Origin of the sequence: Flagellimonas yonaguniensis (assembly GCF_029193885.1) — a bacterium.
Taxonomy (GTDB): Bacteria; Bacteroidota; Bacteroidia; order Flavobacteriales; family Flavobacteriaceae; genus Flagellimonas; species Flagellimonas yonaguniensis.
This window is the reverse complement of the sequence record NZ_JARFVB010000002.1, coordinates 1-115343: the sequence shown is the minus strand read 5'-3', so window position 1 is coordinate 115343 and position 115343 is coordinate 1. Positions and strand designations below refer to the sequence as shown.

Genomic DNA, 115343 nt, shown 5'->3' with positions numbered 1-115343 from the left:
CACAAAAGTCGGGAATAGTACAGAATTACCACGTTTTACTGTGGTATGCATGAGTCAGGCAGCAAACCTTGTGGATGATATGATTGTGGTCAATGAGGATGCATCCATTACCGTGCCCATATTTGATAATGATACCGATCTACCAACCACAGGTGTCATAACAACGACCAATCCATCCAACGGAACCATAACTATTGATGATAATGGAACCGCCAATGACCCAACCGATGATATCTTGACCTATACACCGAACCCCGATTATAACGGAAGTGATAGTTTTGACTATACTATCTGTAATGCTTTCGGGGATTGTAGTACCGCTACGGTCACTGTGGATGTACTTCCCATTGTGGATGCAAATGATGATTCAGTATCAACGGATATTGGTGTGGAAGCTGTTATCTCGTGGAGAGCAAATGATAACGACATACCTTCTACGGGTTCAATTACTGCTACGGACCCATCAAACGGAGCCATTGTGTTAAACGATAATGGAACCGCCAACGACCCTTCCGATGACAATATTACCTACACACCAAATCCAGGATTCACAGGCACGGATTCTTTTGATTATACCGTGTGTGATTCGAATGGAAATTGCAGTACGGCAACAATCACGATTATTGTAAGTCCTTCAGGAATTGACTTGGACAGTGACAATGATGGAATTGTGGACAGTTTTGAGGACTTGAACGCCGATAACGATAATGACCCATCAACCAATCCAACAGATACCGATGGCGATGGAATCCCTGATTATTTGGATATCGACAGTGATAATGACGGTATACCGGATAATGTAGAGGCACAACTCGCTTTAGGTTACATTCCACCTAGTTTGATGGATGCCAACAACAATGGATTGGATGATGCCTATGAAACAGGAGGGAATGTGGGATTGATTCCTATTGATTCCGATAATGATGGACTCCCTGATTATGTGGATGACGATAGCGATGATGATAATGTCCCAGATGCTATTGAAGGGCACGATCATGACCATGATGGTGTTCCAGAGGTAACAATTATAGGCTCAGATAAAGACAACGACGGTTTGGATGATGAATACGAAGGGGAAACCGTGATTGATATGGATGTCAATGATGAAATGGATGACCCAAATACCGCCTTGCCAGACAATGATGGCGACGGAATACCTGATTTCAGGGATTCGGATGATGATGATGACGGTATCGAGACCATGGATGAGGATACGAATGGAGATGGAAACTATGCCAATGATGATTCCAACGAAGATGGTACACCAAACTATCTCGATCCAGACTTAGGGGAGTTAACGGTAGATGAAGAAGAAGTTGATGTGGTCAATGTGATAACACCTAATGGAGACGGTAGACACGATACCTTGGAAATCCGAGGGATTGAAAACTTCCCCAACAACACTGTACGGATTTATAATAGATGGGGAGTGATGGTATATCAAACCAAGGCATACAACACTACCGGCAATGAATTTGATGGCACATCCCAAGGTAGGGTCACGGTGGATCAGAACAATAAACTTCCTGTGGGAACATATTTCTATGTTATAGATTATGAAAATCAGGCAGGGACTATGAAACAGCTTACAGGCTACATATACATTAATAGATAGACGAATGGTTACTGTGTTGAACGAACTTTTTAAAGGAAAAACTCAATGGTTGCTTGCCCTTTTGCTTATAGCAATGGTAAACTTGCATGCACAGCAAGACGCACAGTACACCCAATATATGTACAATACCGTAAGTGTCAACCCAGCCTATGCTGGTTCACGTGGGCACTTGAGTATAGCTGCATTATATCGTAACCAATGGTTGGGACTCGATGGAGCACCCGAGACACAGACCTTGAACGTTCATACGCCTGTCGGTTATCGCGGTGTGGGATTGGGTCTGTCCATTGTAAATGATAAGATTGGACCCACATCCGAAACTTATTTTGATGTGGATTTTTCCTATACTGTTCAAACAGGTTGGGAAGGGAGATTGAGTTTTGGTCTGAAAGCAAGTGCGCACATGTTGGATGTTAGATACTCGGAATTGGATGAATACGCAATTGATGATCAGTTGAACCAAGGGGATTTAAAAAAGTTCTCACCCAATATTGGAGCAGGTGTATACTATCATACCGATAAATTCTATGCGGGTATTTCCGCTCCAAGAATATTGGAAACCACCCATTTTGATTCCTCTTCCGTATCAACAGCTAAGGAGCAGATGAATTTTTACCTTATTACTGGGTATGTCTGGGACCTAAATCCTGTTTTAAAGTTTAAGCCTACACTTTTGACCAAAGCAGTTCAAGGAGCGCCGTTGCAGGTGGATCTTTCCGCCAACTTTATGTACAATGAAAAATTTATTGGGGGAGTAGCCTATCGTTGGGATGCCGCATTCAGTGGTCTTTTCGGCTTCATGATATCAGACCAATTAATGATTGGAATGGCCTACGACCGTGAGATTACCGAGCTTGGAGCGGCCACTTTCAATGATGGTTCCTTCGAAATAATTCTACGATATGATTTCATCAGAAACATTGGAAACATGAAATCCCCACGTTTCTTTTAGGAAGAATTTAAACACCTATTCCCGTTATTTAGCCACAAAGGTCATATTTTTACCTTATGAGAGAGGAAAAAGTGATACTTGTAAATGAAAAGGACGAGCCCATTGGGTTGATGCCCAAAATGGAAGCTCATGAAAAGGCCTTGTTGCACCGCGCATTCTCGGTTTTTGTGATGAATGCAAAGGGCGAGACCATGCTTCAGCAAAGGGCAAAGGATAAATACCACTCCCCACTGTTATGGACCAATACCTGTTGCAGTCATCAGCGGGATGGGGAAAGCAATATCGATGCAGGTAAACGAAGACTCATGGAAGAAATGGGTTTTGCCACAGAACTCAAGGAACTTTTTACCTTTATATACAAAGCCCCTTTTGACAATGGCCTTACCGAACACGAGTTCGATCATGTGATGGTGGGTTATTTTGAAGATGAACCCAATATCAACCCAGATGAAGTTGCCGATTGGAAATGGATGCATCCCGAAGATATCAAAAGGGACATGGCAAACAACCCCGATGCATATACAGCTTGGTTCAAAATTATTTTTGAACGTTTCTACAACCATCTTATGGAAAACATATCGGTACAATGAAGGTAAAAGCAAGTAGAAAGGCCAGTTTCAATGCAGCCCATAGATTGCACCGACCAGACTGGAGCGATGAAAAGAACAAAACCGTTTTTGGAAAATGCAACAATCCAAAATATCACGGGCACAACTATGACCTTATCGTGAGCGTTACCGGGGAAATAGACCCTGAAACAGGATTTGTAATAGACCTTAAAGTGCTCAAGGAATTGATCAAGGAACACGTTGAGGATGAATTGGACCATAAGAACCTGAACCTTGATGTACCGGAATTTGAAAACTTGAATCCCACAGCGGAAAACATTTCGGTAGTGATATGGAACAAGCTGCGTCCCCACATAGACTCCAATAAAGAGTTGGAGGTGGTACTCTATGAAACCCCTCGAAATTTTGTAACCTATACAGGATAAAAACGATGAACCTATACCCATTAAAATTCAAACCAATCCTTAAAGAGCGACTTTGGGGAGGAACCAAATTGAAAGATATTTTAAATAAAACCATCACAAGCGATATTACCGGTGAAAGCTGGGAGCTCTCAGGAGTGGACGGTGACATATCCGAAGTGTCCAATGGCAATTTGGCAGGCACTTCACTCCAGAGTTTAATGGATGAGCAAGGTAAAGCATTGCTTGGAAAGAGTGTTGTTGAAAGATTTGGGAACGATTTTCCGATTCTCATCAAATTCATTGATGCAAAAAAGGACCTATCCATACAATTGCACCCTAATGACGAGTTGGCCAAAAAACGCCACAATTCCTTTGGAAAAACCGAGATGTGGTACATTATGGATGCCGACCCTGGAGCCAAATTGATTGTGGGGTTCAATAAGGATGTGGAAAAAGAGGAGTATGTAAAAAGCCTTGAGGAAGGTACTTTGACCGATTTGATGAATTATGAAGAAGTAGGTGAAGGGGATACCTTCTTCATCAATACAGGGAAAATCCATGCCATTGGGGCAGGGGTGCTTTTGGCAGAGATTCAGCAAACCTCCGATATCACGTATAGAGTGTTCGATTTTAACCGAAGGGACAAAGACGGAAACCTAAGGGAATTGCACACCAGTTTGGCCGTGGATGCCATTGATTATGAAAAAAAGGACGATTTTAAGGTGGATTACCCTAAAATACAGGATGATGTCAATGCCATGGTGGACTGCCCCTACTTTAAAACCAACTTTTTGGAGTTGGGCGGCCCATTGAAGCAAGATTTGTCCGATAGGGATTCATTCACCATCTATATGTGTGTGGGCGGTACGGCTACGATCAATAACGATTGGGGCAGCGCATCCATAAAAAAAGGAGAGACGGTTCTTGTTCCTGCCTCAAGTACTTATGTAGATATTGATACCCGAGGCACCAAACTTTTAGAAGTTACTATTTAATAGTATCTTTAATGAAAACCACCGCGTTATGCCAAGTATTCGTGATTTAAAAAAGGATGTCAATTTTGTCTTGGGAGACATTATAGAAGCCGTCTATATTTGGGAAGCCGGTTCCGGAACCAAAGAATCTGAGGAAGGAACCGTAATCATAGACGAAGCCATCGATGTTTATGACACATTGATGGATAAAATCAATCAAAAAAAGGTAGAGGACACCAAGGCACATTTTAAATCCATTCGGATAGAATTGGAGGAAAAGGCCACCAAGTTGATTGAACGGCTCAATAGCCTTGAGGCCTAGTTGTTTTTGTCCAGGAATTCCTTGAATTCCTTTCCGTATTTGGAGGCCGCCACATCAGAGGTCAATCCTTTGTAGATGGAGTCCAAGTACTTCGGATTAGCTTCTCTGGCCTCAGTCATCAAAATGTACGGTGTGGCATAGGAGTCTCCATTGTTCAGCCCAAAATTTAAGGCATAGCGATATCTGCTGATCGTATTCTTGTTGATCAAACCTTGTATGGAATCCAAAGCAACGGAATCTTCTTGTAATTCGGGAGTTGTGGCTTGTTGTACCAATGAGAGTTCCTTGATGTTGAACTTGGAGTTCATTTCGTAAAATTCCAAAAGTTTTTCATGGGATTTGGAACCAGAGATTTGCACATCGGTATCAAAAGTATTCCAAGCCGTATTGATTACAATATTTCCTGCTTCCCCAAAAAAGGTGATTCTATCGTTGATGTCGTTATTGTCTTTTTTCTTGAGGTAGAGATAAAATATTTCGGGTTCGGTCACTTCTTCGGAAAAACTGAATGTTCCATCCCCTTGAATTTCCAAAGAATCCAAAACCACAAGTGAGGAATCCTTGAATTGTTGCAAATAAAGAGTTCCTTTTTTAAGGCCTTTGATGTTGCCGCTAACGGTCATGGTGTTCTCCGTGTTTTTTTCACAGGACAGCACGGTAATTCCAATAATCAATACAAATAATATCCGCTTCATCATATATTTTTAGCTGGGCAAAGATGCATAATCTTCTGAGAATATCTAAACATTCGAAGCGACTTCCATCAACAAAGCACATAAATAAGCACCTGCGGTACCCACGACATAGCCAAAAACGGCCAAAAGTATCCCTACAGAGGTCAATGATGGATGGAATTCTGCCGCTACAATGGGTGCGGAGGCTGCACCTCCCACATTGGCCTGACTGCCCACGGCCAAGAAAAAGAACGGTGCTTTTATGATTTTTGCCATTAAAATAAGCAGACCGGCGTGAATGGTTATCCAAATCAAGCCGATGGCGATGAGCCCTGGATTGTCCAGCACCTTGCCCAAATCCATTTTCATACCAATGGTGGCCACCAAAATATAGATGAATATGCTCCCAATTTTACTGGCTCCGGCACCTTCATAATTTTTGGCCTTGGTAAAAGAAAGACCAATTCCGATTGCTGTTGCAAAAACAACCATCCAAAGAAATTCCGAACCAAGTGAGGATAATATTTTCTGTGGATTTCGAACGACTTCAAAATTGTTTTGCAGAAAACCAGCAAAATGGTGCCCTACTAAATGGGCGATGCCCACACCGACAAAAGCAAAGAACAGCAACATAATGAAATCCTTAAGGGAGGTAACCCGTGCGATTTTTTCGGTATAGGTGGAAACTTTTAACTTGAGTTCTTCAATGGATGAGGTGTCAGCCTTGAGCCACCGGTCTATTTTTTCGGTCTTGCCCACACCCAGAAGGATTACTGCCAACCAAAGGTTGGCGACCACAATATCAATAAGTACCATGCCCCCGTAATTTTCTTGGTTGTATTCAAAGACCTCGAGCATGGCCGCTTGATTGGCACCACCGCCAATCCAGCTGCCCGCGATGGTGGCAAGCCCCCTCCATACGGCATCTGTTCCGACACCACCCACTGTTTCTGGAGAAAATATGGAGACTATCAAAATGGCAATAGGGCCTCCTATAACAATACCAACAGTTCCCGTCAAGAACATGACCAAAGCCTTTGAACCTAAATTCATGATGGCTTTAAGGTCAATACTGAGTGTCATTAAAATTAAAGCGGCAGGCAATAAATACCTACTGGCAACATAATAGGTATTGGAAGATGATTCATCAATAATGCCCAAACTGGCCAAAATAGCTGGCAATAGGTAGCACATGAGCACAGTGGGGACAATGCGATAAAACTTCCCCCAAAAACCGGTTTTTATGGATGAGGTATAAAAAACAAAACCTAAACAAAGGCAAAGGAGTCCAAAGATAACGGTATCTTGGGTAAATGGTAGTTGGTCCATATATTTTTAAGCTAAAAGCCCAAATATAGGAAAATCATCAACTGTGGTAACTGAGTGGGGTAATTTTGACGGGGTATTCGTGAATTTTTGTATTCAAGACTTGTGGTCTACCTTATTTGTGGAGAATTGATTCAAATCCTGAAGAATCATGATTATTTTGATGGACAGCAACCAAAAGGAAAACATTTGCAGTAATCAAGGAGTCGTCAATCTTTACATTAGTTTTATTTGGATGGGATTGATTGGGCATATCAAAAAAAATCCCAAATTTGTATAATTGCATGTTCGTGGATATGCCATTCCTTTTTTTTGGATTACATGCACCCTTAAGACACTTATATAGAATGAAAAAATCCTTTTTACTGCTGCTTTTGTTTCCTGTTATTGCTCTGGGCAACGATGCCATTTGGGGAAAGACGGGCCACAGGGTCACAGGAGAGATTGCACAAGAGTATCTGACTGGAAAGGCCAAAAGGGCATTGAGCGATTTGTTGGATGGGCATAGCCTTGCTTTTGTTTCCACTTTTGCGGATGATATCAAAGCGGACCGTTCATATTCCAAATACTCAGCTTGGCATTATGTGAATTATCCCCTTGGGATGAGCTATAAGGATTCGGAAAAAAGCGAGTATGGGGATATCGTTACCGCCATTGAGGAATGTATTGCCAAGGTAAAGGATAAAAACAACACTCGTCAAGATCGTGTGTTCCATCTTAAATTACTGATTCATTTTATTGGGGATTTACATCAACCCATGCATGCCAGTAGAGCAGAGGATAAAGGAGGCAATGATATTCAAGTACAATGGTTCGGCGAGGGGAGCAATTTACACCGGGTATGGGACAAAAACTTGATTGAGTCCTACGGAATGACCTATACCGAATTGGCCTCTGAACTGAGCGAGGTGGGCCGTAAAAAACGAAAGGAAATACAAGAGGGTACCATATACGATTGGGTGGATGAATCCCACAAGATATGTGCGGAACTCTATGATTCTGTTGAGGTTGGGGAAAAACTTGGGTACCGCTATTCCTACGATTACAACAATCTACTGTTCCAACAACTGCAAAGAGGTGGATTACGATTGGCCAAGGTATTGAATGAAGTGTTTAAATAAAAGTTTAGGATTGAAGAACCGTTTTTAATTGGTTTCTGTACTCCGAAGGATTTTGTCCGGTAAAGGCTTTGAACGACTTGTTAAAGTGTGAAAAGTTGTTGAAACCACTGTCGTAACACACCTGCGTAATGCTCATGGGCTGTTCTGCCAAAAGTTTGGAGGCATGTACCAATCTGTACTCGTTGACAAACTGGGTAAACGTTTTGTTTGTGATTTTTTTGAAATACCTACAAAAAGAAGGTACCGTCATGCTTACCATATCTGCAATTTGCTCCAAGCTGATGTCTTCTTTGAAGTTTGTTTTCACATAATTAAAGACAATATTGATACGGTCGTTGTCCTTTACTTCGGTCTCTATGGAGAAGCCTTCAGCGTTCAGCACGTTCATTTCGGTTGAGGTGGCCAAGATGTTCAATATATTAAGGATGGATAGTAACCGTTGGAAATCGGTCTGGTATTCCAAGATTTCCATTTTTTCCCCAACCTTCATTTTGGTCTTCCCAGAAAAAGCGATACCGCCCTTGGCAACCTCGAACAATTTCTGGATGTTTTTCATTTCCGGGATATTGAAGAAATCACTTCCCAGAAAATCCGCTTTCATCTGCACCAAGGTTTCACTCTTGTTCCCAGTAAGCTTATCAGTAAAGCCACAATGTGGTAAATTGGAACCTATTAATATAAGGTCACCGTTCCTGTAATAGGATACATGGCTGCCTATTTGTCTTTTTCCCGATCCCCCGTTCACATATACCAGCTCCAGTTCGGGGTGGTAATGCCAACCATTGTTCTTGTTCTCATTGTTCGCATTGAACTTTTGGAACGTGAATGAGTGACCAAAACTCGGGGCTATTGCTTCAAATGCTGGTTTTTGAATCATTTAGTGCAATTTTTCTTCTTTATAACAAAGTTACAAATGTGTTTAAAGCACAAATATCCACAATGTTACCATAAAGTTATGCTATTTTGTCATTAATACTATGTTAAAACATCTACTATGTTAATATAGCATATAAAGTGGAAAAGATGGTGGTATTTCTGTGCATTGTTGCGCCATACATTTGTACTGTAATCTTAAAAAAACGAAGTGTTATGAAAGTAGTAAAGAACCTAACAGTAGCTGCGGCCCTTTTGATCAGTGCGATTGGGATGGCCAACACAGAAGCAACCGACTTTGGTAAAAAGACAGTAGCCAAATATGAGGTTGAAAAGAACTTGGTCAAAGTAAACCTTGATCCAGTATTCGTCAAGAAAGGTCAAAAAATCATGATGAACCTTTTGAACATTTCCAAAGGAAAGGTGCTTTTGAAAGTATACGATAGCGAAGACAGACTTGTTTTTGACGAAGCTATCGACGGCGATATCGTAGTTGAAAAATCCTTCAACTTTGAAAAAGCCTTCAAAGATAAATATACCATAGTTGTAGTTGACAAATTTGGCACCTACAAGAAAACTATGGAAGTAAGATAGTTTGTTTAGTTAATTTTTATGTGCATTGGGGGTCGAGAGGCCCCCTTTTTTTATGCCCATTTTTTAAGTTTTTCCCGTTTCTTTAAAGGGAGTGCTTCATTTTGTATGGCCATTCGCAACACATCCTGATCTTTGATCCTGGAAAAAAGCAAATTATAGAATTGTTGTACGGTCAAAGGGGCTTTTGATTCTTCCACCAGTTCCATGGTATCGCCGACTATAACTTTACCAGATTCCAAAACACGGATGTAGGTGCCGGGAAATCCATGGTCAATGAACTGCTTTAGGATATCTTGGTTGCCAAACCGAATGCCCAATTTATAACAGGGTTCCCTTGGTTGGGTAATCTGTACCAAGGCTGTCCCTAGTTTGTAGGTACTGCCGATTCTTAACTTTGATTCGTCCAAACCTTCAATGGTTAAGTTTTCTCCGAACATGCCCCAATTCCAATCCAAAAGAGGGTATTTTTCTTTCCAATACGGGTAGTTGTCCGCTGAAAATAAATAACATGCTTTGTATGTGCCACCGTGGTATTTTCTATCTACAACGGTATCGCCTTGCACATCTTCCGTATCCAAATAAATTGGTTTGTCAACGGGGTATTTGTAGATGCCTGTCATGGTTTCTTTGCCATTCCACACGATTTTCGTGGGCCCGCCGAGGTTTGTGGAGATAATTTTCATGATGGTAAGTTATAAAAAAACCACCGCTGGTGGCGGTGGTCCTTCATTTTTAATCGGTGTGGAAAAAAATCAATCCTCTTGATCCAACTTCTTGGTCATTGTGAAACCAACAAAAAGGCCTACACCCGCCATCAAGAAAATACTGCCTGGATAGGCAACTTCCTCATCTACCCCTAAGCTATAGTGCAATACGGAGGCCACAAAAATGGCTGCCCCAATGCCCATGAGCAATAGCGCTAGGTTTAGGATAATGATTTTCCAGACCGGAGCCGCCTTGTCTCTTTTGCCCCTCACAAAAATACTCGCGTCCGCCCCTTTTTCTATCAAGGCCAAGCGTTCCTTGTTACGAGTTGAAAAATAAAGGTAGGCAATGGCAAAAATGACCCCGAAAATAATTGGTATGATGATTACTTCTGATCCCATAACTGTTCGTTTTTAATGATTATTCGTAATTTATTTGTTCATAACCTATGACGACCGTTTTTTGAATCAGGTTACATAATTTTATAAATATTATTTTAAATGTAACCTAAAAGGAACTTTTGGCGTCCAATGAACAATGCTGACCAACAAGGAACAACAACTCATTTCGGAAATACGCAGGGGCAATACCCGCGCGTTCTCCAATTTGGTGGATAGTTATAAGGATTTGGTCTTTACGCTATCCATTAGGATGTTGGGCAATAGGGAGGAGGCCGAAGAAGTGTCTCAAGACGTATTTATTAAGGTATATAAATCTTTGTCAAGTTTTAAAGGCGATTCCAAACTGTCCACTTGGATGTATAGAATTACCTATAACACGTGTTTGGATAGGATTAAAAGGATGAAAAAGAAAAGAATCCATACCGATTTGGAACATATTGATCAAATTGCCTATGCGGATTTGGATACGGCCCTTCAAAAAATGATGGAGACCGAACGGAGTGAAGTAATTGGTCAATGTTTGTCACAATTGTCGGCAGAAGATGCAGGAGTCCTCACGTTGTTTTATCTTGAGGAAAAGAACCTGCAAGAAATGGAGAAAGCGACCAACCTTCCCGTAAATACGCTGAAGGTAAGGTTGTTCAGGGCCAGAAAACGATTGGCTAGTGTTGTGGAAAAGAATGTGAACAAAGAAATATTGCAAAGCAATGGATGAACTAGAAGATAAAAAACTGGAAGCTTTTATCGATAAACTCATGGAAGAAGCCCCATTGGAGTCCCCTTCTGTTGATTTTACCCAGCATGTGCTGCACAAATTGGAAGCTGATACCCCCAATGAAGTGTTTCAATATAAACCCATCGTATCTGGTAAGGTATTGTCGGTTGCCTTTATTATTTTTGTTGCTTTACTTATTTTAATTGGATCTCAAGTGGGGCTCGATAGTGGCCAGGGTTGGTTTAAAAACCTGAACATAGAGGCTTTATTCCATACTGATTGGAGCTGGATGGAAGGATACACTTCTTCTAAAGTAACGGTATATGCTTTCCTATCCTTTGGGCTACTGTTTTTTGCCCAAGTCCCTTGGTTGAAAAAGCAAATGGACAAAACAGCTTTTTAGATATGGGCATAGTAATACGCCCAATACATCAAAAAGAATTGCAGGGGAATCCGAAGAATCAATATCCATTTGGGAATACCGGCAGATGCTTTCTCGCCCGAAAGCATGTAGAAATGTACCGATAGAAACACCCCCAATATTAAAATGATACCGAATGTGCTCAGTTTTCGGGTAGCATCGAAACAAACGCCTATCCCCAATATAATTTCTGCAATACCACTTATATAGACCAAAAGCCTGTGATTCGGAAGATACAAGGGCATGATGCGCATGTACATTTTAGGTTTTACAAAGTGCATGATTCCTGCAACGATGTACATTCCCGCCATTATGTAAAGGTGCCAAGGAGTTTCCATTAGCCTTAAAAATAAGAAAGGCAGACCATAAGGCCTGCCTTTACCAATAATTTATTTTGAATGATCTTATTTGATCATATCATAGCTTCGGGCAATAAAGTTCGTAAGCTCTTCACCTTTCAGCAGTCCTTTGGACAGGCGTGCCAAATCCAAAGATTGATTGATCAGCCTTTCACGTTTCTTCGCGGTCTTGGTATTCAAGATTTCGCTTACCAATTCGTGATTGGTGTTAACGATAAGGTTGTACATATCCGGCATATTGCCCATGCCGAACATGCCACCGCCACCGGTTTGCTGCATTTCCTTCATGCGGCGCATAAACTCAGGCTCTGTAATGATGAACGGTGAAGCACTGCTCTCCATGGCCTCCATCTGAATAGTATATCCCTTATTGGAAATTACTTTTTCCAAATCAGCCTTTAGGCTGTCTTTTTCCTCTTCGGACAATTTGGAAATGGCCGTATCCTCTTTTTTGATAAGGTTATCCACGTGGTCGGCATCCACTCGCACAAAGGACAGGTTCTCTTTGGAAGTTTCCAATTTTTGCATCAGGTGCGGCACAATTGGGGAATCCAACAAGAGGATTTCATAACCCTTTTTCTGGGTAGCTCCAATGTAGCTGTGCTGCGCTTCTTTGTCCGAAGCATACAACACGACCAATTTATCATCCTTGTCGGTCTGATTGTCCTTTATCTTGGCTTCCAACTCTTCAAATGTATAGTAGTCGCCATCAACGGTTGGGTAGAGTGCAAATTTGTCCGCTTTGTCAAAGAATTTATCTTCGGACAGCATTCCGTATTCAATTACCACTTTGATGTCGTTCCACTTCTGTTCAAAATCCTCACGGTTGTTTTTGAAGATTGAAGTCAATTTGTCCGCTACCTTTCTAGTGATGTAGGAAGAAATTTTCTTTACGGCACCATCAGCCTGAAGATAAGATCTTGACACGTTCAATGGGATGTCCGGAGAATCTATCACACCTTTCAACATCGTCAAGAATTCGGGAACAATTCCCTCTACATTGTCCGTAACGAACACTTGGTTTTGGTACAATTGGATTTTATCCTTTTGGATACTGAGGTCGTTCGTCAACTTTGGAAAATACAAAATACCCGTTAAGTTGAACGGATAATCCACGTTCAAATGGATATGGAACAAGGGTTCTTCGAACTGCATGGGGTATAGTTCACGATAAAAGTTCTTGTAATCCTCATCACTTAGGTCAGTGGGCTGTTTGGTCCATGCAGGATTCGGATTGTTGATGATATCGTCCACCTCCTGGGTCGGTGCTGGATCACCTTCTTTCGCACCTTCTGGTTTTGGAAGGGTTTCCGTTTTTGTTCCGAATTTGATCGGAATGGGCATGAACTTATTGTATTTGACCAAAAGTTCACGGATTCTGGCATCTTCCAAAAATTCTGTGGAATCCTCCGCAATGTGAAGGATAATTTCCGTTCCCCTTTCCGTTTTGTCGCTAGGTTCAAGGGAAAATTCAGGAGAACCGTCGCAGCTCCAATGTACTGCTGGCTCTTCTTTGTGACTTTTCGTAATGATTTCCACTTTCTCTGCCACCATAAAGGCAGAGTAGAAACCAAGACCAAAATGCCCGATGATGCCCGCATCTTTGCCGGCATCCTTGTATTTGTCCAAGAATTCCTCGGCACCCGAAAAAGCCACTTCGTTAATGTACTTTTTCACTTCCTCCTCGGTCATACCTATTCCTTGGTCAATAATATGGATGCGCTTGTTGTCCTTGTCCACCTTGACCTCAATCATCGGGTTGGTATATTCGACTTTCGACTCTCCAATGGAGGCAAGGTGCTTTAGTTTTAAAGTTGCATCCGTAGCATTGGAAATAAGTTCCCTTAAGAAGATTTCGTGATCACTGTATAGAAATTTTTTGATCAAGGGAAAAATGTTCTCTACTGAAACATTGATTTTACCTGTAGCCATCGTTTTGTTTTTTATTCTTTTTACTGCTGATTAGTCAAAAAAAATACCATAGTGTCAAATCTGACAAACTGACATTTGAAAGGTGGTTTGAGGGATGGACATCAATTTTAACATAATTTTGTTTATTTAATTTATAAAAAGATTAAACAATATGGTTATATTTACATATGTTATAGGTTAAAAATTGCTATGAAATAGTACTACTATAACAAGTTTGTTTATTTATTGGTTAGGTTGTGAAAATGCACTTTCGCTAGAAAGTGCATTTTCTTTAAAAGCTTGATTGCGCAATTCTGACCTGTTTAACTCTTCAAAAAAATACCAAATGGCAAATACTACTAAATCCAAAATCACCGAGGATAAAATTGTAAGCCTTTATATGGAATCTGTATTGGAAAATGAAAAGGTGCCAAGCTCAGTATTCAAATTCTGTAAGGAAAACAAAATAAAGGAAGATGAATTCTATGGGTTCTTTGGTTCGTTCGAATCATTGCAACAATCCATTTGGAACAAATTCTTCGACAACAGTTATGGGGTAATGCAAAAGAATAAGCAATATCCCTCTATGACCAACGAGGAAAAGATGCTCACCTTCTTCTTTACCTTTTTTGAGAACCTCACCCTGAATAGGAGCTATGTGCTGTTCATCATGCAGGAGCACAAGTATTCTCTGGAAGGATTGGCCCAGTTGAAAGGACTGCATAAAAGGTTCAAGGATTTCGCCTCTACCTTGATAGAGGAGCGAAATGAGGAGAAAAACATGAAAATCTTCAAATACAACGCACCCTTGTTTTCGGAAGGTGCTTGGTTACAGTTTTTGTTCATCCTAAAATTTTGGATGGAAGACAGCTCTCCAGGTTTTGAAAAAACCGATATCGCCATTGAAAAATCCGTGACGACAGTTTTTCAAATTTTTGAAAGTACACCATTGGAAAAAATTGTGGACTTCGGAAAATTCCTTTACAAAGAGAAATTCGCATAAGGCCAATGAAAAGTTTGGATACCATACCCACCGGAAAAATAGAGCGAGCTGGAAAGCTGGTTAAAACTGGGGTCAGAATAGGAGGGAACTATGTAAAGTATTACGGTAAAAAACTCGTAGATCCTCAAACTTCCAAAGATACCCTGGACCAAGATAATGCTGAGGATATTTACGATGGACTTAAAAGTTTGAAAGGAAGTGCCCTAAAAGTGGCACAGATGCTCAGTATGGAGAAGAACCTTTTGCCACGGGCCTACGTGGAAAAGTTCTCCCTTTCCCAATTTTCGGTACCTCCTTTGTCCGCACCTTTGGTGCGCAAGACTTTTAAAAAATATTTAGGGAAGTATCCAGAGGATATTTTTGATGAATTTGAAAAGGATTCCGTGAACGCTGCCAGTATTGGTCAGGTGCACCGTGCCGAGAAAGATGGAAAAAAGTTGGCCGTCAAAATCCAGTATCCTGGCGTTGCCGAAAGTATCAGTAGTGATTTGGCATTGGTAAAGCCCGTGGCAATTAAAATGTTCAATCTAAAAGGGAAGGATTCCGAAAAATATTTCAAGGAAGTAGAGCACAAACTGGTTGAAGAGACCAATTATATTTTGGAGCTGGAGCAGAGTGATGGGATAACGAAAGCTTGTTCCGTAGTTCCGAACATGCGATTTCCAAAGTACTATCGAGAACTTTCCAGTGAACGTATTTTAACCATGGACTGGATGGAAGGTGTCCACCTGGGGGAATTTGTCCAAACCGATTTTGATGTAGAATCTGGAAATACTTTGGGTCAGGCACTTTGGGATTTTTATATGTTCCAAATCCATAAGTTGAGGCGTGTACATGCTGACCCACATCCAGGGAACTTTTTGGTGAGCGAGGAGGGCGAATTGATTGCAATCGATTTTGGTTGCATCAAGCAAATCCCTGATGATTTCTACGTGCCCTATTTTGAATTGGCCAAAGAGGAAAACATAAACAACGATAAAATTTTCATGGAGAGATTGTACGAACTGGAGATTTTAACACCAACAGATTCCGAAGAAGAATTACAGTTTTTCAAAGCCTTGTTCAAAGAAATGCTGACCATTTTCACATCTCCTTTCCATAAAGAGACTTTCGATTTTGGGGATGAAGGCTTCTGGTCGAAAATTGCCAATCTCAGTGAACGCTATTCAAAGGATGAGCAAATCCGCAAAATGAACGGCAACCGGGGTTCCAAACACTTTTTATACATCAACCGTACGTTTTTTGGGCTTTATAACTTACTGCACGACCTCAAGGCTAATGTGGTCGTGAATACTTATCAGCAATATTTGGATTGACCTTTGGTTGAAACTACTACAATAAAACCCCGTTCAATGGCATCAATGAACGGGGTTTTTGATAGATATATATTTAAGGGGCTACTTTTTCTGCTTCACATATTTATCCAACCATTGGTCTTGTTCCCAAAGCATGTGGAGAATACTCTCTTTGCCTCTATAACCATGGCTTTCTTTTGGCAGCATAACCAAACGGACGGTTGCCCCCAACCCTTTTAGGGCATTAAAATAGCGCTCGCTTTGCATAGGGTATGTCCCGGAATTGTTGTCGGCCTTACCGTGGATCAATAATAATGGTGTTTTCATTTTATCGGCATGCATAAAGGGGGACATGGTATAGTATACTTCGGGGGCTTCCCAATAATTTCTTTCCTCACTTTGGAAACCAAAAGGAGTAAGGGTTCTATTATAGGCACCACTTCTTGCAATTCCTGCTGCAAACAGATCAGAGTGGGAAAGCAGATTTGCTACCATGAATGCGCCATAACTATGACCTCCAACTGCAACACGATTACGATCAATATACCCTAAATCGTCCACGGCATCAATTGCAGCTTTTGCATTGGCCACAAGTTGGCTTCTAAAAGTGTCGTTGGGTTGTTCGTCGCCTTCTCCAATTATGGGAAAGGCAGCCCCGTCCAACACTACATATCCTTTGGTGACCCAATATATGGGTGAGCCCCAATAGGGATAGGTAAACTCATTGGGGTTGGAGGTATTTTGCGATGCACTGTTTTTGTCCTTGTATTCCCTTGGGTAGGCCCATAGGACCATGGGCATTTTTTCTTTCTTCTCCATGTCGTATCCAACAGGAAGATATAAAGTTCCAGAAAGTTCCAATCCGTCATCCCTTTTGTAGGTAATGACTTCTTTATGTACATTTTGAATGCTCTTATATGGATTGTCAAAATCCGTCAATTGAACAGGCCCTCTTCTTTTTACCAGACTTTTGTAATAGTAGTTTGGGTACTCGTTGGCAGATTCAATACGTACTAATAATTGGTCCTTTTTTGGATCGTATTCAATTAGGTTTTCCAATTTCCCTTCCAATTTGGAAGTATATAACCTTGTTTTTTTAAGGCTCTTCAAATCGATTTTTTCCACAAAGGGGAACTGTCCTTCCTCTGTATATCCATTCCCGATCAAATAAGCATTGTTGTTCTTGTCCAAGGATAGAACCCAACTGCCATTTTCATTTCTCTTGGTAATAAAGCGACCGGGATCACTATACACATCTTGATAGTTTCTATCTTCAATGATTTTGGCCCCGGCTTCTGGGTTGGAGGGGTCAAAAAGATAGGTTTTGGTATTCCTATTGTTCCACCAACGGTCATGGGCTATGGCCAAATCATCATTTCCCCATTGTATATAACTGAATCTATTTTTGGTTTTTAAGATGGACCTTCCTTCCCCATCAAAAGGAGCATTTATTTCAAAGATCTCATCACGGTAGGGTACCTCATTTTCCGGATCTCCCCCATCCAATGCTTCAACGTATGTTAAAGTCGCTGGTTTGTCGTTCCTCCAACCAATATTCCGCATACCGGTCCTTGTGGCCATAAACCCTTGGGGCAGATCTTCGATAAGCGGTACTTCCAATATTGTTTTTACCTTACTTCCATCTTTTTTATAAACAGTTGTGGTATTGGGGAATCGATAGTAGGGGACCAAATAAGAGAAAGGCTTGTCCAATGTTACCGTCATTACATACTCCCCATCAGGTGAAAAACTGATATTGGTGTACAAATCGGCATTTTTCCATTTGGTCTTGCTTCCGTCCATCTGTACCTTATAAAGTTCAGAGCGTGCCAATTGTTCAAAATTAAATTCATCATTGGGGTTTTTCAACAAATCTTGATATGTCCTGTTCTGTGCTTTTTTACCATCGTTTGTGGAAATTGTAGGGCCTTCAGGAACAGCTTCATCAATATTGATCAAAGGTTTTCTGTCGCCGGGCAACATTTTGACCAAAATGGACTTTCCATCCTTGAACCAATTGATGATGTCCCTCATATTGGCATTTACATTGGTTTCGGTCAGGGTGGTTGCCTTGGCATTCTCCAGATTTAAAACCATTACCTCCACTCCTTCGGAGGTGGTGTTGGTAAACGCTATTTTGGATTGGTCCGGAGACCAACTGAAGTTAGCTAATCTAGGAGTTTCGGACAGCCCTTCTACTTGGGAGCCCTCTTTAGCGCCAATTTTCTTTACAATAATATTGTTGTAGTAGTTTGTACGGCTTCCAATGTTGGTTTTTGGATTGATCCGAAGACCGGCCAATCTGAGTTCTATTTCCGACAATTCAGCTATTGTCTTGTAGTAGTCACGATAGAGGAGTATCATGTATTTGCCGTCATCAGATAATAAGACACTGGGGGCTAGGGGTGCATTTACGAGTTCAAGTATTTCTTCGGAAGGTTTTTGGTAGGTCAGTTTTTCTTGTGCTTGTCCAAAGCTAAGTGAGAATACTGCCCAGAATGCCAAAAAATATTTTTTCATGATTTTGTTTTAAAAGGTTAGTGGGTGAAGTTTTTTCATTTTTTTAAAAGTACAACTTTTAAAAAGTATTATTTTGGCGGAATCTTGAATATTGAGCGTGAATATTTGCTAATTTTCAAATTCTAACTATCTTTTTATTTAAAAATATTATAAATGTACAATTCCAAGATTGCTGGATTAGGTTTTTACGTCCCTGAAAATGTGGTCACTAACGACGATTTGTCAAAAGTGATGGACACCAATGACGAATGGATACAAGAGCGTACCGGAATAAAGGAGAGGCGCCATGTTGTAAAGGGTACCGATACGACCACATCAATGGGTGTGAAGGCGGCCCAAAAGGCAATCGAGCGTGCTGGCATCGATAAAGATGAGATTGATTTTATTGTTTTTGCCACGCTGAGTCCCGATTATTATTTTCCCGGCCCTGGTGTTTTGGTGCAACGTGATCTAGGTTTAAGAACCGTGGGAGCTTTGGATGTCAGAAATCAATGTTCTGGTTTTGTATATGGAATCTCCGTTGCCGATCAGTACATCAAAAGTGGTATGTACAAGAACGTGCTGGTTATCGGTTCCGAGCTGCATTCGCATGGTTTGGATATGACCACAAGAGGTAGGGGGGTGTCCGTTATTTTTGGTGATGGTGCCGGAGCTGCCGTTTTGACCCGTGAGGAAAATACTTCCAAAGGAATCTTATCCACTCATTTGCATTCCGAGGGACAACATGCCGAAGAGCTTTCGTTGATAGCCCCTGGAATGGGAAAACGTTGGGTAAACGACATTATTGAGGATAATGACCCTGAGGATACATCCTATTTCCCTTATATGAATGGCCAGTTTGTGTTTAAAAATGCAGTGGTGCGATTCAGCGAGGTCATCATGGAAGGTCTACAGAAAAATGATTTGGGCCCTCAGGATATTGATATGTTGATTCCGCATCAGGCCAACTTGCGAATTTCCCAATTCATCCAAAAGAAGTTTGGTTTGAACGATGATCAGGTCTTCAACAATATCATGAAATATGGAAACACTACCGCGGCATCCATTCCCATCGCATTGACAGAAGCATGGGAGGCTGGTAAAATCAAAGAAGGTGACTTGGTGGTACTTGCCGCCTTTGGTAGTGGCTTTACATGGGGCAGCGTAATCATTCGCTGGTAATCACATCGAAGAAAAAATAAAAATAAAACCCCGATCCTTTAGGATCGGGGTTTTTCATTGATGCTCTCACAAGATAACCAACCAACACTCGAGTATGGAGCATCAATTATATTTATAGGATTCCACCACCGCCTTGCTTGGTGTTGCTGTCCCTTCTTTTACGTTGCTTCGCACGGTTTTTTCCGCTTCCAAAACGGTAGGATAGTCCCACGTACACATTGTTGCTCTCCCAATTAAAGGAACCTTCCTGTGCGTAGGGATAACTCCCTTCAAAAGCGAATCGCATGGTATTGAAAATATCATTGTAGTTAAAACTCAATGTACCCTTGCCTTCGGCAAAACTGTAGCGGGCTCCCATGTTGACAAAGTACATGGGCTTGGCATTGAATTGTATACTTTTGTTCCGTCCACGGTAGAAACCAAAAGCTTGAAGCGTCAGTTTTTTGGTTACCGTGAAGCTGTTGTTCATCCTAAGGTTCCAAGCGGTGTTGTCCACCTTTACCTTTTGTTCCACAATGTCTTCTTCACTGGGGTTGGGGTCTGTGGTGTTCAATGTTTCCGTTAGACCTCTTTGTGTTTGTGAGAACATATCAAAACTACCATTGATGTTCCACCATTTGGCAGGGCGGTAATTGGTGGATAGTTCAACTCCGTAGGCCGATGTTTTATCAAAGTTGTCATGGGTAAGAATGGTCTTGTTCAAATCCAATCGGTCCACATATATAGCCCTGTTGATTTCATCGGAAATCCTTCGGTAGAAAATTCCACCCGTGATACTTCCGTTTTTGATTCTTTTCGTGTAGTTCGCTTCATAGGAACTGGTAAATTGTGGAACCAAGTTCGGGTTTCCAAAGGATGAGATCAATGGAGTGGCAAACTCTCGAATGGGATTTACTTGCTGTAGTCCAGGTCTGTCCACACGTCTGCTATAGCTCAATTGCAGTTGATCCTTTTCGTTGGGTTTGTAGGTAACAAATGCAGATGGGTATATTTCGGTATATTTATCGGTAAATGCACGTACGGCATTGGTGTCTGCTTTTACCTGCACATCCTCGATGCGAACGCCCATTTGGTAGGACCATTTTTCGTAGCTCTGACCAAAAGTCGCGTAGGCCGAATAAATGTCCATATCGTACACAAATTTGGTGGATGGTGTCGGTACTAAGTCGCCATTGGAATTAAAGGATTGCCCTGTAGAGGAATAATCCACATTGGTCTCAAAATTTCTTGACTGAAGCCCAAGTTCTAACTTGGAGATACTATCCAGTGGGTTTACATAATCCAAGTTGGCCGTGGTCTGGGTACGTTCTGTATCCACAAAATCCAAATAATCGGGATAGGTGGAGGCACCAATGGACCTAAAATCGGCATCTTGCTCGCTTTCAAACTGGTTGTGGTCCACTTCCAATTCAATGTTGTGCCCTTCTTTGTTGAAATCCAATTTATAATCAAAATTGTATTGTTCACTACGGTTATTGGAATCATCCAAGAACAATTGCGTCACATTACGGGACGGATCATTGAAATATAACACTTCCGTGTTTCCAGTGCCTTCCCCTTCAAAGATGTTCTGATTGGTAAAGAAGGAGATCGTGTTTTTATCGTTCAGGTAAAAATCAACCCCTAATTTATAGAGATGTGATTTGTTGTTGTTGAAAAAATCAAACTTTTGACGTGAGTTTTCCTCTAGGCGAAGAATGCTTCCATCGTTTACCCATTTGCCGATATTGTTGCCGTAGTTTCCGTAAAAATTGAATTTCCCGTTGCGGTAGTTCAAATCAATGGAACTATTGAATTTGGCCTCGATACCTTTGGTAAGGCCTATGTTCACGTTTCCATTGAAGCCAATGTTCGCATTTTTGTGCAGTACAATATTGATGATGCCGCTCATCCCTTCCGGATTGTACTTGGCAGATGGATTGGTGATCAACTCAATGGATTTGATCGCTGTGGAAGGAATCTGCTTGAGCAATTGCGCCACGGGAACATTGGAGAGTTTCCCATCCACCATTACCCGGACATTGGAGTTTCCACGTAGGGTTATATCGCCCGTTTGGGAATCCACGTTTACAGAAGGAATATTGTTCATGATATCCGATGCCGAAGCACCAGCGGTGGTCAAGTCTTTCCCTACATTGATCACCTTGCGGTCCACACGCTGTTCTATCGTTGTGCGTTCGGCTACCACTTCCACACCTTCAAGTTCTTTGGTTTCTTCTTCCAAGGTTACCGTCCCTAAGTCTAGGTTACGTTTGCCCTTGGTTATGACCAGTTTTTGTGAATAGGTTTTGAACCCGATGAATTGTACCTCAAAAATAAAGGTGCCGTCGGGCAGTTTTTTGATTTCAAAGCTTCCATCCTCTGTAGTGATGCCACCGGTTATGGTTTTGGAACCATCTTCAGATTTAATGACGATTGCTGCATAGGCAACAGGTTGATTGGTGGTATTGTCCACAACTTTTCCATTGACCACACCCAGTGCGGTATCGGATTCATTAGCTGATGAAATAAATGGGGATGTCAGGCACAGCAATAGTGCAAATAGAAAGCTCACATGTCTCATGAGTAGTTCGTTTTTTGATTGATGATTGATTGATGTTATTCTTATGACGCCCTGGGCCGTGGAATGTTACAGTAGAAAATTATTTTAACATTCTTTAACAGGAAGGTGCTATGGATTCCCCACCTTTGTAAGGTTAATAGATAAGGTAAGACCATTAATAAGGGTCTTTTAAAAGAAGAAACCCCGGTAAAGAATACCAGGGTTATACATTGATAAGCTATACTAAACACTAACCATTAACTATAAAAATACAGTCTTACCAATGACAATAAGTTATGAATAATAGACGACATTTTCAATTGAAAATTACAGTCTATATAAAAGTTTAACACAAAAATTAACAAATGTCAGAAACACTTGTAGTAGGGGCTTCTACAAACCCAGGAAGATACAGTAACACAGCAATTCGTAGGTTGGTTGATAACAATATTGAAACAACCGCATTTGGGATACGTGGGGGAACTGTATCTGGGGTACAAATTAAAGATAACTTAGTTGATTTTCAAAATATTGATACCGTAACTTTATATTTAAGTCCAAAAAACCAACAGGAATATTATCAATCGATTGTGGACTTAAAGCCCAGACGTGTGATTTTTAATCCCGGTACTGAGAACCCTGAATTCTACGAAATCCTTGAAAACGCTGGGATTGATGTGGAAGTTGCCTGTACTTTGGTGTTGTTGGCTACTGGGCAGTATTGACTTTTGGATTGGATTCTTTTGTTCTGATGAGCCATAATCCAATAAATGTCAGCAATCCATTGAGTGGTAACAATTCATAGCCAACTTGATAGCCACCCAAGTATTCTTCAGGTACATTGGCTATTAAAACAATGGTTGCCACTGAAATAAGTGATACGACCCAAACATAGGCATCTTTAATTTTATGCTTAGTGAAAATGCCAAAGGCAAAAAGCCCCAATAATGGCCCATAGGTGTATCCTGCCACGGTCAGCAAACTATCAATGACGTTGCTGCTCAGGATATATTTAAACGCTATAATAACGATTACAAGAGTTATGCTCATTATGATATGGGTGCGTTTTCTGATGCGTTTTTGCTCTTCATCGTCTTTTTTCTGAACGTTTAAAAAGTCCACACAAAAAGATGTCGTCAGCGATGTAAGGGCGCTGTCCGCACTGCTGTATGCGGCAGCGATCAATCCCAGCATAAAAGTTATGGAAATGGCCAAACCTAAATTGCCGTTAAGCGCAATTTCAGGAAAGAGCAAGTCGGTTTTAGGTGTTCCGTCCATCAGAGGAATACCAATACCCTCCCGTTGGGCAAAGATGTAAAGCAGAGCCCCCAATAACATGAACAGAAAAGTGGTCACGACCAGAACAAAACTGAAGGAAACCATATTCTTTTGGGCATCCTTCAAGGATTTGCAGGTCAGGTTTTTTTGCATCATATCTTGGTCCAGTCCCGTCATGCAAATGGTAATGAACATGCCACCAACAAAGGATTTGATGAAATAGCTTCGGTCCAAAAAACTATCGGTCACGAGAATATCGTTGTAATTCTTCAGTTCTTCCGAGGCCAAAAACTCCCCAAAACTCCATCCGAGTTCCTGATTGATCATCACAATGGAAAGAATTACGGCCAAAATCATAAAAAGGGTCTGCAAAGTGTCGGTCCAAACAATGGTTTTAATACCGCCTTTGTTGGTGTATAGCCAAATCAATAAAATGGAAATGACCACTGTGAACTCAAAACGAATCCCCAGGTCATCAAAAACAAATTGCTGCAAAACAATGGCAACTAAGTACAATCTAAAAGCAGCACCCAAAACCCTGGAGATAAAAAAGAAAAATGCCCCTGTTCTATGGCTCACTTTTCCAAAACGGTCGTGCAAATATTCATAAATGGAAGTGAGGTTGAGTTTGTAGTATAAGGGCAAAAGCACAAAGGCCACTACAAAATAACCGAAGAGGTACCCCATGATGACTTGCATATAGCTAAATTGACTGTCCTGTACCCACCCTGGAACCGATATAAAAGTTACCCCAGAGAGCGAAGCACCTACCATTCCAAAAGCCACCACATACCAAGGGGATTGTTTGCCCGCCTTAAAAAAATCGGCATTGGAATCGTTTTTTCCCGTGAAGTAAGAAATAAGGATAAGGACCAAGAAATAGGCACCTATCAACAACAGAATTTGAGTGGCTGTCATACATTCATTTTGATTTGCAAATTACGGAAGTAAATTGATAACAGTAAAATCGTAATTTTGTAGGAGAATTGATGCTATGGAATTTTCATCGAAGCTATTGGAAAATGCAGTTTACGAAATGTCGCAGCTGCCCGGAATCGGTAAGCGAACGGCATTGCGCTTGGTCCTTCATCTTTTGAAACAGCCCGAAGAAAGGACCGAACTATTGGCCCATGCGTTGCTGAAACTGAAGAGCGAGGTCAATTTTTGTAAAAACTGTCATAATATTTCCGATACCGAAGTGTGTGAAATATGTGCCAATCCCAAACGGGATGAGACCATTGTTTGTGTGGTAGAGGACGTCAGGGATGTTATGGCCATTGAAAATACTTCACAGTACAATGGATTGTACCATGTCTTGGGAGGGAAAATATCGCCGATGGAAGGAGTGGGGCCACAAGACCTGAACATTGCCACCTTGATTAAAAAAGTAAAGGATGGAACCGTCAAGGAATTGATTTTGGCTCTGAGTTCCACAATGGAGGGAGATACCACGAATTTTTATATTTATAAACAATTGGAAGGTATGGAAGTGGTCACTTCCACGATTGCCAGAGGAATTTCGGTCGGAGATGAATTGGAATATACAGATGAAGTAACTTTGGGGAGGAGCATCATCAATAGGGTGCCTTTTGAAAGCTCTATAAAAGCTAATTAATGAACATAAATCAAAAATAAGTCGATTTCTTTATTATTTTTGTAAAATAATAATCAAAATCACTTTGATAAATACGAATATGTCAAAATTTGAATTGAAATTACCGCAAATGGGAGAAAGTGTTGCAGAAGCTACCTTGACCAACTGGTTGAAGGAAGTGGGCGACACTATTGAAATGGACGAAGCTATCTTTGAAATTGCTACCGATAAAGTGGATTCGGAAGTTCCCAGTGAAGTGGATGGGGTATTGTTGGAAAAGCGGTTCGATGTGGATGATGTAATCAAGGTGGGAGAAGTAGTAGCTGTAATTCAAGTTGAGGGTGAGGTTGACAATGTAGCGGATGGCAGTTCGGGAAAGGAAGTTATGGAAGAAGAGCCTGCCACGGTACCCGCAAGGGAATTGGAAGCTCAAATGGCCGGGGTCAAGGAAACCGTTACTGCAACTGCCCCTGACTTTTCCAGTTCAGAACGGTTTTATTCTCCTTTGGTGAAAAATATTGCCAAAGAAGAAAATGTTTCCATGGATGAATTGGAGGCCATCGTTGGTACAGGAAAAGAAGGTAGGGTGACCAAAAATGATATCATGGCTTATTTGGAAAGCCGTTCCAATGTAAGCCAGGGTCAAGTAGAGTCCAAGCCACAACCCGAAGCCAAGACAGAGCAAGTTGCCATACCCGAACCTTCAAAACAAGCACCAGAGAAGCCAAAAGAATCCAAAGTGCAAATTGGAGCAGGGGATGAGATAATTCCGTTGACCAGAATGGGCAAATTGATTGCCCACCACATGATTGAGAGTATATCGACCTCCGCACATGTACAAAGCTTTGTGGAAGTGGATGTGACCAATGTGGTCAACTGGAGAAATAAAGTAAAAAATGCTTTCCAGGAACGTGAAGGGGAAAAACTGACCTTCACACCCATATTTATGGAAGCTGTGGCCATGGCCCTTAAAAAATATCCATTGATGAACATTTCATTGGATGGGGACAAGGTCATCAAAAAGAAGAATATCAACTTGGGAATGGCAGCGGCACTGCCCGATGGCAACTTGATCGTGCCCGTTATTAAAAATGCAGACCAATTGAACTTGGTGGGCATGGCCAAAACCGTGAACGATTTGGCTGGTAGGGCCAGGAACAATCAATTGAAGCCCGACGAAATTAGTGACGGAACTTATACAGTGACCAATGTTGGTTCCTTCGGAAGTGTTTTTGGTACGCCCATCATCAATCAGCCACAAGTGGGCATCCTTGCCTTGGGAGCCATCAGAAAGATACCTTCGGTCATCGAAACCGACCAAGGAGAGTATATCGGTATCCGTAGTAAAATGTACCTTTCCCATAGTTACGACCACCGTGTGGTGAACGGAGCATTGGGCGGGATGTTCGTAAAAGCAGTGGCCGATTATTTGGAAGCTTGGGACATAAATAGGGAAATATAGCAGAAAACAGCTCTTATTCCTTCCACTATGCTTAATTTAGAAGCCAAGTGAACTTTTTTAAAAATCCCCACATGCAATTACAATTGACCAAACCTATTTGCTTTTTCGATTTGGAGACCACTGGTACCAATGTCGCAAAGGATAGGATTGTTGAAATATCCATACTGAAGGTTTTTCCCAATGGCAACAAAGAAAGCAGAACCTGGTTGGTAAACCCAGAAATGCCAATTCCACCTGAATCCGAGGCCATTCATGGAATTTCCAATGAAAAAGTGGCCAACGAGCCTACTTTTAAGCAATTGTCCAAGGATATTTATGCGATGATTCGCGATAGTGATCTGGCGGGTTTCAATTCCGATAGGTTCGATATTCCTTTGTTGGCAGAGGAAATGCTTCGAGCTGATGTGGACTTTGATATGAAGAGCATGGTTTCCGTGGATGTGCAGACCATTTTCCATAAAATGGAAAAGCGGACATTGGAGGCAGCCTATAAATTCTACTGCGATAAAAGTTTGGAAGATGCCCATAGTGCAGAGGCCGATACCTTGGCCACTTACGAAGTATTGTTGGCGCAATTGGAACGATACCCTGACCTGGAAAATGATATCAAAAAGCTATCCGAGTTTACTACCCGAAGACAAAACCTTGATTTTGCAGGTTTTATCGGGGTGGATGAAGAGGATAACCCGATTTTTTCCTTCGGAAAACACAAGGGAAAAACAGTGGATGAGGTCATGGAAAAGGAACCCGGCTATTTTGGTTGGATCCTGAATGCCGATTTTCCATTGTACACCAAAAAAGTACTTACCCAGATTAAGTTGAGCAAGCTCAACAATAAGTTTTAAGCTCAACAAGGAGCACTAACCCCATAAGCAAATTATGAAACTGATTTGTATAGGACGTAATTATGTAGACCACATCAATGAGCTCAGCAATGAGCGTCCGGATGAACCAGTGGTTTTTATAAAGCCCGATTCAGCCATCTTGCCCAAAGAACAGGATTTTTATATTCCCGAATTTTCCGAAGATGTACATTATGAAGTGGAGGTCTTGGTAAAAATCAAAAAGGTAGGAAAACATATTTCCACGGAATTTGCCCACAAGTATTACGATGAAGTGGGCTTGGGAATAGATTTTACCGCAAGGGACCTACAATCCAAATTAAAGTCCAAAGGACTGCCCTGGGAAAAGGCCAAAGGGTTTGATGGGGCTGCAGTGGTGGGAAAGTGGCTGCCCAAGGACAAATTTGAAGATTTGGACAACTTGAATTTCTCATTGTCCAAAAATGGCGAAACGGTCCAAGATGGAAATACCTCATTGATGTTATGGAAGATAGATGAGATTATAGCTCACATATCCACATATTTCATGTTGAAAAAAGGCGATATCATTTTTACAGGTACGCCTGCAGGTGTTGGTAAAGTAAGCCCAAATGACTACCTTGTCGGTACCTTGGAAGAAGAGCAAATGTTTGATATTAATGTAAGATAATGATTTACAACCTCGATAAAATAAATGAAATGGCGGAAGGTGATGAGGATTTCATTACCTCTGTGATCTCCGTCTTTTTGGAAGAAGTGCCAGAGGACTTGGAAGGTCTGGAAAAGGCCATCGAAGTCAAGGACTACGAAAGCATATACAAGCTCGCACACAAAATCAAACCCAATGTGGATATTTTGGGTATGGAGCAGACAAGGGCGAAGGCACTTGAAATAGAAACCCTGGGCAAAACAACAGGGAGTATGGATGAGATTGAAGAAAAATTCCCTATCCTTAAAAAAGATGTGCTCCAAGTGGTTTCCGAACTTAAAAACGACTTCGATCTATAAATGCAAGCTGAAATCATCACCATTGGGGATGAGATTCTCATAGGTCAGATTGTGGACACCAATTCAGCGTTTATTTCCAAAGAGCTGAACAAAATAGGTGTTTCCGTCTATCAGATCACATCTATTCAGGATGATAAGGAACATATTTTAAAGTCCTTGAAGGAAGCTGGGGAACGTTCTTCCGTAGTTATCATCACAGGAGGTTTGGGGCCAACAAAGGATGATGTTACCAAACACACCCTTTGTGAGTTCTTTGAGGATGAACTGGTTCAGGATGATGCCGTTTTGAGTCACATCGAAGAACTTTTCAGAAAATACATCACTACGCCCATTTCAGATTTGAACAGGGAACAGGCCATGGTGCCCTCAAGGGCCACGGTACTGCACAATGAGTTTGGTACGGCACCGGGTATCTGGATTAAAAAAGGGAAAACCGCTTTTGTTTCCCTTCCGGGTGTGCCCTACGAGATGAGGAACCTCATTACCAAATCCGTCCTGCCCAAGATCATTGAAGAATACGACCGCCCCCATATTGTCCACAAGACCATCATGACGTATGGAATGGGGGAGAGTGCCGTTGCCGAAAAGTTGGAGGAGTGGGAGAACAACTTGCCATCCTTTATCAAATTCGCCTATCTGCCCAATATAGGCAGTGTAAGGTTGCGTCTTTCTGCCAAAGGGGATGACAAAGATGCCCTCATGGCTGGTATTGAGGAAGAGGTAAAAAAGCTTTATCCTCTGATTGGAGACATTATATATGGCGAGGAGGAGGAAAATGGACGGGTGGAAAAACAGATTGGAACGTTGTTGACCGAACGAAAAATGTCCCTTGCCACTGCTGAGAGTTTTACGGGAGGAGGCATTGCCGAGCGGATAACCGCAGTTCCAGGGGCTTCCAATTATTTTAAGGGCAGTATGGTGTGCTATGCCACCGAGGCCAAGGTAAATTTGTTGGGAGTGCCACAAGAATTGATCGATGCACATTCCGTAGTGAGTGAGGAAGTGGCCATTGCCATGGCAAACAATGTGAAATGCAAGCTGGGAACTGATTTTGCCATTGCCACAACAGGTAACGCTGGCCCCGCCAAAGGTGACTCCGATGCCGAAGTGGGAACCGTATATATAGGAATAAGTACACCAAAGGAAACTTTTGCCCAAAAATTCGTGATGGGCAAGCACCGGGAAAGGGTCGTGAAAAAGTCTGTAAACAAGGCTTTTGAGCTGTTGTACAAAGAAATTTTAAATTTCTGAAAAAGAATTTTGTACGTCCCATTAAAATGGTATAAATTTGCAGCCTCAATAAAATCACTCAAATAGTTAGGGAGATGTCTAAAGTTTGTGAAGTAACAGGAAAAAAGGTGATGTTTGGAAACAACGTTTCCTTTTCTATCAATAAGACAAAAAGGAGGTTCGATGCGAATATCTCCAAGAAGAGATTTTATATTCCTGAGGAAGATCGTTGGGTAACCTTGAACGTTTCTGCCCGTGGGTTGAAAATCATCAACAAAAAAGGAATCTCTGCTGTCTTGAAGGAAATCAATTCCAAAAAGTAAGTTGTAAAAGCATTTTAAGTACAATACAATGGCAAAGAAAGGAAATAGGGTTCAGGTAATTTTAGAGTGTACAGAACACAAAGAATCTGGTATGCCAGGTACTTCTAGGTATATTACCACCAAGAACAAAAAGAACACGCCAGATAGGATGGAAATCAAAAAATACAATCCTATCCTTAAGCGTATGACAGTTCATAAAGAAATTAAGTAATAGCTTTTTACAAAATAAAGGGCAGAAAAATATAAGCCATGGCAAAGAAAACAGTAGCAACACTTCAGTCATCATCCAAAAGATTGACAAAGGCCATCAAAATGGTTAAATCTCCTAAAACTGGAGCTTATACTTTCGTGGAGTCTGTAATGGCACCCGAGATGGTCAATGACTGGTTGAACAGCAAATAAGGGTTTTTTCCTTAAAACAATATTGAGAGCCGCTTTTTAGCGGCTTTTTTATTTTTAAGGTTTTTTATTTTGTCGTATTTGTATGAAATGATGCATTCTTAATGCCCTTCATTGAAATTTTGTGTTAACAAAACTCCCCTTACTTTGCTATCTTTGACCATTCTCAAAGAACACAGGATGAGCTTATTCAAAAATATATTTTCGAAGGATAAAAAAGAGACCTTGGACAAGGGACTCGAAAAATCCAAAAGCAGTTTTTTTGGTAAACTGGGCAAGGCAGTTGCAGGGAAATCCAAAGTGGATGATGAAGTATTGGATAATCTGGAAGAAGTTTTGGTCACTTCCGATGTGGGTGTAAACACTACCCTAAAAATAATCGAGCGCATCGAAGAACGCGTGTCCCGCGACAAATATATGGGGACGGACGAACTCAATACCATTCTTCGTGAAGAGATCGCTGGTTTGCTTTCGGAGACCAATTCAGGCGAGGATACCGAAATCACGGTTCCCCAAGATAAAAAGCCCTATGTCATTATGGTGGTGGGTGTTAATGGTGTAGGTAAGACTACGACTATTGGAAAATTGGCCCATCAATTTAAAAATAAAGGCTTTAAAGTGGTTCTTGGTGCGGCCGATACCTTTCGTGCAGCTGCCATTGACCAATTGGAAGTTTGGGCGAAGCGTGTGGATGTTCCCATCATAAAACAAAAAATGGGGAGCGATCCGGCTTCCGTTGCTTTCGACACTCTAAACTCCGCTGTGGCGGAAAAGGCTGATGTGGTTTTGGTGGATACGGCCGGGCGTCTACATAACAAGGTAAATTTAATGAATGAGCTCTCCAAGGTAAAGCGCGTCATGCAAAAAGTAGTTCCAGATGCACCTCACGAAGTACTTTTGGTACTTGATGGCTCTACGGGGCAAAATGCATTTGAGCAGGCGAAGCAATTTACCAAAGCCACTGAAGTAAGCAGTTTGGCCGTGACCAAATTGGATGGCACTGCAAAAGGTGGGGTTGTCATCGGTATTTCCGACCAATTCCAAATTCCAGTAAAGTATATTGGCGTAGGCGAGGGGATAGAAGACCTTCAAGTGTTCAACAAATATGAGTTTGTTGATTCATTCTTCAAAATATAAATGACGATGTACAAATATCTTATCTGTTCTTTTTTATTGATTGGTTTCATTTCCTGTAAGCAGAAGGAAGCGCAACCCAAGAAAGATGTTGTTCTGTGGACGCCTTACAACGATTCTGCCGAGGTGGCTGCCAGTGCCGAAAATGAGAACAGACGGATGCGTTATAAATTCATCCAAAGCAAGGTATTGGACAAAAATGAAGTGTTTTTGCCGTTGTATGATGAAGTATCACAATTTACCGAAGCACAATATGAAAAAATGAAGCCTTTGGTTTTGGAGCAAGATATCCCGACCCTTCAAACCCATATTGATCAAGGTACTTTTACGTATGAGGATTTGGTGCTTTTTTATTTGCACAGAATCTATAAATACGAATTGCCCAACAATACCACCCTCAATACCATTATTGCATTGAATCCCAATGTGCTCGAAGAAGCACGTCAGTTGGATGAAAGCAAGGAAATCCATCACCTTATTTACGGTATGCCCATTTTGTTGAAAGACAATATTGGAACTGCTGAAATGAAAACAACAGCAGGGGCCATTGCACTTAAGGATAATCAGACGGATGATGCTTTTATCGTGGAGCGCTTAAAACAAAAGGGAGCACTTATTCTTGGAAAGGCAAACTTGAGTGAGTGGGCCAATTTTATCTGTGGGGTTTGTCCTAACGGACAGAGTGCAGTGGGTGGCCAAACATTGAACCCCTACGGAAGAAGGGTTTTTGATACCGGGGGGTCCAGTGCAGGTAGTGGTACTTCCACCGCGACCAACTACGCCGTAGGTGCTGTGGGCACGGAAACTTCAGGTTCCATACTTTCGCCATCCAGTCAAAATTCCGTGGTTGGATTGAAACCGACTATAGGCTTGTTGAGTAGAACAGGTATTGTGCCTATTTCCAGTACCTTGGATACTCCAGGCCCTATGACCAAAAATGTGACGGACAATGCCATTTTGCTGGATGCCATGTTAGGGAAGGATGATGCCGATTATAAATCGGTAAGTGCAGAACCGGGCATTTTATCCGCTTGGATGAACCCAGAACCTCTGAAGGAAATCCGTTTAGGTGCAATGAAGAACTTAATGGAACGCGATTCCATTTATGTTGCCAATGTCGAGGCTTTGAGAGAGGCTGGCGCACAAGTCGTGGAATTTGAAGCAGAGAACATTCCCTTGGAAGGTTTTACCACCCTGTTGAATCTGGATATGAGGGAAGATTTGCCTGCTTATATAAATGCTGAGGTCAAGGATAAAGATGCTGTACGGGTGGAATCCGTAGAAGATGTGGTTGCCTTTAACCAGCAAGATTCCCTGGTACGTATACCTTATGGACAAGCCCGTTTTGATGGTATTTTGGCGGATTCAACTACTGCAGAGCAATTTGAAAAAATAAAAGAAGACTTAATGGAATCGGGAAGAGCCTTCTTCAATATTATGGAAGAAAAGGACCTCGATGCCGTGTTGAGCATCAACAATTACCATGCAGGTTACGCAGCGGTGGCGGAATATCCTGCCTTGACTGTTCCCATGGGATATAAAGCTACTGGGGAGCCAGAAAGTCTGACCTTCATCGGAAAGCCTTTTTCTGAAGCACATTTATTGCGTATCGGTAAAGCCTTTGAGGAATTGACCAAAGCAAGGGAAATCCCCAAAGGTTATCAGGACTAGTCGATATAGGCATTGAGTTTTTCCCAAAGTTGGTTGTCAAAACTAGAGGGCCCCAATTGACTTTCTCCAGCATCGTCGCCCAAACGAACAATGACCAATCTCTCGCTTGGAATCAGATATAATTTTTGGTCAAAGGCACCGAGTCCCGCGATAAGCTCATCAGGAGCTTCCGGGATTAATTCACCACTAATTGAAGTCTCAAAACTGGGGGCTTTGTAACTGTTCTTACCGTTCAACCACCATAGATATCCGTACGAGGGGTTCAAATCTTGTGAGGTATTGGTCATTTCCGTGAAATAGGTTTTGTCCGTCAGGATTTCTTCCCCATCCCAAGTGCCTTCATTCAGGCAAAGTAGCCCAAAACGTGCCATACTTCGGGTATTACTAAAGAAAAGGTTATTGTACCCCAATTTGACCCAATTTCCCTGCATTCCTATTCTATCCCTTATTTTTTGGTACGAATACTGTTTGAAATCCACTTGGGTGGCGTTTGTGATCACTTGGTCCAAAATGGTATAGGCTGCATTGTGATAGTACCAGAAAGTTCCCGGTTCATTTTTATATAAAAGGCATTCCTTATCATAACAAAAAGGGTCGTCCACGGTATAATCCAACCCTGTGGTCATGGTCAAATGATGACGTATTTTGATGTTGGCTTCCTGTTCTGGCGTAAGCATGGACCAACCTTCGCCCAAATATTCTTGTGAGGAGTCTTCTATTGACAAAAAGCCTTCCGCTTGGGCAATACCCACCGTCATTGCTGTCAAGGTCTTACCGGCTGAATTCCAAGAATGATTGTCGTTGGCGGTAAAATCATCAAAATACCATTCGACCACAATCTTACCATCTTTCAGAATAATGAAGCCATCCGTGCCTTTTTCGTTCAAAAAATCATGTAAACCTTGTTCAGCATCAATGCTCCAAGATAGGTCGGATGGAGATAGGGTTTCCCATTCAGACGTTCCCAAAGGAGGAAAGTACAATTGACTTTCTTCAGGCTCGGGACCTGGTATTTGGTCAGTTACCTCATTGTCGGAAGAGCAGCCCAAAACAAGGAACAGACTTGAAAGAAATGGTAAAAAGAAGTTTTTCATTGTGCTGACATTTAGAGTTTTGACTACAATGAGGTTCAATAGTTTAACGTAGAAGAGCTAAAAATATGCAGTCAATTCAATGTAATGCCTTGTGTTATTGTATTTTTGCACTCCATTTAAAGGAACTATGCGGACAAAATCCTTAAAGAAGAACAAAATCAATGTGGTGACCTTAGGTTGCAGCAAGAATGTCTACGACTCGGAAGTGTTGATGGGACAGCTGCGTGCAAACAATAAAGAGGTGACCCATGAAGAGGAAGGCAATGTGGTGGTAATCAATACCTGCGGATTTATTGCCAATGCAAAGGAGGAAAGCGTGAACACTATTTTGGAGTACGTGCAAAAAAAGGAGTCCGGTGATGTGGACAAGGTTTTTGTGACCGGCTGTTTAAGTGAGCGCTATAAGCCAGATCTGGAGAAGGAGATTCCGAATGTTGACGAATATTTTGGAACGAGCGACCTTCCCAATTTACTGAAGGCCTTAGGTGCCGATTATAAGCACGAGTTGATAGGAGAGCGCTTGACCACCACACCCAAAAACTACGCCTATCTCAAGATTGCCGAAGGTTGTGATCGTCCTTGTTCTTTCTGTGCCATACCTTTAATGCGTGGAAAACACCGAAGCACCCCAATTGAAGAATTGGTGGCGGAAGCTGAAAAATTGGCTGCCAAAGGTGTACAAGAATTAATTTTGATTGCGCAAGACCTTACCTATTATGGCCTTGATCTTTATAAAAAACGAAACTTGGCCGAATTGCTTCAGGCGTTGGTGGAAGTGGAGGGCATTGAATGGATTCGTTTGCACTATGCATTCCCAACAGGATTCCCGATGGATGTTTTGGATGTGATGCGCAACGAGCCTAAAATCTGTAACTATATAGATATTCCGTTACAGCATATTTCGGATGCCATACTTAAAAGTATGCGACGTGGAACCACGCAGGCCAAGACCACAAAATTGTTGAGAGACTTTAGGGAAGCGGTGCCCGGAATGGCCATCCGAACCACCTTGATCGTGGGCTACCCTGGAGAAACCGAAGAAGATTTTGAGACTTTGAAACAATGGGTCCAAGATATGCGATTTGAGCGCTTAGGCTGCTTTACATACAGCCACGAAGAGAATACCCATGCCTATAATTTACAGGATGATGTTCCCGAAGAAGTAAAACAAGAGCGGGCCAACATCATTATGGAAATCCAATCGCAGATATCTTGGGAGCTGAACCAAGAAAAAATCGGAAAAACCTTCCGTTGTATCATCGACAGGAAAGAAGGGAATCACTTTGTGGGGCGTACCGAATTCGATTCACCCGATGTGGACAATGAAGTATTGATTGATGCTACCAAGCATTATGTGAAAATCGGGGACTTTGTGAACATCAAGATTACCGATGCCTCCGATTACGATTTATTTGGAGACCCCGCTTAAGCGTCGGTGGCCAAATCAATGGATTCTTTTTCCAAAGGGTTTTCGGCAGAGAGCAAAGCTGTTTTGATGACCTCGCTCCAAATGGCGTATCCTTTTTTGTTTAGGTGTAAGCCATCGGACATATAGAGTTCAGGTTTCGGACGGTTGTCCGCTGTGATCATTTGCCCAAAAACATTGATGAATTGTGCATTGAGTTCTCCAATTACATATTTGGACAATAATAGGTTGGTCTCAATGATTTGGGGAATCATTTCCTCGCGTTCCAAACTGGGCTTCAAGCTTACAAAGGCCAGTTCCACTTCGGGATATTTTTTGAGAATCATCTGAACCAGTTTGTTACAGTCGTTCAAAACTTCTTGCGGAGACTTGCCTTGTGCAAGGTCATTCTCCCCAGCGTAGAGTACAATCTTATTGGGTTCAGCTCCATTGAAAATTTCATCAAAATAATGAATGCACCATGCATAAGTAGATCCTCCAAACCCTAAGTTGAGCACATTGAAAGGGGCCAAATCCTTTTTCATTCCAACCCAAAGTCGCACGGAGGAACTTCCGTAAAAAATAATCAAGTCGTTTTGGTCTTCCAGACTGTGGACACGTCTTTTTAATCGCTTTATCTCGTTGCGCCATATTTCTGGTGGTTCTTCCATTACGGTCGGAGCAGGTGCTGTATAAAGTTCCTCTGCCCTTTTTCTTGCAGCTTCCACATACTTCGCATAAGTGTGTTGATAGCCTTTTACAAATTCATATACATCAGAAGCATCCGTCTCGGTTAATTTTTCGCTCAGTTTAAATGGTTCGTGAATCTTACAGTAAAAAAAACCATCTGAAATACGCTTGTCAAAATTTGCTAGGACAATGGGCACAATGTAAGGTTCATTTTCCATGGATTGAGCCAGTTTAAAAACTCCCATTTTAAAAGGCCCAGGTGATTCCTCGGTGGAGTAGGATGTGCCTTCAGGACTGATTACCAAATTATGGCCGTCTTGCAAATATTCAGATGCAGTGCGATAAAATATGCTACGGGTTTCTTTTTTGCTCCTTTTGTCCACTGTGTCCGATTCCTTGGTGTAGACATTGATGTATCCCAATTTGTTGTAATAGTTCTGATGGCCATATTCTTGACCACGACCGATCCTTACCGTTCGAATACCTGGATCACTGTATTTTTCATCTAAGATCTTGGCACTGATAAAATGCGAATCCAACGTAATTTGAAATTTGTTGTTGAGCGTGTAGAACGGGTGGTTGAACAGATGGTTGTATATAAAGATACATCCACTTTTCTGAGGGAGATTGTCCATCCCCTCTATGTGGTATTGTACGTGTTCGAATGCTTTTTTTGTGGTCAAGGCACACGATTTTCTGACATCGATTCCCGGTTCGTTTTTCATTTCCGCTACCGTTTCATATATCTGTTGAAGCCCTTTGAGAAACTTTAGTTCCTGCATATCCTCTTGCAAAAGTTCTAAACTTAGTGAAGCGATATGGCGCTCCAAATGCGAACCATTGTTGATGAGTTTCGACAAGGCATCATACCCCAATTGTTTGGTGTTGGTATTGGAGAGCAAGTGCCCAACCTGATGCAAAGGGGATGATAGGGCCAATCGTGATTTGTTGTTCTCGATCAATTGATATACTGCTTGCAGATTGTGTTTGCCCAAAAGTCCCAAGTAGCGGACGAAGGCTGCATTGATTTGATTGCCCATCAGCCATAACAACCGCATAAAAAAGTTGTGTGCGAAAACGGAGCATTTGTCCAGCAGTTGTAGCAAATCCTTTTGATGGATAAAATAAATAGAGGTTTTCTGGGTAGTGACAGCGGAGCAAATATCCTTTTCTCCCATAGCGCAGGACCAGCCAAAAATAAAACCTGGATTGTTGATAGACCGCTGGCGTATCTCAATGTTCCCTTCCAATCGTTTGATGGTCACTTCCCCGTGAATCAGAATAAAAAGTCCGTTTGTAAGCCTGTCTTGGACGTAAAGCACTTCATCGGGTTCATACTCCCGTCGCTCGGCAATGGAGGCGATTTGCGACAGTTGTTGGTCATCAAAATAATCCAAAAATGGAGAGCGCCGCATCAACGAGACCACTTCGGCCTGCTCGGTATTGGGCCCCATAAAAAATTCACGGTCTTTTTGTAGGGGACGATAGCGTGCCGCTTGCAGCAAATCGGTCTGTTTTAAAAGTGCTTGCCGCAGTTGATGGTACAGCGAACGACTTACCTTGGCAATGGTTTGGTTGGTTTCATTATTTTCCAAATGATGGACCATTTCGTCAATGGGCACTTCAAAAAAAGTTGCCTGCTCGGAAGCTACCACGATTTTGTAGGTATATCTTTTACGATCGTTGAGTCCATTGAGGCCCAAGGTGCTCATAGACTGTGAAATTTGGCAGACCAGTACTTCCTCTTCGGGATCTTTGGTGGTGGAATAATAATCGAAAGTGCCTTGGAGCAACCATCGGAACGTATTCACTTTGGAATGTATGTTGCAAATAACGTGACCCTTTTCGTATACAGAAAGGGTTCCATTGGGAAACTGTTTTTTCAGATAATTGATATCCGCTTCAATCTGACTCACAAGCCTTCTTCAAGTATGGGTTGGTACGGTTAACTTCATCAAAAAAAAGCAGTTGAAGAAAGTATTTTGGAATAAAAATGAATTTGAAAAAATGAGGCTGTGATCATAGCGGTATTTCTAAAATTCAGATATGATATTGGTCAATCCCATATTGTGGAAAACCTTGAAAATGTCAGTTTTTGGTTGTAGCACAAACAGGGGGTAACCTCATATTCAGACTTCTAAAAACTGACATTGGTCATGGTATTTGGAATTACTGTTAGGTACTTTTAGTACTTCAAAAAGAAACTGAGCACCAATTTTTCTTTTGGCACTTATAGGAAACAAGGAACATTTACAATTAACTATAACAACTATGAACCAAAATCAAAATAAACTGAAAGCGAGTGTTACCCTACTTCGTATATTCATTGGGTGGCACTTTTTATTTGAAGGTGTGGTAAAGATGTATAATCCCGAGTGGACATCCTTTGGCTATTTGGCGACCGCACAAGGACCTTTTGAGTGGTTTTTTACCATGTTGATAGGGGATGCGACCATAGGTTGGGTGGATACATTGAACATTATCGCACTCATGGTGGTCGGGGTAACCTTTACCCTTGGAATTTTTGAGCGTCTCGGAGCCATAGTGGGAATTGGCCTTTTGGCACTGTATTTTTTTGCCCATCCACCGTTTCCGGGTCTTACCCAAATGAACGTCGAGGGAAACTACTGGATCATCAATAAAAACTTGATTGAGCTGGTGGCCTGTATCGTTATCTATCAATTGCCTACGGGGGCTTACTTTGGCTTGGATTATCTAAGAAAGAACAAACTTAAAACTCAGGAACAATGAAATGGACTAGAAGAGACCTTTTAATAGGATTGGGAGGCTTGCCCGTACTTGGAGCTGTATGGTGGGCTGGAGCGGCGACCTCTGTTGGGTCACAAAAAAAACGTTCTGAAATATTGGAACAGCTCAACATAAAACCATCATTGCCACCTGCAGTTCCAGGAATAGGGGGAGACCCTGTTAGAATTGGGGTAATCGGTTTTGGTATTCGTGGCGAACAGTTGACCAGGGCGCTGGGCTTTGCAACCGATGAATGGAAAGAGGAGATGCGTTTGGCCGCCGAAGAAGACCCCAATAACAAAAGATTGGAGGATTTTGAGGCCCAAGAACGTCTCAACGTGAAATTGGTGGGTATTTGTGATGTATTTGATGTGCGTGCAGAGAAATTCATTAATTCGTTCTCTACGGATGACAATCAAATCAAAAGATATGTGACCTATAAGGATATGATTCAAAGTGGGGATGTGGATGCGGTCGTGATCGCAACACCGGATCATTGGCATGCCCCCATGTCCATTGAAGCTTTGAACAACAATGTGCATGTGTATGTGGAAAAACCGATGACGCACACCGTTGCGGAAACCTATACTTTGCGCAATGCTGCCGAAAATTCCGAAGCGGTATTCGCTGTGGGGCACCAACACAGGCAAACCTTGAGTTTTAGTACCGCCCGCGATATTGTGGACAAAGGAACCCTGGGTCATGTTTCATTGATCCAGACAAATACCAACAGGAACGATGACAATGGTGCCTGGAATTATGATATCCATGAGAAGGCCAGTCCTGAGACCATTGACTGGGAGCAGTTTTTGGGTTCTGCCCCAACGGTGCCGTTCAATAAGAACCATTTTTTCAGGTGGCGTAAATGGTGGTCCTATGGTTCCGGCCTTTCCGGGGATTTATTGTCTCACGATTATGATCGTTTGAACTGCGTGCTAAATATGGGGATTCCAGCATCTGTAATTTCTTCAGGTGGAATTTACACGCATAACGATGGACGAAATGTGCCCGATGTGATTCAAGTGAACATGGAGTTTCCTGATTTTAGTACCGGAAGCAGTCAAGCCAAGGGCAAAGAAAATGGTATGACCTTTTGCTACAGTGCTACTTTGGGGAACGGGTTCAGTAGACCTACGATTTTAATGGGACATGATGCCACTATGGAACTCGGCAATAGATTGACCGTTTGGCCCGATGGTGCATCCACCCGATATGCCGATATGTTGGAAGCTGAAAAAATGAGACCCAATGTGCCCATATACCAATACGATCCAGCGGCTAAGGCAACGGATGCTGTATCATCGGCCACATCGCAATACTTTGCGGACAAAGGCTTGATGTGGACCTATATTGATGGGGTTCGGGTAGATTCCACCTTCTTGCATATGCGAGAGTGGTTGAGTGTCATAAAAAATGGTGGAAAGGTAAGCTGTGGTATCAAGGAAGGGTTTGAAGAGGCTATCTCCGCTCACATGGCAGGCTTGTCATGGAAATTGGGCAGGAAAATAGAATGGGATGCCGCAAGCCAGACCTTGAAACCGATTGAAGGGATTGACTTTGACCAAGTACTCTTGGCCAATGAAAATTGGAACATACAACCAGAAATGGTTGGATGAGGTTTCTTGATTTTTACGGATTCTAGTCCGGAGAATGGGATGTTGCCCAAAGGGATTTATTCTTGAGGCAATGTCCCATTCGTATTTTAGTGGTGTAAACTTAGATTTCCATATTGTAGACCTCGCCCCTGTGGGGTTTGAGAATATCCTTTACTTCCTTCAATTCAAATTCGGCCACCACCAAATAGGCGATGCTATGGGTAGGGCTGAAATGCTCCACACCTCCCAAATCATATTTCAACTCCTCCACTTCCACAAACTCCTTCAGGTGTTTTAAGTAGTGTTCGGCAATCTGGGCAGCAGTTGGCCCTCTAAAGTCCCAAATGATCTTGATTTTTCTATCCAAAAGTTTTTCCATTGTTTTTATGAGTTGAGCACGGAGATGCCATTTTCGGCGAATGCCTTAAAGTCTTCCATGTATTTTAAGGATTGTTTTTTAAAAGCACCCGGCATCAGAAAGCCCATGAGTTTCATACCGAATCCCGAAAGTTGAAATTCCGATTCGGATATCCATCGGGTTTTGCCATCTTCTTCTTTAAAAAAGTTTTTTTGAATGTTGTGGACCCCTTTGGTATCGTAGGTCATGTGAATTTCTTTGGGAAGGTTTCTTTTGATGATGGTTTCCACCATATCCATTTTCCGTTTTCCCATTTCGTAGCTCAAGCTCATCCGAGCCCCTTCTTGTCCAGGATTGTTGGATAGTTGCTCATAGGCAATAAGTCCTCTTTGCCAATGCTTCATGTTATCTGGGTCATCCATTTTTTTGATGAATTCTTCCCTTGGGACATCAACAACAATCTCGGTAGTATACTTCATGTTCAGTTTGGTTTTGTACTAAAGTAGCAATTTCTTGGCATCTATTTCCAACTAAAAAATCTGTTAAGGAAATTAGAACCTTCTTGTAAGGGATTTTGTAATTGTTATTTTTGCGGGATGCTTAAGCACCAAAAAAATACGCTTTTCATCCTTTGCGCTTTGGCTTCGGTCTTATTTGTTTCTTGCGAGGGGATGTTCAATAAAGCGGAAGAAAAGGAACCACTGGCGAGGGTTGATGATACTTTTCTATATAAAGAGGATATTGCCCCTTTGATCGGGGATGATATGACAGCGGAGGATAGCACTGTTTTTGTGACCAATTATATCAACAATTGGGCATCCAAACAGTTATTGTTGTCCAAATCGAAAATCAATCTGCCCGAAGAAAAATTGGCTGAATTTGATCGCTTGGTGTCCGATTACCGAGCAGACCTATATACGCGGGCCTATATTGAAGCTTTGGTAAATCAATCCCGAGATACCGCGATTACCAAAAACCAGCTTGAAGAGTTTTACGAGCGAGAGAAGGAGAACTTCAAACTGAACGAGAAATTGGTGCAGCTCAGGTTTGTGGGAATGTCCAAGCAGTTTTTGGATAGCGATGGGGTAGAGGCCAAAATCAAAAATTGGGATGATTCCGATAAAAGATACTTGGACTCCATAGCGGTACAGTTCAAAAAAATCCATTTTAACGATTCCATTTGGGTAAGTGCTTCGCGGGTAATCGAAGAAATACCCCCTTTGACACAGGCAAATGAGGAAACCCACTTAAAAAAAACACAATTTTTTGAGTTACAAGATTCGTTAGAGGTATATTTGGGCTGGGTAACCAATGTGTTGGAAGTCAACGAAACAGCACCTTTTGATTATGTGGAGCCGGATATCAGGCAACTGATTTTGAACAGGAGACGGTTGAACTATGTTAAAAGACTGGAAACTGAAATTATAGATGAAGCTATTAAGAAGAAAGAATTTGAGGTTTATGATAAAGAAAATTAAAGGACTTTCCATAGCATTTTTTGCAATGCTCGGAATGGTACAGGCACAAGAAGCAGACCAAGCAATGGGTGTGAATGATACCATAAGCAATACCAAAAAAGTGAAATTGGATGGTATTGCCGCAGTGGTCGGGGACTATGTGATTTTGGAATCGGATATCGACAAGACATTGATCGACCTTCAAAACCAAGGAGCCTCCACTGAGGATGTGACCCGTTGCAGTCTTTTGGGAAAACTGATGGAAGATAGACTGTATGCCCATCAAGCCGTCCAGGATAGCTTGTTGGTATCCGATGATATGGTAAACGCCCAAAGTGATAGACAGATTCAGCAGTTGACACAGCAGATAGGTAGTGTCGAGAGAATGCTCAACTACTACAAAAAGTCCGATATGGAAAGCTTCCGTGAAGAGCTTTTTGAAATCAATAAGCTACGTATGCTCTCCGAAAAAATGCAAGGTAAAATTGTAGAGCCCATCGAAGTGACCCCAGAGGAGGTTCGCCAGTTTTTCTACAAAATTCCAGAGGATGAGCGACCTGTTTTCGGGGCGGAGTTGGAAATCGCCCAGATTGTAAAGCAGCCAGAAGCTCCTGAAGAGGAAAAGCAAAAGGTAATCAATCAATTGAAGGAAATCCGTCAGGATGTTTTGGAGAACGATGCCAGTTTCAACGTAAAGGCGATTTTGTATTCAGAGGATCCAGGCTCCAAATCTCAGGGAGGTTTCTATAGTATGACAAAGGAAACCCCGTTTGTAAAAGAATTCAAGGATGTTGCCTTTAGCCTTCAAGAAGGGGAAATCTCGGAGCCCTTTGAAACCACCTTTGGATATCATATTATTTATCTAGAGAAGGTAAGAGGACAGGAAAGGGATTTACGCCACATCCTCATGATTCCGGATGTTCCCCAAAGTGCCATCGACAAAGCTGTAAGTGAATTGGATACCATTCGCCAGCAGATTTTGGATGGAAAATATACCTTTGCCGAGGCCGCACTGAATTTTTCAGATGAAAAAGAGACCAAGTTCGATGGAGGATTGCTCCGTAATCCCATAAATTTTGATTCCCGTTTTGAGCTGACCAAGATGGACCCGACACTTTACAACCAAGTTAGGGATTTAAAGGATGGGGAAATCTCACGTCCACTTCGTGAGAATGACCAAAGAGGAGGTGCTCCAAAGTTCAAGATCATGAAGATTTCCAATAGATATGACGAGCACGAGGCGGATTTTGCCAAGGACTACATAAAGATTCAGGAGTTGGCGCTAAGGGAAAAGCAATTCAAGGCCATCAAGGAATGGATGGACGAGCATATCGAAGACACTTATATCCATGTGGATTCGGAAAGTAGGGGTTGTGATTTTGCAAACAACTGGGTAAAGGAATAATTGTATGTCGGATGTAGTTGCGGTAGAAAATCTGGTAAAAAAACATCAGGAACTAAAAAAAGAGATTGCCAAGGTCATTGTGGGCCAAGAAGAGGTGATCGAACAAATACTACTATCCATATACACGGGAGGGCACTCCCTGCTGATCGGTGTGCCCGGTTTGGCAAAAACCTTGATGGTCAATACCATTGCGCAGACCTTGGGATTGGACTTCAAAAGAATTCAGTTCACTCCCGATTTAATGCCCAGTGATATTTTGGGCAGTGAGGTATTGGATCAAAACCGCAACTTCAAATTTATTATGGGACCAGTTTTTGGAAACATTATCCTGGCGGATGAAATCAACAGGACACCACCCAAAACACAGGCAGCTTTGCTGGAGGCCATGCAGGAGCGGGCTGTGACCATTGCGGGAAAGCAATACAAGCTCAATCGACCCTATTTTGTGCTGGCAACCCAAAACCCCATAGAGCAAGAAGGGACTTATCCGTTGCCCGAAGCACAACTGGACCGTTTTATGTTTGCCATCGAATTGAAGTATCCTTCGGTGGAAGAAGAGATTCAAGTGGTAAAATCAACAACCACGGATGATGAGGTTCAGATAAATACACTGTTCAATGCGGACGAAATCATCGAAGTGCAACATTTGATCAGACGGATACCCGTGCCCGATAATGTTGTGGATTATGCTGTAAGGTTGGTCAATAGGACTAGACCGGGGCAGGAAGGTGCATCCGATTATGTGAAAAATTATATCGATTGGGGGGCTGGACCCAGAGCATCGCAGAACTTGGTTTTGGGTGCCAAGGCCCATGCAGTCATCAATGGAAAGTTCTCTCCGGACATCGAGGATGTCAAAGCAGTTTCCTTGGGAATACTTCGTCATAGGATACTAAAAAACTACAAAGCTGAGGCTGAAGGTATCACTGAAGAAAAAATTATCACGGAATTGTTGTAAAAAATAAGAAAGTCAACGCTTATTTAGTGCGATTCTAATTCCAAAATACTTCACGATTTAGTAAATTTACCGAATTACGAAAATCTTAAAAAACTCAATTGTAGAATGGCATTTGATATAGACATGATTAAGGGTGTCTACGCCACCATGGGTGAGCGCGTAGAAAAAGCCCGTGAGTTGGTGGGCAAGCCCCTGACACTTTCCGAAAAAATACTATACTCTCACCTTTGGGACGGTAAACCCGAAAAAGCCTTTGTAAGAGGCAAGGATTATGTTGATTTCGCCCCCGACAGAATCGCTTGTCAAGATGCAACAGCACAAATGGCCTTGTTGCAGTTCATGCAAGCAGGGAAAGATAAGGTGGCCGTGCCAACAACCGTTCACTGTGATCACCTGATTCAAGCCAAAGAAGGTGCAGCCACGGATTTAAAGCACGCCAACGAGACAAGCAAAGAGGTTTTTGACTTTTTGGGGTCTGTATCAAACAAATATGGAATCGGTTTTTGGAAACCAGGTGCTGGAATTATTCACCAAGTGGTTTTGGAAAACTATGCCTTCCCTGGAGGTATGATGATCGGGACAGATTCCCATACCGTTAATGCAGGTGGATTGGGAATGGTGGCCATAGGTGTTGGTGGAGCAGATGCTGTGGATGTAATGGCAGGAATGGCTTGGGAGCTTAAATTCCCTAAGTTGATCGGTGTAAAGTTGACCGGAAAGCTATCCGGTTGGACCGCACCTAAAGATGTTATTTTGAAAGTGGCCGAGATTCTTACCGTAAAAGGAGGTACAGGGGCCATTGTAGAATATTTTGGGCCTGGAGCAACTTCCATGTCCTGTACAGGTAAAGGAACTATCTGTAATATGGGTGCGGAAATTGGAGCGACCACATCAACTTTTGGTTACGATGAATCCATGGAGCGCTACCTTAGAGCTACCGATAGGGAAGATGTTGCCGATGAAGCCAACAAGGTAAAAGAACATTTGACCGCCGACCCAGAGGTTTATGCCAACCCAGAGCAGTATTTCGATCAAGTAATAGAAATCAATCTTTCGGAATTAAAGCCTCTTCTAAATGGTCCATTTACTCCAGATTTAGCAACAGAAGTGGGGACAATGAAGGAAAAGGCAGAGGAAAATGAATGGCCACTGGCTGTTGAATGGGGATTGATAGGTTCTTGTACCAACTCTTCTTATGAAGATTTGTCGAGAGCATCATCCATTGCACAGCAAGCTTTGGACAAAAAATTGAAGACAAAAGCTGAATTTGGTATCAATCCAGGTTCAGAACAGGTAAGATATACCACGGAGCGTGACGGAATCTTGGAGATATTCGAAAAATTGGATGCCAAGATCTTTACAAATGCTTGCGGACCATGTATAGGTCAATGGGCCCGTTATAAGGATCCAAAGAATGCACCGAAGAACAGCATTGTGCATTCCTTCAACCGAAACTTCGCAAAGCGTGCCGATGGTAACCCTAATACCCACGCATTTGTTGCCTCACCGGAAATGACCGCTGCCATAGCCATTGCTGGTCGTTTGGACTTTAACCCATTGACGGATAAGTTGATCAACGAAGATGGAGAAGAAGTGATGTTGGACGAACCAACAGGATGGGAATTGCCACCAAAAGGTTTTGAAGTTAAGGAAAATGGATACGAAGAACCCCGTGAAGACGGAAGTGGAGTAGAGGTAATCGTGGCCGAAGGTTCGGAGCGTTTGCAATTACTGACACCTTTTGAGCCGATCAAAGCAAGTGACCTTCAAGGAATGAAACTTTTGATCAAGGCATTCGGAAAATGTACAACGGACCACATTTCCATGGCGGGACCTTGGTTACGTTTTAGAGGGCATTTGGACAATATTGCCAATAATACCTTGATTGGAGCTGTAAACGCCTTCAACCAAAAAACCAATTTGGTAAAAAGCCAATTGACAGGTGAGTACGGAGGAGTTCCAGATACGCAACGTGAATACAAAAAAGAAGGTATTAAGACGGTTGTTGTGGGAGACCATAACTATGGAGAGGGTTCTTCACGTGAGCATGCGGCGATGCAACCAAGACACTTGGGCGTTGCCGTTGTATTGGTAAAGTCTTTTGCAAGGATTCACGAGACTAACTTGAAGAAACAAGGAATGTTGGCCTTGACCTTTGCCAATGAGAACGATTACGATTTGATTCAAGAAGACGATACGTTCAACATTGTTGATGCAGCTGAGTTTGCACCGGACAAACCTTTGACCATAGAAGTGGTGCACGCTGATGGAAGCAAGGACACCATTATGGCAAACCACTCGTACAATGATGCGCAGATCAAGTGGTTTAACGAAGGTTCGGCCTTGAACTTGATCAAGAAACAGAATGCTTAATCGTATCTAAAATAATCTGTGAAAACTCCTGATGTTGTTAAAGATATCAGGAGTTTTTAATTTTTGAGAAATAACAATTCATGAAAATCAATAAAAAGACCGTTCTCAATATAGTATTGATTCTTTTTGTCCTATCATTTTTTTTAACGCCCATCGGGTACTATGGAAAAATTTGGCTGAACAGATTATTTGCTTTTTCGCCATCTGTGATTGAAAAAGCGGAACAGCAAAAAATTACCGATTATGATTGGAGACTAAAGGATGGGGAATGGAATTTTTTCAATTTTGAAGGGTCTAAAGGGAATGTGATCCTGATCAATCTTTGGGCGTCATGGCGATTACCTTCCGAGGCCGAACTTGCAAGTATTCAAGAATTGTACGACAAATACAAAGGCAAGATGGATTTTTATATCATTACGAATGAGGAGCGGGAACCTGTAGAAGCCTTTATGGAAGAGCACGGGTTTACTTTCCCCGTAACCTATTTGATCATTGGGGATAAAACGGCCGTGGATACCAGTAAAGTACCATCTTCCTACTTGATTGATAAATCAGGGAATATTGTGATACACGAAGAGGGAATCTCGGATTGGAACACAAAAAAAGTATATAAACTGTTGGATAAATTGATTACAGAATGAAATTGACTAAAGAACAGATCAGCAATGGGATATGGATATTGGCCATATTGCTCATCCTTTTTACCCCAATAGGTTTTCATGCAAGGGTTTTGTTCAACAAGGTTCTTGCGAGAGTAATCACACCAAATATCGAGGATGAAAATGAACAGGCTATTTTAGAAAATTATCATTGGGAGTTGGTTGATTTGGAAGATAGGTCATTCAACCTTCAATCCAAAGAAGGGGAGGTTGTTGTAATAAACATTTGGGCTACATGGTGCCCCCCTTGTGTAGCCGAATTGCCAGGTTTCGCAGAATTGTATTCGGATTATAAGGACAAGGTCACTTTTGCCTTTGTGGCCAATGATGAAAAGGATAAGGTGGTGGCCTTTCTAGAAAAAAAAGGGTATGAATTGCCTGTATACTTTCAAGCATCCTATACGCCACGGAAATTAGCTAGCGGTACTATACCTGTTACCTATGTTATTGATAGACAGGGAAAAATTGTGGTTGACAAAACAGGGGCGGCCAATTGGAATTCGGATAAGACGCGAAGTTTGTTGGACGACTTAGTGGCAGAATAAACAACTATTTCTTCTTGAAATATTTGAAGGGAACGACCAACATGCCAAAGCATTCCCCATCTTCTTTCCCTAGATGCTTGTGATGCATTTTATGGGCCCTGCGAACTCCACGGGCATACCAATTATTGGCATTCCGGAATATTTTGAACCGTTGGTGGATAAAAATATCATGCACGGTAAAATAAGCAATGCCATAGGCCAAGATACCAAAGCCCAAAGGCCAACCATACCAAAAAGAAGTGTAGCTGCCCAAATAGAATAAGGTCATGCTTACAAAGGCGTAAAAAATAAAGAAGGCATCGTTTCGCTCAAACCACGAGTCATGGTCTTTTTTGTGGTGGTCCTTATGCAGACTCCATAGAAAACCGTGCATTACGTATTTATGGGTAAACCACGCCATAAACTCCATAAGGCAGAAGGTTGCCAAAAAAATCAATATCCAGAGTGCTACTTTCATTGTACCAATTGTAGTTTATAATTTACATAAGATTGCGCCAAAAGACCAAATTTCTGGTAGTTGGGCACCCTAATCCTGGAGTTCTTGATTTCCAAAGGAGGAGTGCTCTGCAGCTTTTGAAGTAGTTTTTTGTAATACCTGTATGCTGTATATACCCCAAATTTGGCTTGCTCTGGCAATTTTACGATACCTGAATAGCCAAGGGCGAAATCCGCTTTGATTTCATTGACGATACGTTTCTTGGATGCTTCGTCCAGTTCCAATAGGTTGGTATTGGGGAAATAAGTTCGGTTCAAGCCCTCAAAATCGGCTTTTAAATCGCGTAAAAAGTTCACTTTCTGAAAAGCGGAACCCAATGCCATGGCGGACTCCTTCAGTTCTTCGTACCTCTCTTTATCCCCTTTTACAAATACACAAAGGCACATCAACCCTACCACATCGGCGGAACCATAGATGTATTGACGGTATTCATCAAAAGTCTCGTAATTTTTCTTTGTGAGGTCCATTCGCATACTCTTCATAAAAGACGCTATCAAATGATACGGAATATCATATTTATGAAAGGTATGCTGAAAGGAATTCAATATGGGATTCAAGCTGATTTTGTCCTCTAGGGCCTGCTCCATATCCTTTTCAAAGGCATCGAACAATTTTGCTTTATCGTATTCGTGGAAAGTATCCACGATTTCATCCGCAAAGCGTACAAAGCCATAAATGTTGTAGATGTCGGCGCGTATGGATGGAGCCAACATTTTGGTGGCCAAAGAGAAAGAGGTGCTGTAAGATCGGGTTACAATCTTGCTGCAGCGGTAGGATACATCGTCAAAAATAGTTTTCATCTTTTTACTTTTTAATGATTAAATCAGCCACCAATTTGCCGGATATCAAGGATGGTGGAACCCCTGGGCCGGGAACGGTCAACTGACCGGTAAAGAACAAGTTTTTTACCTTGCTACTTTTGAGGTTAGGTCGTAAAAAAGCGGTTTGGCGCAAGGTGTTGGCCAAACCATAGGCATTACCTTTATAGGAGTTGTACTGCTCCACAAAATCATTGACACAGAAACTTTCCTTAAAAATCACTGATTTTTTTACAGTTTGCTTGGTTAATTTTTCAAATCGGTCCATTACAATATCATAATATTGATCTCGGAGTTGTGGAGTATCTTCCAATCCCGGAGCTATCGGAATCAGAAAAAAGCCCGTTTCTTGGTCTTTTGGCGCCATTGATGCATCTGTCACGGATGGAAAATTGGCATAGAACAACGGATTGGTTGGCCATTGTGGCTCGTCATAGATTTCTTGTGCGTGTTTTTCAAAATCGGTGTCAAAGAACAAGTTGTGATGTTCGATGTTCTCCAATTTTTTGTCGAAACCGATGTAAAACAGCAGTGAGGATGGAGCATAGGTTTTCTTATCCCAGTATTCCTCGGAATATTGCCGGTATTTTTTGTCCAATAAAGTCTCGGTGTGATGGTAATCAGCACCGCTTACCACATAATCCGCCAAGTGGTTGGTTCCTTTACTGCGAATGCCCAAAACTTCTCCGTCCGAGACGAGAATATGACTTGCAGGGCTTTGGGTATGTATGATGACCCCCAATTCTTCGGCTAAACTTTTCATGGCCTTGATGATTTCGTACATACCGCCCTTTGGATGCCAAGTGCCCAGCCCAAAGTCGGCAAAATTCATGAAACTGTAGAAGGATGGGGTCTTGTTCGGCTTTGCTCCCAAGAATAGAACGGGAAATTCCAAAGTGGACACCAGTTTTGGGTTTTTGAACCGTTTGCGGACCTGTTGACTGATGGTTTTGAAAAATTGGTCCACCTTTAAAACCGTTTCTTTGGTTACCAGTTCCAGAGGAGAAAGTCCAGGGCGAAGTACCACTTTATTGATGGCGATATCGTAATTTTCTTGGGCTTCGTCTATAAATTGTTTTAAATGTTCGCTACTTCCCGATTCAATGCGCTCGAACTCGGAACATATATTTTCCATGCAATCCCCTATGGTAATGATATCATCCTCAAAGAAGATTTTATACGCGGGGTTCAACTTGTCCAGCTGATAATAATCTGAGGTCTTTTTATGGAAATCTGCAAAAAACTTGTCAAAAATATCAGGCATCCAATACCAGCTCGGACCTATATCAAAAGTAAACCCGTCCTTTACCAATTGCCGGGCCCGGCCACCAACAGTAGCATTTTTTTCGAACATTTCGACCTCGTATCCCGCTTTGGCCAAATAACATGAGGCGGAAAGGGATGAAAAACCAGAACCAATGACAATTACTTTTTCCATTGTAGTTTAAAGGTTTTCCACTAGTTCGTCTATGGATTTGAATATTTCAATGGAGCTGGGCAGTTTGTCCGCATCGACTTCCTGAATTTGATGTCCCAAAACATACAGTTTGGAGCCGGGAGATTTTTTGAGTAGTTCTGTAAATTGTTCGAAATAATCATCAAGACTGTCCGCAGGAGGTGAAACGGTAAAGTAGGAAATGAATTTTATATTGCTGTAATATTTCAAAAGGTCTTTAAGGTTTTCAATGGGCATTGATTGACCCAAATAAATGGTTTGGTGCCCTTGAAGTGCTAGTTGGTAATTGATGAAGAGGAGACCTAATTCATGTATCTCATTCTCCGGTAGGAAAAGTACATACACATCATCTCCCTTTCTAGGTTGCTCCAGTAGTAGTTTTTCGGTGTGTATGTATATTTTTTGCTTGATTAAATTAGATATGAAATGTTCGTGGGCCGGACTTATGGTATTTGTTTGCCATAATAAACCAAGTTCGTTCAATAAAGGGATAAAGACCTCATTGAAAATTTCCATAAACGACTTTTCCTTCATGAGTTCGTTGTAGGTCTTTAAGAAGATTGACTGGTCGAAATTGAGCATCGCCATCTTTAAGGAGTTGAGGGTGTGGTTATTCCCACTTTTTTGCGAAACGATTTTATTGACAAGTGCAGGTATTTTCTTCTCGGACAACTGGGCTATTTTGGAAATTTTGTACCCATTATTATAGAGTAAAGTAACGTTCAATAATTTCTGAAGACTTTCAAGGTTGTAAGTTCTAATGTTGGTATCCGTTCTTTCGGGGCTGAATAAATTGTATCTTTTTTCCCAAATGCGAATGGTATGCGCCTTTATGCCTGAAAGGTTTTCCATGTCACGAATACTAAAAGAACTTTTTACTTTGTTCATAATTTTCAATTAAACGTTAAACAAATTTACAATTTAAAAGAAGCTATCCTAGTTTTTTATCATAAAATTTAGATTCTTTTTTATGGATATCAGCAACTTGGGGAGGGTATAAGGATTCTTTTGGTAAGGTATGAAACCAAAAAAACCGCAAGAAATTGCGGCTTTTTCTGTGCCCACGACTGGAGTCGAACCAGCACGTCCTTTCGAACACTACCCCCTCAAGGTAGCGTGTCTACCAATTCCACCACGTGGGCCTTTGGAATTTTCGGTGTGCAAATATAATTTTTTTGGACAAAAGGGCGGATTTAAATATAATTTTATCTTGTAAGTTGATGGAAATGGTAGAAGAAAGTTATTGCCCAAAGTTTACAAAATCATAATATCCCCACTCTAGGAAATTATCGATTTTTGTTCGTATTTGCCATGAATCCATCAAACATATTCATTTCAACCCCTTAAAAACCTCATCAAACCACAAATGAAGTCTGCCTTACTGTTTTTCTTTTTTTTATTGTTGATCGGTCCTATTACAAATGTTCATGGCCAAACCAGTTACAAAGTCCATTCTCATAACGATTATGCGCAAGAACTGCCATTTTGGTTTGCGTACAGCAATGGAGCATCCTCCATTGAAGCCGATGTATTCTTAAAGAATGGCATACTCTACGTGACCCATGCCGAAGATGAGATAATGGAGGGCCATACCTTGGGCAAATTATATCTGGATAGACTGAACAATTTGGAGGCATCAGGAGAACTCCGCGAGCTTCAATTACTTATCGATTTCAAGTCAGAGGCATATACAACTCTTGAAAAATTGGAAGAGGAACTGCGGACCTATCCCAGTCTGATCAATGGAGATAAAATCAAATTTGTGATTTCAGGAAATCGTCCCCAACCGGAAGAGTACCAAAATTACCCTGATTTCATTTGGTTCGACCATCAGAATTTGGAGGAACTGGACCACATGGATTTAAGCAAAGTCGCCCTGATCAGTTCCAGCTATGAAAATTATTCCGTTTGGAACGGCTATGGAAGAATGACGGCTCCCGATTTAGATAAAGTGAAAAAAGCCATAGCCAAGGCCAAAGCATCTGGAAAACCATTCCGTTTTTGGGCCACCCCGGATACTAAGACAGCCTGGGCACGTTTGGCCAAATTAGGGGTGGATTACATCAATACGGATAAACCGGCACGGGCCAAACAGTATCTGGATAAACTTGATGAGAACACTTTCAAGTTGGAGGACACTGTTGATGTGTATCGACCTAAATATGAATATGATGCAGATACCAGACCGACCAATATCATTTTAATGATAGGGGATGGCAATGGATTGGCACAAATTTCGTCGGCCATGATTGCCAATAAAGGAAATCTTACCGTTACCGGGTTGAAAAACATTGGTTTGGTCAAAACTGCTTCAGCGGATGATTTGATTACTGATTCTGCGGCAGGTGCTTCTGCCATGGCAACTGGAACAAAAACAAATAATAGAGCCATCGGAGTAGATCCGGAGGATAATGCAATGACTAATTTGGTGGATGTACTTGGAAGCAAAGGATTCAATACGGCTATTGTGACAACCGATGCCATTTATGGGGCCACACCGTCATCGTTTTATGCCCATAGAGCGGAGCGGGATGACACCCCGGGATTGATAGAGGACCTTAAAGGCAGTCAATTGGATTTTTTTATCGCTGGTGGAGAAAAGTACAAAAAATCCATTCAAGAGGTATATACTTCAAAAAAGATGGAAGCCTTTAACGACTTTATAGGTCCCACGGGTATTTACCTTGGGGACAACAAAGTGCCCTCCATTTCTAATGGGAGAGGGGATGCCTTGCCCAAAAGCGTGGCAAAAGCATTGTCTGTTCTAGAATCTGAGGACCAACCATTTTTTTTAATGGTCGAGGGTGCACAAATTGACAACGGAGGCCATTCCAATAGTACAAGTGATATTGTGCGGGAAATGCTGGACTTTGACCGGGCCATTGCGGAGGCATTGAAGTTTGCGGATACCGGCAAAAATACATTGGTCATCATCACAGCGGATCATGAAACCTCTGGTTTTGGAATTGTCGGGGGCAGTCTGGAAGATGGCACTGTTCAAGGTGATTTTTTAACCGTTGACCATACGGGTATCATGGTGCCCTTGTTTTCCTATGGGCCACAAGCTAAAAATTTTAATGGGGTTTATGAGAATACCGATATTTTCAGAAAAATTTTAGCTGCTTTAGATAAAAATTAAAAAAAGGGGCGCATATATGCCACCCCTTTTTTTGACCAAACTATCTAATGAGATCAAAACTTGAGCAAAAAATTTAAATAAGATTTCTTTCGGCCAAAAACGATTTTTTCATGGTTTTTCGGTCAATTTTACCTGTGTCCCCTTTGGGTACGGACTCGATAAAATGGATTTCTGAGGGTACTTTGAACTTTGCAAGGTTGTCCAAGCAATAATTGCGTATCTCTTCTGAACTTACTTCTTTTCCTTTTACGACTAAAGCAGCACCACATTCCCCCCATTTTTCGTGAGGGATCCCAAAAACAACGGCTTCATTTATAGCCTCATGTTGTAATAGTACACGTTCTACCTCCACAGGGTAAACATTCTCCCCACCACTGATGTACATGTGTTTTTTTCGGTCCACAATAAAAATGAAGCCTTCTTCGTCCATTATGGCCACATCCCCTGTTTTAAACCATCTATCGGAAATACTGTCTTTGGAGGCTTTCGGGTTCTTCCAATACCCTGGTGTGACCATAGGTCCGGAAATCCATAGTTCTCCGGGTGTATTTGGAGGAAGCTTGTGACCGTTATCATCCACTACGCGGACCTGAACATAAAAATTGGGTTTGCCAATGGAGCCTTGTTTTTTTTCCGCCATACTTTGGTGCAAGGAGGTAAGGTTGGGTCCAACTTCGGTCAAACCATATCCTTGCCGTATCGGGACATTTTTTTTATGATACTTTCGAATCAGTCCAACGGGCATACTTTCGCCCCCAACAATAATGTAATTGAGAAAGCTAATGTCCGTAGATTCAAACTCCGGGAGCTCGGCTATCATTTTCAACATGGTGGGCACGCCCATAAAAAGATCCAACTTTTCGGCTACAATTGATTGTAATATTTTCTCGGCATCAAACTTTTTGAACATAATTATGGTCCCTCCATGATGCAATACAGGTGCCAGTAATACATTCCAACCTCCCGTATGGAAAAGGGGCATGCAGTTAAGGGTTTTGGTCGCACTGCTGATTACCAGGCTCAATGCGGTATTGATGCTGTTCCAAAAGAGCATTTTGTGGGTATACAAGGTCCCTTTTGGAAAACCTGTAGTACCGCTGGTGTATAAAATGAAAATAGGTTCATCTTCATGTAACTGTGCTGTATAATCAGGACCTTCATCATCTACAAAATGGATAAAAGGAGCAATAGGCTCATAAGTGGCTTTATGTTTTAATGCATGGACATCATAACAGTTTTCATCATAAAGTACCAAAGCAGATTCAGAATTGTCCAATAAAAATTCTACCTCAGCGTGTGCCAATCTGTAATTGATGGGCACCAAAATAATTCCCATTTTTTGTGCTGCTCCAAAAAGTAAGACTTGGGTTAGATCATTTTCAGCGATAATGGCAATTCTATCTCCTTTTTTTAACTGGTGTTTGTCCTTGAGGTAGTGCGCAATGCTATTGGATGCATTGTTAATTTGTTTGTAGGTAAGGGAGCTGCCCGACTCCGCATCTTTCAGGGCTATTTTGTCAGGGGTATATTCCGACCATTTTTGGAACCAATCAAAGGTGTTGATCATAATTTGTTAAAGTTACAGTATAAAAGCATTTGCGGCAAAGGCCAATCCTCCACCAGAGCCAATAAAAAATAAGGTGTCTCCCTCCTTTATTTTCTGATGTTCCCATGCCTGGTGGAATGCCATGGGGATGCATGCAGAACCCGTATATCCATAATGGTGCATTACGGTGTATGCTTTGTCTTGAGGCACACCCAATATTTTTAATGTTTCCCTAATAGCATTTATGTTGATTTGTGTGATTAAGAACTGGTCCACTTCCGAAACCCCTATTCCCATGTTTTCCGCTAGTTGGTTGGCCAGCATGCTCCACATTTGAGGATTGAGTTCGGGGGGGAATTTTTTCACGAACTTAAGTTGATGGTCTTTATGGTCGATAACATTATGGTCGATGGGGGTTTTGGTCCCTCCTGCATAAATGCCCATCCAATCGGCATACTCACCTTTCGAGATTAATTTTCCTGTTTGATGCCCTTTATTTTTTTCCTCAGTGGACGTCAGGATAACAGCACCTGCACCATCTGCAAATAGCGTCACGGTTTTTTTGTCCTCTTTGTTGAGGTATTTGCTCATGCCATAGGCGCCAATGACCATGATTTTGTCCAATCCACCACTTTTGATGTAGTGTGCTGCGGTTTCCGTTGCCGTAACAAATCCTGCACAGGCGGCATTTAAATCAAATGTTCCTGCGTTTTTGGCACCGATTCGGTTTTGTACCACTGCAGCTGTGGATGGTGAAATGTATTCAGGAGTATCCGTGGAGATGATGAGCAAATCTAAATCTGAAGCTTTTAGATTTGCATTTTGCAATGCAGCATTGGCTGCTTTTTCGCAAAGATCAGCAGTGGATTCATTCTCTTTGCACCATCTTCGTTCAAAGATTTCCACATTTTCTCTCAACCAAGTATCTACATCCTCACCCAACAACTCATTGAAATAAGCATTAGGGTATATGTCCTCGGGAACATACATTCCCGAGGATATAATTTTTGCATTTTTCATCTATGCTATTTGATTGTTTTGTTAATCCAAATTCAATTTTGCCTCAAGTACATATAGGCCACCGGTTGGAGGAGCTGCTGTGAACTCCCTCATTTCTGTATTGAACAGATTGGTGGCTGCAAATGATAGCGTAAAGTTTTTGTTAAAGTGGTAACCAAAGTTGAGGTCGAAGGTTACAAAACCTCCCAGAGGACCATAGTTGTATGAATCCGTACTTTTTGAATCTTCAACAATGGGGGTTCCTCTATAGGTGTACCCGGGCAAAGTTTCTGAAGCTATCTGGTAGCTAGAGAAATAGTTGTACTCCTCTACCCATCTACTAAATAGTCCTCCGAAGAACTTTTCCCCACTATGATTAATTCCAAATCCAATTTTATTGGTGGGAGCATTGATCAAGAAGTCCAGGAAGTCAACGTTTCCATCCCCGTTAAAATCATTCTCTGTGTCATCCTCATCAAAGGAATAATCGAAGTAGGAATAGTTGGCTGTTGCACTCCATTTTGGAGAGATGCTATACGTTAGTGCAAAGTCCGCACCATAGGTGTTCACGCGTCCAAAATTGATATAGGTGGCGACCAATCCGTTGTAAAATGCATACCCGGATTGGACTTCCTCAATGGGAGTGTCGCCTCTATGGGTAGCCACACCTACCACGGTAACTGGGCTTAAGAAATCCTTGTTGATGTTATAATAGGCATTGAAATCACCGTAGAGTTTAGGGGACAGAGTACCGCGATACCCAATTTCATAGGTGTCCACCTTTTCAACTCCTTGTACAGGTACCATTGATCCATCTGTAAGTGTAAAACCATCGGAGTTACCCAATATCAAACCAGAGAATAGGTTTCCGTACATGTTTAGGATGGTTGGTGCGGCAATACCTTGTCCGTATGTAAAACGCAGTGTTCCTTTGTCGAACTCTTTCAACACCCCGAATTTTGGAACCACATTAGTGCCATAGATTTCGTGGTTGTCGATACGGGTTGCTGCAATACCTCGGAATCCATTTCCGAAATCATAATCCAAATGAAGGTATCCACCTATTTGGGATACATCAATGTAATCGTCTTCATTCTCATCAAGTAGATAGGTGCCATGACTGTTCGCTTTGTCCAATTGCCATTGTAGTCCGGTCACAAATTCCAGTTTGTCATCAAAGAGTGTGTTGGAATATTGGATTTCTGCATTCCAACGTTTGGAATCATCAACAAATAAGGCTCCACTGGCATAGGAATACTCTCCTGATGCTTCTTCTTCCGAAAGTCCTGAATCTATCCCTCGGTAATATTGTTTGGTCCGTTCGTCAATGGCATAGGTGTCATCGGTTTTACTTGTGGTATAATATACCTGTGCAAAGAAATTTTGTGTTTTAAAACGTAATTGACCAAAACTGATTCTCCAATCCACGATCTGGTTTCGTCCCACATTGGTGGGAGATAAATATGTGCTGTTGCTATGTCCGTAAGTTGCAATAAGGTCCGTGCCTTCTGTTGGTGAGAAATATGCACTGGCTTCGGTCTTGAAAAACTTGACATCGTTATCCAGGTCATATTCTGGGTAACCTTCGGTAATTCCATCCAAATTCCTATCAATATAAACGGAATCGGCATAAATGAATTCTGTTGCTTTTGTGTATTCCCCAGTGGCTTTAATGGCCCATTTATCGCTCAATTTTTTGGCGAATCGAAGCCTGCCCGAGTAATAACCATTACCATCACTGTTCACACCCAAATTGGTGGCAATGGTGGTGCCTTCATATCTTCTTGGGTCTTTGGTAATGGTATTCAATAAACCATTGTGGGCATTGGGTCCATAAAGGGTGGCGTTGGGTCCCAATACAACCTCTATTTGCTCAATGTCTTCCTTGACGGTTGTGGTTAAAGGTCCCATGGGAAGCCCAGTGGCGATCAAGCTTGATATGCGACCATCTGCTACCTGAAGGTTTTTGGAGTTGAAGTTGGAATTGAAACCACGTACGTTGAATGCTGGAGTGGCAATACCGGCCCTGAAATAGTCAATCCCTTTTTTGCGGGCCAGCAGTTCAGCTGGATTTCCTGCATATTCGTTGATCTGTCTTGGAGAAATGGTCACCACGGTTGCGGGGGAGCTTGTGATTTTTTCAGCTTTTTTAGATCCAGATATGATGACAACTTCATCCAGGCTCATGCTGGCCTGTAAACTTACATCGATGGTGGTGCCAGATGCCCCCAGCGTTATGGGTCTAGCCACTGGTGCAAATCCGATATAAGAAAATTGGATAATGTGTTTTCCTTGATTTAATAGCAGTTCGTAGTGCCCACTGGCGTCCGTTGTGGTTCCAACACTGCTCTCCGCTACATACACGCTGGCACCTTCAAGGGGATTTCCCTCGTCATCGGTAACGGTACCGGTTACAGCAACATCTTGGGCAAACAGTCCTGTGAGACCCATGAACAATACTAATAGTGTCTGTAAAAGTTTCATTGTTTGTTTAAGTTTAGTTATTAATTATTTGTGTGCATTCGTGAAATTTTGAATCTCTTCCACAACCTTTTCTGACTGGTCCCAGATGATAAAATGTCCCGCTTCATCTATGAGTTTGTTTGTAGTTTGTGGGTAATCGTGTTGAAGCGTTTCCATTAACAGGTCAATAGTTAAATCAGGATGTAAAATTGTATTGGGAATCAAAAGATCATTCTTTCCAAAGAGTACCATGGTCGGCACTTTAAATTGACCAATTTGGCCATATACGGGGCCTGCGAGCATAGCTTTGATGCTCCGAACAATGGTGGAACAATAGGTTTTGTAGGCTTCAGTATCCTCTTTTATTTTTATTCGGTCCTGGTACATGAACTCTGCATCTTCAGGTAGTTTTCCTTGATAAAAATTTATATTGAAGTTTTGACGGATTTGTTCATCGGTTAAGTTCAGGTAAAGCGATTCGGTAATTACAGCATCAAACCACGCACGGTCTTTGTCCGTAAATTGTTCGATGCCTGCTGGTGAAAGCAAAATCAATTCCTTCAACCATTTTGGGTTTTCCAAGGCTAGGGTCATGGCAATTTGACCTCCCATGGAATGTCCCATTAAAACCACCTTTTTTAATCCGAGTTCATGGATAAAACCATCCACGACTTCAGCATAATCTTCCATGGAAATGGATGTTCCATTCAAATCTGTTTTGCCAAAACCGGGAAGGTCCAATGCAAAGGCTTCCACATTTTTGGGTAGATTGGATAATATTTTATTGTAAGCTTTGGAATAACTGCCCAATCCATGTATCAAAACCCATTTCGTTTTCCCATGACCCGCTTTTAGGTAATGGATTTCTAGATTTTGATTTGGAAGTTTTATTTTTTTTGATGTTGTTGTTTGTCCCATACCTGTTTGGGTAAATAACATGGCAATAATGGCTATGAAAACCATGGGCCAATTTTTGATTTTTATTTTCCTAAGCGCCTGCATATTCCATGGCTTTTTGGTTCATAGGTTTAACTGTGTAAATGATGAGTCCGGTAACGGTAGAAAGAATCAAGGCAAAAGCTGAAGCGATTGCTGGGTTTTTAACAGCCATTCCTTCCATGTAAGGGGTCAGTTCCAGATAGTACACACTAAAGTGTGTTGTAATAGCTACTAAGGATGCTACAATCGGAATCCATTTGTTTTGAGTTTTGGTGAAAATGCCAAAGAATACGGGTACAAATGCGGCGGAGAAAAAAGCATACACCCCATTTTGGGCAAAAATTCCCACGCTTAGGCTTGGGTTGACCAATTGGTCATAGGACAATACAATGGCCACAATGCCCACAATGATCGTTAAGATCTTGTTGATTCTCATGGGAGCTGCCTTTATATTGGCCAATTTGGTCAATGGCATAATGAAATCATTGGTAATGGTGGTGGGTATGGATTGAATAAGTCCTTCCAGTGTGGATAGCCCTGCAGCTAATAGGCCTAAGATAACTACAATCCCCACATAGACAGGGAATCTGTGCAATACATAGGCGGAAACAATTCCATCCATGTTCAATTTTGCTCCATTGAACATAAGGTCTGGGAAACTCAACCTTGCATAGATACCTACAAATACCACCGAAAAAAACAATATCAATACCAAAACAGTGTAGAGTAAAAACCGGTTTACTTGGGAGTCTTTCTTGATCAATAATGATTTAGTTAGGATGTGGGGTTGACAAACAATGGCTATACCTACTATAGCATTGCATACGACTACCTCAAAGAAATCCCTAAAAAGTGGACTTTGTTTGTTGAAGGTTTGTGTTAGCGATGGGTCTATGGCATTCAACTGGTTAATGAAACCATCATCTCCTGTTTTGAACAATAGGTACGCTCCTGAACCCAAGAGGAGGATGGCAACGATAATCATTAAAGCAGCCTGTACGGAGTTGGTATAGACCATGGTATTGGCCCCACCGATCATCATATAGGTAAACACTACTGCCACAATAATGATTAAGACGGTAAGTTCGTTGGCATCCAAAGCTTTGGAGACCACCTTTGTTATGCCTACACATATCAATACTATAAAGGTGATCAATAAAATACTCAAGAAGCCAAATAGGATTTTTAGGAATTGGGAGTCATAACGTTTGCCCACCCAATCAGCAATGGATATGGACTTTACGTTCATCCCATATTTGCGAAAGCGTTTTATGAATATGATGAGGGCGGCATAAATGGCAAATGGCATTACTACCCCAAAAGCTATGAATGCACTGAGGCCATAGAGTGCTATAAAACCCGGGTTTATGATAAAGGTAGCGGCACTGGTTATGGATGCGGCCAATGATAATGCCACTGAAATGGAAGAGAATGATTTGTTTCCTACCGCATACACCTCCAAGCTGTCGGATGAAACCCTTGACTTGTAAACCAAATAGAATAGGATGGACATGAATCCAATGAGGACAACCAGTGTGGTTATTTGGTACGTATCGGTCATAATTTAAATATGTCGGATTAAGTTGTTGTTATAATGAATAATCAATAAAATATGTGCGGAATTAATATGAAATTCGCATTTAAAGATTATTTTTTTTCTTGAGAAAGAATCAATAGATGTTAAGAATATTGATGTGGACTTTTTATCTAAAAATTATATATTATCTACTTTTTTTAAGAAAAATAGGTCTTTTTTGAATAAAAATAGAGATGATAATGACAAAAAATATTTATAGTCAGCATAGAATATAATATTATAAAATACTGTAAATCAAATAAATAAATAAATTAAATATAAAAAGTCAATATATATAAAATTATAATTACTATATTATTGCCAGTCTTTTAGCAGTAGCTTTATCCAAAAATCAAACTAAATGAAACGATTAGAAAACAAGGTTGCCATCGTAACAGGGGGCGCCAAAGGAATTGGTAAGGCTACCGTGAAAAAATTTTTGGAAGAGGGAGCAATGGTTGTTTGTTGGGATATTGATTCCAAAGCAGGAAGCGATTTATTAAGTGACTTCGAAGGTAGATCACTCTATTTTCAAGAAGTGAACACCGTGAATAGGGATTCTGTTGACGCTGCGGTTAGCGAGGTAATGGAGAAATACCATCACATTGATGTTCTTATCAACAATGCTGGGATTACCCGGGATGCGACGCTTAAAAAAATGACTGCAGAGCAATGGAAATCGGTAATCGATGTGAATTTAACCGGTGTTTTTAATTGTACCCAAGCTATTTCAGAACATATGGTAGCCCAAGGTAGTGGAAAAATCATAAGTGCGGCGTCCATTGTGGGGCTTTATGGTAATTTCGGTCAGACCAATTATGTGGCGACAAAGTCTGGAGTAATTGGAATGACCAAGGTTTGGGCACGGGAACTCGGTAGAAAGGGAATATGTGTAAATGCCGTAGCACCAGGATTTATTGCAACCGAAATGGTAGGTACTATACCAGAAAAGGTAATACAGAATCTTGAGGAGAAAACCCCCCTTGGAAGAATGGGAACCCCTGAGGATATCGCAAATGCATACCTGTTTTTGAGCTCGGATGAAGCCAACTTTATTAATGGAACAGTGTTGAGTGTGGATGGTGGACTTGTAATGTGATAGCTAGTTGGGTCCAGATGAAATTATTTTAGAAGAATGAATGAAGCTTAAAAAATTTCAAATATATACGGACTCACTTTTGCCGCATGAGGTTATGCTGCTTGGTCGTGTAAAACAATTTCAAGATCAGGACCGTGAGGATATTTTTGATACGATTTACCATAATGTCTGCAGTGGAAAGCCTCCTAAGGATTATGATGCCAAAATAGATAAACGAAAATACTCTCATTTGATGAACTGGATGGAATCCAAACTCGATGGATTCTGTACGGACCAATATTATGAGCGCCTCAACTATTTTGATATCCGTATAAAAACAGATACGATTTCTTCCGATGAGGAGAAAGAACTACTACAATTGATCAAGCAGTACGAACCGCACCATTTTCATTTTATTCGATTTTATGAAGTGGTCAAGAACTATCTCATGTTCCTTTTGGTAAGGGTCAGACTCAACGACTACGAACTCATACATACTTTTGTTCACGATTACCACGACGATTATGTTCGTTCCAAGGAAGTGAACAATAGAATGACCCAGGCCACAGTGGATATTGTTACGGACTACCATAATTTGAAGATTTCCCAAAATTCCATCAAATGGATATCGTGGTTGACCCGTTTGTGGTCCGAGCAGGGGTTGGATGGGTACAATAGATACCAAACCTTGATTTTATTGAGTTATGTGGCATTGCTCAAAAATGATGTTCTGAAAGAAGTTCTTGGGTATTACAAAGAATTGGAGCCGAAGCTGGAGGATGGATCGTACTATTCGAAAAAACTATTACTCAATTATTATGGCAACAAACAGCTTATCTTAATGAAGATGGATCATTACGATTCTGCATTATATTACGGTAAACTTTCGATCAGTGAGCAAGGGAACGATTATATCATGTATCTGAACAATTACTCCTTCAATCTTTCCAAATTGGGAAGGCCCAAAGAGGCATTGGATCTGTTGATAGAAGCCCGACCGTTCGCAAGACAGATGTCCAATAAATACAATAGAACCTTGTTTATATCATCTTTGATGAAAAGTTATAATGATAACGGGCAGTTTCAAAATGCCAAGCGATATGCCGAAAATCGCTTGACCATGTATGAAAAAGATATTTTGGAGCACAATTGGATAAAGTTTTTCAGAACCTATATGGAAACATTGGTTCACCTTGAAGAGTTTGCCCAAGTGAAGAAGACCATTAGACGATACAACCTAATTGATCGTGAATCACACTTTGTAAAAAACTATGTTTCCTTTTCTTATTTTAAATGGTATATGGCACTGGCTAACCATAAAGAAGGGAATATTACTGAAACCAAATTTTTAAGTGGCATCCGCAAAGAGATAGATCGTTTAAAGGCCACATACCAAATAGAACCCTCTGGGCGTGTTACCGATCTGCTGGAATCATCCATTAAAAGAGCAATCCAGTGACTTTATCATTCAAAAGCTAAAATAGATCCTGTAATTTTGCGACAAGTGTTAGAAGATTGCATTACATGGACAAAGACCTAGGGCGTTTACTGTACAACTATTTATTGAAGACCGGAATGGCAGAGGATCTGGCGGCCTATTTAAACCTGTTGATTTTAGTCGTGGTTGTTCTCATTCTTGTTTTCTTATTGGATGTGCTTATTTGGAAGGTTTTACGAGGACTTTCTGTAAGGCTGGCCAGAAAGTCAAAAAACAATTTTGACAATTTCTTGGTGGCCCAGCGGGTTCCCCGTTACCTGGCCCATGTAGTGCCATTGACCATTTTGTTGGAATTTGTGCCGGTGGCCTTTACAGATTTCAATTATGCAGAGATTATTGCGCTGAAAACCATTAAAATACTTTTCGTTTTTTTGGTCTTGGTCATTTTCAGAAAATTTTTTAAAAGTGTCAACGGATATCTGAAAACCCGCCCCAAGTTCAAGGACAAGCCGATAGATAGCTATGTTCAGGTATTCATGATTTTTGCATGGGTAGTGGGTATACTTACCATTTTTGCCATTGTTACGGAAACCACGGTATGGGAATTCGTTACCGCTTTGGGTGCGGCTTCAGCAGTAGTATTGCTTATTTTCAAAGATTCCATTCTGGGATTTGTGGCCAGCATACAGGTTACCATAAACGATATGGTCCGTATCGGGGACTGGATCACTTTTGATAAATACGGGGCCGATGGTGATGTGGTGGAAATAAGTTTGGCCACTGTCAAGGTGCAGAATTTTGATATGACCATTACCACCATACCGACCTATGCACTTATTTCCGATTCATTCAAGAATTGGAGGGGAATGCAGGTTTCGGGGGGGCGGCGTATAAAAAGGTCATTGATCATTAGGCAACAAAGCATTAAATTCTTGACCAATGAAGAAGTTGAATCATTGAAACGGATTCATTTGGTGGAACCCTATTTAATAAGTAGGAAGGATCAGATCAATTCCTACAACGAATCAAACCAAATCAATAAAGAACTATTGCTTAACGGTAGAAACCTTACCAATTTGGGCGTGTTTCGAAAATATGTGACCAATTACTTGGAAGGGCATTCCGCGATCAACAAGAACATGACATTAATGGTTCGCCAATTACAGCCTACCTCTCAAGGTATTCCTTTGGAAATTTATGCGTTCAGTTCTGACAAGCGATGGGAAAACTACGAATATGTAATGGCCGATATCTTTGACCATCTTTTGGCTGCTTTGCCCTATTTTTCATTGGAGATTTTTGAGCTGCCCGCATCGTTGGGCCCAGCACAGAAACCATAGATGGGCCTTTGCCCGAAAATCGACTGATAATCGGGTATTGATAGTTGTTCCAAAGCTTTAAAACGGGACATCGATTAGGTCCAGTACTCCGTTAGAAATTGAAAGAATTCTATTTTAAGGTCGGCATAGATTTGACGTTGGGTCTCCATTCTTTTTCTGAATTTCACATGCTTGTCCACTAAGGAAACATCCAAAGCAACTTCCCCTATTTTACTGTGTTCGGCCATATTGGATTCGTGTTCCTCTATGGTTTCCTCCAGTTCTTCGATGACACTTCCGTGCAAAATGAATTCATTCTGAAAATGTTCCAGTTTGGCAAGGACATCTGGGGCTTCGTATCGGCCAATAAGTTCGTTTAACCTGTTCTTAAAGGTTTTTAGCTCATCTTTCCAAAACTCTAGCTCCAACTCCCATTGTTTGTGTTCAAAATGAAGGTCAGAGTCGTAAATCAATGTATTTTCCATGACGTTTTATTTAATGTCCAAATAAGTCGATTGACTTTGTTGAACGGTTATTTGACTTTGTTTTTTTCAATATTGAAATAGTCTACAAGTAAGTTGGTCTCGCTAGGCTTCTTGTTATCCCCTTCCAATACCTGATGACTTCTCTTGCCTAGAAGTTTTTCAAGATCGTTTTTGTCCACTACCTCTTTTTTTAAGAGCAATTGTGCCAAATTTTCCAGTTCATCCCTATGTTGTACCAGTAAATTTTTTGTCCGTTCGTAGGCGGATATGACCAAATCGTGGACCTCATGGTCAATTTGCTTGGCCATCTCCTCGCTATAGGGTTTTCCCAGTAAACGTTCATTGTCCCCAGTGGAATCATAAAAACTGATAGGGCCGATTTCTTCATCCAATCCATAGTAAGACACCATGGTGTATGCTTGTTTGGTCACTTTTTCAAGGTCGTCCAGAGCACCGGAAGAGATTTCGTTGAAAACGATTTCCTCTGCGGCCCTTCCACCCAACGATGCGCACATCTGGTCAATAAACTGTGATTTGGTCACAATTTGCCGCTCTTCCGGTAAGTACCAAGCGGCGCCCAGTGATTTTCCCCTTGGTATGATGGAGACCTTTACAAGGGAATCCACATGTTTCAGATGCCAACTGGCAACAGCATGCCCAGCCTCATGGTAGGCTACAATTTCCTTTTCCTTCGGTGAGATGATCTTGCTTTTGCGTTCCATTCCCACGATCACACGGTCCCTGGCCGCCATAAAATCCTCTTGTTCCACCTCGTTTTTCTTTTTCCGTGCCGCCATCAGAGCTGCCTCATTGCATATATTGGCAATATCGGCACCAGAGAACCCGGGACTTAGTTTGGCCAGGACATCAATATCAACGTTTTTTGCAAGTTTCAAAGGGCGGATGTGTACCTTGAAAATCTCGGTTCGTTCCGATTGATTGGGAAGTTCCAAGTAAATATGACGATCAAATCTTCCGGGGCGTAAAAGGGCCTTGTCCAAAACATCGGGACGGTTGGTAGCGGCCAAAACGATTACCCCTGTGTTGTCCCCGAATCCATCGAGCTCGGTAAGTAATTGGTTCAAGGTGCTTTCCCGTTCGTCATTGGCCTGAAAAGCATTGATTTTGCCACGGGAACGACCCACCGCATCGATTTCATCAATGAAAATAATGCTTGGTGCTTTGGTTTTGGCTTGTTTAAAAAGGTCGCGTACCCGTGAAGCCCCCACCCCGACGAACATTTCAACAAACTCTGACCCCGACATGGAGAAAAAGGGAACCTGGGCTTCGCCTGCAACTGCTTTGGCCATTAAGGTTTTTCCTGTTCCCGGAGGTCCCACAAGCATTACGCCCTTGGGAATCTTGGCACCCAATCTGGTATAATCTTCCGGGTTTTTCAGGAAATCGACAACTTCCATTACCTCAGCTTTGGCTTCTTTGAGTCCAGCTATATCGTTAAAGGTCACTTTGCTTTTGGTTCCACCTTTTTCCGATAGTTTTGCAGTGGATTTTCCAAAATTGAACAAAGGATTTCCTCCCTTTCCGCCACCCATTCGTTGAATCAGGAACATCCAGATAAAAATAAAAAAGACTAAAGGCAATACCCAAGATAGTATGATGCCCCAATCCGTACGGTTTTCATACCGGACATCGATTTTTTCAAAAAGACCTGCATCGTCTTGGGCGCGTTGTAGTTTGTTTTCAAAACTTTCTACCGAGCCAATGGTAATGTAATAGTGGGGACCAGAGCTGGATGATAGAAGTCCTTCGGTATCTTCTTTGAGCTCAGGGTTGTCCTGTAAATTTTTTTTGAGGTAGATCTGAGCTATCTCTTTATTGACAACGACAATTTTTTCAATGGCATTTTGGGACAAGAGCGATTCCTCGAATTCGGCCCAACCGATTTCTTTGCTTCCGCTAATGTTTTTATTAAAAAACGGAAATAACAATATAAAGAGAAGCACCCCCCAATATATCCAGCTTATCTTATTGCCGCCTTTTGGAGGGATTGGGCTTTTATCAGTGTCTTTCCCAATGTTATTCGTGCCGCTATGTTTTGAATTTGAAGACATGGTTTTCGCTGCTTCACTTGAAACATCATTGTGTCCATTGGTAATTATCCCAAATCTAGCTTACAATGCTATCATTCTAAATGATTTAGGTCATAGGAAACCCTGATATGTGATCGTATTTTTAAAAAAGTGCAAAAGTTATTGATTATGGATGCCCTTCAGGTAAAAAACTATGTTTCCTTGAATACCGAGTTCCCGATTTGGGAGAGGATATTTACGGTTGCCCCTTTGATCGTGGTCGGCACCAAGGAAAAGCAAGGCTACGACCTTGCACCCAAGCATATGGCCACTCCGATCGGGTTTGACAACTATTTTGGGTTTGTGTGCACTCCAAGGCACGGAACCTATCAAAATGTAAAAAGAACAAGGGAATTTACCGTTAGTTTTCCTAGAACCGATCAAGTGACGACCACTTCTTTGAGTGCTTCCCCCAGAACGGAAGAATTGAACAAATCCCAACAAATCGTGGAAGCCCTTCCCCTGATAAAGGCCACTTCCATGGATGCTCCATTGGTCAAGGATGCTTATTTGTACTTGGAATGTGAACTGTTCAAGATTATTGATGGTTTTGGGGAGAACAGTATCATTACAGGAAAAATCAAGAAAGCCTATGTGCACAACGATTATTTGAGGTTATCCGAAAAGGACGAACAGCAACAGATAAAAGACAACCCATTGTTGGCCTATATTGCCAACGGTCGTTTTGCCAAAATCCATGAAACCTACAATTTTCCATTTCCAAAAGACTTTAAAAGATGAGTTCCAAGGTAGCCCATATTGCAGATTGTATCCTGAGCCAACTCAAATCAAGTGAGAAGGAAATGTTGGGTTTTTTGGAGCAGTTGGTATCGTTGGAATCCCCTTCTCGAAACCCGAAGTCACAATATAAAATCATCAAATTCATTGCTGAAGAGCTGAAGAAATTGGGTTTTTATACCCTTCATGTCCCAGGAAAGGAAACAGGGGGGTATTTGTATGCAAGACCCATTGAAAGAGACAAAAGCAAAGCTTTGCAATTAATGATAGGACATTGTGATACGGTTTGGGAACTGGATACCATAAAGCAAATGCCGGTAACGAATGATGGTCGGATAATGCGGGGACCGGGAGTTTACGATATGAAGGCTGGCCTTACCCAAATAATTTTTGCGTTAAAGATCATTGATGCCTTGAATCTGACTTTGCCCATGACACCTGTTCTCTTGATCAATTCAGATGAAGAAATCGGTAGCAGGGAATCCAGAAGGGCCATTGAACGATTGGCCAAGCTAAGCGAACGAGCCTACATTATGGAACCTCCTTTGGGATTAACGGGCAAACTGAAAACGGCCAGAAAGGGTATTGGACGTTTCACGATTACCGTTAAAGGAAAAGCGGCACATGCTGGGTTGGACCCACAAAAAGGGGTGAATGCCATTGTGGAACTCTCACATCAAGTACAGCGGTTATATGCCATGAACGATTTTGATAGGGGCATTACCGTCAATGTTGGGATGATCGAAGGTGGGGTTTCTCCGAATGTAATCGCACCACAAAGTAAAGCCGTGGTCGATGTACGTGTTCTAAATAAAAAGGATGGCAAACGGATAACTGAAGAGATTCTATCACTCAAACCCACCATGCCAGATGTTGAGGTACAGATTGAAGGAGGGATTGGAAGACCGCCCATGGAACAGACAACGGCAAATCGAATGCTTTGGAGATTGGCCAAGGCCCAAGGCGCCCTTTTAGGGTTGGACTTGGAGGAGGCCACAGCTGGAGGAGGGTCCGATGGGAACACCACCAGTTTGTATACGGCTACTTTGGATGGCCTGGGCACTACCGGCGATGGGGCACATGCCCAACATGAATACATTTTATTGGACGAGTTTCCAGTTCGGACGGCATTATTGACCCTATTGATGTTAGCAGGGGCAGGGAACAATTAAACTCATTATCATGGACCACAAATACATATATGCATCATTGACCCGAATATCGGATTTAGCGGAAAAGGAATTTCAGACAAAGGTTTTGCCACGAGATCAATGGCAAACAGGCGATTATGTTATTTGCGAAATCTTGAACGAAGGAGGGGAGAGCCTAAAAATCGAACTGCCCAATGGCAGGATGAGGGGGGTCATCGCTGGAGAGTTTGTCGTAGGGGCCCTAGGGGAACGCTACGCCACCTTGGAAGCAACGGGAAGTTGGAGGAATGTAGCGGACGATTTGAAAATGACCGTACTCACTGGAGCTGGGCTTATGGGAAAACTCACATCCAAATCGATGTTTTTGCCCAAAATGATTCAGACCATTTATAGAGGTCATGCGGTTCGGGATGGCAGAAAGCTAAGGATGGATGATTTTGTTGAGACCATTCCCAAGATTCCCTTTAATACACCGGTCATTCTGTTTGTGGGCACTTCCATGTCGGCAGGTAAGACAACATCGGCTCGCATTGTAACCAACATTTTTAAACAAGCTGGATATAAGGTGGTCGGGGCAAAACTCACAGGGGCTGGTCGCTTTAAGGATATTTTGGCCTTTAAGGACGTGGGCGCGGACGGGATATTGGATTTTGTGGATGTGGGGCTCCCTTCCTCCATCTGCCCTGCCGAGGTCTATCAAGAAAAATTGGAACAGATGCTCAGTAGAATGGCCAGCGAAAATGCAGATGTAGCGATTGTTGAAATCGGGGCATCCCCTTTGGAACCCTATAATGGGGACATTGCCATAAATGTGTTGCGCGAACATATAAAGTGCACCATTTTGAGTGCTTCGGATCCCTATGCGGTCCATGGTTTGATGAAGGCCTTTGAACTGGTTCCCGATATTGTTACCGGAGTAGCCTCCAATACTTTGGCCGGTGCCAGAATGGTAAAGGAATTGTGTGGGGTAAAAGCACTGAACCTGATGGACTCCACCACAACCCATGAGTTGAAGAAAATTTTGACAGCCAAAACAGGGATGTCGCTCCAAGTAAAATGAAACTTTCCAAAAACGCAGAACAATTGCTCAATGCCAGATATTTGCTAAAGAATATCGACGGAAAGGTAGTTGAATCCCCAGAAGCACTTTTTAGGCGGGTGGCCCAGTGCGTCGCAAGTGCGGAAAACAAGGATGCGCAAACCTGGGAAGATAGATTTTATACCCTTTTGACCAGTCTCCAATTTCTTCCGAATTCCCCAACCTTAATGAATGCAGGATTGCCCAATGGGCAGTTGAGTGCTTGTTTTGTGCTACCCGTAGAGGATAGTTTGAGCAGTATATTCACTACCTTGAAAGATATGGCCTTGATTCATCAAAGCGGGGGAGGAACTGGGTATAATTTTTCCCAACTTCGACCACAAGGCGATTTGGTGTCATCTTCTGGGGGAGTGTCATCGGGCCCCTTGGCATTCATCAAAATATACGATACGGCAACGGAACATGTGCGGCAAGGTGGAAAACGCAGAGGAGCCAATATGGGAATTCTAAATGTGGATCATCCAGATATTGAAGCATTTATCATTTCAAAATCCCAAGGAAACATATTGCAAAACTTCAATTTGTCTGTAGGCATTACCGATGATTTTATGCATGCCGTTGGGACGGGATCGGACTGGAAATTAATCAACCCAAGAACAAAAAAAGTTGCAAAAATAGTCAAAGCCACTGTCCTGTGGGACAAAATAGTTGAGCAGGCATGGGCCACGGGAGACCCAGGACTTATTTTTTTGGATGCGATGAACAGGCACAATCCAGTGCCCAAAGAAGGACGAATACAAAGTACCAATCCTTGCGGAGAAGTTCCCTTGTTTGATTATGAAAGCTGCAACCTTGGGTCCATCAATTTATCAAAAATAATCAAGATTGATGGAGAACAGCAGCGAACAGTGGATTGGGACAAGTTGGATGAAGCCATTGCAGTGGCCATGAGGTTTTTGGACAATATTGTATCCATAAACCATTATTTACTGCCACAGATAGCGAAAGCAACAAAGAACAACAGGAAAGTAGGGCTTGGGGTAATGGGCTGGGCCGAAATGTTGGCATTGCTCAACATACCCTATGCCTCGGAGGAGGCCATTTCACTAGGCGAGAAGATCATGCACTTTGTGCGATCCAAAAGTTATAAGGCATCGGCTGAATTAGCAGAGGAACGTGGTACGTTTCCCAACTGGGAAAAAAGCATTTTCCATCCCCATGAACCCATGCGGAATGCTACATGCAATAGTATAGCCCCAACGGGAAGTATTTCGGTAATTGCCGGGACATCATACTCCATTGAACCCTTGTACGCTTTGGCTTATAAACGTGTCGGCATCTTGGGCGACCAAACACAAATGGAGATCAATCCGGTTTTTGTGGATTTCATGCAAAGCTTGGGGTTGTGGACCGATGCAGTGAAAACCGAAGTGCTGGATACCGGTGGCATCCAAGCATTGATGGATATTCCAGCACACATTCGAAAAGTGTTTCAAACCAGCTTGGACATTCATTGGAAATATCATTTGAAGCATCAGCAAGCTTTCCAGAGGTATACGGACAATGCTGTGTCGAAGACCATCAATTTAGCGGAAAATGCCTCCAAGGAAACTGTTTCAGATATTTATATGACCGCTTGGAAATATGAGCTCAAGGGCATAACCATTTATAGGGACGGAAGTAAGGCGAACCAAGTTTTGCAGGCTTGTCATTTGAACAAAAGCTCTAATTGTTGAATGCTGCTTTTGAAAGTTTTGATTCAGGATATCGTGGCGGCCAGGGCAATTTGAACCATGTCCCTAAAAGTGGTTTCACGGGCATGGGCAGAGAGTCTCTCATCCGTTACCAAGGAGTCGGAAATGGTTAAAATGGTCAATGCTTTCACATTGTATTTAGCAGCGATGGTGTACAGGCCAGCAGTTTCCATTTCCACACAGAGCACGCCGTATTCGGCCCAAAGCTTATATTCTTCGGGGTCATCCACATAAAACTCATCTGAAGAGAGCACATTTCCAGCTTTTATGGGGATGTTGTTCTTTTGGGCGTGATTCACTGCTTTTATAAAAAGGTCGAAATCGGCGGTAGGGGAATAATCGGAGTTGATGAATCGGGAGTTGTTCATGCCCGATGTAGTGGAAGCCGCCATGGCCAAGACAACATCATTTAATTTCACATCTTTTTGATAGGATCCAGCAGATCCCACCCGTATAATGCTCTTGACCCCGTAATCGTTGATGAGTTCATGAAAATAGATCATGGCGGAAGGCATGCCCATACCGCTTCCTTGTACAGATACCCTTTTTCCCTTGTAAGTTCCTGTGTATCCCAACATGCCTCGTATTCTATTATAACAGACAGGGTTTTCCAAAAATGTTTCTGCAATCCATTTGGCCCTCAAAGGATCTCCGGGCATAAGAACAGTCTCTGCAATTTCTCCTTGTTTGGCTTCGATATGGGTGCTCATGATGTTCTTATTTTATTAGGGATGGTCCGGAAGATGTCCCGATTCGGGATACGCCCAGCTCAATATAGTGTAAAGCGGTCTTTTTGTCCTTGACCCCACCGGAAGCTTTTATTTTTGCATTTTCACCAACCGTTCTTTTCATGAGCTTCACATCTTCGAATGTAGCGCCTTCTGTTCCGAATCCTGTGGAGGTTTTCACATAATCGGCATGGGCGGCTACGGCAAGATTACATGCTTTTTCCTTTTCTTCATCGGTAAGGTAGCAGGTTTCAATGATCACTTTCAGTATTTTGTTTCCGATGGCTTCCTTTATGGCTTTGATTTCATCCCGAACAGCATTGTACATTCCTGACTTCAACCACCCGAGATTGATGACCATGTCGATTTCATCTGCCCCATTCCCAATACAATCAACGGCTTCAAACACCTTTGCCTTGCTGGACATGGCTCCCAAAGGGAAACCAATAACGGCAGCGATTTTAATATCGGTCTTGTCTAAACTTTCTTTGGCCAATGACACATGGCATCCGTTTACACAAATGGCATAAAAACCATGGATTTTGGCCTCTTCACATAATTTTTTGATATCTGACCCCGTGGCCGTGGGCTTTAAATTGGTGTGGTCTATATATTTTTCCAATAACATGCTAATGGTTGAACAGTTGTTTGAGCTTAAAGATAGCCAACATCTCCGATCTATTTTTTCCTGCAAACGATTTGGCAATGGATTCGGCGGTTTCCACAATCAGTTCTTTAATGGTTTCAGGAAATTTTTCATGATGTTCTTTATAAAACTCCTTGAATTCTTTAAAGTAGTCTTCGCCCTCTTTTTCTTCGCCCTCCAACCAATCAAAAACAATCTCGATTTGATAGGCGGCATCCGTATGGAATTCATCTTCAATATCATCGACATCCAACCAATGTTGTCGCACATATTTTCGCAATCTTTTTACCTCTATGGGTCTAACGTTATGGTCGGCCATGGCCACGGCATAAAACAGTTTCCCCAAATTTTGGTAGAATTCGTTTCCTATTTTTTCAGAATTAAGCATACCGTTACATTTTTGAATCTTATTAAAAGTAGTACTAATGCCCCTCAATTTTTATGACATTCCTCAATTTAGGGGCAAGGATTCAATTACTTCTTCGGCTTGCGCTTTTATTGCTGCGTCCCCTATTGCTATTGTTCTCATTGTGGTAACGCTCAATATTGTCATCGTAATAATTGCGAACTCTCTCATACCTTGATCGGTTAAGATTGTATGAGCGGTAACGTGGGGGCAACACCTGTCTTTTTACCCAAGTACCGCCATCCAAATAAATATAGACCCTAGAGGTAAGGTCGTAGTATATATTGAATTCGGGGAAAAACACATACCGTACCGCTTCCACTCTGTTTGGGTAGAACCAAGGAGGTGGTGGGTCTGCCAGTCTATGTGAGACAATCACGGGGCCACAAGCTTGAAAACCCGATAAAATCAAGAATAATCCTAGAAGTGAAATAACTTTTTTCATGATATTGAATTTTATCAGAAAAGTACGGTAAAGTTCAAATGCAAGTAAATGATCCAGATCATTTCAAAAGATTGGCCTATAGGGTAGTTTTATATTGAAACAAAAACTTAATTCATTTGTCATGTTGAAAGATCATACACGAAAGTATCATGAACTCGTAGGACTCATGGAGAAATTGGGAGGGGAGATTCCAGAAACCATGGAGGCTTTTGATAAACTTCATAAATCGAGCACCAAGGATGGAGCCTTAACTAAAAAGACGAAGGAACTCATAGCTTTGGGAATAGCCATTACCGTGCGTTGCGATGGTTGTATTGCTTTTCATGTGAACGATGCCTTAAAATCAGGAGCTTCCACTGCCGAGGTAGTGGAAACCATTGGGGTTGCGGTGTTGATGGGAGGTGGACCATCGGTGGTCTATGGCTGTGAAGCACTGGAAGCGATGCATCAATTTGCAACGCTCCAAAACGGGGCATAACCTATCAATTGATAAACAAGGGCATGGCATTGAAAGTGATCAATAAGACCAAGGATTTTTTTATGGAGATAGGGGACTTGTCCTATTTCGCTGTGCGTTTTTTTAGACAAGCAGTTACCCCTCCTTTTGAGTTTAAGGAATTGCTTAAACAAAGTTACCAAGTTGGCAATAGGTCTTTGTTATTGGTGGCCACGACCGGATTTATAATCGGTCTTGTATTAACGCTCCAGACCCGCCCCACCTTAATAGAGTTTGGAGCTGTTTCTTGGATGCCCAATATGGTCGGTATTTCGATCGTAAGGGAAGTTGGTCCGGTAATTACGGCCCTAATATGCTCTGGGAAGATTGCCTCTGGTTTTGGAGCAGAATTAGGTTCCATGAGGGTAACCGAGCAAATCGATGCCATGGAGGTTTCCGGCACAAACCCATTCAAATATTTGGTTGTGACCCGTATTTTGGCCGCTACTTTAATGCTGCCTTTATTGGTGATATTCGGAGATTTAATAGCTCTTTTTGGTTCCTCTTTGGTTGAATTTATGAAAGGGAATGTATCTTTTCGGTTGTACTTTAATACCGTTTTTGATGCATTGTCCTACGGTGATTTGATTCCGGCGACCATAAAATCTTTTTTCTTCGGCTTTGTAATTGGGTTGACAGGATGCTACAAAGGGTATAAAACGGGAAGGGGTACGGCAGGAGTGGGTATTGCAGCAAATACTGCTGTGGTCATGGCGTCCCTACTTTTATTCGTAGTGGATTTTGTTGCGGTGTTCGTATCCGATATTTTTTATGAACTGTAATGGATATAAAAGAAAACATAGCGCCCCATAAAAAAGATATATCTTCAGAAGATGTTGTGGTCCGGATTCAGGATATGTACAAAAGTTTTGGCGACAACCATGTATTGAATGGTTTTAATATGGTGTTGCGAAAAGGTGAAAACTTGGTGGTAATGGGGAAATCGGGTTCCGGAAAATCAGTGATGATCAAATGTCTTGTTGGTTTGATGAGCCCCGACTCAGGAACCATTGAGGTTTTGGGCAAGGATATCACAGGATTGAATCAGGTAGATCTGGATATACTTCGTGCTGATATCGGGTTTCTTTTTCAGGGAAGTGCCCTGTACGACTCCATGACGGTCAGGGAAAACTTGGAGTTTCCGATGAGGCGGCACCGAAAAAAATTTGAAGGAGTGACAGACACCCTGCCATTGGTGCAAGAGGCACTGGAAAATGTCGGGTTGGCCCATACCATGGATCTGATGCCCGAAGAACTGTCTGGAGGAATGAAAAGGAGGGTTGCACTAGCACGAGCCATTATACTGAAACCAAAATTGATATTGTACGATGAGCCTACCAGTGGACTGGATCCTATAACGGCCAAGGAGATCATTGAATTGATGAGGAGTATCCAGAAAAAATATGGGACATCCGCTCTGATTATCACCCATGATGTGGATTGTGCAAGGGTAATCTCCGAACGAATGATTTTGTTGGTCGATGGAATTAATTATGCTGAGGGTACTTATGAAGAACTGGTGGCATCATCGGATCCTAAAATAAATGCTTTTTTTAAAAAATGATATGACGACAAAAACTCCAATGCAGAATCTGAAACTGGGCATATTTGTGGTGCTCGGTACCGTTTTATTGATCATTGCGGCCTATCTTATCGGAAACGGGCAGAGTCTGTTTGTGAAGAAATTCACCATCAATGCAGTATTCAGTAATGTAAACGGATTGCAAGTAGGGAATAATGTACGTTTTTCGGGAATCGATATCGGAACTGTGGACAATATTGAAATGAAAAATGACAGCACCATTGTTGTATACATGGTCATCAACAAGAAAATGAAAGAGCACATTCGAAGCAATGCAGTGGCAACAATAGGTTCCGATGGTCTGGTGGGGAGTATGTTGGTCAATATTGTGCCGGGTAAAGGGCAGGCTGTATTGATAGAGGACGGAACACGATTGGAATCATATCACCGGATACCATCACAGGATATGCTCAATACATTGAACGTGACCAATGAAAATGCCGCCTTGTTGACCTCTGACCTCCTGAAGATTACCGAATCCTTGATCGAAGGCAAAGGAACATTTGGGCGTTTATTGAACGACTCCATTATGGCGAAAGATCTAAAGGAAACCATTGTGAACCTAAAATATAGTAGTGAAATGGTAAGTTCAACTTTGGAAGAACTTCAAAAAACCATTGAAGGGGTTAATTCAGGGAATGGTGTTGCCGGTGTCTTGCTGACCGATACCCTATCTGCGGACAAGGTTAGGAAAATGATTCAAAACCTGGAAGTATCAAGTGTCGAAATCAACAGGATAACATCGGATTTGAACACTCTGGTCGGAGAGGTGAAAAATGGAGAGGGCATCCTTGACAAAGTGGCTACCGATACTGTTTTGGCCAATCAACTTGTGCGAACCATGAAAAACATTGAAGAAGGTACCCAAAAGTTCAATGAGAACATGGAAGCCTTAAAGCACAATTTTTTGACCCGTGGCTATTTTAGGAAATTGGAACGGGAACAACAAAAGCAAGCCAAGCAGAACCACTAGAAACTCTTCAAGGTCAGGTAATGATACCATCCTCCATTTCTATGATGCGGTCCGTTCTTTTGGCAAAATCCTTATCATGTGTTACCACCAAAAGAGACAGACCCTGTTCCTCTTTCAAGTTTTTGAAGATTTTGAACACATTTTCAGAATTGTGACTATCCAAGTTGCCCGTAGGTTCATCGCCCATCAAAATAGTGGGGTCATTGATCAAGGCCCTTGCAATGGCAACCCGTTGTTTTTCCCCGCCCGAAATCCGTGAGGCCCGTTGGTGGGCCAAATGCCCAATGTGCAACATTTCAAGTTTCCTTAGGGCGTCTTTTTCAATGGCTTCATGTGATTTTTCCGCAAGTTTTTTGGCGGGCAGCATCACATTTTCCAAAACACTGAACTCGGACAGTAAATAGTGGAATTGAAATACGAATCCAATGTTCTTGTTTCGAATCCTGGCCAGTTCCTTTTGGGACTTTCCCGTAACCAGTTGGTCGTTGAGGTACAGCTCGCCGGTGTATTTGGTGTCCATGGTGGAAAGTATGTAAAGTAAAGTGGATTTGCCAGAACCGGATTTGCCCATGATCGAGGCAAACTCGCCTTGTTTTACACCAAAGGAAATATTTTTGAGCACATGGAAGTCCTTGGGCTTATAGAAGTGTTTGTTGATGTTCTTGGCTTGTAAGACTGTGTTCATCATAATGTCAGGTTCCTCTAATGATCTTTACCGGGTCTATTTTTTTGGCCTTGTTGGAGGGCAGATATCCCGCTACGAAGGTCGAAATAAGTGCAAATGTGATTCCAATGAGGTAATAGGTTCCATTAAAATTTACTGGGTAGGTGGAAATGGTGGGGAGTGCCTCGGTTTCAAACGGGGCATTGTCAATGAGATGTGAAAGACCAAACCCAATCAATAACCCTAATATTCCACCCATTAATCCTATGATGATGGCCTGCGCCATAAAAATGTACTGTACATCCTCACCGGAAAACCCAGTGGCTTTTAAAATGGCAATGTCCTTCATTTTTTCATAAATGAGCATGTTCAAGATGTTGTAAATACCAAAACCGGCCACAATGAGCAGGGTAATGGAAACAGCGTAGGTAATAAGGTTCCTGATGTTGGAACCAGTCTCGAACTGGGCATTGGCCTCATTGATATCGACGGCTTTTACATTGAACTGTTTTTCCAAGCTACGGGCCATGGGTTCGGACTCATCGATGTTCAATAATTTAATATTGATATCGGTCACATAATTTTCCGCTTCCCCCAAAATCTGTTGTACGGTACTGAGATTGGCAAAACTTTGCACATTGTCGATTTCGGCAATACCACTTTGATAGAAACCCACTATTTTCAGAGGGAAAATATCGCCTGCAACTGTACTGATTTGTACCCTGTCCCCAATGGAAAGCGACATTTTTTCGGCCAAACCGGCCCCTAATAAAATTCCATTGTTGCTATTCTTCAGGGCTTCGGCAGAGCCCTCAACAATGTTGTCCTGGATATTGGAGAGGCGAGCCTCCTCCATAATGTCCACCCCCACAAGATTGCCACCAAGTTCTATGGAACCGGAGAGATAGAAAATCTGGGCCCTGAGCTGTGGTGTGGCCCCTCTCACATTGGGGTGCTTTTTCAAATAGCTTAAAATGGGCAGAGCATTGTGTATTTTTTCTTGATTTTGTTTGGGTTTTATGGAGTGTACAAAGTTCATGGCGGCCTTGAATTCACCATAGTGGGAAATAGGCTGGGTTGTGGAGGGACGTATTTCGTTGTACATATGGATATGCGGGGTCTGGTTCAATACCAAATCATCCAGCATGGCATTGAGTCCTGTCATGAAACTCACGAGGGTAATATAGGCCCCAATCCCAAAAGTAACCCCGAGCGTTGCGGTAACAGTGGATTTCATCTTGGTGATAAGATGCGTTTTGGCGATGCCCAGTATCACACTCCAATTGATCATTTCTTTGGTTTGTAGATTGCCGTTTTTTCATCTATGCCATCCAAAACCTCCACTCTGTCCAAGTTTTGTAATCCTATGGTAATTTCAATTTCCCCATTGTCGGTAAGTACTTTGGAGGTCTCCATAAGATAATCCTTTGGAATGGTCAGTGTTTCCTCTTTTTTGGAGATGACGATATTGCCTTCGCCCGAAAGACCGGGATATAATGTACTGGGAGGATCCTTGAACAAAGCCTCTACCTTGAAGGTTTGGGAACGTTCATCCTTTCTTGGGTAAATTTTGTCCAATGTGGCCTCGAAGACCTTGGAATTGTAGGAGTCAAGTGTCAGAAACACTTCTTGGCCCTTTTTTAGCTTCACGATGTCCACTTCGTCGACCAACAGCTCTATGATGAATTCCTCACTTCTACCAATGGATGCCACGGGTTCTTGGGTGTTCACTATTTCCCCTGGGTTTTTGTAAATAGCGTAGACCGTTCCGTTTATTTTACTTTTTATGGTAAAGTCCTCAGAGGTGGTCAAGGAGGTTTTATATTGGTTTTCGGATTGTAGCAATTGGGTTTCCAGTTCATTTTTGGTTTGTCTGTATTTTCTTTGTAGCAGGTTCAGGTTGTTTCTGGATAGTTCGTAGGCGAGCTTTCGGTTATCGTATTCCACTTTGGAGCCGATATTTTGGTTCCAAAGGTTTTTTTGTCGGAAATAGTTGATGGAATCATTGGCCAACTTAAGGGTCGCGGCATTGATTTCGTCTTCAATACTGGTCAGTAGGGCGGCCCTTCCTTGATAATTCTCTCGGGCAAGTTGGAGCGCGAGCTTGGCATTTTCCACATTGAGTTGGGGCGAAGTGTTTTTAATTTGAAGGATGGGGTCGTTCTTTTTTACAATATCCCCTTCCTCGACCCAGGTTTTGTCCAAAATGCCCATTACGATGGAATATGCTTGGTAAAGACTGTCGGGTTGAACGGTGGCCGAGGCATATACGGACTCCGTTAGCGGCATTTTGGAGGGATAGGTTTTCTCTTTGTTTTTACCACAGGATAAAAGGATAAAAAAAATGAGATATAAATAGTTGGAATATTTCATAGGTAATAGCGTGATATTGTGTTCAAATTACCAATAAAAAACTGATCTGGAATATGAGTTAGGTCAGTATGGGATTGACCTTGAAATAAAGAGATCAACTGTGGGGGATTTTATTGAGGCAATCTGACCAATATCATTGCATGAATGCCTTGGCCATATTTCCTTTGTGGCAAAAACTAATGATACTGACCATAGTGATATTATTAGTTGTGCTCCTTGCCCTAGGGCTGTTGTTTGTGCCCATTCAAATTTATGTTGATACGGCTACGAATAAATATTTTGCCGGATTGAAGGGCTTGGCAAAGGCGAGTTTCGAACCCGATGAGAAGGAATTTTTAAGAGTACGGTTAAAAGTACTTTTTTACGAACACTGTTTTTATCCCTTGACAAAATCTTCAAAACCAAAACCATCCAAAAAAAAGAAGACCAAACCAAGAAGGAAGATCAAGTTGAGGAAGATGGTTCGATTGCTTAAATCGTTTGAGGTAAAGCGATTTGCTCTGGACATGGATACTGGCGATTATGTGGCGAATGCAAAAATGTACCCCATTTTCGTGTTGCTCAATCAATATGTAGCCTCGTTCCACATCAATTTCGAGAACCGGAACAGATTGGTAATGGATATTCGAAACAGGCCTTACAGAATTTTAAAATCATTTATTAATCATTAAAAATCAAGGTCATGGATTTACATTTTGAAGAATTATTGAACAAGGTGACCGACTTCATCAAGTCGGAGGCCAGAACGGAAACCATTGTGGGGGAACCCTTTGAGTTGGGCGAATTTAAGTGTGTGCCGGTAATCAAGGTAGGTATGGGCTTTGGCTCTGGAGGAGGCGAAGGAGTGGAAGGTAAAGCAAAGAAAGGAGAAGGTGCCGGAGCTGGAGCCGGTATTGGTATCCAGCCTATCGGCTTTTTGGTGACCAAAGGGGACGAAATCTCGTTCTTGGAAGCAGGCAAGACACACGGTTTGGCCGCAGCATTTGAGAAAGTGCCCGACCTTATCGAGAAAATTGTTTCGGAACGAAACAAAAAAGATGAAGAGGTTGTTGCCTAAACGAGGACAACAATTAAAAAAAAACTGGATTGTCTATGCTATTTAGTTTAGGCAATCCAGTTCCGAACGTTTAAGAAACTTGTTAGCTTTCTGTTTGACTATAAATCCAATTTCTTGATTTCCCAACGGTTGTCTTTTTCGATAGCTATAAGCTGATGGTTCAGGATTTTGGATTTTATATCCGGCATTTCATATCTTCTTTTTGTCATTTGAATATTGTACCTACGGTTCAAAAATTCAATGATATTGCCATCGGTATCCATTAGCACTTCGTGGAACTTGAACTCATAAATGTCAAGGTTGAATTCGTTTTTCCCACGATGTACCTTTTCATACATAATACCCGTTGTCAACCCATTTTTGAATGGGGCTACATTTAAAAATTTATGTTCAATCACTAATTTTCCCGAGGTATCAATAAAACCGAATACAGGTATCTCGTCCATCATTTTTTGTACCACGCATCTCCCATCCGAAAATTGAGGGTAGGTCAGTGCTCTAATATCATTGTGTGAGGTTTTGGCATCGGTTCTCCAATAAAGGTCGTCCCTAAAATCAATAGCGATGTTTCCGCTCTCATCAACAAAAGCCCATTTGTTTTCTTTCTGTATTGCTGCAAATCCTTCATGGAACGGGCTTACATAATCCAAGTTATCAGGAAGTTGGGCGCTTAGACCCATATAGATAAAAGCAGCAATCAATGTTGTGATTTTTTTCATGGTAATTGCTTTTTATCATTGCACTAAAGTCATAACTGTTCGGGATAAATAAAATGATCTAAGTCATGTGCAACTAGGGTAAATCAGGTGTGCTCAAATCAATGTAGACAACGGACAGACAACTATAATTGACAGTTTGTGAAGTTTCATGGTTGGATTGAAATGTGCACAATCTTTCACAATCGGTTTTTATATTCCATGATGGCTTGGCTTTAGAACTTATATCCAACACCTATTTGAAAAGCATTGTTTTTGGCCCTTTCCCCTGAATTCCCATCGTCCAGGATATGAGTGAATCCCTGAATATACCTCGCAGTCAATTCAAAGTTTCCCAAAACCTTATATGATAGCCCTGTAAAAGCAGAGAAATCGAAGTGTTTGACCACATCCGATTCCTCATTATTGCCATAAGATACGTTCTGATTCAAGAGAAAATTAAATGCTGGACCGGCATGCACGGAAAAACCATCCAAAAAATAGAATTTGAGAACCAATGGAATCTGCAGGTAATCCAGTTTGAAATCTATCTCCCTTGAACCACCAAGCAATATTTCAGAGGCCTCATTTCCTTGGTTGGCATAGAGGATTTCAGGTTGCAAGGAAAATGTATTGTTCAATTGGATTTCACTGTACAGCCCTATGAAAAATCCAGTTCTGTTGTTGGTGTCACTAAAATAATCATACGTAATGTTACTTAAGCTCAATCCTCCCTTGATTCCTAAAACGGTTTTTTCCTGAGCTTGAAGGTTCACTATGAAGATTGAGAACACCAAAGCAATCGTAACGATGTTTTTCATATTGTCGGACAATTTTTATACAAGGACATCCATTTGGAGTGGTATTGTTATTGGAGAATTTCGGCTTCAAGTTTTTCTTCCACGACTTTACCATCTTTCAGGGAAACGTAGTAGCAATTGTACTCTTCGCCCAAGGAGACCACACGGAAGGGCTTTCCGTTCTTGAAGATGATGCCGGCATTGTTGTCCATGGCGTAGCCCGCTTCAAAAATGCCATTTTTGATGTTTTTCTCGTACAAAGGTCTGCGAAACTCCTCTCCATCATAATGGGGCGAGTGGCTATAGGGGAGGAAGCCCAATCCTTCGACGACACTCAGTTCAATGGGTCTTGAATCCGTAGTTCCATTATCGAACCAACAGAGTGACCCCGCACTGCCTCCAGCCAAGACAATACCTTTTTCCAAGGCTTTTTTCAGCACCACATCGATTCCTTGGGCTTTCCAGATGGCCATCATATTTAAGGTGTTTCCGCCACCTACAACAATGGCGTCCACATTTAAAAGTACTTCCTCAAACGTCTTTTTTTGACGGTATGAGCTGATCCAAACCCGTTGTACCGATGGCTCAATCGATAGGTCGTGTGTCAGTTCGTACCACCTGATGATACTCCTTTCACTATCTCCGGATGCGGTGGGCAAAAAACAGATCTTGGGACGTTCCTTTCCCGTGAGTTTGATGATTTCTTTCATGAACAATTTGTTGGGACCACTACCACTGGGGAATATATACTGGTCTTGGGCATTAACCATACTCATCATAAGGATTGAAAGGGAACAAAGGAGAATTAATTTTTTCATTTTTTTGATTTAAGGTTGGTTGAAATGATTCGAACCCCAAAAATGCAATGTTGGAGCTCTGAATTTGGTTTGTTGCCCAACAAGTTACGTAAAAATGAAAAGCGGATGTTTTGTTCGTGCAATAACTTTCTGATTTTTGCGGCAAGTATAATTTAGAGTAGTTGGAACAAGGGACTTTTCAATGTAAGTGGAGTCCACCAAATTCAAAAGTTGATCTCTCTGAACCGGATAGTCCACGTTTTGATGGCATATTTAAGGAGTTGTTTTGTATGTGAATGGGGCTGTATTATAGAATATCGTCCTATTTTCAATTTGAAATCAAATTCAGACTTATTGAACTCCATGGGAACCACCGACTCCAAGTGGTATTAACCTTTAGTTAATTTACTCTTTTCGTTTTGATGACATACTGATCTAGGGGTAATTCTACCTTTCCACCCTCCTATTGGTAAAAGACAAAGTATGGAAATATCCAAAGAGGATATCAAATGCGTTCGAAAGCTTTCGGGGGAATTGGACACGGATCAGGATAGATCCATGTTTGAGGTAAATCTGTTGCTCGATGACAACTTAAAAGAACGCTTTCAAGATTATAAGTTATTATGGGAGTGTTATCCCAAGAATTCCCTTCCGCTAAGAAAAGAACACTTTGCAAAACGGGTTCTGGAAGAAATTTCACAAGAACCAAAACCCAAACTGATTTTCCTTAATACCAGAATTAAAGCACTGGTAGCAGTTGCAGCTATTGTTTTGGTTTGTTTCGGGGTGTATTTGTTTACTCAGGACAATGAATCGAGGTTCACCAATCATATTATTGCCTTAGAAGGTGAGAGAAAGCAAGTCACGCTTCCAGATGGCTCACAAATCACGGTAAATGCAAATTCTGAACTTAAATATCCTGAGGTTTTCAAAGATGACAAGCGGCAGGTATGGATGGATGGTGAGGTCTACTTTGAAGTCGTTAAGGATGTCGAGCGACCTTTTTCGGTAAGTACAAATGGATTGGAGGTACAGGTGTTGGGAACCAAGTTCAATGTGAATACCAAAGGGATGGCAAAAACTGTGTCCTTGGAAAGTGGCAAGGTGCAGGTGACCTTGGAGGATTCTGGCGATAGAATCCAATTGAAGCCGAACGAAGAACTTTCATGGAATGTAGAAACCGGAGAGGTTGTGAAACGCAATTTTGATGTCTCCAAAACCATAGCATGGAAAGATAATATTCTATTGCTGCATGATCTTACCTTGGAGGAGGCATTGTTTCCTATCAATGAATTCTATGGCATCGAGTTCATTGTTTCTGACAGTGTGGTCGCAAACAAAAGAATAAGTGCTGCCTTCGAGGACCAAGACCTGGATCAGTTCATTCAAACATTGGAATTTATAGCCGATGTGAAGATTTCAAAAATAGCATCAAAAAAATTTTCCATAGCCCCAAGTGATGAAAAGTAATTCTTGCACATACAAGGAATTGAATCAAAAATCGGATTTGGAATTGTTCCATTTGATCAAAGAAAGGAACAAAGGGGCACTGGAGACCATTTTCAATCGGTATTATGAAAGTCTATGTCGTTTTGGAATCGCTTACGAAAATGATTTGGATGTAGTTGAGGAAAAGGTATCAGATGTGTTTATCCAATTATGGAATGCCCATGAGCGTATCCATGAGATCAAAAAGCCAAAACCATATCTCTATGTAGTGGTTAAAAATAAACTCATGGAGCCAGTTTCGTACCAAAAGCTGAAACAATCACTGAATCAAGGATTAGAGGACGAATATTCCGCCAGTCCATGTATTGAACAAGAAATTATAGATCAGGAACAAAGGGAAATGTATGTCAGGAAGATACAGGAAATCTTAGACCGGATTCCCAAAAAGTCCCGTCAAATCTTCGAGATGAGTAGACTGGATGAACTCAAATACAAGGAAATCTCAGAGATTCTGGGGGTTTCCATTAAGACAGTGGAAAGCCATATGGCCATAGCCCTAAAAACCATTAGAAACATGGTAGTGAAAAACAGACAAATTTAACCACGTAAACAAAATGTATGACAAAACCGAATTTCTAAACCTTAATCAAAAAACTAAAAAAAATCATTGAGAACCAATTTTAAACTACTCTTTCAAAAATGAAAAAATTAAACCTCATAGCATTGCTATTGTGTTTACCATTGTTAGGTCGAGCGGCTATTGTTCCAATATCGGCGAACGTGGCGGTAAACACCCAAAATTTTGAGATTATAAACCTTAACTTAAAAAGTGTTGCTTTGGAAAAGGTATTCGACCTTATTGAAAAGCAAACAGGTAAAAAATTCATTTATGCAGCAGATGCCCAAAATCTGCAACAACGTATCAGCATTGATGCAAATAAGGTGGACTTGGAATCTGTATTGAACGACCTTAAAAACAAGGCCAATGTGGATTTTAAAGTGACCGAGCAGGGTGTTCTTGTAAAATTTATCCAAGAACAACGAAGTATTTCCGGTAAAGTTATTGATGAGGCTGGAGCCCCAATCCCCGGTGCCAACGTTTTCGTAGATGGTACGGATTATGGTACGGTATCAGATTTTGATGGAAATTTCAGCTTGGAGATTCCATCGAATTTTAAAGTGTTATCCGTTACCTATATCGGCTATCAAAGACAGGATGTTGATATTGATCAAATCAGCAATGTTACCGTAACATTGATGGAAAGTGCATCCCAATTGGACGAAATCGTAGTGGTTGGATATGGTACCGAGGCCAGAAGAAACATTACCGGAGCCATTGCTTCGGTTTCCCCAGAAGAAATTGTGACCCAGCCAAAAGCCAACGTGGTTGAAATGTTGGATGGTCGCTTGCCTGGTGTTCAAATCATGAGCGATAACTCTCCGGGGGGCGGAACTTCAATCAGGGTTCGTGGTTTTAGTACCATCAACAGTAATGATCCTTTGGTTATTATCGATGGTATTCCAGCTTCAAATGGACTTAATGGTATCAACCCTACGGATATCGAGACCATCCAAGTATTGAAAGATGCTGCTTCGGCTTCCATTTATGGGTCTCGTGCCGCAAATGGTGTTGTGATTATCACTACTAAAAAGGGTTCCGATACAAGTGGGGAATATGTGGTTTCTTTTGACGGATATGCAGGTCTTCAGTCATCTTACAACTTGCCAAAAATGCTGAATGCCCAACAATATGGCGATTTGTTGTGGGAGGCAACCATTAATGATGGAGGAACTCCTTCCCATGATATTTATGGTAATGACCCTTCCCAGGCTGTTATTCCACAATGGTTGGACGCTGATCAAACAATTCCAAGTGCCGATGTGGATTGGGTAAACGAAATCATGCAAACCGCTATGATCCAATCGTACAACGTATCCTTGGCAAAAGGAGATTCGAAAAGCCAGAACATGTTCTCTTTAGGGTATTACAATCAGGAAGGTTTGATCAAGTACACAGGGTTTGAGAGATACTCGGCAAGATTCAATTCTTCCTACAATATTGGCGATTTCCTTACTATTGGCGAAAATTTCACGGCCAATTATAAAGAGCAGGTTTCAGTTGGCACCAACTCTGCCTTGGGAAGCATTATCCTAACAGCCATGCAATTTCCATCCATAGTACCCGTAAAGGACATCAACGGAGAATATGCAGGTAACCCGATCAACGATAGTAATAACCCCATGGGGCAGTTGTACAGAAACAAGGACAACAAGCAAAAACGAGTTCAAGCCTTGGGAAATGTGTATGCCAATCTGTATATAAGTGATTTTACCTTTAAAACTTCCTTTGGTCTGGATTACCAGAACTATAATATCAGAAGTTTTTCACCAACCTATGACGAGATATTGTCAACCAACAATACCAACTCACTGTCCACATCCAACAACTTCAATTACCAGTTCTCTTTTACCAACACTTTGAACTATAAAAAGCAATTTGGTAAACATCATGTGGATGCCTTGATTGGTCAAGAGGCCATAGAATACAATTATGAGGGTTTCAGTGCTTCAGTGAGTGAATTTTTATACGAGGATGAAAACTTCAGATACCTAAGTTTTGGTACAGAAAATATGTTGAACTCCGGAAGTGCCAATGGATGGTCCTTGAATTCTTACTTTGGAAGATTGAACTATAACTTCGATGAGAAATACCTTTTCACAGCCACAGTTAGACGTGATGGTAGTTCAAGGTTTAATGAAGATAACAGATGGGGAACATTCCCCGCATTCTCTTTGGGATGGAGATTGGATCGTGAGGATTTTTTCAATCCTGATGGTATTATATCTTCTATGATGCTTAGAGGTAGCTGGGGTCAGACTGGTAACCAGGAAATTGAGAACTACGCCACAGTGGATAGCTATCGGAACAACAACCCTAACTCCAACTATGCCATTGATGGAGCTCAAGAATCTGTTTACATTGGACTTACGCAATCCCGAATCCCAAATGCAGATTTGAAATGGGAAACTACTACCCAAACTTCTGTGGGTGTTGACTTGGGACTTTTGGAAGACCGTTTGAACATTACAGCTGATTACTATGTGAAAAACACAGATGATATCTTGGTTTACAATACCGTTCCATTGACTTATGGAGGTACCAATGATGGTCAGTGGGTAAACGATGGGAAAATGAAAAACAGTGGTTTTGAATTGGATATCAACTATAATGATATGGTTGGCGATTTGGGCTATAGCATTGGATTGAACCTAACAGGTTCCAAGAACGAACTTACCGAATTGACCACTTCGGATTATTTGGGAATTCCAAGTTCATCATTGCACAGTGTAAACTTTGATCAAGAGATTTCCAGAAGTGCAGTGGGCCAACCAATTGCTTCTTTTTACGGATATGTAGCTGAAGGTTTGTTCCAAAGTCAAGCAGAAGTTGATAGCTATGGCATGCAACCTAATGCGCAACCTGGAGACATTAGGTTTAAAGATGTTGATGGAGACGGCGATGTTGATGCTGATGATAGAACTTTCATCGGTTCCCCTCACCCCGATGTAATGTTGGGTCTTAACCTTCAATTCAACTATAAAGCTTTCGATCTTGGTATTTTGTTCAATGGTAGTTTTGGTAATGACACCTATAACTTTACCAAATACAAGAACCATTTCTTTAACCAAGCAGCATATAACAAGGAAAATGTATTGTTGAACGCTTGGTCGGAAAACAATACAAACACCAGCATTCCAAGATTGTCTTTGGATGATCCAAACAACAACATCCGACCTTCAACATATTATGTGGAAAATGGATCTTACGTTCGATTGACCAATCTACAGTTGGGTTATTCCGTTGATCCAGAAATCTTAGGGGGAATGAACCTCAGGATTTATGCCCAAGCAAGTAACCTTTTTACCATTACGGATTACAGTGGAATGAACCCACAAGTAGGGCTTCAGAACTATGGTGGAAGTAACCGTAACCTTGATATCGGTATCGACCGTGGATTGTATCCTCCGAGCAGGACTTTTGTCATTGGATGTAACTTAAAACTTTAAAAAAAGCCATGAAAAACATATTGAAAATAAATTCAAAATATTTAATGGTAGGTGCAACATTGGCACTTACATTCTTGGGCTCTTGTTCCAAGGACTTTCTTGAGGAAGTAACCTATGGAGAAGTTTCCCCTGCGGAAATGACCAAAGCGGAAAATGTGGAAAAAGCCATCATTTCTGCCTATAGTGTATTGAATGGTCAGATAGATGGAGCAAGTAATGCTTACAATTCCCCTGCCTCCAACTGGAGCTTTGGAGATGTTGTCTCTGATGACTGCTACAAAGGTGGTGGTGGAACAGGGGACCAGAACCAAATCCATCAAATGGAATTGTACAATACCACCCCTACAACCTATGATGTTGAGCGTAAGTGGATGGCTCTTTACGAAGGTGTGAAAAGAACCAACGAGGCCATGAAATTGTTGAATGCCTCTGAGGATTTCGATGCTACTTTAAAAATACAGAGAACAGCGGAACTTAGATTTTTGCGAGGTCATTATTATTTTGAGCTTAAAAAGGTCTATGATCAAATTCCATATATTGATGAAACTGCAGAAACGGTAGCGGACTATGCCCGTTCCAACACCGAGTTTACATCTGCCGAGATTTGGAGTAAAATTGAGGCTGATTTTCAGGCGGCCTACGATGTATTGCCCAGCAGTCAGGATGAGGTAGGTAGACCTACAAACCTTGCCGCAATGGCATATTTGGCAAAGACCTATCTTTTCCAAGAAAAATGGCAAGCTGCTTTTGATGCAACAACCGTTGTAATGGGTGGAAACTACAGTTTGATGGATGATTTCCAATCGGTGTTCTTACCTGAAAATGACAATGGTTCAGAAGTTCTTTTTGCGGTGCAGTATTCTGTGAACGACGGTCAAGGAAGTAACTATAATGGTAGTATAGGTGATCGTTTAACAGCCCCTGGAGGACCTTATTATGCACAGTATGGGTTTCATCGTCCATCACAAAACCTGGTAAATGCATTTAAAACGGATGCATCTGGATTGCCGGTCGACGATAATATTGATGTGACCGAAACCGATTTTGTTGATCCCCGACTGGACATTACCATTGGCAGACCAGGTATTCCATATAAGGATTTGGATATTCTGTATGAGGACACTTGGGCACGTGACCTGGCTACCTACGGTCCTTATGGTCCTAAAAAACGTATCCTTTCTGCAAATTCACCTTACCATGTAACTGTTTGGCCTTATGTTGATGCGCTGAACTATTATATTATCCGTTACGCTGAGGTGTTGTTATGGAGAGCGGAGGCAGCCGTTGAATTGGGTAATTTGGAAGAAGCTAGAACCTTGGTGAACCAAATTCGTGAGCGAGCCGCCAATTCAGGGTATGTTCAAACATTGGACGGTTCCGGAGATGCAGCTAACTATAGCATTGGTACTTATGATGCCGTTTGGACCGATGCCACAGATGCAAGGGACAAAGTCCGTATGGAATCCCGTTTGGAACTGGCCATGGAAGGGCACCGTTTCTTCAATTTGGTTCGTTGGGGAATCGCCAAAGATGTGATCGATGACTATTTGGAGGTTGAAAAAACCAGAAGAACCCACTTGACCAATGCTGCATTTACCCAAGGTAAAAATGAGTATTGGCCAATTCCACAAGAGTATATCGACAGTGTTGACGATGGTCTGGTAACCCAGAACAACGGATACTGATCAAAATTTTAATAATTAGGGCAGCTTCCAATATACAGTAGCTGCCCTTTTTTAAATCAATAGCATGAAAAAACTACTTCTTTTTTCATTGGTTATTGGTTGTGCCTTTATTTCTCGTGCACAGACCAAAAATCAGTATCATCCCAACCAGACCAAGGAAAGGTTACTGGAAAAAAATTTCTACTTGTTTTCAGCAATGGAAGAGAATACTGAGCTTTTGAAGCTCTTGAAAGCCGATGGACAATTGAAAACGTATTGGGATAAAATGATGGCACCGTTAGAATCCACACCAAAAAATGGTAAGGAAATCATAGCTCCATTTTTATGGTCGGAAAGTGATATCCAAACTGTAGGGAAACGACTAGTGGACTTGTCCAAGGACAATGACGGTTTAAAAAGTTTGATCCGAAAGCTTCGGGAATCCAATCGATATGCCAATTTTGAAAAAGCGCCTGATGATGAATACTTCTATAAAATCTGGGAGCAATGTGCCAAAGGTCTTGACACCGTTTTGGAAGTCTATGGAGCTGGTAAAATGCCATTTTATAGAAACATTGATTCGGTTTCATTTGATGCAAAATCGAAACGATATCTTTATGCTGTTTCCATTTTAAGGACAGAGGCAGTTGAGGATGCAAGGGAAGAGCAGGTGTTCTTTCAACCGAGTGTGAACCTTGCCCTTAACCTCTTGTACGCCAACCATAAGGACGAGGCTGTTCGTTATGATCCGTTGGACAAAAAAGAGAATGCAAAAGCTGTTCAAGCAATAAAAAACACAGATTTTAAGGCCTATCCCTATGCCTCTATTGTGGTTTTGGGAGGAGGACCGGAGAATTATCGGGATAAGCTTTCCATAGCGGGAAAGATTAACCTACAATTGGCCATGAAAGAGTATCGTGCCAAGAAAGCACCATTTATTATTGTATCCGGGGGGCATGTACACCCATATATGACGCCTTACTGTGAGGCTGTGGAGATGAAACAGGAGCTTATGGAAGAATACAGTGTTCCTGAGGAAAACATCATTATTGAGCCTTATGCGAGGCACACCACGACCAATATGCGAAATGCAACCCGTTTGATGGTGGATTATGGAATTCCATTGGATCAAAAAAGCTTGGTAGTGACCAATCCTTCACATAGCGATTATACAGGAAGTGAAACTTTTACAAAGCGTTGTCAGGAAGAATTGGGTTATCAACCCGTGGATATCCATGCCAGATTATCCCCGACCACGCTTGAATTTACAGGAAACATAGTTTCATTCCACCAAAACCCAAACCAACCTTTAGATCCTTAATGGCATGAAAAAACACGGTGTACTGGTTCCATTGATGCTTCTACTTTTTGGATGCCAACAAAAGGAAACCAATGTTGATCTCCCGATGGTTAAATCCCCAAAAGACCAGGTCAGCGTATTTTTGGGCACTTCCGGGGATCATGGGCAGATGTCGCCAGCTGCTGGCACCCCCTTTAATATGATATCCATTGGACCAGTGACCAATCCGGGCACACATACCGGCTATGATCACTACGCCAAGGAGTTCTTGGGTTTTGTCCATACGCATATCGAAGGTGTTGGCTGTAGGGGTGGGGGAGGCAATATTTTGGTAAAGCCCTTTGAGAAAAAAGAAGATGAAAAATTGTTGAAGAAGCAGGAATTTGCCAAACCGGGCTATTACAAAGTCGCCTTTGAAAATGGAATAATGGCAGAAATGGCGGCCGACCATAACTATGGAGTGCACCGATATCATTTTCCAGATTCGGATAAAAAGTTGGAGGTTGATTTGTCCCATGCCTTTTTAAATCGCTTTGTTGAAGCACGGCACACTGTAGTCGGAAATACCATCAAAGGGTGGGTGGATACCGAAACGGTTTGTAATCGAGGTATGTACCGGCTCTATTTTTATATAGAGTTTGATCATGTTTCTTCCACTACAAAATCTGAAAAGGACCACTATTTGATTTATGGGACAGACGAGCCAACAATTGGGATCAGAATTGGTTTTTCATCAATAAATGAAGAGTTTGCCAAAGCTAGGGTATTGAGTGGCGGAAATCTGTCGGAAACCGTTAAAAAAAGTTCATCAGATTGGGACGCACTTTTGGGACATGTTAAAGTGGAAGGGGAAATTGATAGGGTTGCACTTTTTTATTCGTTGTTGTATCGTGGTCTTCAGTCTCCCTATTTGGTCTCCGAACCTGATGGCAGCTATAAAGCCATAGATGGAACAATTCAAAAATCCAACGACTCCATTTATCATGGATGGACCATTTGGGACAATTACAGGGAACAAATGCCCTTGCTGTCACTTCTATTCCCTCAAAAATATGGTGATGTTGCGAGATCTATAGCCAACCTGTATCCTTATGGAAAAAATGATTGGTCCACCCAACATGAGCCTTCCAACTCGGTTCGGACAGAACATGCCCAAGTAGTGCTCTTGGATGCGCTGGAGAAAGGTCACAAACTTCCTTTGGAAAAAATAAAGGACTCTTTGATCAAAGAAATTGAAAGATTGGATTTTGGCTCTCCGGACAAAGCATTGGAATCTTCCTATGATCTATGGGCAAGTTCCAATTTAATGATGTCCATTGGTGATACGGTATTAGCAAAGAAGTACTTGAAAAAGGCCTTGGAATATAGAACCTATTGGGAAAAGGACTTTGCCGATATGGGTTGGCCGGATGTGGATCGCATGGGTGCCAGAGGTCTTTATCAAGGTACACTTTGGCAGTATCGATGGTTTGTTCCTTTTGACATTGAAGGGCTGCAGGATTTGGCTGGTGGCGAGAGTGTTTTCAGGGAACAATTGGATCAGTTTTTTGAAGAGAACAATTACAATCACGCCAACCAACCTGATCTTCAAGTATCTGGACTGTACAACACTACCAAAGAACCTTGGAAATCCCAGAAATTGTTTCGCAACTTGATGTTGGATACCGTGGTTCAGTTCTATTTCAATAATAACAGCAAAGGAATAGATCCCTACATAGGTCGTATTTATAACAATAGGCCCCGCGCCTATTTAAAAACGATGGATGATGATATGGGAACCATGTCGTCTTGGTTTGTGCTTAGGGCTATGGGACTCTCCGCTGCCAATGTCGGTGAACCTGTATATTATCTTACAGCGCCAATTTTTAAGGAGGTTGAATTGAAATGGTCTTCCAATAAATCATTTAAGATTCAGGTGGTCAATTATCATAAAGATCATTTTTATATCAAATCCGTTCAATTGAATGGAAAGCCTTTGCAAAGAAATTGGTTGACCCATCAAGAGATAATGGCCGGAGGAAATGTTATCATGGAGACGGATAGCTTGCCCAATATAGATTGGGGAACCACAAATCAATACCTGACCAAAGTCAAAATAAAAAAAGATTGACCAAAACTTAACCTTAAGAAGATGGTCGGTTCAACTGAGTTTGTTTATTTGTTTAATTGTGAGAGATGCAGCCACTTTTTAGGCTGCATCTTGTTTGCAAGAATAAAATTAAAAACCAACGATATGAGAATAAGAAGTAACCCAGTGATCTTGCTGTTCGGTCTTATCACAATGATCACGGCCTTTGGACAAGAACTGCCCCGAACGTATAAGGCGCCTGAATTTGACTTGGAATGGCGCAAACCTACAAACCATCCTGATAGGATTGTCCTTTCTTATGGAGAGGACCCGGCAACATCGGCTAGTGCTACATGGCGTACCTCGTCAGAAATAGACACCGCCTATGCAGAAATCGCCATTGCCACCGCTGCACCCAAGTTTTGGCGAAATGCAAAAACCATAAAAGCTAGCACTACGACATTTGATGCAACAAACATCAATGAGGCAGAGGTGTTGGCCAACTATCATTCGGTATGGTTCACAGATTTGCAGAGCGATACCACGTATGCCTATCGCGTAGGGGATGGCAAAAGGTGGAGTGAGTGGATTCAGTTTAAGACCGCACCTAAAGAGGGTAAGGACAAGTTTTCATTTTTATACGTTGGGGACACCCAAAATTTCATATTGGAACTATGGTCTCGTCTGATCAGGGAGAGCTATAAAAAAGCTCCGGATGCAAAATTCATCGTGCATGCAGGAGATTTAGTGAACAATGCCCATAATGAACAACAATGGCAGGAATGGTTTGATGCCGGAGGATGGATCCATGCTTCCATAGGGGCATTCCCGATCCCAGGAAACCACGAGTATCGAAAATTAAGTCCGGAAGCTACGGATAGAAGCCTCTCCTTACAGTGGAAACATCAATTTTCATTGCCGGAAAACGGTCCGGAAGGATTGAAAGAGACCGCCTATTACATGGACTACCAGAATATGCGAATCATAGGATTGGATAGCAATGTAGATCATGAAAAACAAGCCAAGTGGGTTGAAAAGGTATTATCGGAAACAGATAAGGACTGGAAGATAGTTACGTTTCATCATCCTTTGTTTTCAGCTTCGGATGGTCGGGACAATAAAGAGTGGAGGGAGTTGATGAAACCTATTTTTGATAAATACGATGTGGACTTGGTATTGCAGGGCCATGATCATAGCTATGCCCGAGGAAGGGTTTCTCCTAATGAAAATGTGTTGGATGGTGTTAATATGCGTGATAAGACAGGTGCCGTTTATGTGGTATCTGTAAGTGGTGGAAAAATGTATGGCTTGCGTAAAAATGCGTGGGAGGATTATGATGCCGAAAGGGATAGGGCGGCAGAAAACACCCAATTGTTCCAGGTAATCACTGTTGAGGACAATAAATTGTCCTTTGAATCCTATACAGCGGTCGGCGAACTGTATGATGCATTTGATTTGATAAAGAAGGAAGGATCGCCAAATCAATTTGTGGAAAGAAACAAGGAAGCCATTGCGGAACGAAGATTTTCCAATACCATTCCGTATCAAGATCCCCTTCCCGAAGGAGTGGAAGAATCATTGTTGTCCAAATACCCTGGATTTGAAGTAAGTGGGGTAAACTTTGTGAATGACAAGGATTTTACCGGTTACCGAGTGCGATTGGACAAAGGGGAGGAAAGGAAAGAACTCACTTTGGATGTGAATGGCAAAATTTTGGATTGATCCAATTTTTTCGCTCCTACCAAAGAAGCGAAAATAGTACTGATAATTTTTGAAAGTAAAGAGAACAGAGGTTCAGGTGTTTTATCCACTTGGACCTTTCTTGTTCCTAGATTGACAATTACAACAACGGAATCCAAATCATCAAGTAAATAAATCCTCATTCTCTGGAATCATGAAGAGTCTCGTTTGCAGTTGGGGAGAATACTCCAACTTTAGGGATATTTCTTTGTGTGAACTCTTTTAAACCATTTTCTATCAAATTCAATGATAGGTCAAAAAACACAAAATCCTGTAAATCAATTGATTTACAGGATTTTGCTATTTTATGGTTTCTTAAAAGTGACCTGACTGGGGCTCGAACCCAGGACCCTCTCCTTAAAAGGGAGATGCTCTACCAACTGAGCTATCAGGTCTTCAAGTTGTGCCTAGCTGTTTGGCTAAGCGGGTGCAAATATAACATCAATAATCTATTTTGCAAGGTGAATTATGGATAAATTTGTGTTTTTTTGAAATCGCATAAAATTCTAGAAGATGAAAGTTGTATTACTGGGATATATGGCAAGTGGAAAGTCCACAGTTGGACGATTGTTGGCCAGACAATTAGGGATGGAGTTTATCGATTTGGATGAATATATCGAGCATGATCAAAAAAAATCCATCAAAGATATTTTTTCTGAAAAAGGAGAAATATTTTTTAGAAAATTGGAGCATCAAATGCTAAAGGAAGTTTTGGAAAAGGACGAGTCCATTGTACTTTCAACAGGTGGCGGAACCCCATGCTATGGAAACAATATGGATACGATTTTAAAACAATCCGAGCATTCGGTCTATCTTAATTTGAGTATTCCAAAATTGGTGGATAGAATTTCAAAAGAAAAAGAAGACCGTCCCTTGGTCAGGAATATTTCTGATGAGGAACTCCCTGAATTTATAGGCAAGCATCTTTTTGAGCGCAGACCATATTATCTACAGGCCAAACATATATTGGATTGTAATGATGCAAATGCCGAAACCGTAACTGAGAATATAAAAGAGCTACTCTAGGTAGACGGCATTGTTCTTGGGCTCAAAAACCACCTTGATATGCTCGTTAAGGGATGTAGAGAGCGAAATGCCCTTGAAATCAGCCTTAATGGGATACTTTTTGTGATTCCTATTGACCAGTACTGCCGTTTTCAATTGTTTTATGGGGGTTTTTAGAAAGTGGTGGGTACCATAGATCAATGTTGTGCCCGAATTCAATACATCATCCACCAGCACAATGGATTTGTTGGTGTACTCCTCTTGGGACAGGGAAGTTTTCACTCCGCTTTCCAAAGGATTCTTTTTATCCATATCAACCGTGCACAAAATAATTTTGGCATCGGTTATTTTTTTGAGGACAGCGATTATTTTTTTGGCAAAACTTTCTCCGCCACCGTTGATTCCAGCTACCACGATTTCCTTTTCATCTACATTGGTCTCATAGATTTGGTAAGCGATACGCTTTGTGATGTGTTGAATTTGATCGTGGGTAAGAATACGGTTAATCATAGTACTTGATAGTTGATTCAAAGATATAAAAACGGTTTATTCCGATTCGTCCAAAAAATCGTCTAAATCCCGTCGGTCTTTTTTTGTGGGGCGACCCAAGCCTTTTTTCCGGTAATGTTTTTTGGCATACTGGAGTAGTTCATTGTGTTCAAAGGCTTCCTTGGGTGTGGTGTCTTTACGGTAAATATCCACCAATTTGGCTCCAACCCGGCTTTCAGGAACATCCAAAACCGTAAGTTGATAATCAATCTGGTTTTTTCGGACAACGATTTTGTCCATGGGATACACATCGCGGGAAGGCTTTACGGCATCCCCGTTCACTTTCACATGTCCTTTCTTTACGGCATTGGACGCTATGCTTCTTGTTTTAAAGTATCTGGTGCACCAAAGGTACTTGTCTATTCGCATGGTCTTCGCAAATCTTTGTTAATGGACGGAACAAAAATAATGGAAAATTGTATCTTGCGCGCCTAAATAACAGACTTGATGAGGTACGGAATTTTAGTTTTCATATGTTTTGCTTTAGCACTGGTATCCTGTAACAGTGATGATGATAACGGTACCGATGTTACACCACCAAGCTTATTGAGTGATGTAGCGCCGGAAGATGATAAAACCATACAGGAGTTTTTGAATACCCACTTTTACAATTATGAGGATTTTGATACTCCACCAGAAGGATTTGACTATAAAATAGTTATTGATACCATCGCTGGCGAAAACGCAGAAAAAAAGTCCTTGATGGAGGATGCTGAAGCCTTTACCATTAATGTGTCTTCAAGCTTTTTGGGATTGGATGCAGGGGAAGTGGATGTGCCGCATACTTATTATTACATTGAAGTATTGAAAGGTGGAGGAGGAAGCCCAACCTATGCTGATTCAACTTTGGTCAGGTACCAAGGATTGGGATTGGATGGAACTTTGTTTGATGAGAACCAAGAATTTACATGGCAAGTACTGTCTGGCTATTATCGAGGATACGCCAATGGAATTTCCAATATGAGTGCAGGAACATCGGACCAAATCATTGATAACCCAGACGGAACATATCAGATATCAAATAGAGGCGTTGGAATTATTGTAATGCCCTCTGGGTTGGCGGCGTTCAATGGATCTATTAGTTCGATAGGAACCTATGCACCGGTACTTTTTAAAGTGGAATTGGGGCTGTTTGTTGGGGATACGGACAGCGATAACGATGGGATTCCTTCCATTCAAGAGGATGTGAACGGTAATGGATTCTTGGGAGATGACAATACCGATGCGGATGACGAAACAGGGTTATATAGTCAAGTATTGCCAAATTATTTGGACGCTGATGATGATGGCGATGGAGTTTCAACTCGAAATGAGATATCCGATGATAACGGCAACATTATTTCTCCTTATCCAGATGCCGATGGTGATGGAACTCCGGATTATTTAGATCCCGATAACTAGGAAGGAAAACCTTAAAATAAAAAAGCCCCGCTGATTTCAGCGGGGCTTTTTTATATGGTAACCATAAAATTATAATTTAAGTGATAGCGCAAAAATAACTTGGGAAGGTCTTGAATCAATCCTTCCTTCAACATTGGCGACATTGGTATCGATAAATTCGGCTTCGTTTTCAGAGAAACCTCTTTCATATCTTACGTCCAATCCCAATCTGCCAAGGTTGACACCAACACCGGCATTAAGACCTACAGTAAAATCATTTTTCACATCTTCGACCTCAAGATCGCCTAAATCGTTCTTGAGCGTATACTGAAATGCTGGACCCGCAAAAATATGCAAGGGGCCAATCAATTTATATCCTAAAAGAACGGGCATATCCAATTTGGAAACATCGTAATCTTGGGAGTCCCCTGAGATATCGTACGAACTCTTGGTTTTGGAATATACCAATTCAGGTCTTAGATAGATTTTAGGGAAATCCAATTTGCCCCAAAAACCAAAATGATACCCAGCTTTGCCCTCAGGGTCATCAACGGCATCAGTTACGGTGTTGACCAAATCCCCATTCTTGTTGTACGATAAACCAGCTTTGACCCCAAATCCGGAGCCGCTTTGTGCCATGGCAGCAGAACCGATTAAGGCAAATGCTACTACTAGAAAAGTTTTTTTCATAAGAGTGTTCTTTTAAAAGGTTGAGATACCTCCCAAGAAGGTACCTGAAACTATTTACGTTTCAACACTTTTAAAACGGCTGCTTCTATGGCTTTATTGTTCAAACCGTACTTCTCCATAAGTTGATCTGGCGTTCCACTTTCTCCAAAAGTATCCTGTGTTGCCACAAATTCTTGAGGGGTAGGGTAATGGGTCGCCAATACACGGGCAACACTTTCCCCAAGACCACCTAAATAATTGTGCTCTTCAGCTGTTACCACACACCCCGTTTTCTTTACCGAATCCAAAATGGCCTTGTCATCCAAAGGTTTAATGGTGTGAATATTGATTACTTCAGCGGAAATTCCTTGGTTTTCCAAACTTTCGGCAGCTAATAGGGCTTCCCATACCAAATGCCCTGTGGCAATGATGGTCACATCCGTACCTTCGTTGAGCATGAGTGCTTTTCCGATTTCAAATTTTTGGTCAACAGGGGTAAAGTTGGCCACTTTGGGTCGTCCAAAACGTAAATAAACCGGGCCATGGTGTTCGGCAATGGCAATGGTGGCAGCTTTGGTTTGGTTAAAATCACATGGATTGATAACCGTCATTCCAGGCAACATTTTCATCAATCCGATATCTTCTAGAATTTGGTGTGTGGCACCATCTTCACCCAAGGTCAAACCTGCATGTGAGGCACATATCTTTACATTCTTATCGGAATATGCAATGGACTGACGGATTTGATCGTACACACGGCCAGTCGCAAAGTTGGCAAAAGTAGAGGCAAATGGAATTTTCCCTCCAATGGTCAAACCTGCGGCAATGCCCATCATATTGGCTTCTGCAATGCCTGTTTGAAAAAAGCGTTCAGGGCTTTCCTTAATAAAAGTGTCAATCTTAAGTGAACCAACCAAATCGGCACAAAGTGCCACTACATTTGGATTGGTCCTTCCAAGTTCTGTCATTCCCGCGCCATATCCGCTTCGGGTATCTTGTTTTCCTTGATCTGTATATTTAGTCATTGTATCTTTTTCTATGATTAGTAATCGCCTAAAGTTTCTGGGTTTTGTTCCAATGCAGTCGCTAATTGCTCATCACTTGGAGCTTTACCGTGCCATGCGTGGGTGTGCATCATAAAGTCAACGCCATTGCCCATTTCTGTCTTCATGATAATACAAACCGGCTTACCTTTTCCGGTTCTGCTCTTGGCTTCTTTTAAGCCAGCGATTACTTGTTCTAGGTCGTTTCCATTTTCAATTTCCAGAACATCCCATCCAAATACTTTAAATTTTTCACCAACATCGCCTAAAGGAAGAACATCTTTGGTGGCACCATCAATCTGTTGGCCATTGCGGTCAACAGTAGCAATCAGATTATCTACTTTGTTACCTGCAGCGTACATAATGGCCTCCCAGTTTTGACCTTCCTGTAACTCCCCATCACCGTGTAGACTGTATACCAAATGGTCGTCACCGTTCAATTTTTTGGCAAGTGCCGCTCCTATGGCAACCGACATTCCCTGTCCCAAAGATCCTGATGCCACGCGTACTCCTGGCAAACCTTCGTGGGTGGTTGGGTGTCCCTGTAATCTGGAATCTATTAGCCTAAAAGTGTTCAGCTCCTCCACGGGGAAATAACCTCTTCGGGCTAAAACACTGTAAAAAACGGGGGAAATATGTCCGTTGGATAGGAAAAAGAGATCTTCTCCGATTCCATCCATATCAAACCCTTCCTTTAAATCCATTACCTCGTTGTAGAGTGCTACAAAAAACTCGGTACAGCCCAAAGAACCCCCTGGGTGACCCGAATTTACCTTATGGACCATTCGTAAAATGTCCCTTCTTACCTGTACTACCAGGTCCTGTAATTCTTGCGTGTTCGGCATCGTGTCAATAATTTAGATTTCAAATGTAATCGCATTATTCGTAGAAAACAAGTGTTGAATTTACATTTATTAAATGTCTTGCGCTCAGAAACTTTATTTTTTTGTTAAGGATCAACGAAACAGAGTTAGTTATATTTGCGGTTCTAAAACGAACAATTGGATTTTACCTTAATACAAAAGGATAGTAAAAGCAAGGCCAGGGCAGGGGAGTTGAAGACGGATAACGGTACCATCCAGACCCCGATATTCATGCCCGTGGGCACGGTAGCTTCGGTAAAGGGCGTTCACCAGCGTGAATTGAAGGATGAAATAAATCCCGATATTATTTTAGGAAACACCTATCATCTTTTCTTGAGGCCGGGAACTGGTATACTCGAAGAGGCAGGCGGCCTTCATAGATTTATGAATTGGGACCGACCTATTTTGACCGATAGCGGTGGTTATCAGGTATATTCTCTGTCAGATAACAGAAAGATAAAAGAGGAGGGGGTCAAATTCAAATCCCATATTGATGGATCCCGTCATGTTTTCACTCCAGAAAATGTGATGGAGATACAGCGAACCATTGGTGCGGACATCATCATGGCTTTTGATGAGTGCACCCCGTATCCATGTGATTATCAGTATGCCAAGCGTTCCATGCACATGACCCACAGATGGTTGGACCGATGCATCGATCATTTGGAAAAGCTTCCGTTTAAATATGGGTATTCCCAGAGTTTTTTTCCCATAGTGCAAGGGTCCACTTATAAAGATTTAAGAAAACAATCCGCGGAATACATAGCATCCGTAGGGGCTGAGGGCAATGCCATTGGAGGGCTATCGGTAGGAGAGCCTGCCGAGGAAATGTACGAAATGGCCGAACTCGTCTGCGATATTCTTCCAGAGGACAAACCAAGATATCTGATGGGCGTTGGCACACCAATCAATATATTGGAGAACATAGCGTTGGGCGTGGATATGTTCGATTGTGTGATGCCCACCCGAAATGCTAGAAATGGAATGTTGTTTACGGCACACGGGACCATCAACATCAAAAACAAAAAATGGGAGAACGATTTTTCCCCGATTGATGAGATGGGTATCACTTTTGTTGATACCGAATATTCCAAGGCCTATTTGCGACATCTGTTTGCCGCCAATGAGTATTTGGGCAAGCAAATCGCCACCATTCACAACCTAGGTTTTTATTTATGGTTGGTGCGTACAGCTAGAGAACGTATTTTAGCCGGAGATTTTTTGGAGTGGAAGACCAAAATGGTCAGCCAAATGGATAAAAGACTATAATGTTTACCATACTCGATAGATATATTCTAAAACGCTACTTGATCACCTTTATGGGGATGCTATTGTTGTTTGTGCCTATCGGGATCATGGCCAACTTGGCGGAAAAAATCGGGAAGATCATTGATAATGAGGCCCCATTGGCTGAGGTAATCGTGTTTTATGGAAACTTTACCTTGGTAATCGGGAATCTTCTGCTGCCCATTTTCCTTTTTCTGTCCATTATATTTTTTACATCCAAACTGGCCAGTAACACCGAGATAGTGGCCATTTTAAGTTCGGGTGTATCGTTTTGGCGGTTTTTACGGCCCTATTTTGTGGGAGCGACCATGGTGGCCATTCTTATTTTTATGATGGGAATGTTCATTGTGCCGCATGCCAGTATCGGTTTTAATGAGTTTGAGTACAAATACTTTAAAAAGGGTAAACAGACCAGGGTAACGGAGAATATCTTTAACCAATTGAACGAACGGGACTATATCTACGTGAGCAGCTTTGATCCCAATCGGAAGATAGGCTACAACTTTACTTACGAACATTTTGATTCCATTGGCAAACTGGAATATAAAATCTCCGCCAGTAACATACGGTGGGTGGAGGATGACAGTATTTACCGATTGGCCAATTATAAGAAGCGGGAGATTCGGAACGAAACAGAGTATATCAAAGGAAAAAGTAGGCTGGATACCATTTTCCCCTTTCAGATAGATGACCTTACCCCGGTTTCCTATGTGGCAGAGACCAAGAACCTTTTTGAACTGAACGATTTTATCGAGGACCAGCGTAAAAAAGGAGCCTCCAATATCAATGCCTACGTGCTGGTAAAATACAAACGGTGGGCCTTGCCCATAGCAGCCTTCATACTTACGGTAATAGCGGTGGCCGTATCCTCCGTAAAGCGAAGGGGAGGTATGGGACTCAATTTGGCCTTTGGTATCGGAGTGGCCTTCGTCTATATCTTTTTTGACAAAGTTTTCGGGACCTTGGCAGAGCAATCAGGATTCTCACCTTTGCTTGCCGTAGTGATTCCCAACCTTATTTTTGGTGTTTTTGCCGTTTACATGTTGATGAAAGCCAAGCGATAATTCAATGATATTAGCGTATATTGTTGACGTTAAAAGACTTGTATATTTCATGGGAGTATGCCATAATGTTATATATTTGTCCCCATTGTTTTTCGTGAAAATAAAAGACTTCCCATGGAATATCTAGAATTTGAACTCCCCATCAAAGAACTTGAAGAGCAACTTCAAAAATGTATGGTAATTGGGGAAGAAAGTGATGTAGACGTTACAGAAACGTGCTCGCAAATCGAGAAAAAACTGGATCAGACCCGCAAGGATATCTATAAAAACCTTACTGCTTGGCAAAAAGTACAATTGTCGAGACACCCCAGCAGACCTTATACCATGGATTACATCAATGCCATCTGTGGAGACACTTTTTTGGAGCTGCACGGGGACAGAAATGTTAAGGATGACAAGGCCATGGTAGGTGGATTGGGAAAAATCGGCGACCAAAGCTATATGTTCATCGGTCAGCAAAAAGGGTACAATACCAAAACACGCCAGTACCGAAATTTCGGTATGGCGAACCCAGAAGGCTATCGTAAAGCACTTCGTTTGATGAAGTCTGCCGAAAAATTCAAGATTCCCGTAGTGTGCTTTGTGGATACCCCGGGTGCGTACCCAGGTATCGAAGCAGAAGAACGTGGACAGGGAGAGGCCATTGCCCGAAATATTTTGGAAATGACACGCCTTAAAGTACCGATTATCGTGATTATCATTGGTGAGGGAGCTTCAGGAGGTGCATTGGGCATTGGCGTGGGAGATAAGGTGTTGATGTTGGAAAACACATGGTACTCCGTTATTTCCCCGGAATCCTGTTCATCCATCCTTTGGAGGAGTTGGGAATACAAGGAACAAGCTGCCGAATCCTTAAAATTGACCGCTACCGATATGAAAAAGCAAGGTTTGGTCGATGAGATTGTTAAGGAACCCCTTGGTGGGGCACATGCCAATAGGAAAAAAACATTCGAAACCGTCGCTAACAAAATTTCTTCCCATTTTGAGGAACTCAAAAAGTTATCCCCAAAAGAATTGGTGAAAACCCGCATGGAAAAGTATGCGGAGATGGGGGTTTTCAGCGAATAGTTCTTGTTTTTCAGGGGTTCACCTTTTTCATTAGGTTATATCCCTGATTTTTTTTATGTTATTAACAGGTATTTTGAGTTATCAACATTTTAATTGTTGAGTACCTGTGGAAATCGTATCTGTCAAAATTAAAGTTAACTTAAGGTTAATTAGCTACTTTCGCATTCATGGAAAAACCTAGCCCCATTGTAGGACGTCGTGTGGAGAAATCTGCCCTTATCAATCTTGAAAAAGGTAAAATACCGCCTCAAGCTGTTGATTTAGAGGAGGTTGTGTTGGGAGCTATGATGATTGACAAAAAAGGGGTCGATGAAGTGATTGACATTCTTCATCCAGATGTTTTCTACAAGGATTCCCATAAATACATTTACGAGGCCATCTTTAAATTGTTCGAATCTTCCGAACCGGTGGATTTATTAACGGTTTCTTCGCAATTAAAGAAGGATGGCAAGCTGGAAGCGGTCGGAGGCGACTTTTACCTGATAAAACTCACTCAAAAAGTAGCTTCTTCGGCTCATATCGAGTTTCACGCGAGGATTATTCTTCAAAAATATATTCAACGCAGCCTGATTAAAATATCCAGCGACATTATTGATGAAGCTTACAGCGATGCAACTGACGTCTTTGACCTTTTGGACAATGCGGAAGCAAAATTGTACGAGGTTACCCAAGGCAACTTGAAGCGTTCCGCAGAAACTGCCCAGAATTTGGTAATACAGGCCAAAAAGCGAATCGAGGAAATTTCCAATAAAGAAGGCTTGAGTGGGATCCCATCAGGTTTTGATAAATTGGATAAGTTGACTTCAGGTTGGCAGCCCAGTGATTTGATCATTGTGGCGGCACGTCCAGGTATGGGTAAAACGGCCTTGACGCTGTCCATGGCGAGAAATATTGCGGTAAACTCGGAAATTCCCGTTGCTTTTTTCTCCTTGGAAATGTCTTCCGTACAGTTGATTACCCGTTTGATTTCTTCCGAAACGGGACTGTCATCGGAAAAATTGAGAACAGGTAAACTGGAAAAACACGAGTGGGAGCAATTGAACGTTAAGGTAAAGACCTTGGAAAAAGCACCTTTGTTCATCGACGATACCCCATCGCTTTCCATTTTTGATCTTCGTGCCAAAGCAAGAAGATTGGCGTCCCAGCATGGTATTAGACTCATTATTATTGATTACTTGCAATTGATGACAGCCGGGGGAAGTCAAAAAGGAGGTAATCGTGAACAGGAGATTTCCACAATATCCCGAAACTTGAAGGCATTGGCCAAGGAACTTAATGTGCCTGTTATTGCCCTATCGCAGTTATCGAGGGCCGTGGAGACCCGAGGGGGTAGTAAACGACCGATTCTATCGGATTTGAGGGAGTCCGGTGCGATTGAACAGGATGCGGATATTGTATCGTTCATATATAGGCCCGAATATTATAAAATTGACGAGTGGGACGATGAAGAGCGCACCCCCACCCAAGGTCAAGCAGAGTTCATTGTGGCCAAACACCGTAATGGAGGTTTAGAAAATATTAGGTTAAAATTTGTGGGTGCTCTGGGTAAATTTGATAACTTGGATGACTTTGACTCCCCATTCGAATTCCAATCGAAGATGAATGCGGACGAAGAAAATCCCTTTGCGACACCAAATCTTCCAAGTACGGACGATGCTTTTGGTAGCGCAATGAACAGTGATGATGACCCAGATGATAATGACGTACCGTTTTAAAAAATCACTTTCCAAAGTGTCATTTCGAGCGAATGCAAGAAATCTCACCTTTATCTTTATTTTACTTTTTTTCTTTAAAACTTCAGCCTCTGTCATCCTAATTCCCATGGATGCCGAGGGGCAGAAAAATCATTTGAAAGCTTACGGAATTACCTATTGGGTGCTTTCCAAACAGCAGAAAGTGCAATGGTTGCTCAATTATCGGGGAGGCTCTTTTATGTTGCCCGATGGTGAAGCCATACGTCAAGAATGCCAAATCCGAGGCGTTTCCTTTGAAGTGCTCTCCGATGGACAGGCAGCTCAGATTCTGGACAACATCAGTAGTCCATCCCAGAACCAAGATGCCGTTATCCTTGAAAAGGCACCAAAGATTGCGGTGTATTCCCCAAAGGGGAACCAGCCATGGGACGATGCCGTTACCATGGTACTCACGTATGCGGAGATTCCCTATACCACCATTTATGATACGGAAGTACTGGGCGATAAATTGGCATTGTACGATTGGTTGCACCTGCACCACGAGGATTTTACAGGACAGTATGGGCGATTCTATGGGCATTACCGGGCCGCTCCATGGTATATTCAAGATAAGGCCAAAGCAGAAGAATTGGCACAAAGCTTGGGGTATTCCAAAGTATCTGAAGAAAAGCTGGCCGTGGCCTTAAAAATTCGAAATTATGTGATTGGGGGAGGGTTTATGTTTGCCATGTGCTCCGCTACCGATAGTTTTGATATTGCTCTGGCCGCTGAAGACGTGGATATCTGTGAGCCTATGTTCGATGGAGACCCTTCAGATGCGAATTATCAGGCCAAATTGGATTTCAGCAATACCTTTGCCTTTACCAATTTTACCTTGGAACGAAATCCCATCCGTTATGAGTTTTCGTCCATCGATATGACCAATAAGAGGGCCAATGTGCCCAAAGAGTCCGATTACTTCTCCTTAATGGAATTCTCGGCCAAATGGGATCCTGTTCCCACCATGTTGACACAAAACCACACGAGTTTGGTAAAAGGCTTTATGGGGCAGACCACGGCCTATACCCGAGGCCAAGTAAAACCAACGGTTATGGTCTTGGGTGAGAATAAAATCAACGGAGAGGCCAGATACATTCATGGTATTAAAGGAAAAGGATTCTTTACCTTTTATGGCGGCCACGATCCGGAGGATTACCAGCATAGGGTAGGGGACCCCAAAACGGAATTGGAACTGCATCCGACCTCGCCAGGGTATCGGTTGATTTTGAACAACGTTTTGTTCCCTGCTGCCCGCAAAAAGAAGCAAAAGACCTAGCTCAAGTGCTTTTTGAAGAAATCTACGGTTCTTTTCCACGCTAAATCGGCTGAGGCCTCATCAAAACGGGGGGTGGTATTGTTATGGAACCCATGGTTGACATCTGGATAAAAATGGACCTCGTAGTCCTTGTCGAGTTCTTTTAGTTTGGCTTCATAGTCTTCCCAGCCTGCATTTACCCGTTCATCCAATCCAGCATAATGGATCAATAAAGGCGCGTTTATCTGTGCTACTTCATCATCTGAAGGTTGGCTGCCATAAAAAGGAACGGCCGCGGCCAAATCAGGAACTTTTACGGCCATCATATTCGATATCCATCCACCGAAACAGAAACCGACCACACCTACCTTTCCATTGCAATCCTCATGGTTTTTGAGATAGTCGTAGGCGGCGATAAAGTCTTCCAACATCTCGTTACGATCTCGTTGTCGTTGAAGCGTTCTGCCGTCATCATCGTTACCTGGATATCCACCCAGCGGTGTAAGGGCATCAGGTGCCAAGGAAATAAAACCTGCTTTGGCTGCTCTTCGCCCCACATCTTCAATATAAGGATTAAGCCCACGATTTTCGTGCACTACCACAACACCACCTATTTTACCTGTACTATTTTTTGGTTTGGACAACAAGCCTTTGATTTGGCCGCCACCCTTTGGTGAGTTATAGGTAATGAACTTGGAATCCAGTTCCGGGTCGTTGGGTAATACGGTGAGTGTATCCTTATAATTTGGCATGATAAAGCTCATCAATGAAGCCATGGTAATACCGCCAACAGCATACACAGAAAGTTTTTCCATAAATTCCCTGCGATCTATCTGGTTGTGGGCATATTCATCATAGAGGTCGAAGACCTCCTGTTTGATGTCTTCTCTTTTTAAAGGTGCCATAGTGTTGCTTTTAAAGTTTGTCCTTTAAGGTACAAATTTTACATAAGCAAATCATTCAAGGATAGAGGTTTAGAATGGTATTTTGTTGCTAAAGTAATTTCTCCAAAACACGCTCCACACCAAAATCATCATTGCTATGGGTGGTGTATTTGGCAGTTTTCAACACATTCGGGTGGGCGTTGGCCATGGCAAAACTGTAATCGGATAGTTGCAACATTTCCAAATCATTGTTGTAATCCCCAAAGACCATGATTTCGTTGGAAGCAATCTGAAATTCATCCATCACTTTTTTGAGTGCATATCCCTTGTGGGCATTCAAGTCGGAAACATCCACCCAATTGGCACCGGAGACCTTTACTTTTAAGTCCCCTTCCAAATGCTTTACATTGGGGTAAATGTGTTTTTCAGAATTTTCAAAATGGTAGATGGCAATTTTTAATACTTCTTCGTCCACCTGTTTTTGATCTTCCACGATTTCGAACTCGGAATAGTATTCACGGAGCATATCAATGAACGCATTGGAATCGCCCCCTACGAAGGCATTGTTTTGACAGCACAAAACGGGATGTACATTATCCAAAGGACGTACAGTATCCAAGATTCGATGTACCTCGGATGTATTGATGGGCGTTGTAAGCAATGTTTCCTCCTGTTTCTTGATCAAAGCACCGTTCTCTGCAATGACCAAAATCTCATTTTTGATGGACTCTAATTTGTCGACCATGCTATGATATTGTCTTCCACTGGCAGCCACAAAAGCAATGTTTTTCTTTTTGAGTTCTTCGTAGATTTCAAAAAACCGGGGGCTTACCTCGTGTTTGGAATTCAAAAGCGTTCCATCCATATCGGTAACCACCATTTTTATCTGTGATAAGTCCATTCCAATAAATTAAGCTGCAAAGTTATTTGTTATTCATGGAACTGGCTCCTTGTTTTGGTAAACTTTATATTAATTTGGGGTCAAAGAATGTTATTACATGAATTTTTACCAGAAAGAAATACAATTACGATCGTATTCTCGCGGGTTTCATTTGATTACCGATACGATTATTGACGCTTTACCGGAGATTCGGAAAATAAATACTGGATTCCTACAGGTGTTCATTAAACATACTTCGGCCAGCTTGACCATTAATGAAAATGCAGACCCAACGGTACGAACTGATTTTGAGAGCCACATCAATACAATGGTGCCCGAAAATGCACCGTACTATGTACACAATTATGAGGGTCCAGATGATATGCCTGCACATATAAAAGCCTCGTTGATGGGGGCTTCTGTACAAATCCCGATTACACAGGGTAGGTTGAACATGGGTATATGGCAAGGAATTTACTTATGCGAGCATCGTAATCATGCCTCGGGAAGAAAGTTGGTGTTGACGGCTTACGGTCAATAGTGCCAAGGCTGTCAATTAAAGCGAAGTCGACAATGATATTTCCAATAATCAAAAAATAAAAGATCCCGCACAAGGCGGGATCTAAATAAGCGGGGTAAGTTTATATTAGCTTTTTTACTTTACTTTCTCAACGATTGCTTTAAAAGCATCCGGGTGGTTCATGGCCAAATCGGCAAGAACTTTTCTGTTAAGTTCTATTCCATTGGCTTTAACCTTACCCATGAATTGAGAGTAAGACATTCCGTGCATTCTGGCACCAGCGTTGATACGGGTGATCCATAGGGAACGGAAAGTACGCTTTTTGTTTCTTCTGTCGCGGTAAGCATAAAGCATTGCTTTTTCCACCGCATTTTTGGCTACTGTCCAAACGTTTTTACGTCTTCCAAAGTAACCTTTGGCTTGCTTCATCACTTTTTTTCTTCTAGCTCTTGAAGCAACTGAATTTACTGATCTTGGCATAATGTGTCATTTTTTTGTAGCAGGCGTCTCAATTATTGAGAACTTTTATGAGCCTGACTCCATGGTTAATAAATAATGTACCGGTGAACAATTATTTTAAACGCAATTGTTCTTTGATGTTGTTCTCATCCGATTGGTGAACCAATGTGGAGTGAGTCAGCTTTAGCTTACGCTTTTTGGATTTTTTTGTCAAAATGTGACTCTTAAAAGCGTGCTTTCTTTTGATTTTACCAGTTCCTGTAAGCTTAAAACGCTTCTTGGCACTGGATTTTGTTTTCATCTTAGGCATTTTCCTAGTATTTAACTCCGCTTATTATACCGGACCAAGGTCCAGTTTTTATTTTTTACTTGTTTTGGGTGCGATGAACATGGTCATACGCTTGCCTTCCAATTTAGGCATTTGCTCTACTTTACCAAGCTCTTCGAGTTCTTGGGCCAGTCGCAACAACAATATTTCGCCTTGGTCTTTATAAACGATTGAACGTCCTTTAAAGAACACATAAGCTTTAAGTTTGGCGCCATCTTTCAAGAACTTCTCTGCGTGTCTTTTCTTGAACTCATAATCATGGTCATCCGTCTGCGGTCCAAACCTAATTTCCTTAACGACAACTTTACTGGCTTTGGCCTTCATGGCCTTATCGCGTTTCTTTTGTTCGTAAAGGAACTTTTTGTAATCCATAACCTTGCAAACAGGTGGCTCAGCGTTCGGTGATATCTCCACCAAATCCAACTCCTGCTCGTTGGCTATTTCCCTTGCTTTTGAGATGGGATAAACGCCCATTTCAACATTATCGCCGACAAGCCGTACTTCTCGGGCTTTTATTTTCTCATTGATGTTGTGAGGGTTTTTATTTTCCCTCCTAGGTTGGGGTCTAAATCTTCTTCTAATTGCTATGACGTAAACTTTTTAATTAAACTTAATTTTTTAGAACGACTTTAAGGTACTATTTATTTCAGTAGTTACCAAGTCTGAAAATGCATCTACGCTTAAACTGCCCAAATCTTTACCTCCATGTCGTCTAACAGAAATGGTCACAGACTCTTCTTCCTGTTCCCCGACAATGATCATGAAAGGGATTTTCTTGAGTTCTGCCTCACGAATCTTCTTGCCTACCGTCTCGTTCCTTTTATCAATGAGCGCGCGAATTTCGTGATTTTCTAATGAATTCAAAACTTTTTCCGCATATTTTTCGTGTTTCTCACTGACGGGCAATACAATAGCCTGTGTTGGAATGAGCCATAAAGGGAAGTTTCCACCTGTGTGCTCCAACAACAATGCCACGAATCTTTCCATGCTTCCAAATGGAGCACGGTGAATCATCACAGGTCTGTGCAGTTCATTGTCACTTCCTTTATAGGTAAGGTCGAAACGTTTTGGCAGGTTGTAATCCACCTGAATGGTTCCCAATTGCCAGTTTCTGCCAAGGGCATCCTTGATCATAAAGTCCAACTTGGGTCCGTAAAAAGCGGCTTCGCCACTTTCAACCACATAGTTGAGGCCTTTTTCCTCGGCAGCGTTTATGATAGCTTGCTCAGCTTTTTCCCAGTCGTCCGTATTGCCGATATATTTGTCTGGGTTTTCCAAATCCCTTACGGATACTTGAGCTGTGAAATCTTCAAAACCTAGGGAGTTCAATACATATAATGTAAGGTCGATCACATTTTTGAACTCGTCATTTAATTGCTCGGTGGTACAAAAAATGTGGGCATCATCCTGAGTGAACCCTCTTACCCTGGTAAGGCCGTGCAACTCTCCACTTTGCTCATATCTATATACGGTGCCAAATTCAGCATAACGCTTTGGAAGATCTTTATAGCTGAATGGATAGCTGTTGTATATTTCGCAATGATGTGGGCAATTCATCGGTTTCAATAGGAACTCTTCATCCTCTTTGGGCGTGTGGATGGGCTGAAAGCTATCCTCTCCATATTTGGCATAGTGGCCAGATGTAACATATAGCTCCTTTTGACCAATATGGGGAGTGACCACCATTTCATAACCCGCTTTCTTCTGTGCTTTCTTAAGGAATTGTTCCAAGCGCTCACGTAATGCGGCTCCATTGGGCAGCCACAAAGGAAGACCTTGTCCCACCTTCTGTGAGAAAGTGAAAAGTTCCAATTCCTTGCCCAGTTTTCGGTGGTCCCTTTTCTTGGCTTCTTCCAAAAGCTGAAGGTACTCGGTAAGTTCCTTTTGTTTTGGGAAGGATATTCCATATACACGAGTCAACTGCGTATTGTTTTCATCCCCTCTCCAATAAGCACCTGCAACGCTCAATAATTTTATGGCTTTTATGATTCCTGTATTGGGAATATGTCCACCACGGCATAAGTCGGTAAAAGTGCTGTGGTCGCAAAAGGTTATGGTGCCGTCATCAAGATTTTCGATAAGTTCTACCTTATATTCATTTCCCTGCTCCTTATAATAAGAAAGCGCATCAGCTTTAGAAACACTTCTCATATTATAGTCGTGCTTGCCTCGTGCAATTTCTAAAGCCTTTTTTTCAATTTTTGGAAAATCCTTTTCTGAAATACTTTGGTCGCCAAAATCCACATCATAATAAAAACCATTTTCAATAGCAGGTCCAATGGTCAATTTTATACCTGGGTACAATTCTTCCAAAGCTTGGGCTACTACGTGAGAGGTAGAGTGCCAAAATGCTTTTTTTCCTTCATCGTTGTTCCATGTATATAAGGTAAGGGCACCATCACTGGTCAATGGGGTCACTGTTTCCACGACAGTATCGTTGAATTTGGCGGAAATAACATTTCTAGCTAATCCTTCACTAATACTTTTGGCAACTTCCATGGGTGTAGTTCCCTTTTCAACTTCTTTTACAGCACCATCCGGCAGTGTGATCTTTATCATGTTGTTTAAACTTCTAAGTTTTACTATCAAGAGGACAAAGATAACACCTTGTATAGATGCTACAATACCCACCTTATATATAAACACTAATTTTCTATATATAATAAGATTGATTTGATTGTTTTTTTGGATTGAAGTAATGTGAAAACGTGGTATTTTTTAAATTTTAAAAAAAGTTGTATTTTTATCTGCTTTGTTTTCAGTCACTTGATGGCAAACATCTCCTAAAAGAAAAAAAACCTCTTGTTTATTGTGGAAAGGGTGTTACATTTGCAGCCCCAAAAACAACAAAGGGTTTGTTTTTGGGCAAGTTCAGAAGCTCATTGATATACTGTTTTGATAAGTCGGAAAGGCTGAGAAAAATTATTAAAAAAGCATTGTGTAATCGAAAAAAGCATTTTACATTTGCAGCCCGAAAAACACTAAGGTGTTTCTAGGAAAAAATTCATGTAAAAAGTTGTTTTTTGAGGTCAAGATAATGTTTTGAATTTTTTTTCAAAAAAAGCTTGCCGGTTAAAAAAACAGTTGTACATTTGCACCCGCTTAGCTGATAAGGCAGGGCGCTTCCAAGGCATCGAAAAGGTGTTTTTTGAAGTAAAAAAGAAAAGAAGTTCATATACATATTGTAACGACAGCGTAAAGAGAATAAGAACCATTT

The 115343-nt window shown here is 41.7% G+C and carries 109 protein-coding genes, 2 tRNA genes and 1 pseudogene (1 of these 112 running past the window's edge); 63 read left to right on the top strand and 49 right to left on the bottom strand.

Annotated elements, in window-relative coordinates; translation table 11 throughout:
* The 6 genes in view from PY092_RS04875 to PY092_RS04850 are tightly spaced (at most 56 nt apart) and all read left to right on the top strand, a layout consistent with a single transcriptional unit that may run on beyond the window.
* A protein-coding gene (locus PY092_RS04875) for a T9SS type B sorting domain-containing protein (RefSeq protein WP_275615000.1) crosses the window boundary here: on the top strand, positions 1–1615 show its 3' portion. It extends 359 nt beyond the left edge of the window; the window shows 1615 of its 1974 coding nt (coding positions 360–1974); the start codon falls outside the window, past its left edge; its stop codon occupies positions 1613–1615.
* 4 nt (positions 1616–1619) lie between these two features.
* A complete protein-coding gene (locus PY092_RS04870) occupies positions 1620–2567 on the top strand; it encodes a PorP/SprF family type IX secretion system membrane protein (RefSeq protein ID WP_275614738.1) in 948 nt (315 codons plus the stop codon).
* Positions 2568–2623: 56 nt separating this feature from the next.
* The gene (gene idi / locus PY092_RS04865) at positions 2624–3157 is read left to right on the top strand and encodes an isopentenyl-diphosphate Delta-isomerase (protein WP_275614737.1); all 534 of its coding nucleotides are present in this window, start codon (positions 2624–2626) and stop codon (positions 3155–3157) included.
* Positions 3154–3561: a 6-pyruvoyl trahydropterin synthase family protein gene (locus PY092_RS04860; protein ID WP_275614736.1), complete on the top strand. Its 408-nt coding sequence runs from the start codon at positions 3154–3156 to the stop codon at positions 3559–3561. Before idi ends, PY092_RS04860 begins: the two co-directional genes overlap by 4 nt.
* A 5-nt stretch (positions 3562–3566) precedes the next feature.
* Complete coding sequence (locus PY092_RS04855; RefSeq protein ID WP_275614735.1) at positions 3567–4535, top strand: type I phosphomannose isomerase catalytic subunit; 969 nt, start codon at positions 3567–3569, stop codon at positions 4533–4535.
* A 28-nt stretch (positions 4536–4563) separates the two neighbouring features.
* A complete protein-coding gene (locus PY092_RS04850) occupies positions 4564–4836 on the top strand; it encodes a hypothetical protein (protein WP_275614734.1) in 273 nt (90 codons plus the stop codon).
* Here the strand turns inward: PY092_RS04850 and PY092_RS04845 are convergent.
* Both PY092_RS04845 and PY092_RS04840 read right to left on the bottom strand, forming a co-directional pair.
* On the bottom strand, positions 4833–5534 hold the full coding sequence (locus tag PY092_RS04845; protein ID WP_275614733.1) for a DUF4369 domain-containing protein: 702 nt from the start codon (positions 5532–5534) through the stop codon (positions 4833–4835). The genes PY092_RS04850 and PY092_RS04845 overlap by 4 nt on opposite strands.
* Positions 5535–5576: 42 nt before the next feature.
* Complete coding sequence (locus PY092_RS04840; protein WP_275614732.1) at positions 5577–6839, bottom strand: DUF819 family protein; 1263 nt, start codon at positions 6837–6839, stop codon at positions 5577–5579.
* A gap of 344 nt (positions 6840–7183) precedes the next feature.
* Between PY092_RS04840 and PY092_RS04835 the strand changes: the two genes are divergently transcribed.
* Positions 7184–7957: a S1/P1 nuclease gene (locus PY092_RS04835; RefSeq protein WP_275614731.1), complete on the top strand. Its 774-nt coding sequence runs from the start codon at positions 7184–7186 to the stop codon at positions 7955–7957.
* A 4-nt stretch (positions 7958–7961) separates the two neighbouring features.
* Here the strand turns inward: PY092_RS04835 and PY092_RS04830 are convergent, their stop codons facing one another.
* A complete protein-coding gene (locus PY092_RS04830) occupies positions 7962–8834 on the bottom strand; it encodes an AraC family transcriptional regulator (RefSeq protein WP_275614730.1) in 873 nt (290 codons plus the stop codon).
* Between the two features lie 212 nt (positions 8835–9046).
* Between PY092_RS04830 and PY092_RS04825 the strand changes: the two genes are divergently transcribed.
* Positions 9047–9424 (top strand): hypothetical protein, encoded by a 378-nt coding sequence (locus tag PY092_RS04825; RefSeq protein WP_275614729.1) that lies wholly within the window; start codon positions 9047–9049, stop codon positions 9422–9424.
* A 50-nt stretch (positions 9425–9474) separates the two neighbouring features.
* On the opposite strand, the gene PY092_RS04820 is transcribed toward PY092_RS04825, so the two are convergent.
* Both PY092_RS04820 and PY092_RS04815 read right to left on the bottom strand, forming a co-directional pair.
* Positions 9475–10107: an MOSC domain-containing protein gene (locus PY092_RS04820; protein WP_275614728.1), complete on the bottom strand. Its 633-nt coding sequence runs from the start codon at positions 10105–10107 to the stop codon at positions 9475–9477.
* A gap of 69 nt (positions 10108–10176) precedes the next feature.
* On the bottom strand, positions 10177–10530 hold the full coding sequence (locus PY092_RS04815; RefSeq protein ID WP_275614727.1) for a DUF6249 domain-containing protein: 354 nt from the start codon (positions 10528–10530) through the stop codon (positions 10177–10179).
* Between the two features lie 136 nt (positions 10531–10666).
* Here PY092_RS04815 and PY092_RS04810 point away from each other — a divergent pair, with 136 nt between their 5' ends.
* Both PY092_RS04810 and PY092_RS04805 read left to right on the top strand, forming a co-directional pair.
* A complete protein-coding gene (locus tag PY092_RS04810; RefSeq protein WP_275614726.1) occupies positions 10667–11245 on the top strand; it encodes an RNA polymerase sigma factor in 579 nt (192 codons plus the stop codon).
* Complete coding sequence (locus tag PY092_RS04805; RefSeq protein WP_275614725.1) at positions 11238–11648, top strand: hypothetical protein; 411 nt, start codon at positions 11238–11240, stop codon at positions 11646–11648. The genes PY092_RS04810 and PY092_RS04805 overlap by 8 nt, the downstream gene beginning before the upstream one ends.
* Here the strand turns inward: PY092_RS04805 and PY092_RS04800 are convergent.
* Positions 11645–12004 (bottom strand): DoxX family protein, encoded by a 360-nt coding sequence (locus tag PY092_RS04800; protein ID WP_275614724.1) that lies wholly within the window; start codon positions 12002–12004, stop codon positions 11645–11647. The two genes, PY092_RS04805 and PY092_RS04800, sit on opposite strands and share 4 nt — an antisense overlap.
* A gap of 66 nt (positions 12005–12070) precedes the next feature.
* Positions 12071–13957 carry a molecular chaperone HtpG gene (gene htpG / locus PY092_RS04795; RefSeq protein WP_275614723.1) on the bottom strand — a complete coding sequence of 629 codons (1887 nt, stop codon included), beginning with the start codon at positions 13955–13957 and terminating at the stop codon, positions 12071–12073.
* 325 nt (positions 13958–14282) lie between these two features.
* Between htpG and PY092_RS04790 the strand changes: the two genes are divergently transcribed.
* Both PY092_RS04790 and PY092_RS04785 read left to right on the top strand, forming a co-directional pair.
* Positions 14283–14939, top strand: a complete 657-nt coding sequence (locus tag PY092_RS04790) for a TetR family transcriptional regulator C-terminal domain-containing protein (RefSeq protein ID WP_275614722.1) — start codon at positions 14283–14285, stop codon at positions 14937–14939.
* A 5-nt stretch (positions 14940–14944) separates the two neighbouring features.
* On the top strand, positions 14945–16255 hold the full coding sequence (locus PY092_RS04785; protein WP_275614721.1) for an ABC1 kinase family protein: 1311 nt from the start codon (positions 14945–14947) through the stop codon (positions 16253–16255).
* Between the two features lie 81 nt (positions 16256–16336).
* On the opposite strand, the gene PY092_RS04780 is transcribed toward PY092_RS04785, so the two are convergent.
* Complete coding sequence (locus tag PY092_RS04780) at positions 16337–18754, bottom strand: S9 family peptidase (protein ID WP_275614720.1); 2418 nt, start codon at positions 18752–18754, stop codon at positions 16337–16339.
* A gap of 153 nt (positions 18755–18907) precedes the next feature.
* Here PY092_RS04780 and PY092_RS04775 point away from each other — a divergent pair, with 153 nt between their 5' ends.
* Entirely contained in the window at positions 18908–19915 is a 1008-nt protein-coding gene (locus PY092_RS04775) for a 3-oxoacyl-ACP synthase III family protein (protein WP_275614719.1), read from the top strand.
* 112 nt (positions 19916–20027) lie between these two features.
* On the opposite strand, the gene PY092_RS04770 is transcribed toward PY092_RS04775, so the two are convergent.
* Positions 20028–22478: a TonB-dependent receptor gene (locus PY092_RS04770; RefSeq protein ID WP_275614718.1), complete on the bottom strand. Its 2451-nt coding sequence runs from the start codon at positions 22476–22478 to the stop codon at positions 20028–20030.
* A 344-nt stretch (positions 22479–22822) separates the two neighbouring features.
* Between PY092_RS04770 and PY092_RS04765 the strand changes: the two genes are divergently transcribed.
* Positions 22823–23182, top strand: coding sequence for a CoA-binding protein (locus PY092_RS04765; protein ID WP_275614717.1), 360 nt, complete (start codon positions 22823–22825; stop codon positions 23180–23182).
* On the opposite strand, the gene PY092_RS04760 is transcribed toward PY092_RS04765, so the two are convergent.
* Positions 23166–24653: a sodium:solute symporter gene (locus PY092_RS04760; protein WP_275614716.1), complete on the bottom strand. Its 1488-nt coding sequence runs from the start codon at positions 24651–24653 to the stop codon at positions 23166–23168. The two genes, PY092_RS04765 and PY092_RS04760, sit on opposite strands and share 17 nt — an antisense overlap.
* 76 nt (positions 24654–24729) lie before the next feature.
* Between PY092_RS04760 and recR the strand changes: the two genes are divergently transcribed.
* The 11 genes from recR (at position 24730) to PY092_RS04705 (ending at position 33377) form a co-directional block, all read left to right on the top strand.
* Complete coding sequence (gene recR, locus PY092_RS04755; protein WP_275614715.1) at positions 24730–25350, top strand: recombination mediator RecR; 621 nt, start codon at positions 24730–24732, stop codon at positions 25348–25350.
* 79 nt (positions 25351–25429) lie between these two features.
* Positions 25430–26791, top strand: coding sequence for a dihydrolipoamide acetyltransferase family protein (locus tag PY092_RS04750; protein WP_275614714.1), 1362 nt, complete (start codon positions 25430–25432; stop codon positions 26789–26791).
* A gap of 71 nt (positions 26792–26862) precedes the next feature.
* Complete coding sequence (locus PY092_RS04745; RefSeq protein ID WP_275614713.1) at positions 26863–27636, top strand: 3'-5' exonuclease; 774 nt, start codon at positions 26863–26865, stop codon at positions 27634–27636.
* Between the two features lie 34 nt (positions 27637–27670).
* Positions 27671–28282, top strand: coding sequence for a fumarylacetoacetate hydrolase family protein (locus PY092_RS04740; RefSeq protein WP_275614712.1), 612 nt, complete (start codon positions 27671–27673; stop codon positions 28280–28282).
* Positions 28282–28620 (top strand): Hpt domain-containing protein, encoded by a 339-nt coding sequence (locus PY092_RS04735; RefSeq protein ID WP_275614711.1) that lies wholly within the window; start codon positions 28282–28284, stop codon positions 28618–28620. Before PY092_RS04740 ends, PY092_RS04735 begins: the two co-directional genes overlap by 1 nt.
* Positions 28621–29871, top strand: a complete 1251-nt coding sequence (locus PY092_RS04730; protein ID WP_275614710.1) for a competence/damage-inducible protein A — start codon at positions 28621–28623, stop codon at positions 29869–29871. It abuts the gene before it with no gap.
* A gap of 74 nt (positions 29872–29945) precedes the next feature.
* Positions 29946–30173 (top strand): 50S ribosomal protein L28, encoded by a 228-nt coding sequence (rpmB, locus tag PY092_RS04725; protein ID WP_100817573.1) that lies wholly within the window; start codon positions 29946–29948, stop codon positions 30171–30173.
* A 28-nt stretch (positions 30174–30201) separates the two neighbouring features.
* Positions 30202–30384, top strand: coding sequence for a 50S ribosomal protein L33 (gene rpmG, locus PY092_RS04720; protein ID WP_100817574.1), 183 nt, complete (start codon positions 30202–30204; stop codon positions 30382–30384).
* 38 nt (positions 30385–30422) lie between these two features.
* The gene (locus PY092_RS04715) at positions 30423–30575 is read left to right on the top strand and encodes a DUF4295 domain-containing protein (protein ID WP_108245252.1); all 153 of its coding nucleotides are present in this window, start codon (positions 30423–30425) and stop codon (positions 30573–30575) included.
* A gap of 177 nt (positions 30576–30752) precedes the next feature.
* Entirely contained in the window at positions 30753–31709 is a 957-nt protein-coding gene (ftsY, locus tag PY092_RS04710) for a signal recognition particle-docking protein FtsY (RefSeq protein ID WP_275614709.1), read from the top strand.
* 6 nt (positions 31710–31715) lie between these two features.
* Complete coding sequence (locus PY092_RS04705; RefSeq protein ID WP_275614708.1) at positions 31716–33377, top strand: amidase family protein; 1662 nt, start codon at positions 31716–31718, stop codon at positions 33375–33377.
* On the opposite strand, the gene PY092_RS04700 is transcribed toward PY092_RS04705, so the two are convergent.
* The gene (locus PY092_RS04700; protein WP_275614707.1) at positions 33374–34471 is read right to left on the bottom strand and encodes a serine hydrolase domain-containing protein; all 1098 of its coding nucleotides are present in this window, start codon (positions 34469–34471) and stop codon (positions 33374–33376) included. The two genes, PY092_RS04705 and PY092_RS04700, sit on opposite strands and share 4 nt — an antisense overlap.
* Positions 34472–34598: 127 nt before the next feature.
* On the opposite strand from PY092_RS04700, the gene rimO reads away from it, so the two are divergent.
* Positions 34599–35900, top strand: a complete 1302-nt coding sequence (rimO, locus tag PY092_RS04695) for a 30S ribosomal protein S12 methylthiotransferase RimO (protein ID WP_275614706.1) — start codon at positions 34599–34601, stop codon at positions 35898–35900.
* Here rimO and PY092_RS04690 read toward each other — a convergent pair.
* A complete protein-coding gene (locus tag PY092_RS04690) occupies positions 35897–38482 on the bottom strand; it encodes a cyclic nucleotide-binding domain-containing protein (protein ID WP_275614705.1) in 2586 nt (861 codons plus the stop codon). The genes rimO and PY092_RS04690 overlap by 4 nt on opposite strands.
* Positions 38483–38837: 355 nt before the next feature.
* Between PY092_RS04690 and PY092_RS04685 the strand changes: the two genes are divergently transcribed.
* Together PY092_RS04685 and PY092_RS04680 are read left to right on the top strand one after the other, a co-directional pair.
* Positions 38838–39317 (top strand): DoxX family protein, encoded by a 480-nt coding sequence (locus tag PY092_RS04685; RefSeq protein ID WP_275614704.1) that lies wholly within the window; start codon positions 38838–38840, stop codon positions 39315–39317.
* Positions 39314–40930 (top strand): Gfo/Idh/MocA family protein, encoded by a 1617-nt coding sequence (locus PY092_RS04680; protein WP_275614703.1) that lies wholly within the window; start codon positions 39314–39316, stop codon positions 40928–40930. The genes PY092_RS04685 and PY092_RS04680 overlap by 4 nt, the downstream gene beginning before the upstream one ends.
* 100 nt (positions 40931–41030) lie before the next feature.
* On the opposite strand, the gene PY092_RS04675 is transcribed toward PY092_RS04680, so the two are convergent.
* The gene (locus PY092_RS04675; protein WP_275614702.1) at positions 41031–41288 is read right to left on the bottom strand and encodes a hypothetical protein; all 258 of its coding nucleotides are present in this window, start codon (positions 41286–41288) and stop codon (positions 41031–41033) included.
* 5 nt (positions 41289–41293) lie between these two features.
* Positions 41294–41746: an SRPBCC family protein gene (locus PY092_RS04670; protein WP_275614701.1), complete on the bottom strand. Its 453-nt coding sequence runs from the start codon at positions 41744–41746 to the stop codon at positions 41294–41296.
* Between the two features lie 117 nt (positions 41747–41863).
* On the opposite strand from PY092_RS04670, the gene PY092_RS04665 reads away from it, so the two are divergent.
* The 6 genes from PY092_RS04665 to PY092_RS04640 all read left to right on the top strand — a co-directional run bounded on the left by PY092_RS04665 (position 41864) and on the right by PY092_RS04640 (position 48664).
* On the top strand, positions 41864–42745 hold the full coding sequence (locus PY092_RS04665) for a peptidyl-prolyl cis-trans isomerase (RefSeq protein WP_275614700.1): 882 nt from the start codon (positions 41864–41866) through the stop codon (positions 42743–42745).
* Positions 42729–44129 carry a peptidylprolyl isomerase gene (locus PY092_RS04660; RefSeq protein WP_275614699.1) on the top strand — a complete coding sequence of 467 codons (1401 nt, stop codon included), beginning with the start codon at positions 42729–42731 and terminating at the stop codon, positions 44127–44129. The genes PY092_RS04665 and PY092_RS04660 overlap by 17 nt, the downstream gene beginning before the upstream one ends.
* 4 nt (positions 44130–44133) lie before the next feature.
* Positions 44134–45087: an AAA family ATPase gene (locus PY092_RS04655; RefSeq protein WP_275614698.1), complete on the top strand. Its 954-nt coding sequence runs from the start codon at positions 44134–44136 to the stop codon at positions 45085–45087.
* A gap of 105 nt (positions 45088–45192) precedes the next feature.
* The gene (locus PY092_RS04650) at positions 45193–47460 is read left to right on the top strand and encodes an aconitate hydratase (protein ID WP_275614697.1); all 2268 of its coding nucleotides are present in this window, start codon (positions 45193–45195) and stop codon (positions 47458–47460) included.
* 80 nt (positions 47461–47540) lie between these two features.
* Positions 47541–48101, top strand: a complete 561-nt coding sequence (locus tag PY092_RS04645) for a TlpA family protein disulfide reductase (RefSeq protein WP_275614696.1) — start codon at positions 47541–47543, stop codon at positions 48099–48101.
* On the top strand, positions 48098–48664 hold the full coding sequence (locus tag PY092_RS04640; protein WP_275614695.1) for a TlpA family protein disulfide reductase: 567 nt from the start codon (positions 48098–48100) through the stop codon (positions 48662–48664). Before PY092_RS04645 ends, PY092_RS04640 begins: the two co-directional genes overlap by 4 nt.
* A gap of 4 nt (positions 48665–48668) precedes the next feature.
* On the opposite strand, the gene PY092_RS04635 is transcribed toward PY092_RS04640, so the two are convergent.
* From PY092_RS04635 to PY092_RS04615, 5 genes are all read right to left on the bottom strand, one after another.
* Positions 48669–49121: a sterol desaturase family protein gene (locus tag PY092_RS04635; protein WP_275614694.1), complete on the bottom strand. Its 453-nt coding sequence runs from the start codon at positions 49119–49121 to the stop codon at positions 48669–48671.
* A complete protein-coding gene (locus PY092_RS04630; RefSeq protein WP_275614693.1) occupies positions 49118–49960 on the bottom strand; it encodes a phytoene/squalene synthase family protein in 843 nt (280 codons plus the stop codon). The genes PY092_RS04635 and PY092_RS04630 overlap by 4 nt, the downstream gene beginning before the upstream one ends.
* A gap of 4 nt (positions 49961–49964) precedes the next feature.
* Positions 49965–51416, bottom strand: a complete 1452-nt coding sequence (locus PY092_RS04625) for a phytoene desaturase family protein (protein ID WP_275614692.1) — start codon at positions 51414–51416, stop codon at positions 49965–49967.
* 6 nt (positions 51417–51422) lie between these two features.
* Positions 51423–52322 carry a MerR family transcriptional regulator gene (locus PY092_RS04620; RefSeq protein ID WP_275614691.1) on the bottom strand — a complete coding sequence of 300 codons (900 nt, stop codon included), beginning with the start codon at positions 52320–52322 and terminating at the stop codon, positions 51423–51425.
* A 170-nt stretch (positions 52323–52492) separates the two neighbouring features.
* Positions 52493–52576, bottom strand: a tRNA-Leu gene (locus tag PY092_RS04615).
* Between the two features lie 224 nt (positions 52577–52800).
* On the opposite strand from PY092_RS04615, the gene PY092_RS04610 reads away from it, so the two are divergent.
* Complete coding sequence (locus tag PY092_RS04610; protein ID WP_275614690.1) at positions 52801–54573, top strand: alkaline phosphatase; 1773 nt, start codon at positions 52801–52803, stop codon at positions 54571–54573.
* 73 nt (positions 54574–54646) lie between these two features.
* On the opposite strand, the gene PY092_RS04605 is transcribed toward PY092_RS04610, so the two are convergent.
* The 5 genes from PY092_RS04605 to PY092_RS04585 are packed head-to-tail and all read right to left on the bottom strand — an operon-like array spanning position 54647 to position 62081.
* Positions 54647–56140: an AMP-binding protein gene (locus PY092_RS04605; protein ID WP_275614689.1), complete on the bottom strand. Its 1494-nt coding sequence runs from the start codon at positions 56138–56140 to the stop codon at positions 54647–54649.
* Positions 56141–56152: 12 nt separating this feature from the next.
* Positions 56153–57139 carry a 3-oxoacyl-ACP synthase III family protein gene (locus PY092_RS04600; protein ID WP_275614688.1) on the bottom strand — a complete coding sequence of 329 codons (987 nt, stop codon included), beginning with the start codon at positions 57137–57139 and terminating at the stop codon, positions 56153–56155.
* A 21-nt stretch (positions 57140–57160) separates the two neighbouring features.
* Positions 57161–59602: a TonB-dependent receptor gene (locus PY092_RS04595; RefSeq protein ID WP_275614687.1), complete on the bottom strand. Its 2442-nt coding sequence runs from the start codon at positions 59600–59602 to the stop codon at positions 57161–57163.
* A 24-nt stretch (positions 59603–59626) separates the two neighbouring features.
* Positions 59627–60544, bottom strand: a complete 918-nt coding sequence (locus PY092_RS04590; protein WP_275614686.1) for an alpha/beta fold hydrolase — start codon at positions 60542–60544, stop codon at positions 59627–59629.
* 25 nt (positions 60545–60569) lie between these two features.
* Positions 60570–62081 (bottom strand): sodium:solute symporter family transporter, encoded by a 1512-nt coding sequence (locus tag PY092_RS04585; RefSeq protein WP_275614685.1) that lies wholly within the window; start codon positions 62079–62081, stop codon positions 60570–60572.
* A 376-nt stretch (positions 62082–62457) separates the two neighbouring features.
* Between PY092_RS04585 and PY092_RS04580 the strand changes: the two genes are divergently transcribed.
* The 3 genes from PY092_RS04580 to PY092_RS04570 all read left to right on the top strand — a co-directional run bounded on the left by PY092_RS04580 (position 62458) and on the right by PY092_RS04570 (position 65952).
* A complete protein-coding gene (locus tag PY092_RS04580) occupies positions 62458–63195 on the top strand; it encodes a beta-ketoacyl-ACP reductase (protein WP_275614684.1) in 738 nt (245 codons plus the stop codon).
* A gap of 40 nt (positions 63196–63235) precedes the next feature.
* Positions 63236–64633 (top strand): hypothetical protein, encoded by a 1398-nt coding sequence (locus PY092_RS04575; protein ID WP_275614683.1) that lies wholly within the window; start codon positions 63236–63238, stop codon positions 64631–64633.
* A gap of 65 nt (positions 64634–64698) precedes the next feature.
* Positions 64699–65952, top strand: a complete 1254-nt coding sequence (locus tag PY092_RS04570) for a mechanosensitive ion channel family protein (RefSeq protein ID WP_275614682.1) — start codon at positions 64699–64701, stop codon at positions 65950–65952.
* A gap of 74 nt (positions 65953–66026) precedes the next feature.
* Here the strand turns inward: PY092_RS04570 and PY092_RS04565 are convergent, their stop codons facing one another.
* Together PY092_RS04565 and ftsH are read right to left on the bottom strand one after the other, a co-directional pair.
* A complete protein-coding gene (locus PY092_RS04565; protein ID WP_275614681.1) occupies positions 66027–66416 on the bottom strand; it encodes a hypothetical protein in 390 nt (129 codons plus the stop codon).
* Positions 66417–66463: 47 nt separating this feature from the next.
* Complete coding sequence (ftsH, locus tag PY092_RS04560) at positions 66464–68488, bottom strand: ATP-dependent zinc metalloprotease FtsH (protein WP_275614680.1); 2025 nt, start codon at positions 68486–68488, stop codon at positions 66464–66466.
* A gap of 129 nt (positions 68489–68617) precedes the next feature.
* Here ftsH and PY092_RS04555 point away from each other — a divergent pair, with 129 nt between their 5' ends.
* The 4 genes from PY092_RS04555 to PY092_RS04540 are packed head-to-tail and all read left to right on the top strand — an operon-like array spanning position 68618 to position 73170.
* Positions 68618–69247, top strand: coding sequence for a flavin reductase family protein (locus tag PY092_RS04555; protein ID WP_275614679.1), 630 nt, complete (start codon positions 68618–68620; stop codon positions 69245–69247).
* Positions 69244–70416 carry a M20 family metallopeptidase gene (locus PY092_RS04550; protein ID WP_275614678.1) on the top strand — a complete coding sequence of 391 codons (1173 nt, stop codon included), beginning with the start codon at positions 69244–69246 and terminating at the stop codon, positions 70414–70416. Before PY092_RS04555 ends, PY092_RS04550 begins: the two co-directional genes overlap by 4 nt.
* A 10-nt stretch (positions 70417–70426) precedes the next feature.
* Complete coding sequence (locus PY092_RS04545) at positions 70427–71455, top strand: DUF1611 domain-containing protein (protein ID WP_275614677.1); 1029 nt, start codon at positions 70427–70429, stop codon at positions 71453–71455.
* On the top strand, positions 71452–73170 hold the full coding sequence (locus PY092_RS04540; RefSeq protein ID WP_275614676.1) for an adenosylcobalamin-dependent ribonucleoside-diphosphate reductase: 1719 nt from the start codon (positions 71452–71454) through the stop codon (positions 73168–73170). The genes PY092_RS04545 and PY092_RS04540 overlap by 4 nt, the downstream gene beginning before the upstream one ends.
* Positions 73171–73193: 23 nt before the next feature.
* On the opposite strand, the gene deoD is transcribed toward PY092_RS04540, so the two are convergent.
* From deoD to PY092_RS04520, 4 genes and pseudogenes are all read right to left on the bottom strand, one after another.
* Positions 73194–73898 carry a purine-nucleoside phosphorylase gene (deoD, locus tag PY092_RS04535; protein WP_275614675.1) on the bottom strand — a complete coding sequence of 235 codons (705 nt, stop codon included), beginning with the start codon at positions 73896–73898 and terminating at the stop codon, positions 73194–73196.
* 76 nt (positions 73899–73974) lie between these two features.
* Positions 73975–74544: pseudogene (gene deoC / locus PY092_RS04530) on the bottom strand (deoxyribose-phosphate aldolase); the annotation flags it as partial.
* Position 74545: 1 nt separating this feature from the next.
* Positions 74546–74950, bottom strand: coding sequence for a hypothetical protein (locus tag PY092_RS04525; RefSeq protein WP_275614673.1), 405 nt, complete (start codon positions 74948–74950; stop codon positions 74546–74548).
* Positions 74951–75032: 82 nt separating this feature from the next.
* Positions 75033–75413: a hypothetical protein gene (locus PY092_RS04520; RefSeq protein ID WP_275614672.1), complete on the bottom strand. Its 381-nt coding sequence runs from the start codon at positions 75411–75413 to the stop codon at positions 75033–75035.
* Between the two features lie 121 nt (positions 75414–75534).
* Between PY092_RS04520 and PY092_RS04515 the strand changes: the two genes are divergently transcribed.
* Genes PY092_RS04515 through PY092_RS04500 form a run of 4 tightly spaced genes read left to right on the top strand, consistent with a single transcriptional unit; the run spans position 75535 to position 78464 of the window.
* A complete protein-coding gene (locus PY092_RS04515) occupies positions 75535–75891 on the top strand; it encodes a carboxymuconolactone decarboxylase family protein (RefSeq protein WP_275614671.1) in 357 nt (118 codons plus the stop codon).
* A 23-nt stretch (positions 75892–75914) separates the two neighbouring features.
* Positions 75915–76691, top strand: a complete 777-nt coding sequence (locus tag PY092_RS04510; protein WP_275614670.1) for an MlaE family ABC transporter permease — start codon at positions 75915–75917, stop codon at positions 76689–76691.
* Positions 76691–77473, top strand: coding sequence for an ABC transporter ATP-binding protein (locus tag PY092_RS04505; RefSeq protein WP_275614669.1), 783 nt, complete (start codon positions 76691–76693; stop codon positions 77471–77473). The genes PY092_RS04510 and PY092_RS04505 overlap by 1 nt, the downstream gene beginning before the upstream one ends.
* Before the next feature lie 19 nt (positions 77474–77492).
* Positions 77493–78464 carry an MlaD family protein gene (locus PY092_RS04500; protein WP_275614668.1) on the top strand — a complete coding sequence of 324 codons (972 nt, stop codon included), beginning with the start codon at positions 77493–77495 and terminating at the stop codon, positions 78462–78464.
* A gap of 13 nt (positions 78465–78477) precedes the next feature.
* On the opposite strand, the gene PY092_RS04495 is transcribed toward PY092_RS04500, so the two are convergent.
* From PY092_RS04495 to PY092_RS04485, 3 genes are read right to left on the bottom strand one after another with little or no spacing between them, the layout of a single operon-like run.
* Positions 78478–79149: an ABC transporter ATP-binding protein gene (locus tag PY092_RS04495; protein ID WP_275614999.1), complete on the bottom strand. Its 672-nt coding sequence runs from the start codon at positions 79147–79149 to the stop codon at positions 78478–78480.
* A gap of 7 nt (positions 79150–79156) precedes the next feature.
* Positions 79157–80419: an ABC transporter permease gene (locus tag PY092_RS04490; protein ID WP_275614667.1), complete on the bottom strand. Its 1263-nt coding sequence runs from the start codon at positions 80417–80419 to the stop codon at positions 79157–79159.
* On the bottom strand, positions 80416–81417 hold the full coding sequence (locus PY092_RS04485; RefSeq protein WP_275614666.1) for an efflux RND transporter periplasmic adaptor subunit: 1002 nt from the start codon (positions 81415–81417) through the stop codon (positions 80416–80418). The genes PY092_RS04490 and PY092_RS04485 overlap by 4 nt, the downstream gene beginning before the upstream one ends.
* Positions 81418–81680: 263 nt before the next feature.
* Here PY092_RS04485 and PY092_RS04480 point away from each other — a divergent pair, with 263 nt between their 5' ends.
* Positions 81681–82172, top strand: coding sequence for a hypothetical protein (locus tag PY092_RS04480; RefSeq protein ID WP_275614665.1), 492 nt, complete (start codon positions 81681–81683; stop codon positions 82170–82172).
* A gap of 11 nt (positions 82173–82183) precedes the next feature.
* A complete protein-coding gene (locus tag PY092_RS04475; protein ID WP_275614664.1) occupies positions 82184–82558 on the top strand; it encodes a GerW family sporulation protein in 375 nt (124 codons plus the stop codon).
* A gap of 98 nt (positions 82559–82656) precedes the next feature.
* Here PY092_RS04475 and PY092_RS04470 read toward each other — a convergent pair whose 3' ends face one another.
* From PY092_RS04470 to PY092_RS04460, 3 genes are all read right to left on the bottom strand, one after another.
* Entirely contained in the window at positions 82657–83277 is a 621-nt protein-coding gene (locus tag PY092_RS04470) for a WG repeat-containing protein (RefSeq protein WP_275614663.1), read from the bottom strand.
* A gap of 212 nt (positions 83278–83489) precedes the next feature.
* Positions 83490–84074, bottom strand: coding sequence for a porin family protein (locus PY092_RS04465; RefSeq protein ID WP_275614662.1), 585 nt, complete (start codon positions 84072–84074; stop codon positions 83490–83492).
* A gap of 47 nt (positions 84075–84121) precedes the next feature.
* Complete coding sequence (locus PY092_RS04460) at positions 84122–84871, bottom strand: Type 1 glutamine amidotransferase-like domain-containing protein (RefSeq protein WP_275614661.1); 750 nt, start codon at positions 84869–84871, stop codon at positions 84122–84124.
* Between the two features lie 462 nt (positions 84872–85333).
* Between PY092_RS04460 and PY092_RS04455 the strand changes: the two genes are divergently transcribed.
* The 7 genes from PY092_RS04455 to PY092_RS04425 all read left to right on the top strand — a co-directional run bounded on the left by PY092_RS04455 (position 85334) and on the right by PY092_RS04425 (position 97121).
* The gene (locus PY092_RS04455; RefSeq protein WP_275614660.1) at positions 85334–86320 is read left to right on the top strand and encodes a FecR family protein; all 987 of its coding nucleotides are present in this window, start codon (positions 85334–85336) and stop codon (positions 86318–86320) included.
* Entirely contained in the window at positions 86310–86900 is a 591-nt protein-coding gene (locus tag PY092_RS04450; RefSeq protein ID WP_275614659.1) for an RNA polymerase sigma-70 factor, read from the top strand. Before PY092_RS04455 ends, PY092_RS04450 begins: the two co-directional genes overlap by 11 nt.
* A 98-nt stretch (positions 86901–86998) precedes the next feature.
* On the top strand, positions 86999–90367 hold the full coding sequence (locus PY092_RS04445; protein WP_275614658.1) for a SusC/RagA family TonB-linked outer membrane protein: 3369 nt from the start codon (positions 86999–87001) through the stop codon (positions 90365–90367).
* A gap of 8 nt (positions 90368–90375) precedes the next feature.
* Positions 90376–92052, top strand: coding sequence for a RagB/SusD family nutrient uptake outer membrane protein (locus PY092_RS04440; protein ID WP_417958146.1), 1677 nt, complete (start codon positions 90376–90378; stop codon positions 92050–92052).
* Positions 92053–92116: 64 nt separating this feature from the next.
* Entirely contained in the window at positions 92117–93352 is a 1236-nt protein-coding gene (locus PY092_RS04435) for a YdcF family protein (RefSeq protein ID WP_275614657.1), read from the top strand.
* Positions 93353–93356: 4 nt separating this feature from the next.
* On the top strand, positions 93357–95441 hold the full coding sequence (locus tag PY092_RS04430; RefSeq protein WP_275614656.1) for a glycoside hydrolase domain-containing protein: 2085 nt from the start codon (positions 93357–93359) through the stop codon (positions 95439–95441).
* A gap of 123 nt (positions 95442–95564) precedes the next feature.
* On the top strand, positions 95565–97121 hold the full coding sequence (locus PY092_RS04425; RefSeq protein WP_275614655.1) for a purple acid phosphatase family protein: 1557 nt from the start codon (positions 95565–95567) through the stop codon (positions 97119–97121).
* Between the two features lie 340 nt (positions 97122–97461).
* On the opposite strand, the gene PY092_RS04420 is transcribed toward PY092_RS04425, so the two are convergent.
* Positions 97462–97534, bottom strand: a tRNA-Lys gene (locus tag PY092_RS04420).
* A 118-nt stretch (positions 97535–97652) separates the two neighbouring features.
* On the opposite strand from PY092_RS04420, the gene PY092_RS04415 reads away from it, so the two are divergent.
* A complete protein-coding gene (locus PY092_RS04415; RefSeq protein WP_275614654.1) occupies positions 97653–98165 on the top strand; it encodes a shikimate kinase in 513 nt (170 codons plus the stop codon).
* Here the strand turns inward: PY092_RS04415 and PY092_RS04410 are convergent.
* Complete coding sequence (locus PY092_RS04410; protein ID WP_275614653.1) at positions 98157–98654, bottom strand: phosphoribosyltransferase family protein; 498 nt, start codon at positions 98652–98654, stop codon at positions 98157–98159. The genes PY092_RS04415 and PY092_RS04410 overlap by 9 nt on opposite strands.
* A gap of 36 nt (positions 98655–98690) precedes the next feature.
* Positions 98691–99062 (bottom strand): RNA-binding S4 domain-containing protein, encoded by a 372-nt coding sequence (locus PY092_RS04405; RefSeq protein ID WP_275614652.1) that lies wholly within the window; start codon positions 99060–99062, stop codon positions 98691–98693.
* A 78-nt stretch (positions 99063–99140) separates the two neighbouring features.
* Between PY092_RS04405 and PY092_RS04400 the strand changes: the two genes are divergently transcribed.
* The gene (locus PY092_RS04400) at positions 99141–100094 is read left to right on the top strand and encodes an FKBP-type peptidyl-prolyl cis-trans isomerase (RefSeq protein WP_275614651.1); all 954 of its coding nucleotides are present in this window, start codon (positions 99141–99143) and stop codon (positions 100092–100094) included.
* Between the two features lie 69 nt (positions 100095–100163).
* On the opposite strand, the gene PY092_RS04395 is transcribed toward PY092_RS04400, so the two are convergent.
* From PY092_RS04395 to PY092_RS04385, 3 genes are read right to left on the bottom strand one after another with little or no spacing between them, the layout of a single operon-like run.
* Positions 100164–100763 (bottom strand): outer membrane beta-barrel protein, encoded by a 600-nt coding sequence (locus tag PY092_RS04395; protein ID WP_275614650.1) that lies wholly within the window; start codon positions 100761–100763, stop codon positions 100164–100166.
* Between the two features lie 50 nt (positions 100764–100813).
* A complete protein-coding gene (locus PY092_RS04390; RefSeq protein ID WP_275614649.1) occupies positions 100814–101767 on the bottom strand; it encodes a transketolase family protein in 954 nt (317 codons plus the stop codon).
* A gap of 17 nt (positions 101768–101784) precedes the next feature.
* Positions 101785–102630, bottom strand: coding sequence for a transketolase (locus PY092_RS04385; RefSeq protein ID WP_275614648.1), 846 nt, complete (start codon positions 102628–102630; stop codon positions 101785–101787).
* 156 nt (positions 102631–102786) lie between these two features.
* Here PY092_RS04385 and tgt point away from each other — a divergent pair, with 156 nt between their 5' ends.
* The 5 genes from tgt to PY092_RS04360 all read left to right on the top strand — a co-directional run bounded on the left by tgt (position 102787) and on the right by PY092_RS04360 (position 109076).
* Positions 102787–103917, top strand: a complete 1131-nt coding sequence (gene tgt, locus PY092_RS04380) for a tRNA guanosine(34) transglycosylase Tgt (protein WP_275614647.1) — start codon at positions 102787–102789, stop codon at positions 103915–103917.
* Positions 103917–104999, top strand: a complete 1083-nt coding sequence (locus tag PY092_RS04375) for an LptF/LptG family permease (RefSeq protein WP_275614646.1) — start codon at positions 103917–103919, stop codon at positions 104997–104999. The genes tgt and PY092_RS04375 overlap by 1 nt, the downstream gene beginning before the upstream one ends.
* A gap of 114 nt (positions 105000–105113) precedes the next feature.
* On the top strand, positions 105114–106067 hold the full coding sequence (locus PY092_RS04370; protein WP_275614645.1) for an acetyl-CoA carboxylase carboxyltransferase subunit alpha: 954 nt from the start codon (positions 105114–105116) through the stop codon (positions 106065–106067).
* A 167-nt stretch (positions 106068–106234) separates the two neighbouring features.
* Complete coding sequence (gene dnaB / locus PY092_RS04365; RefSeq protein WP_275614644.1) at positions 106235–107782, top strand: replicative DNA helicase; 1548 nt, start codon at positions 106235–106237, stop codon at positions 107780–107782.
* Between the two features lie 106 nt (positions 107783–107888).
* Positions 107889–109076, top strand: coding sequence for an asparagine synthetase B (locus PY092_RS04360; protein WP_417958145.1), 1188 nt, complete (start codon positions 107889–107891; stop codon positions 109074–109076).
* On the opposite strand, the gene PY092_RS04355 is transcribed toward PY092_RS04360, so the two are convergent.
* Positions 109073–109960 (bottom strand): dienelactone hydrolase family protein, encoded by an 888-nt coding sequence (locus tag PY092_RS04355; RefSeq protein ID WP_275614643.1) that lies wholly within the window; start codon positions 109958–109960, stop codon positions 109073–109075. The two genes, PY092_RS04360 and PY092_RS04355, sit on opposite strands and share 4 nt — an antisense overlap.
* Positions 109961–110048: 88 nt before the next feature.
* Complete coding sequence (locus PY092_RS04350; RefSeq protein WP_275614642.1) at positions 110049–110840, bottom strand: HAD family hydrolase; 792 nt, start codon at positions 110838–110840, stop codon at positions 110049–110051.
* Positions 110841–110937: 97 nt separating this feature from the next.
* Between PY092_RS04350 and PY092_RS04345 the strand changes: the two genes are divergently transcribed.
* A complete protein-coding gene (locus tag PY092_RS04345; RefSeq protein ID WP_275614641.1) occupies positions 110938–111360 on the top strand; it encodes a secondary thiamine-phosphate synthase enzyme YjbQ in 423 nt (140 codons plus the stop codon).
* 114 nt (positions 111361–111474) lie between these two features.
* Here PY092_RS04345 and rplT read toward each other — a convergent pair whose 3' ends face one another.
* From rplT to PY092_RS04320, 5 genes are all read right to left on the bottom strand, one after another.
* The gene (rplT, locus tag PY092_RS04340; protein ID WP_014033571.1) at positions 111475–111819 is read right to left on the bottom strand and encodes a 50S ribosomal protein L20; all 345 of its coding nucleotides are present in this window, start codon (positions 111817–111819) and stop codon (positions 111475–111477) included.
* Between the two features lie 91 nt (positions 111820–111910).
* Positions 111911–112108 carry a 50S ribosomal protein L35 gene (rpmI, locus tag PY092_RS04335; protein ID WP_275614640.1) on the bottom strand — a complete coding sequence of 66 codons (198 nt, stop codon included), beginning with the start codon at positions 112106–112108 and terminating at the stop codon, positions 111911–111913.
* A gap of 48 nt (positions 112109–112156) precedes the next feature.
* On the bottom strand, positions 112157–112708 hold the full coding sequence (gene infC, locus PY092_RS04330; protein ID WP_275614996.1) for a translation initiation factor IF-3: 552 nt from the start codon (positions 112706–112708) through the stop codon (positions 112157–112159).
* A 36-nt stretch (positions 112709–112744) separates the two neighbouring features.
* On the bottom strand, positions 112745–114685 hold the full coding sequence (gene thrS, locus PY092_RS04325; protein WP_275614639.1) for a threonine--tRNA ligase: 1941 nt from the start codon (positions 114683–114685) through the stop codon (positions 112745–112747).
* A gap of 470 nt (positions 114686–115155) precedes the next feature.
* On the bottom strand, positions 115156–115343 hold a 188-nt coding region (locus PY092_RS04320), incomplete at its 5' end, for a hypothetical protein (protein WP_275614638.1).

What these genes read in the sequence shown, in the direction of transcription:
- PY092_RS04790 (WP_275614722.1), top strand. Translation starts at nt 14,283, where the DNA reads ATGGCAAATACTACTAAATCCAAAATCACCGAGGATAAAATTGTAAGC.
- PY092_RS04675 (WP_275614702.1), bottom strand. Translation starts at nt 41,288, where the DNA reads ATGGAAAAACTTTTGGATAGAAAAATCAAGATCATTTGGGACTTTAGA.
- PY092_RS04570 (WP_275614682.1), top strand. Translation starts at nt 64,699, where the DNA reads ATGGACAAAGACCTAGGGCGTTTACTGTACAACTATTTATTGAAGACC.
- PY092_RS04810 (WP_275614726.1), top strand. Translation starts at nt 10,667, where the DNA reads ATGCTGACCAACAAGGAACAACAACTCATTTCGGAAATACGCAGGGGC.
- PY092_RS04540 (WP_275614676.1), top strand. Translation starts at nt 71,452, where the DNA reads ATGAAACTTTCCAAAAACGCAGAACAATTGCTCAATGCCAGATATTTG.
- PY092_RS04580 (WP_275614684.1), top strand. Translation starts at nt 62,458, where the DNA reads ATGAAACGATTAGAAAACAAGGTTGCCATCGTAACAGGGGGCGCCAAA.
- PY092_RS04390 (WP_275614649.1), bottom strand. Translation starts at nt 101,767, where the DNA reads ATGACTAAATATACAGATCAAGGAAAACAAGATACCCGAAGCGGATAT.
- PY092_RS04595 (WP_275614687.1), bottom strand. Translation starts at nt 59,602, where the DNA reads ATGAAACTTTTACAGACACTATTAGTATTGTTCATGGGTCTCACAGGA.
- PY092_RS04835 (WP_275614731.1), top strand. Translation starts at nt 7,184, where the DNA reads ATGAAAAAATCCTTTTTACTGCTGCTTTTGTTTCCTGTTATTGCTCTG.
- PY092_RS04770 (WP_275614718.1), bottom strand. Translation starts at nt 22,478, where the DNA reads ATGAGACATGTGAGCTTTCTATTTGCACTATTGCTGTGCCTGACATCC.
- PY092_RS04385 (WP_275614648.1), bottom strand. Translation starts at nt 102,630, where the DNA reads ATGCCGAACACGCAAGAATTACAGGACCTGGTAGTACAGGTAAGAAGG.
- PY092_RS04575 (WP_275614683.1), top strand. Translation starts at nt 63,236, where the DNA reads ATGAAGCTTAAAAAATTTCAAATATATACGGACTCACTTTTGCCGCAT.
- PY092_RS04610 (WP_275614690.1), top strand. Translation starts at nt 52,801, where the DNA reads ATGAAGTCTGCCTTACTGTTTTTCTTTTTTTTATTGTTGATCGGTCCT.
- PY092_RS04360 (WP_417958145.1), top strand. Translation starts at nt 107,889, where the DNA reads ATGGATGCCGAGGGGCAGAAAAATCATTTGAAAGCTTACGGAATTACC.
- PY092_RS04545 (WP_275614677.1), top strand. Translation starts at nt 70,427, where the DNA reads ATGGACCACAAATACATATATGCATCATTGACCCGAATATCGGATTTA.
- PY092_RS04600 (WP_275614688.1), bottom strand. Translation starts at nt 57,139, where the DNA reads ATGAAAAATGCAAAAATTATATCCTCGGGAATGTATGTTCCCGAGGAC.
- PY092_RS04650 (WP_275614697.1), top strand. Translation starts at nt 45,193, where the DNA reads ATGGCATTTGATATAGACATGATTAAGGGTGTCTACGCCACCATGGGT.
- PY092_RS04705 (WP_275614708.1), top strand. Translation starts at nt 31,716, where the DNA reads ATGTACAAATATCTTATCTGTTCTTTTTTATTGATTGGTTTCATTTCC.
- PY092_RS04605 (WP_275614689.1), bottom strand. Translation starts at nt 56,140, where the DNA reads ATGATCAACACCTTTGATTGGTTCCAAAAATGGTCGGAATATACCCCT.
- recR (WP_275614715.1), top strand. Translation starts at nt 24,730, where the DNA reads ATGGAATTTTCATCGAAGCTATTGGAAAATGCAGTTTACGAAATGTCG.
- PY092_RS04845 (WP_275614733.1), bottom strand. Translation starts at nt 5,534, where the DNA reads ATGATGAAGCGGATATTATTTGTATTGATTATTGGAATTACCGTGCTG.
- PY092_RS04525 (WP_275614673.1), bottom strand. Translation starts at nt 74,950, where the DNA reads ATGCTTAATTCTGAAAAAATAGGAAACGAATTCTACCAAAATTTGGGG.
- PY092_RS04375 (WP_275614646.1), top strand. Translation starts at nt 103,917, where the DNA reads ATGTTTACCATACTCGATAGATATATTCTAAAACGCTACTTGATCACC.
- PY092_RS04495 (WP_275614999.1), bottom strand. Translation starts at nt 79,149, where the DNA reads ATGAACACAGTCTTACAAGCCAAGAACATCAACAAACACTTCTATAAG.
- PY092_RS04855 (WP_275614735.1), top strand. Translation starts at nt 3,567, where the DNA reads ATGAACCTATACCCATTAAAATTCAAACCAATCCTTAAAGAGCGACTT.
- PY092_RS04680 (WP_275614703.1), top strand. Translation starts at nt 39,314, where the DNA reads ATGAAATGGACTAGAAGAGACCTTTTAATAGGATTGGGAGGCTTGCCC.
- PY092_RS04450 (WP_275614659.1), top strand. Translation starts at nt 86,310, where the DNA reads ATGAAAAGTAATTCTTGCACATACAAGGAATTGAATCAAAAATCGGAT.
- rpmI (WP_275614640.1), bottom strand. Translation starts at nt 112,108, where the DNA reads ATGCCTAAGATGAAAACAAAATCCAGTGCCAAGAAGCGTTTTAAGCTT.
- PY092_RS04630 (WP_275614693.1), bottom strand. Translation starts at nt 49,960, where the DNA reads ATGAAAACTATTTTTGACGATGTATCCTACCGCTGCAGCAAGATTGTA.
- PY092_RS04550 (WP_275614678.1), top strand. Translation starts at nt 69,244, where the DNA reads ATGAGTTCCAAGGTAGCCCATATTGCAGATTGTATCCTGAGCCAACTC.
- PY092_RS04590 (WP_275614686.1), bottom strand. Translation starts at nt 60,544, where the DNA reads ATGGTTTTCATAGCCATTATTGCCATGTTATTTACCCAAACAGGTATG.
- PY092_RS04445 (WP_275614658.1), top strand. Translation starts at nt 86,999, where the DNA reads ATGAAAAAATTAAACCTCATAGCATTGCTATTGTGTTTACCATTGTTA.
- PY092_RS04670 (WP_275614701.1), bottom strand. Translation starts at nt 41,746, where the DNA reads ATGAAGTATACTACCGAGATTGTTGTTGATGTCCCAAGGGAAGAATTC.
- PY092_RS04355 (WP_275614643.1), bottom strand. Translation starts at nt 109,960, where the DNA reads ATGGCACCTTTAAAAAGAGAAGACATCAAACAGGAGGTCTTCGACCTC.
- PY092_RS04520 (WP_275614672.1), bottom strand. Translation starts at nt 75,413, where the DNA reads ATGAAAAAAGTTATTTCACTTCTAGGATTATTCTTGATTTTATCGGGT.
- PY092_RS04745 (WP_275614713.1), top strand. Translation starts at nt 26,863, where the DNA reads ATGCAATTACAATTGACCAAACCTATTTGCTTTTTCGATTTGGAGACC.
- PY092_RS04645 (WP_275614696.1), top strand. Translation starts at nt 47,541, where the DNA reads ATGAAAATCAATAAAAAGACCGTTCTCAATATAGTATTGATTCTTTTT.
- PY092_RS04405 (WP_275614652.1), bottom strand. Translation starts at nt 99,062, where the DNA reads ATGCGAATAGACAAGTACCTTTGGTGCACCAGATACTTTAAAACAAGA.
- PY092_RS04585 (WP_275614685.1), bottom strand. Translation starts at nt 62,081, where the DNA reads ATGACCGATACGTACCAAATAACCACACTGGTTGTCCTCATTGGATTC.
- PY092_RS04440 (WP_417958146.1), top strand. Translation starts at nt 90,376, where the DNA reads ATGAAAAACATATTGAAAATAAATTCAAAATATTTAATGGTAGGTGCA.
- deoD (WP_275614675.1), bottom strand. Translation starts at nt 73,898, where the DNA reads ATGAGCACCCATATCGAAGCCAAACAAGGAGAAATTGCAGAGACTGTT.
- PY092_RS04815 (WP_275614727.1), bottom strand. Translation starts at nt 10,530, where the DNA reads ATGGGATCAGAAGTAATCATCATACCAATTATTTTCGGGGTCATTTTT.
- PY092_RS04625 (WP_275614692.1), bottom strand. Translation starts at nt 51,416, where the DNA reads ATGGAAAAAGTAATTGTCATTGGTTCTGGTTTTTCATCCCTTTCCGCC.
- PY092_RS04665 (WP_275614700.1), top strand. Translation starts at nt 41,864, where the DNA reads ATGCTTAAGCACCAAAAAAATACGCTTTTCATCCTTTGCGCTTTGGCT.
- PY092_RS04400 (WP_275614651.1), top strand. Translation starts at nt 99,141, where the DNA reads ATGAGGTACGGAATTTTAGTTTTCATATGTTTTGCTTTAGCACTGGTA.
- dnaB (WP_275614644.1), top strand. Translation starts at nt 106,235, where the DNA reads ATGGAAAAACCTAGCCCCATTGTAGGACGTCGTGTGGAGAAATCTGCC.
- PY092_RS04480 (WP_275614665.1), top strand. Translation starts at nt 81,681, where the DNA reads ATGATACTGACCATAGTGATATTATTAGTTGTGCTCCTTGCCCTAGGG.
- PY092_RS04700 (WP_275614707.1), bottom strand. Translation starts at nt 34,471, where the DNA reads ATGAAAAACTTCTTTTTACCATTTCTTTCAAGTCTGTTCCTTGTTTTG.
- PY092_RS04800 (WP_275614724.1), bottom strand. Translation starts at nt 12,004, where the DNA reads ATGGAAACTCCTTGGCACCTTTACATAATGGCGGGAATGTACATCGTT.
- PY092_RS04620 (WP_275614691.1), bottom strand. Translation starts at nt 52,322, where the DNA reads ATGAACAAAGTAAAAAGTTCTTTTAGTATTCGTGACATGGAAAACCTT.
- PY092_RS04870 (WP_275614738.1), top strand. Translation starts at nt 1,620, where the DNA reads ATGGTTACTGTGTTGAACGAACTTTTTAAAGGAAAAACTCAATGGTTG.
- PY092_RS04430 (WP_275614656.1), top strand. Translation starts at nt 93,357, where the DNA reads ATGAAAAAACACGGTGTACTGGTTCCATTGATGCTTCTACTTTTTGGA.
- PY092_RS04515 (WP_275614671.1), top strand. Translation starts at nt 75,535, where the DNA reads ATGTTGAAAGATCATACACGAAAGTATCATGAACTCGTAGGACTCATG.
- PY092_RS04505 (WP_275614669.1), top strand. Translation starts at nt 76,691, where the DNA reads ATGGATATAAAAGAAAACATAGCGCCCCATAAAAAAGATATATCTTCA.
- PY092_RS04565 (WP_275614681.1), bottom strand. Translation starts at nt 66,416, where the DNA reads ATGGAAAATACATTGATTTACGACTCTGACCTTCATTTTGAACACAAA.
- PY092_RS04775 (WP_275614719.1), top strand. Translation starts at nt 18,908, where the DNA reads ATGTACAATTCCAAGATTGCTGGATTAGGTTTTTACGTCCCTGAAAAT.
- PY092_RS04785 (WP_275614721.1), top strand. Translation starts at nt 14,945, where the DNA reads ATGAAAAGTTTGGATACCATACCCACCGGAAAAATAGAGCGAGCTGGA.
- PY092_RS04410 (WP_275614653.1), bottom strand. Translation starts at nt 98,654, where the DNA reads ATGATTAACCGTATTCTTACCCACGATCAAATTCAACACATCACAAAG.
- PY092_RS04740 (WP_275614712.1), top strand. Translation starts at nt 27,671, where the DNA reads ATGAAACTGATTTGTATAGGACGTAATTATGTAGACCACATCAATGAG.
- PY092_RS04345 (WP_275614641.1), top strand. Translation starts at nt 110,938, where the DNA reads ATGAATTTTTACCAGAAAGAAATACAATTACGATCGTATTCTCGCGGG.
- idi (WP_275614737.1), top strand. Translation starts at nt 2,624, where the DNA reads ATGAGAGAGGAAAAAGTGATACTTGTAAATGAAAAGGACGAGCCCATT.
- PY092_RS04780 (WP_275614720.1), bottom strand. Translation starts at nt 18,754, where the DNA reads ATGAAAAAATATTTTTTGGCATTCTGGGCAGTATTCTCACTTAGCTTT.
- PY092_RS04840 (WP_275614732.1), bottom strand. Translation starts at nt 6,839, where the DNA reads ATGGACCAACTACCATTTACCCAAGATACCGTTATCTTTGGACTCCTT.
- PY092_RS04640 (WP_275614695.1), top strand. Translation starts at nt 48,098, where the DNA reads ATGAAATTGACTAAAGAACAGATCAGCAATGGGATATGGATATTGGCC.
- PY092_RS04655 (WP_275614698.1), top strand. Translation starts at nt 44,134, where the DNA reads ATGTCGGATGTAGTTGCGGTAGAAAATCTGGTAAAAAAACATCAGGAA.
- PY092_RS04475 (WP_275614664.1), top strand. Translation starts at nt 82,184, where the DNA reads ATGGATTTACATTTTGAAGAATTATTGAACAAGGTGACCGACTTCATC.
- PY092_RS04460 (WP_275614661.1), bottom strand. Translation starts at nt 84,871, where the DNA reads ATGAAAAAATTAATTCTCCTTTGTTCCCTTTCAATCCTTATGATGAGT.
- PY092_RS04500 (WP_275614668.1), top strand. Translation starts at nt 77,493, where the DNA reads ATGCAGAATCTGAAACTGGGCATATTTGTGGTGCTCGGTACCGTTTTA.
- rpmG (WP_100817574.1), top strand. Translation starts at nt 30,202, where the DNA reads ATGGCAAAGAAAGGAAATAGGGTTCAGGTAATTTTAGAGTGTACAGAA.
- PY092_RS04635 (WP_275614694.1), bottom strand. Translation starts at nt 49,121, where the DNA reads ATGAAAGTAGCACTCTGGATATTGATTTTTTTGGCAACCTTCTGCCTT.
- PY092_RS04395 (WP_275614650.1), bottom strand. Translation starts at nt 100,763, where the DNA reads ATGAAAAAAACTTTTCTAGTAGTAGCATTTGCCTTAATCGGTTCTGCT.
- PY092_RS04455 (WP_275614660.1), top strand. Translation starts at nt 85,334, where the DNA reads ATGGAAATATCCAAAGAGGATATCAAATGCGTTCGAAAGCTTTCGGGG.
- PY092_RS04805 (WP_275614725.1), top strand. Translation starts at nt 11,238, where the DNA reads ATGGATGAACTAGAAGATAAAAAACTGGAAGCTTTTATCGATAAACTC.
- PY092_RS04485 (WP_275614666.1), bottom strand. Translation starts at nt 81,417, where the DNA reads ATGCCGCTAACGGAGTCCGTATATGCCTCGGCCACCGTTCAACCCGAC.
- PY092_RS04660 (WP_275614699.1), top strand. Translation starts at nt 42,729, where the DNA reads ATGATAAAGAAAATTAAAGGACTTTCCATAGCATTTTTTGCAATGCTC.
- PY092_RS04715 (WP_108245252.1), top strand. Translation starts at nt 30,423, where the DNA reads ATGGCAAAGAAAACAGTAGCAACACTTCAGTCATCATCCAAAAGATTG.
- rimO (WP_275614706.1), top strand. Translation starts at nt 34,599, where the DNA reads ATGCGGACAAAATCCTTAAAGAAGAACAAAATCAATGTGGTGACCTTA.
- PY092_RS04435 (WP_275614657.1), top strand. Translation starts at nt 92,117, where the DNA reads ATGAAAAAACTACTTCTTTTTTCATTGGTTATTGGTTGTGCCTTTATT.
- PY092_RS04860 (WP_275614736.1), top strand. Translation starts at nt 3,154, where the DNA reads ATGAAGGTAAAAGCAAGTAGAAAGGCCAGTTTCAATGCAGCCCATAGA.
- rplT (WP_014033571.1), bottom strand. Translation starts at nt 111,819, where the DNA reads ATGCCAAGATCAGTAAATTCAGTTGCTTCAAGAGCTAGAAGAAAAAAA.
- PY092_RS04510 (WP_275614670.1), top strand. Translation starts at nt 75,915, where the DNA reads ATGGCATTGAAAGTGATCAATAAGACCAAGGATTTTTTTATGGAGATA.
- PY092_RS04470 (WP_275614663.1), bottom strand. Translation starts at nt 83,277, where the DNA reads ATGAAAAAAATCACAACATTGATTGCTGCTTTTATCTATATGGGTCTA.
- PY092_RS04820 (WP_275614728.1), bottom strand. Translation starts at nt 10,107, where the DNA reads ATGAAAATTATCTCCACAAACCTCGGCGGGCCCACGAAAATCGTGTGG.
- PY092_RS04830 (WP_275614730.1), bottom strand. Translation starts at nt 8,834, where the DNA reads ATGATTCAAAAACCAGCATTTGAAGCAATAGCCCCGAGTTTTGGTCAC.
- thrS (WP_275614639.1), bottom strand. Translation starts at nt 114,685, where the DNA reads ATGATAAAGATCACACTGCCGGATGGTGCTGTAAAAGAAGTTGAAAAG.
- rpmB (WP_100817573.1), top strand. Translation starts at nt 29,946, where the DNA reads ATGTCTAAAGTTTGTGAAGTAACAGGAAAAAAGGTGATGTTTGGAAAC.
- PY092_RS04425 (WP_275614655.1), top strand. Translation starts at nt 95,565, where the DNA reads ATGAGAATAAGAAGTAACCCAGTGATCTTGCTGTTCGGTCTTATCACA.
- PY092_RS04735 (WP_275614711.1), top strand. Translation starts at nt 28,282, where the DNA reads ATGATTTACAACCTCGATAAAATAAATGAAATGGCGGAAGGTGATGAG.
- PY092_RS04765 (WP_275614717.1), top strand. Translation starts at nt 22,823, where the DNA reads ATGTCAGAAACACTTGTAGTAGGGGCTTCTACAAACCCAGGAAGATAC.
- htpG (WP_275614723.1), bottom strand. Translation starts at nt 13,957, where the DNA reads ATGGCTACAGGTAAAATCAATGTTTCAGTAGAGAACATTTTTCCCTTG.
- PY092_RS04415 (WP_275614654.1), top strand. Translation starts at nt 97,653, where the DNA reads ATGAAAGTTGTATTACTGGGATATATGGCAAGTGGAAAGTCCACAGTT.
- ftsY (WP_275614709.1), top strand. Translation starts at nt 30,753, where the DNA reads ATGAGCTTATTCAAAAATATATTTTCGAAGGATAAAAAAGAGACCTTG.
- PY092_RS04850 (WP_275614734.1), top strand. Translation starts at nt 4,564, where the DNA reads ATGCCAAGTATTCGTGATTTAAAAAAGGATGTCAATTTTGTCTTGGGA.
- PY092_RS04370 (WP_275614645.1), top strand. Translation starts at nt 105,114, where the DNA reads ATGGAATATCTAGAATTTGAACTCCCCATCAAAGAACTTGAAGAGCAA.
- PY092_RS04825 (WP_275614729.1), top strand. Translation starts at nt 9,047, where the DNA reads ATGAAAGTAGTAAAGAACCTAACAGTAGCTGCGGCCCTTTTGATCAGT.
- PY092_RS04760 (WP_275614716.1), bottom strand. Translation starts at nt 24,653, where the DNA reads ATGACAGCCACTCAAATTCTGTTGTTGATAGGTGCCTATTTCTTGGTC.
- PY092_RS04465 (WP_275614662.1), bottom strand. Translation starts at nt 84,074, where the DNA reads ATGAAAAACATCGTTACGATTGCTTTGGTGTTCTCAATCTTCATAGTG.
- PY092_RS04750 (WP_275614714.1), top strand. Translation starts at nt 25,430, where the DNA reads ATGTCAAAATTTGAATTGAAATTACCGCAAATGGGAGAAAGTGTTGCA.
- ftsH (WP_275614680.1), bottom strand. Translation starts at nt 68,488, where the DNA reads ATGTCTTCAAATTCAAAACATAGCGGCACGAATAACATTGGGAAAGAC.
- PY092_RS04490 (WP_275614667.1), bottom strand. Translation starts at nt 80,419, where the DNA reads ATGATCAATTGGAGTGTGATACTGGGCATCGCCAAAACGCATCTTATC.
- PY092_RS04730 (WP_275614710.1), top strand. Translation starts at nt 28,621, where the DNA reads ATGCAAGCTGAAATCATCACCATTGGGGATGAGATTCTCATAGGTCAG.
- PY092_RS04685 (WP_275614704.1), top strand. Translation starts at nt 38,838, where the DNA reads ATGAACCAAAATCAAAATAAACTGAAAGCGAGTGTTACCCTACTTCGT.
- PY092_RS04350 (WP_275614642.1), bottom strand. Translation starts at nt 110,840, where the DNA reads ATGGACTTATCACAGATAAAAATGGTGGTTACCGATATGGATGGAACG.